This window comes from Agarivorans sp. JK6, assembly GCF_045277145.1.
Lineage (GTDB): Bacteria > Pseudomonadota > Gammaproteobacteria > Enterobacterales > Celerinatantimonadaceae > Agarivorans > Agarivorans albus.
Genome location: NZ_CP113525.1, coordinates 89562 through 204904, shown reverse-complemented (window position 1 = coordinate 204904; position 115343 = coordinate 89562). Strand labels below are relative to the sequence as shown.

The 115343-nt window shown below is 45.0% G+C and carries 109 protein-coding genes (2 of these 109 cut by a window edge); 30 read left to right on the top strand and 79 right to left on the bottom strand.

The genetic code is table 11. From position 1 onward, the window contains the following. Positions 1-904, bottom strand: the 5' portion of a protein-coding gene (locus OV592_RS00975; RefSeq protein ID WP_406610100.1) for an amidohydrolase family protein. Its footprint begins 479 nt before the window's first position; 904 of the gene's 1383 nt are visible here — the first part of the coding sequence; the start codon lies at positions 902-904; its stop codon lies beyond the left edge, outside the window. Positions 905-1049: 145 nt separating this feature from the next. Beyond that, the gene (locus OV592_RS00970; RefSeq protein ID WP_406610099.1) at positions 1050-1373 is read right to left on the bottom strand and encodes a hypothetical protein; all 324 of its coding nucleotides are present in this window, start codon (positions 1371-1373) and stop codon (positions 1050-1052) included. Between the two features lie 149 nt (positions 1374-1522). On the opposite strand from OV592_RS00970, the gene OV592_RS00965 reads away from it, so the two are divergent. Then, complete coding sequence (locus tag OV592_RS00965; RefSeq protein WP_406610098.1) at positions 1523-2035, top strand: prepilin-type N-terminal cleavage/methylation domain-containing protein; 513 nt, start codon at positions 1523-1525, stop codon at positions 2033-2035. Between the two features lie 24 nt (positions 2036-2059). On the opposite strand, the gene OV592_RS00960 is transcribed toward OV592_RS00965, so the two are convergent. From OV592_RS00960 to OV592_RS00945, 4 genes are read right to left on the bottom strand one after another with little or no spacing between them, the layout of a single operon-like run. Further along, positions 2060-3265 carry a cation:proton antiporter gene (locus tag OV592_RS00960; RefSeq protein ID WP_406610097.1) on the bottom strand — a complete coding sequence of 402 codons (1206 nt, stop codon included), beginning with the start codon at positions 3263-3265 and terminating at the stop codon, positions 2060-2062. A gap of 47 nt (positions 3266-3312) precedes the next feature. Beyond that, a complete protein-coding gene (locus tag OV592_RS00955; protein ID WP_406610096.1) occupies positions 3313-3732 on the bottom strand; it encodes a hypothetical protein in 420 nt (139 codons plus the stop codon). Positions 3733-3784: 52 nt separating this feature from the next. Then, positions 3785-4213 carry an ion channel gene (locus OV592_RS00950; RefSeq protein ID WP_406611406.1) on the bottom strand — a complete coding sequence of 143 codons (429 nt, stop codon included), beginning with the start codon at positions 4211-4213 and terminating at the stop codon, positions 3785-3787. Between the two features lie 25 nt (positions 4214-4238). Next, entirely contained in the window at positions 4239-4928 is a 690-nt protein-coding gene (locus OV592_RS00945) for an amidohydrolase family protein (protein WP_406610095.1), read from the bottom strand. 393 nt (positions 4929-5321) lie between these two features. On the opposite strand from OV592_RS00945, the gene OV592_RS00940 reads away from it, so the two are divergent. From OV592_RS00940 to OV592_RS00905, 8 genes are all read left to right on the top strand, one after another. Beyond that, positions 5322-6500 carry a carbohydrate porin gene (locus OV592_RS00940; protein WP_406610094.1) on the top strand — a complete coding sequence of 393 codons (1179 nt, stop codon included), beginning with the start codon at positions 5322-5324 and terminating at the stop codon, positions 6498-6500. 78 nt (positions 6501-6578) lie between these two features. After that, on the top strand, positions 6579-7778 hold the full coding sequence (locus tag OV592_RS00935) for a hypothetical protein (RefSeq protein WP_406610093.1): 1200 nt from the start codon (positions 6579-6581) through the stop codon (positions 7776-7778). A gap of 6 nt (positions 7779-7784) precedes the next feature. Beyond that, positions 7785-9044, top strand: a complete 1260-nt coding sequence (locus OV592_RS00930; RefSeq protein WP_406610091.1) for a PqiA/YebS family transporter subunit — start codon at positions 7785-7787, stop codon at positions 9042-9044. A gap of 20 nt (positions 9045-9064) precedes the next feature. Then, positions 9065-10708, top strand: coding sequence for an intermembrane transport protein PqiB (pqiB, locus tag OV592_RS00925; RefSeq protein ID WP_406610090.1), 1644 nt, complete (start codon positions 9065-9067; stop codon positions 10706-10708). Between the two features lie 2 nt (positions 10709-10710). Next, positions 10711-11211, top strand: a complete 501-nt coding sequence (locus OV592_RS00920; RefSeq protein WP_406610089.1) for a membrane integrity-associated transporter subunit PqiC — start codon at positions 10711-10713, stop codon at positions 11209-11211. A gap of 13 nt (positions 11212-11224) precedes the next feature. Beyond that, positions 11225-12820, top strand: coding sequence for a mechanosensitive ion channel family protein (locus OV592_RS00915; RefSeq protein WP_406610088.1), 1596 nt, complete (start codon positions 11225-11227; stop codon positions 12818-12820). Between the two features lie 55 nt (positions 12821-12875). Beyond that, the gene (locus OV592_RS00910) at positions 12876-13733 is read left to right on the top strand and encodes a hypothetical protein (RefSeq protein WP_406610087.1); all 858 of its coding nucleotides are present in this window, start codon (positions 12876-12878) and stop codon (positions 13731-13733) included. A 295-nt stretch (positions 13734-14028) separates the two neighbouring features. Further along, positions 14029-15108, top strand: coding sequence for a hypothetical protein (locus OV592_RS00905; RefSeq protein ID WP_406610086.1), 1080 nt, complete (start codon positions 14029-14031; stop codon positions 15106-15108). 183 nt (positions 15109-15291) lie between these two features. Here the strand turns inward: OV592_RS00905 and OV592_RS00900 are convergent, their stop codons facing one another. The 26 genes from OV592_RS00900 to tagH form a co-directional block, all read right to left on the bottom strand. Further along, the gene (locus OV592_RS00900) at positions 15292-16323 is read right to left on the bottom strand and encodes a hypothetical protein (RefSeq protein ID WP_406610085.1); all 1032 of its coding nucleotides are present in this window, start codon (positions 16321-16323) and stop codon (positions 15292-15294) included. Positions 16324-16880: 557 nt separating this feature from the next. Continuing rightward, positions 16881-17207, bottom strand: a complete 327-nt coding sequence (locus tag OV592_RS00895; protein ID WP_406610084.1) for a hypothetical protein — start codon at positions 17205-17207, stop codon at positions 16881-16883. 252 nt (positions 17208-17459) lie between these two features. Further along, a complete protein-coding gene (locus OV592_RS00890; RefSeq protein ID WP_406610083.1) occupies positions 17460-17909 on the bottom strand; it encodes a lysozyme inhibitor LprI family protein in 450 nt (149 codons plus the stop codon). 1 nt (position 17910) lies between these two features. After that, entirely contained in the window at positions 17911-18702 is a 792-nt protein-coding gene (locus tag OV592_RS00885; RefSeq protein WP_406610082.1) for a glycoside hydrolase family protein, read from the bottom strand. 25 nt (positions 18703-18727) lie between these two features. Next, positions 18728-19372 carry a GAD-like domain-containing protein gene (locus OV592_RS00880; protein WP_406610081.1) on the bottom strand — a complete coding sequence of 215 codons (645 nt, stop codon included), beginning with the start codon at positions 19370-19372 and terminating at the stop codon, positions 18728-18730. A 7-nt stretch (positions 19373-19379) separates the two neighbouring features. After that, positions 19380-23714, bottom strand: a complete 4335-nt coding sequence (locus OV592_RS00875) for a polymorphic toxin type 15 domain-containing protein (protein ID WP_406610079.1) — start codon at positions 23712-23714, stop codon at positions 19380-19382. A gap of 17 nt (positions 23715-23731) precedes the next feature. Beyond that, the gene (locus OV592_RS00870; RefSeq protein ID WP_406610078.1) at positions 23732-24604 is read right to left on the bottom strand and encodes a hypothetical protein; all 873 of its coding nucleotides are present in this window, start codon (positions 24602-24604) and stop codon (positions 23732-23734) included. Between the two features lie 2 nt (positions 24605-24606). Next, on the bottom strand, positions 24607-24894 hold the full coding sequence (locus OV592_RS00865; protein WP_016399932.1) for a PAAR domain-containing protein: 288 nt from the start codon (positions 24892-24894) through the stop codon (positions 24607-24609). Positions 24895-24902: 8 nt separating this feature from the next. Beyond that, positions 24903-26717, bottom strand: a complete 1815-nt coding sequence (locus OV592_RS00860; RefSeq protein WP_406610077.1) for a type VI secretion system Vgr family protein — start codon at positions 26715-26717, stop codon at positions 24903-24905. Between the two features lie 65 nt (positions 26718-26782). Beyond that, entirely contained in the window at positions 26783-27262 is a 480-nt protein-coding gene (locus tag OV592_RS00855; RefSeq protein ID WP_016399934.1) for a type VI secretion system tube protein Hcp, read from the bottom strand. A 196-nt stretch (positions 27263-27458) separates the two neighbouring features. Continuing rightward, complete coding sequence (tssH, locus tag OV592_RS00850; RefSeq protein ID WP_406610076.1) at positions 27459-30044, bottom strand: type VI secretion system ATPase TssH; 2586 nt, start codon at positions 30042-30044, stop codon at positions 27459-27461. A gap of 33 nt (positions 30045-30077) precedes the next feature. Continuing rightward, on the bottom strand, positions 30078-31055 hold the full coding sequence (tssG, locus tag OV592_RS00845; protein WP_016399936.1) for a type VI secretion system baseplate subunit TssG: 978 nt from the start codon (positions 31053-31055) through the stop codon (positions 30078-30080). Then, the gene (gene tssF / locus OV592_RS00840; protein WP_406610075.1) at positions 31052-32881 is read right to left on the bottom strand and encodes a type VI secretion system baseplate subunit TssF; all 1830 of its coding nucleotides are present in this window, start codon (positions 32879-32881) and stop codon (positions 31052-31054) included. Before tssF ends, tssG begins: the two co-directional genes overlap by 4 nt. Positions 32882-32884: 3 nt before the next feature. Continuing rightward, on the bottom strand, positions 32885-33364 hold the full coding sequence (tssE, locus tag OV592_RS00835) for a type VI secretion system baseplate subunit TssE (RefSeq protein ID WP_016399938.1): 480 nt from the start codon (positions 33362-33364) through the stop codon (positions 32885-32887). Beyond that, positions 33364-34173: a type VI secretion system accessory protein TagJ gene (locus tag OV592_RS00830; RefSeq protein WP_338623155.1), complete on the bottom strand. Its 810-nt coding sequence runs from the start codon at positions 34171-34173 to the stop codon at positions 33364-33366. The genes tssE and OV592_RS00830 overlap by 1 nt, the downstream gene beginning before the upstream one ends. Before the next feature lie 4 nt (positions 34174-34177). Continuing rightward, positions 34178-35734 (bottom strand): type VI secretion system contractile sheath large subunit, encoded by a 1557-nt coding sequence (gene tssC / locus OV592_RS00825; RefSeq protein WP_152783829.1) that lies wholly within the window; start codon positions 35732-35734, stop codon positions 34178-34180. A 34-nt stretch (positions 35735-35768) separates the two neighbouring features. Continuing rightward, positions 35769-37262, bottom strand: coding sequence for a type VI secretion system contractile sheath large subunit (tssC, locus tag OV592_RS00820; protein ID WP_016399941.1), 1494 nt, complete (start codon positions 37260-37262; stop codon positions 35769-35771). Continuing rightward, positions 37259-37774, bottom strand: coding sequence for a type VI secretion system contractile sheath small subunit (tssB, locus tag OV592_RS00815; RefSeq protein ID WP_016399942.1), 516 nt, complete (start codon positions 37772-37774; stop codon positions 37259-37261). The genes tssC (OV592_RS00820) and tssB overlap by 4 nt, the downstream gene beginning before the upstream one ends. A 47-nt stretch (positions 37775-37821) precedes the next feature. Beyond that, a complete protein-coding gene (gene tssA, locus OV592_RS00810; RefSeq protein ID WP_016399943.1) occupies positions 37822-38931 on the bottom strand; it encodes a type VI secretion system protein TssA in 1110 nt (369 codons plus the stop codon). A 4-nt stretch (positions 38932-38935) separates the two neighbouring features. Then, positions 38936-39760, bottom strand: a complete 825-nt coding sequence (locus tag OV592_RS00805) for a PP2C family protein-serine/threonine phosphatase (protein WP_406610074.1) — start codon at positions 39758-39760, stop codon at positions 38936-38938. Next, positions 39754-40440: a type VI secretion system-associated protein TagF gene (tagF, locus tag OV592_RS00800; RefSeq protein ID WP_406610073.1), complete on the bottom strand. Its 687-nt coding sequence runs from the start codon at positions 40438-40440 to the stop codon at positions 39754-39756. The genes OV592_RS00805 and tagF overlap by 7 nt, the downstream gene beginning before the upstream one ends. Continuing rightward, positions 40422-43961, bottom strand: a complete 3540-nt coding sequence (tssM, locus tag OV592_RS00795) for a type VI secretion system membrane subunit TssM (protein WP_406610072.1) — start codon at positions 43959-43961, stop codon at positions 40422-40424. Before tssM ends, tagF begins: the two co-directional genes overlap by 19 nt. Positions 43962-43982: 21 nt before the next feature. Next, a complete protein-coding gene (tssL, locus tag OV592_RS00790; protein WP_016399947.1) occupies positions 43983-45287 on the bottom strand; it encodes a type VI secretion system protein TssL, long form in 1305 nt (434 codons plus the stop codon). A 24-nt stretch (positions 45288-45311) separates the two neighbouring features. Next, the gene (gene tssK / locus OV592_RS00785) at positions 45312-46637 is read right to left on the bottom strand and encodes a type VI secretion system baseplate subunit TssK (protein WP_221075561.1); all 1326 of its coding nucleotides are present in this window, start codon (positions 46635-46637) and stop codon (positions 45312-45314) included. Between the two features lie 20 nt (positions 46638-46657). Then, the gene (tssJ, locus tag OV592_RS00780; RefSeq protein WP_016399949.1) at positions 46658-47122 is read right to left on the bottom strand and encodes a type VI secretion system lipoprotein TssJ; all 465 of its coding nucleotides are present in this window, start codon (positions 47120-47122) and stop codon (positions 46658-46660) included. Beyond that, entirely contained in the window at positions 47119-48531 is a 1413-nt protein-coding gene (tagH, locus tag OV592_RS00775) for a type VI secretion system-associated FHA domain protein TagH (RefSeq protein ID WP_406610071.1), read from the bottom strand. The genes tssJ and tagH overlap by 4 nt, the downstream gene beginning before the upstream one ends. Positions 48532-48964: 433 nt before the next feature. Between tagH and OV592_RS00770 the strand changes: the two genes are divergently transcribed. From OV592_RS00770 to dbpA, 5 genes are all read left to right on the top strand, one after another. After that, a complete protein-coding gene (locus OV592_RS00770) occupies positions 48965-51022 on the top strand; it encodes a serine/threonine-protein kinase (RefSeq protein WP_406610070.1) in 2058 nt (685 codons plus the stop codon). Positions 51023-51345: 323 nt separating this feature from the next. Beyond that, complete coding sequence (locus OV592_RS00765) at positions 51346-51972, top strand: hypothetical protein (RefSeq protein ID WP_406610069.1); 627 nt, start codon at positions 51346-51348, stop codon at positions 51970-51972. A 396-nt stretch (positions 51973-52368) separates the two neighbouring features. After that, positions 52369-57693 (top strand): family 31 carbohydrate-binding protein, encoded by a 5325-nt coding sequence (locus OV592_RS00760; RefSeq protein ID WP_406610068.1) that lies wholly within the window; start codon positions 52369-52371, stop codon positions 57691-57693. 139 nt (positions 57694-57832) lie between these two features. Further along, positions 57833-58306 (top strand): NYN domain-containing protein, encoded by a 474-nt coding sequence (locus tag OV592_RS00755; protein WP_040306697.1) that lies wholly within the window; start codon positions 57833-57835, stop codon positions 58304-58306. A 200-nt stretch (positions 58307-58506) separates the two neighbouring features. Continuing rightward, positions 58507-59895 carry an ATP-dependent RNA helicase DbpA gene (dbpA, locus tag OV592_RS00750; RefSeq protein WP_406610067.1) on the top strand — a complete coding sequence of 463 codons (1389 nt, stop codon included), beginning with the start codon at positions 58507-58509 and terminating at the stop codon, positions 59893-59895. 303 nt (positions 59896-60198) lie between these two features. On the opposite strand, the gene OV592_RS00745 is transcribed toward dbpA, so the two are convergent. Genes OV592_RS00745 through OV592_RS00720 form a run of 6 tightly spaced genes read right to left on the bottom strand, consistent with a single transcriptional unit; the run spans position 60199 to position 64343 of the window. Continuing rightward, the gene (locus OV592_RS00745; RefSeq protein ID WP_406610066.1) at positions 60199-61239 is read right to left on the bottom strand and encodes a Solitary outer membrane autotransporter beta-barrel domain; all 1041 of its coding nucleotides are present in this window, start codon (positions 61237-61239) and stop codon (positions 60199-60201) included. A 27-nt stretch (positions 61240-61266) separates the two neighbouring features. Further along, the gene (locus OV592_RS00740; protein ID WP_406610065.1) at positions 61267-61683 is read right to left on the bottom strand and encodes a DUF1801 domain-containing protein; all 417 of its coding nucleotides are present in this window, start codon (positions 61681-61683) and stop codon (positions 61267-61269) included. Continuing rightward, on the bottom strand, positions 61683-62285 hold the full coding sequence (locus tag OV592_RS00735) for a glutathione S-transferase N-terminal domain-containing protein (protein ID WP_406610064.1): 603 nt from the start codon (positions 62283-62285) through the stop codon (positions 61683-61685). Before OV592_RS00735 ends, OV592_RS00740 begins: the two co-directional genes overlap by 1 nt. Position 62286: 1 nt before the next feature. After that, positions 62287-63171, bottom strand: a complete 885-nt coding sequence (locus tag OV592_RS00730) for a DMT family transporter (protein ID WP_406610063.1) — start codon at positions 63169-63171, stop codon at positions 62287-62289. Next, complete coding sequence (locus OV592_RS00725) at positions 63164-63520, bottom strand: VOC family protein (RefSeq protein ID WP_406610062.1); 357 nt, start codon at positions 63518-63520, stop codon at positions 63164-63166. Before OV592_RS00725 ends, OV592_RS00730 begins: the two co-directional genes overlap by 8 nt. Before the next feature lie 31 nt (positions 63521-63551). After that, entirely contained in the window at positions 63552-64343 is a 792-nt protein-coding gene (locus OV592_RS00720; RefSeq protein WP_406610061.1) for a PhzF family phenazine biosynthesis protein, read from the bottom strand. A 305-nt stretch (positions 64344-64648) separates the two neighbouring features. Here OV592_RS00720 and OV592_RS00715 point away from each other — a divergent pair, with 305 nt between their 5' ends. Then, on the top strand, positions 64649-64849 hold the full coding sequence (locus OV592_RS00715; RefSeq protein ID WP_016399963.1) for a cold-shock protein: 201 nt from the start codon (positions 64649-64651) through the stop codon (positions 64847-64849). Between the two features lie 109 nt (positions 64850-64958). Here the strand turns inward: OV592_RS00715 and OV592_RS00710 are convergent, their stop codons facing one another. From OV592_RS00710 to OV592_RS00700, 3 genes are read right to left on the bottom strand one after another with little or no spacing between them, the layout of a single operon-like run. Then, positions 64959-65651: an aspartate/glutamate racemase family protein gene (locus tag OV592_RS00710; RefSeq protein ID WP_406611405.1), complete on the bottom strand. Its 693-nt coding sequence runs from the start codon at positions 65649-65651 to the stop codon at positions 64959-64961. An 18-nt stretch (positions 65652-65669) separates the two neighbouring features. Then, entirely contained in the window at positions 65670-65918 is a 249-nt protein-coding gene (locus tag OV592_RS00705) for a DUF2164 domain-containing protein (RefSeq protein WP_152783860.1), read from the bottom strand. A 2-nt stretch (positions 65919-65920) separates the two neighbouring features. After that, positions 65921-66451, bottom strand: a complete 531-nt coding sequence (locus OV592_RS00700) for an N-acetyltransferase family protein (RefSeq protein ID WP_406610060.1) — start codon at positions 66449-66451, stop codon at positions 65921-65923. A 230-nt stretch (positions 66452-66681) separates the two neighbouring features. On the opposite strand from OV592_RS00700, the gene OV592_RS00695 reads away from it, so the two are divergent. Together OV592_RS00695 and OV592_RS00690 are read left to right on the top strand one after the other, a co-directional pair. After that, positions 66682-67170, top strand: coding sequence for a hypothetical protein (locus OV592_RS00695; protein ID WP_406610059.1), 489 nt, complete (start codon positions 66682-66684; stop codon positions 67168-67170). 141 nt (positions 67171-67311) lie between these two features. Further along, the gene (locus tag OV592_RS00690; protein ID WP_406610058.1) at positions 67312-67827 is read left to right on the top strand and encodes a hypothetical protein; all 516 of its coding nucleotides are present in this window, start codon (positions 67312-67314) and stop codon (positions 67825-67827) included. 66 nt (positions 67828-67893) lie between these two features. Here OV592_RS00690 and OV592_RS00685 read toward each other — a convergent pair whose 3' ends face one another. The 5 genes from OV592_RS00685 to OV592_RS00665 all read right to left on the bottom strand — a co-directional run bounded on the left by OV592_RS00685 (position 67894) and on the right by OV592_RS00665 (position 72064). Continuing rightward, complete coding sequence (locus tag OV592_RS00685; RefSeq protein ID WP_406610057.1) at positions 67894-68316, bottom strand: GNAT family N-acetyltransferase; 423 nt, start codon at positions 68314-68316, stop codon at positions 67894-67896. 20 nt (positions 68317-68336) lie between these two features. Then, positions 68337-68822 (bottom strand): GNAT family N-acetyltransferase, encoded by a 486-nt coding sequence (locus OV592_RS00680; protein ID WP_406610056.1) that lies wholly within the window; start codon positions 68820-68822, stop codon positions 68337-68339. Positions 68823-68898: 76 nt separating this feature from the next. After that, positions 68899-70116 (bottom strand): glycine betaine/L-proline ABC transporter ATP-binding protein, encoded by a 1218-nt coding sequence (locus OV592_RS00675; protein WP_016399971.1) that lies wholly within the window; start codon positions 70114-70116, stop codon positions 68899-68901. After that, positions 70109-71008 carry a proline/glycine betaine ABC transporter permease gene (locus OV592_RS00670; RefSeq protein ID WP_016399972.1) on the bottom strand — a complete coding sequence of 300 codons (900 nt, stop codon included), beginning with the start codon at positions 71006-71008 and terminating at the stop codon, positions 70109-70111. The genes OV592_RS00675 and OV592_RS00670 overlap by 8 nt, the downstream gene beginning before the upstream one ends. Positions 71009-71071: 63 nt before the next feature. Next, positions 71072-72064 carry an ABC transporter substrate-binding protein gene (locus OV592_RS00665; protein WP_152783869.1) on the bottom strand — a complete coding sequence of 331 codons (993 nt, stop codon included), beginning with the start codon at positions 72062-72064 and terminating at the stop codon, positions 71072-71074. Between the two features lie 145 nt (positions 72065-72209). Here OV592_RS00665 and OV592_RS00660 point away from each other — a divergent pair, with 145 nt between their 5' ends. Then, entirely contained in the window at positions 72210-72701 is a 492-nt protein-coding gene (locus OV592_RS00660) for a MarR family winged helix-turn-helix transcriptional regulator (protein ID WP_016399974.1), read from the top strand. Between the two features lie 23 nt (positions 72702-72724). Here the strand turns inward: OV592_RS00660 and OV592_RS00655 are convergent, their stop codons facing one another. Then, positions 72725-73297 carry a pyridoxamine 5'-phosphate oxidase family protein gene (locus OV592_RS00655; RefSeq protein WP_406610055.1) on the bottom strand — a complete coding sequence of 191 codons (573 nt, stop codon included), beginning with the start codon at positions 73295-73297 and terminating at the stop codon, positions 72725-72727. A 188-nt stretch (positions 73298-73485) separates the two neighbouring features. Here OV592_RS00655 and OV592_RS00650 point away from each other — a divergent pair, with 188 nt between their 5' ends. Both OV592_RS00650 and OV592_RS00645 read left to right on the top strand, forming a co-directional pair. Further along, positions 73486-74331 (top strand): hypothetical protein, encoded by an 846-nt coding sequence (locus OV592_RS00650; RefSeq protein ID WP_406610054.1) that lies wholly within the window; start codon positions 73486-73488, stop codon positions 74329-74331. Between the two features lie 3 nt (positions 74332-74334). Next, positions 74335-75813: a methyl-accepting chemotaxis protein gene (locus OV592_RS00645; protein ID WP_051147543.1), complete on the top strand. Its 1479-nt coding sequence runs from the start codon at positions 74335-74337 to the stop codon at positions 75811-75813. A gap of 332 nt (positions 75814-76145) precedes the next feature. Here the strand turns inward: OV592_RS00645 and OV592_RS00640 are convergent, their stop codons facing one another. The 4 genes from OV592_RS00640 to OV592_RS00625 are packed head-to-tail and all read right to left on the bottom strand — an operon-like array spanning position 76146 to position 78027. After that, the gene (locus OV592_RS00640) at positions 76146-76601 is read right to left on the bottom strand and encodes a YaiI/YqxD family protein (protein WP_016399978.1); all 456 of its coding nucleotides are present in this window, start codon (positions 76599-76601) and stop codon (positions 76146-76148) included. 52 nt (positions 76602-76653) lie between these two features. Next, positions 76654-77202 carry an N-acetyltransferase family protein gene (locus OV592_RS00635; RefSeq protein WP_406610053.1) on the bottom strand — a complete coding sequence of 183 codons (549 nt, stop codon included), beginning with the start codon at positions 77200-77202 and terminating at the stop codon, positions 76654-76656. 34 nt (positions 77203-77236) lie between these two features. After that, positions 77237-77566, bottom strand: coding sequence for a TfoX/Sxy family protein (locus OV592_RS00630; RefSeq protein WP_406610052.1), 330 nt, complete (start codon positions 77564-77566; stop codon positions 77237-77239). After that, complete coding sequence (locus OV592_RS00625; RefSeq protein WP_016399981.1) at positions 77566-78027, bottom strand: RidA family protein; 462 nt, start codon at positions 78025-78027, stop codon at positions 77566-77568. Before OV592_RS00625 ends, OV592_RS00630 begins: the two co-directional genes overlap by 1 nt. Positions 78028-78193: 166 nt before the next feature. On the opposite strand from OV592_RS00625, the gene OV592_RS00620 reads away from it, so the two are divergent. After that, positions 78194-79543 carry a DEAD/DEAH box helicase gene (locus OV592_RS00620; protein ID WP_406610051.1) on the top strand — a complete coding sequence of 450 codons (1350 nt, stop codon included), beginning with the start codon at positions 78194-78196 and terminating at the stop codon, positions 79541-79543. Between the two features lie 30 nt (positions 79544-79573). Here the strand turns inward: OV592_RS00620 and folE are convergent, their stop codons facing one another. From folE to nirB, 10 genes are all read right to left on the bottom strand, one after another. Then, entirely contained in the window at positions 79574-80254 is a 681-nt protein-coding gene (gene folE, locus OV592_RS00615) for a GTP cyclohydrolase I FolE (protein WP_406610050.1), read from the bottom strand. Between the two features lie 64 nt (positions 80255-80318). After that, on the bottom strand, positions 80319-81053 hold the full coding sequence (gene folM / locus OV592_RS00610; protein ID WP_406610049.1) for a dihydromonapterin reductase: 735 nt from the start codon (positions 81051-81053) through the stop codon (positions 80319-80321). Beyond that, the gene (folX, locus tag OV592_RS00605) at positions 81043-81468 is read right to left on the bottom strand and encodes a dihydroneopterin triphosphate 2'-epimerase (RefSeq protein ID WP_227981481.1); all 426 of its coding nucleotides are present in this window, start codon (positions 81466-81468) and stop codon (positions 81043-81045) included. The genes folM and folX overlap by 11 nt, the downstream gene beginning before the upstream one ends. Before the next feature lie 103 nt (positions 81469-81571). Next, positions 81572-82123, bottom strand: a complete 552-nt coding sequence (locus OV592_RS00600; protein ID WP_406610048.1) for a DUF3833 domain-containing protein — start codon at positions 82121-82123, stop codon at positions 81572-81574. 78 nt (positions 82124-82201) lie between these two features. Continuing rightward, positions 82202-82408, bottom strand: a complete 207-nt coding sequence (locus tag OV592_RS00595) for a DUF3565 domain-containing protein (protein WP_040306610.1) — start codon at positions 82406-82408, stop codon at positions 82202-82204. 8 nt (positions 82409-82416) lie between these two features. Continuing rightward, on the bottom strand, positions 82417-82842 hold the full coding sequence (locus OV592_RS00590) for an Lrp/AsnC family transcriptional regulator (RefSeq protein ID WP_016399988.1): 426 nt from the start codon (positions 82840-82842) through the stop codon (positions 82417-82419). Between the two features lie 57 nt (positions 82843-82899). Further along, positions 82900-83673, bottom strand: coding sequence for a uroporphyrinogen-III C-methyltransferase (cobA, locus tag OV592_RS00585; protein ID WP_406610046.1), 774 nt, complete (start codon positions 83671-83673; stop codon positions 82900-82902). A 161-nt stretch (positions 83674-83834) separates the two neighbouring features. After that, positions 83835-84647, bottom strand: a complete 813-nt coding sequence (locus tag OV592_RS00580) for a formate/nitrite transporter family protein (protein ID WP_016399990.1) — start codon at positions 84645-84647, stop codon at positions 83835-83837. 32 nt (positions 84648-84679) lie between these two features. Beyond that, positions 84680-85006 (bottom strand): nitrite reductase small subunit NirD, encoded by a 327-nt coding sequence (gene nirD, locus OV592_RS00575; RefSeq protein WP_246611979.1) that lies wholly within the window; start codon positions 85004-85006, stop codon positions 84680-84682. After that, complete coding sequence (nirB, locus tag OV592_RS00570; protein ID WP_406610045.1) at positions 85006-87564, bottom strand: nitrite reductase large subunit NirB; 2559 nt, start codon at positions 87562-87564, stop codon at positions 85006-85008. Before nirB ends, nirD begins: the two co-directional genes overlap by 1 nt. A gap of 321 nt (positions 87565-87885) precedes the next feature. Here nirB and OV592_RS00565 point away from each other — a divergent pair, with 321 nt between their 5' ends. The 4 genes from OV592_RS00565 (at position 87886) to OV592_RS00550 (ending at position 91930) form a co-directional block, all read left to right on the top strand. Continuing rightward, positions 87886-88695, top strand: a complete 810-nt coding sequence (locus OV592_RS00565; RefSeq protein ID WP_406610044.1) for a substrate-binding periplasmic protein — start codon at positions 87886-87888, stop codon at positions 88693-88695. A gap of 104 nt (positions 88696-88799) precedes the next feature. After that, positions 88800-90065 (top strand): L-methionine/branched-chain amino acid transporter, encoded by a 1266-nt coding sequence (yjeH, locus tag OV592_RS00560; protein WP_406610043.1) that lies wholly within the window; start codon positions 88800-88802, stop codon positions 90063-90065. A 342-nt stretch (positions 90066-90407) separates the two neighbouring features. Then, positions 90408-91346 carry a DMT family transporter gene (locus OV592_RS00555; RefSeq protein WP_406610042.1) on the top strand — a complete coding sequence of 313 codons (939 nt, stop codon included), beginning with the start codon at positions 90408-90410 and terminating at the stop codon, positions 91344-91346. Between the two features lie 80 nt (positions 91347-91426). Further along, positions 91427-91930: a M48 family metallopeptidase gene (locus OV592_RS00550; RefSeq protein WP_406610041.1), complete on the top strand. Its 504-nt coding sequence runs from the start codon at positions 91427-91429 to the stop codon at positions 91928-91930. A 20-nt stretch (positions 91931-91950) separates the two neighbouring features. Here OV592_RS00550 and OV592_RS00545 read toward each other — a convergent pair whose 3' ends face one another. Continuing rightward, on the bottom strand, positions 91951-92304 hold the full coding sequence (locus OV592_RS00545) for a DUF805 domain-containing protein (protein WP_040306614.1): 354 nt from the start codon (positions 92302-92304) through the stop codon (positions 91951-91953). Positions 92305-93027: 723 nt separating this feature from the next. Here OV592_RS00545 and OV592_RS00540 point away from each other — a divergent pair. The 4 genes from OV592_RS00540 to OV592_RS00525 are packed head-to-tail and all read left to right on the top strand — an operon-like array spanning position 93028 to position 97769. Further along, the gene (locus OV592_RS00540) at positions 93028-94425 is read left to right on the top strand and encodes a TolC family protein (protein ID WP_406610040.1); all 1398 of its coding nucleotides are present in this window, start codon (positions 93028-93030) and stop codon (positions 94423-94425) included. An 8-nt stretch (positions 94426-94433) separates the two neighbouring features. Continuing rightward, positions 94434-95420: an HlyD family secretion protein gene (locus tag OV592_RS00535; RefSeq protein WP_406610039.1), complete on the top strand. Its 987-nt coding sequence runs from the start codon at positions 94434-94436 to the stop codon at positions 95418-95420. A 1-nt stretch (position 95421) separates the two neighbouring features. After that, entirely contained in the window at positions 95422-96603 is a 1182-nt protein-coding gene (locus OV592_RS00530) for an ABC transporter permease (RefSeq protein ID WP_406610038.1), read from the top strand. After that, a complete protein-coding gene (locus tag OV592_RS00525) occupies positions 96600-97769 on the top strand; it encodes an ABC transporter permease (RefSeq protein ID WP_406610037.1) in 1170 nt (389 codons plus the stop codon). Before OV592_RS00530 ends, OV592_RS00525 begins: the two co-directional genes overlap by 4 nt. A 482-nt stretch (positions 97770-98251) precedes the next feature. Here the strand turns inward: OV592_RS00525 and OV592_RS00520 are convergent, their stop codons facing one another. The 10 genes from OV592_RS00520 to OV592_RS00475 all read right to left on the bottom strand — a co-directional run bounded on the left by OV592_RS00520 (position 98252) and on the right by OV592_RS00475 (position 107802). After that, a complete protein-coding gene (locus OV592_RS00520; RefSeq protein WP_406610036.1) occupies positions 98252-99652 on the bottom strand; it encodes a sensor histidine kinase in 1401 nt (466 codons plus the stop codon). Beyond that, positions 99591-100271: a response regulator transcription factor gene (locus tag OV592_RS00515; protein ID WP_016400004.1), complete on the bottom strand. Its 681-nt coding sequence runs from the start codon at positions 100269-100271 to the stop codon at positions 99591-99593. The genes OV592_RS00520 and OV592_RS00515 overlap by 62 nt, the downstream gene beginning before the upstream one ends. Before the next feature lie 56 nt (positions 100272-100327). Continuing rightward, positions 100328-100891, bottom strand: coding sequence for a PepSY domain-containing protein (locus OV592_RS00510; RefSeq protein WP_152783910.1), 564 nt, complete (start codon positions 100889-100891; stop codon positions 100328-100330). Between the two features lie 207 nt (positions 100892-101098). Beyond that, entirely contained in the window at positions 101099-101770 is a 672-nt protein-coding gene (locus OV592_RS00505; RefSeq protein WP_406610035.1) for a substrate-binding periplasmic protein, read from the bottom strand. Positions 101771-101889: 119 nt separating this feature from the next. Beyond that, complete coding sequence (locus OV592_RS00500) at positions 101890-103557, bottom strand: glycoside hydrolase family 5 protein (protein WP_406610034.1); 1668 nt, start codon at positions 103555-103557, stop codon at positions 101890-101892. 144 nt (positions 103558-103701) lie between these two features. Beyond that, on the bottom strand, positions 103702-104019 hold the full coding sequence (locus tag OV592_RS00495) for a hypothetical protein (RefSeq protein WP_152783916.1): 318 nt from the start codon (positions 104017-104019) through the stop codon (positions 103702-103704). Continuing rightward, on the bottom strand, positions 104009-104329 hold the full coding sequence (locus OV592_RS00490; RefSeq protein ID WP_406610033.1) for a hypothetical protein: 321 nt from the start codon (positions 104327-104329) through the stop codon (positions 104009-104011). The genes OV592_RS00495 and OV592_RS00490 overlap by 11 nt, the downstream gene beginning before the upstream one ends. Positions 104330-104399: 70 nt before the next feature. Next, positions 104400-105671, bottom strand: a complete 1272-nt coding sequence (locus OV592_RS00485; RefSeq protein ID WP_406610032.1) for an O-acetylhomoserine aminocarboxypropyltransferase/cysteine synthase family protein — start codon at positions 105669-105671, stop codon at positions 104400-104402. Between the two features lie 214 nt (positions 105672-105885). Then, a complete protein-coding gene (locus OV592_RS00480; RefSeq protein ID WP_406610031.1) occupies positions 105886-107223 on the bottom strand; it encodes an MATE family efflux transporter in 1338 nt (445 codons plus the stop codon). 132 nt (positions 107224-107355) lie between these two features. Then, positions 107356-107802 (bottom strand): MarR family winged helix-turn-helix transcriptional regulator, encoded by a 447-nt coding sequence (locus OV592_RS00475; protein WP_016400011.1) that lies wholly within the window; start codon positions 107800-107802, stop codon positions 107356-107358. A gap of 121 nt (positions 107803-107923) precedes the next feature. Here OV592_RS00475 and OV592_RS00470 point away from each other — a divergent pair, with 121 nt between their 5' ends. Next, positions 107924-108346 carry an organic hydroperoxide resistance protein gene (locus tag OV592_RS00470; RefSeq protein ID WP_152783924.1) on the top strand — a complete coding sequence of 141 codons (423 nt, stop codon included), beginning with the start codon at positions 107924-107926 and terminating at the stop codon, positions 108344-108346. Positions 108347-108389: 43 nt separating this feature from the next. Here the strand turns inward: OV592_RS00470 and OV592_RS00465 are convergent, their stop codons facing one another. The 7 genes from OV592_RS00465 to OV592_RS00435 all read right to left on the bottom strand — a co-directional run. Next, on the bottom strand, positions 108390-108590 hold the full coding sequence (locus OV592_RS00465; RefSeq protein WP_406610030.1) for a hypothetical protein: 201 nt from the start codon (positions 108588-108590) through the stop codon (positions 108390-108392). Positions 108591-108700: 110 nt separating this feature from the next. Further along, positions 108701-109171 (bottom strand): GNAT family N-acetyltransferase, encoded by a 471-nt coding sequence (locus OV592_RS00460; RefSeq protein WP_406610029.1) that lies wholly within the window; start codon positions 109169-109171, stop codon positions 108701-108703. Further along, complete coding sequence (locus OV592_RS00455) at positions 109168-109803, bottom strand: DUF1294 domain-containing protein (RefSeq protein ID WP_406610028.1); 636 nt, start codon at positions 109801-109803, stop codon at positions 109168-109170. Before OV592_RS00455 ends, OV592_RS00460 begins: the two co-directional genes overlap by 4 nt. Beyond that, positions 109796-110452, bottom strand: coding sequence for an FMN-binding negative transcriptional regulator (locus OV592_RS00450; RefSeq protein ID WP_406610027.1), 657 nt, complete (start codon positions 110450-110452; stop codon positions 109796-109798). Before OV592_RS00450 ends, OV592_RS00455 begins: the two co-directional genes overlap by 8 nt. 73 nt (positions 110453-110525) lie before the next feature. Beyond that, entirely contained in the window at positions 110526-111002 is a 477-nt protein-coding gene (locus OV592_RS00445) for a DUF3299 domain-containing protein (protein WP_406610026.1), read from the bottom strand. A gap of 45 nt (positions 111003-111047) precedes the next feature. Next, complete coding sequence (locus OV592_RS00440) at positions 111048-113282, bottom strand: alkaline phosphatase (RefSeq protein WP_406610025.1); 2235 nt, start codon at positions 113280-113282, stop codon at positions 111048-111050. Positions 113283-113600: 318 nt separating this feature from the next. Beyond that, on the bottom strand, positions 113601-115343 hold the 3' portion of the coding sequence (locus OV592_RS00435) for a methyl-accepting chemotaxis protein (RefSeq protein WP_406610024.1). Its footprint extends 201 nt past the window's final position; the window shows 1743 of its 1944 coding nt (coding positions 202-1944); the start codon falls outside the window, past its right edge; the stop codon is at positions 113601-113603.

Here is a 115343-nt window from a genome sequence, read left to right as displayed (position 1 = left end):
GGTCAAATGCAGTAATGTTAGTGGTGATGTATGCCCCCTTCTCTTTCATGAGATCAGAGATTTCACAATCAAACATAAAGCCGTGTTCAATGGTTTTAACACCGGCATTAAGTGCACTAATAATTGCTTCTTTACGATATGAGTGCGCCATGACATAACTGCCGTAACTATCTGCAACTGCAACAGCGGCGTCTAACTCTTCAGGTGAACCTGCTAAGAGCTGCCAAGGGTCAAATGCCGAAGTAACACCACCTGATTGCATGTACTTAAGCTGAGTTGCACCCATACGCATGTTGTTACGAGCGAACTTCTTAACATCACCGACATTGTCAGTTTCTTGTGCTAGGTTCAAACGGCTCATATTAGTATCGACACCTGGAGGTGAAGAGAAGTTTGCAAAATCAGCGTGACCACCACGAGCACTTAAAAATGCACCAGATGGGTAGAAGCGAGGGCCGACAATTTGGCCTGCGTCGATTGCACGACGTAAACCACCGTTAGCACCACCTGCATCACGTACCGTTGTGAAACCTTGCATTAGGTACATTTCAGCCATACGAGTACCGTGAATCGCAAAGTCTTCCCATGTGGCTCCAGACTCCATTGCAGGTAGAGAAGGCCCCATAAGCATCAAGTGGGCGTGATTTTCAATAAAACCCGGGGTCATGGTTTTTCCGGAACCATCGATGATGGTTGCATCGCTTCTAGCGGTGATTTTCTTCGCTGATATTGCGACAATCAAGTTACCTTCGACCAGAACATGGTGGTCTTCATACAGCTTATTATCTGTGCCGTTAAAGATATCTACGTTTTCAAACACAACTTGCGGCTTTTTGGCATGGCCATCAGCAAACGCGAAGACGGATATTAAGGCGAATGAGAATGCTAAGACGGTTTTTTTCATGGTTATCCCTTACTATGTAAATATACCTGCACTATGTAAATATAACTTCCAGTCGATTCCGTTACGAAAGTTTATTCATATTACTTAAAATTTTTCCATCGGTTATGTCAAGCACAAGCCTGATTTCAGATGATAATGAAACTGGTTAATGATATTTCAAATATAGTGTCTTTCTAAGACTATTACAGCGTTCCTGGTCCAAAGGATCACCTAAGTACTCACCATCTTCTGCTGCTTTTTTAGTGATGAGGGCTTTGGTGCGATCGTGACTATCAAGTTTTTTGTACTCATCATAAGTACTCAGCTTAAGAAGTTTGTATTTACTCTTTGTTTCTCCGTCAGAAAAATTGTTGTAGCAGTGGATCATTGCGCCAGCATTTGCTCCCACTGCGCCAGCATCAGATATTGCCGCGCTTGGTGAGCTGTATACCGCGACAAGAGGAATCAGTGAAAAAAGCATATATTTCATGTGGCATTACCTGTTTTAGCCCTTGTAGTTCTAACTTTAGCTACTTTTTTTTTTTTTGCTAAAAAACGATTGTATTTTCGCAATTAGTCGCTTTCTCTGGCTGCTCAATCGAATAATAAAGGTCTGCGATGACCAAAATGGTGGTAACTATGAACAGTAAAGGTTTTACACTGATTGAGCTAGTAATCAGCATTATCATTTTAGGCATTCTCTCGATAACAGCTGCACCCAAGTTTCTTGATTTAGGCAGGGACTCGCGGATTGCTACCTTGGAAGGGGCTGCGGCGTCTCTACATTCTGCTGCAAAGTTGGTCCACAGCAAGGCTCATATCGAGGGCAAACATAATTTAGAACGAGCCATGGTAGAAACCAACCTAGCGAGCATTGAGCTTAAAGAAGGCTACCCAGAGGCAACAACAATTGGTGAGAGTGTTGACTCAGGAGTAGGTATGGATGAGCTAGTTGATACAGATCTAGACTATTGCTACGGCAGTCGTACCAAAGACTGCTTTGATGAACCAACAAATAGCTCTACCTTTAAGCTAGGCTACTTCTTTGAAGAGATAGAACAGCGCCAATGCTACGTAACGTACAGTGAAGTAGGGGGAAGCACTAATGATACTGATAAGTACCAAGTCACAATCGAGACCGAAGGCTGCTAGTTACCCTAGCAGCCTACCGTATAGCTATTGCTGCTTCGCTCCCAACTTGCTGGCTAGTGGTTTGGCTGATATGCCGTGGGCAATCAAGCTGAATATCACGGTTGTACTCACTACCACCGCTATCAGCTCAGCGTTAGCCACACCAGCATCAAGTACGATTATCGCGAATACTAAACTCGCCAAGCCTCTGGGTCCAAACCAGCCCATAAACAAGCGCTGCCCGCTTGAGACTGAAGTGCCAAGGAAAGACAGATAAATTGGCAGTATTCTCACTAGCGTTAAGCTCAACGCCGCATAGATAAAGATGCTTAACGATAAATAGTCGAGCAACAGAGCGACCACTGCTGCACCGAACAGAACCCAAGTTAGCATTGCAAACAACTCGGCAATACTTTCAGTCGTGAGCACCAGTTTGTGAGTGTGTGACGACAATAAGTGGCCAAATAACATTCCTCCAGAGAACGCAGCGATATAGCCACTTCCGTGCAGGGCTTGTGCTAAACCAAAACTGGCGAGTGCAATAGCTGCAACGGTTAGTTGCCCCCAAACCTCGCTCAACCATTGCTTGTTGGCGCTCCATATCAACAATTTGGCGCCAATGAAGGCAAAGCTTAGCCCCACCGCCAAACCAATTCCGATCTCTTCGCCAACCAACACCAATGCATGGCTTGTAGTAACATGCTCTTGGCCACTTGAGGCCATGGTAATCAAAATCAGCAAGATGGGAACGCAGAGCCCATCATTTAGGCCACTTTCAACGTTCAGTCCTTCACGCACTGCGGTGGGAACCGAAGGATTGGTGATCACTGCCTTGCCCAAAGCAGCATCTGTCGCAGCCAGCATGGTGGCTAAGATGGCTGCTTCTATCACTGAAAATTCATCGAATAGTAGGTAGCCAACTGCGAAACCGATCGCAATAGCGCCTGGTAGACCAAGGGCAAGCATTCTCGTTGGATACAAGGCTTGTTTGCGCACGACTGAGAGGTTTGCGTGTGCAGCGTCGGAGAACAAGATCAGAGCAAGCGTAATATCGGCGAGTAAGCGCAGATCGGCGGAGCTTGCGTCAGTGCCAATCAACCCAAGCCCAGGCGCGCCCAGTACTAGTCCCAATGCAACGTATATCATTGGCCCAGAAATAATCGTGTCTTCTACTTTTTTCGCCACTAGCGTGTAAAGAAAAACGATGGCGGCAAGAATGCCAAGCGTAGCGTAGATCTCTTCAAGATTCATAAGCACGTTCCCTGTGTTTGAAAGTAATACGAAATTGGTGCTAGTAGTTATTCACTGTCTGGTAAGTAAACTTTAAATTTTGACAGCTCCGCTAAAACTTTAGGATGAGAAAATATTGCCTGGCCAGCTAGTTGACCGAGCGAATCCATGCTCTGATTGATGGCTTGTCGCCCATCTTGCTCTACTACTTTTTGTGTCTCTGTAGCACAGCTTTGATCCAATAGTCGAAAAAACAAACGGGCGACATCTTGGTTTATTTTTTCTTTCTCTTGGGGAGTCACACTCGCCAAAGAAGCCATCTCAGGGTGAGCCGATATAGCTGAGAACATCCACTTAATCAGTAAGACTCGGTCCTCTTCTGTAGCAGCGTTTACAAAGCAGGCTCTGAGCGAGTCTTTGTAGATATCTGCCTTTAAATTAGTGCTATATAGTATCAACAGGGTGGCAAGTAGAGTTCTTATTAACATAGTTTTCCTCACTAGTGTTATTAGTAGCTAGGTACGGCCTCGCAAAGTGATGCTATCTATGCTCTTTGCTCAACATTATCTTCAAGGTATCTTGAAGTACCCACATCAGCACTGATGTAGACACACCTACCATTACTATTCCGTTCAGTGCTTCTAACGCTCCCAATAGCTTGTTTTTCTGAGACATCACAAAATCCCCATACCCCAACGTCGCAAAATTAACAGCAGAGTGATAAAAGGCTTCATTGAAGTTGGCGAACTCATCCAAGAAATAAAAGAGCAGAGCCCACAAAGCGGTTTGGATAAGGTTGCTTCCGATGAGCATCATCATCACGCCACTGATCAGAGATAACCTCACTAAAAACTTGGGACTTTGCAGCCAGCCTTGTCGGGTCATGTAGAATTTAATTGAAGCGACCATTAGAGCGCTTTGGAAAATCAGACATAGCATCATCAGTGATATTCCAATTATCAAGTTCATCAGCACGTCTTAATTCCTTTTAAATTCAATGTGCGTGAGAGTTAGCTTCAGTGGAACACTCAGGTGAGTCTCCGTCTCTAATTGCTTGTCGTGTAGCGGCAAGCATTTCATCGGTGCCATCTACTGCGACATAGTGACCAATTTGCTCGGCGTAACTGCGACTTCCACCCATGTTGTGATGCGTGTTGGTCCTATCTCTCATATCCAGATGGCCAGATGTTTGAGTGATAAAGGGGCCAGAGGAGAACACTCGCGGGCCAGGAAACCACCCGTCATCAATTGCGCGCTGAACCCCAATACTTGAACCTCCTGCATCACGTACAGAAGTAAACCCGCGATAGAGCATTTCCTCAGCCATTTGACCGGCTGCTGCACCAACGTATACCGCAGTATATTCATTCTCCAATTTGTCAAAGGGCGCAATCAGCGACATGTGGGTATGCACATCAATAAAGCCAGGGGTTAGCACTCGATTTCCCCCATCTATGAGTGTTGCGCCCTCTGGAACAGGGATTGGCTCAGCGGAAATTGTCTTTATTAGGTTGTTGGCAACAAGTACGTGCCCGGGAGTTAGCTTTTTGTTGACGCCATCAAAAATTCTTACGTTACTGATCAGTGTGGTTTTTGTAGTTGAGTCAGCATCTGCGGCCACGTTTGTCACAGTGAGTATGCATGAGGCGATAATCAACGCGCCTATTTTTAAGCTGTATTGCATGCGGAGCCGTCCTTTTGATACAGTTTCACCGTTAAAGCGTAGACTAAATATCATGAGGTATTAGCTAGTTGGCTTTAAAAAGTCGAAGGCGTCGTTAATTTTATTAAGGCCCAGTATTTTTTCAGTGCCTATAGGCTACAAGTATCACTAAGATTTGCGAGCAGAAAGCTCAAACTGCTTTAAACTTTGCAAAGTTTCTGATAGTTGTCTATTTTACGTATTGCGATCTTTTCAGAATATATCCTCTTAATCTCAATAAGATAAGAGACCAAACAGAGATCCGATGGCGACATAGTTGAGTAAATTAAGTAGTTTTCTGATGAGTTAGAATTAAAATAAAGTCAAATGGTAAAAACTATGGATTAGGTATTTACCTTCAATGGAAAGGAAACCATGAAATATCTTAAATTTGTCAATCTGTTGCCACTTCTTGTCACTTCTGCGTTTTTGTCAGCCAATGAAGCCAACTTTGGTGGGCCTTCGGCGGTGGAGAATCAGATTAGTGCTGACAATGAGGATCGCCAGATTCCCACAAAAGAGAGCTTGGCCGAAAAAGGTGTTGAGCTAGGCCTAGATTACTCAGCTATTGGACTCAGCGCAGACAAGGCGTTTCCCGGTTCTGATGATCAGGCTGCCAGCGGCATGGCAAGGTTTTATGGTTCTTGGGCGGCGCTCAATCACAACGAAAGTAACGTGGGAGCCTTGGTTTGGAAGATAGAGCACCGACACAGCTATACCGACACATCAGTTAAGAACTTTGAGTTCGGTACTGGTGGTTTGGGGCTAATCACGCCCGCCTTTAGCGATGAAAAAACCAGACTGACCAATCTCTATTGGCGGCAGAAAATGAGTGATGGAAAAGGCACCGTCATTGCCGGTTTTATGGACGTCACTGACTACGTAGACGTATACGCCGCCGCTAGTCCTTGGACGGGCTTTATGAATTTCTCATTCAGTACTGGCACCAATACCATGGCGCTGCCAAGTGACGCGACCTTTGGCCTAGCAGCGGGTCACATGCTTACTGATGAGCTGTTCTTAATCGCTGGAATCAGTGATATGGAAGCCGACCCCACCGAACCCTTCAAAAGTGCAGAGAACTTTTTCAACAAGCGCCGCTATTTTAAAAGCGTGGAGTTGGGCTGGACTTCATCTCAGCAGCAAATTTATCTAAATAATGTACATCTAACCCTTTGGGACTCCGATGAGAGCGACTTTCTAAACCAAGCCGCTGATAGAGGCTTTAATGTCTCCGCTTCACACCTTTTTGGCAGCTGGTTGCCGTTTGTGCGTTACGGCTATGCCAAAGATGGCAGCCTGCTTGGCATCACGCAATCTCTCAGCACCGGCTTTTCATACTACGGCTTGGGTGCGCCCAAAAACAACTTTGGCTTTGCTGTGAACTGGGCTGACGCAGGCACCAATCAATACACCTTTGAGGCGTTCTATTTAATGAAGCTTTCCGACCACTTTGAGCTGACGCCAGATATACAGCTGATTAAAGACCCTGCCTTAAATCCCGACGAAAGTCAGATATGGATCGCAGGCTTAAGAGCTCGGCTACTTTGGTAGCAATCCAAGTTGTCATTGAAGTCCTAGAGAGTTGCATGCGGTTACGAGACGCAGCCGCTTAGCAGACATGGAGGGTTTATGGGTAAATCTACACACGTGTTCTTCGGCTTAGTTGTTGCGGCTGCGCCCTTGTATTTATCTGCGGAGGAGTGGCAAACGGTAAGCGATGACGCGGAGCTGCGCGCTCTGTTCTCCGACAAAATCTTCACTGCTACCCTCAAAGGCAATGTACAGGCAACGGCAACCTACAACGCTGATGGTACTGGGGTTCTAAATGCTTGGAATGACAGTTTTCCACGAAGGTGGAGCGTTGCTGACGGAAAAATCTGCGTGGAAGTCGCTTCTGACTCTCATTGTGTATCCGTTGAGCGAAGTTTGGATAATCCAAATAAGCTTCGTGGCACACGGACTGACACCGGAGAAGCTGTTGAGTTTACCTTCGAAGACAATAAAGCGGTTGTTTCTACTCAAAATGCCACTGGAGCCGGCGGAACTGCTACGCCTTCTGCAGAAGAACTGGCCTTGAAGTTGTCTAACCCAACATCACCGGTCATGACCATTGGTAATAATATTGATTATATTGCCTTTGATGGTGACTTAGATTCTGCCTCTAGTCAGTCGGCCATTCGCTATTCTTTTCAAACTGTATTTCCTTTCAAGCTTCCAGACGGGAAGGGAAGTGTATTCTTCAGACCAACTATTCCTGTGATTTTCAATGACCCGGTGCCCGGGGCTAGCGGTAGTTACGACAAAGTGGGCACGGAGTTAGGCGATATGGGCTTTGATTTCTCATACGGGCAAACAACCAAGACAGGCCTTATCTATGGTGGGGGCATGGTGGGCACCATACCAACGGGCACAGATGACCGAATTACCAAAAATAAGTGGGCAGCCGGTCCAGAACTGCTTATTGGTAAGATTGGCAAGTGGGGGGCAACCATTGGATTGTTTACCCATCAGTGGGACTTTGCTGGTTCTGGCGACGCCAAAATTAACCAGAGTACTTTCAACTATATCTATGCCTTTCAATTGGGTGGAGGCTGGCAATTTGCTGCGGCTCCGGTAATCACCTATGACCACACTCGGCCATCCAATGATGCCTTGTCTCTGCCACTTGGCGTGGGGATAGCTAAAACAACTGTTTTGGCCGGAAGGCCTTGGAAATTCCAGGTGCAGTATTGGAACTATGTAGAAAACTCTTCGGCTTTCTCTGCCAAGCATCAGGTGAGATTGTCAATTAACCCTGTGGTTTCAGCTCCTTGGAACGAGGGTAAATAGCACTGCATGGATAAGAGAACCTATCGAGCCTGTGAAGAGTGCGGATTGGTTTCTGAGGTGGTTGAGTTGGCGCCAGGCACCACTGTGAGTTGCCCTAGGTGCCATCATCATTTCTCTAGCTTGCACGCTTCCCCAATTCAAGCGGCTGTTGCATTCAACTTAGCTTGCTTGATGTTCCTGATCATGAGTCTGGTGTTTCCTTTTATGTCTTTCTCCTTAGAGGGGCTAAAGCAGGAAATTACGCTGATAGATTCTGTAGAAATGCTGGCAGGCTTTCACAATGTAGCACTCGCCATACTGTTATTTTTATCAATCTTAATGCTGCCAGCTTGCTTTTTGTTAGCATCATTGTTTTTGCACCTTTCAATATTGAAGCCCAAGCCCAGTGACGCAGAGCAAGTGCAACTGCAGCGACTTCAAATTGCCGCTTTGAAGTTCATATCCCTGATCAAGCCATGGTTAATGGTTGATGTTTTCCTGATTGGTGTGCTTATCAGCCTAATCAAAATTGCTTCTCTTGCTCATGTGTCGATGGGGATTAGCTTCTGGGCTTTTGTGGTTTACACCCTGCTTTTTGTTAAATCGCTTACCACGCTTAACTCCTACTGGTTGTGGAATCTTATTCAGCCTGTAGACCTGACAAAAGTGACTTCTAGCGGAGAACATGCACAGGACAAACACATCGTTTCTTGTAAAGAGTGTGGCTTGGTAGAGCATTCATCGATGAATCAACAGCGATGCCGCCGCTGTGGCTCAAAGTTTATGTCTTATTTGCCAGAGAAGAGCTTACAAATTTGTTGGGCTCTGCTTATTGCTTCTGCCGTTTTCTATTTGCCGGCAAATCTATACCCCATCATGTATACGGCTATGTTTGGTGAAAGCGAGGGCTCAACCATCATTGGCGGGGTTATTTTGCTCTGGAACATGGGGTCTTATCCCATATCCATGGTCATTTTCTTCGCTAGCATAATGATTCCCATTGCCAAAATGTTAGCCCTAGGTTTCTTGTTTTATCAGGCTGGTAAAGCTCACTCGGTGCAGGGAGAGAAGTCTGCTTCCCACCTCAAACTATATCGTATAACCGAATTCATTGGCCGTTGGTCGATGATTGATGTCTTCGTAGTGGCCATTTTGGTGGCCTTGGTACAACTCGATGGCCTCATGGCTATTTATCCGGGACCGGCTGCCTTGAGTTTTGCAGCCGTGGTGATCTTCACAATGCTCGCTGCAATGTCTTTTGATTCAAGAGCACTTTGGCGTAAATGACGTAGGTAAGGTAGATAAGAATGAGTTCGACGGATATGAACACCGCACATACCTCAAAGCGTACAGATATTTCCCCTGTCTGGATAGTTCCACTGATTGCACTGCTAGTGGGGGGATGGATGCTTTATCAATACCTGAGCTCTCGAGGCCCAGAGATAACCTTGATTCTCCCTGACGCTTCCGGGCTTCACGAGGGTAAAACGCAGATTAAAGCCAAAAATGTTCAGGTCGGAACTATCACTGAGATCCAACTGAGCGAGGACTATCACCACATCATTGCCAAAGCTCAAATTGATAAAGAAGCCAAAAGAATGCTGAAGGAAGATACGCAGTTTTGGATTGTGAAACCGCATGTTGGCGCAGATGGCATATCAGGCTTAGATACCTTGCTCTCAGGTTCCTACATAGAGATAAAACCGGGTTTGGCAGATGACCACAAGTACGAGTTTAACGTTCGCGATCAGCGACCCATTACCGGCCCTGATTCAAAAGGCAGGCGCATAGTCTTAGCGCACAAAGAGGCCAATATTCTGGATGTGGGGCAACCCGTTTTACACCATGGGCTCACGGTCGGTCGGGTAGAAAAAACGCGCTTCGACAGTGATAACGCTATGGCTTATTTCACCTTGTTTGTGTTTGCTCCCTACGACAAGTTGCTTTACGAGCGCTCAGAGTTTTGGGTGAGCTCTGGCGTTGAGCTAGAAATGAGCGCAGATGGTTTTGACCTGCGAATTGGCTCCCTGGAAACGATGTTAACTGGTGGAGTGAGCTTTGATGTACCAGAAGGGGTTGACGCCGGTACACGCCTTGATGAGGAGGGCCGAGAGTTCCGCTTATATGAAAGCTACGAGGCGGTTCTTGAGCATCAATTTGACGACTTTTTAGAATATGTGTTGTTGTTTGAAGACTCGGTCCGTGGGCTCAAAGCCGGGGCGCCAGTTGAATATAGGGGGATCCGCATTGGCACTGTGGAGAGAGTGCCGCTGCATTTTCAGCTAGACCCACAAGGCAAAATAGACAACCAGATCCCCGTGCTGATTCGCTTAGAGGTAGAGCGAATCTCCCAAGCATTTAGAGAGACTGACAAAGAAGAGTTTGCTAAGCGTTTCCAATACCAGTTGTCTCAAGGCCTACGTGGAACCTTGAAAACAGGTAGCTTGATTACCGGTGCGTTGTATGTGGATTTGAACTTCTATGAAGATGAGCCCGAATATGTGGCATCAACCTTTGAAGGCTTTGAGGTCATCCCGGTTGTAGGAGGTAGCCTAAGCCAAATCCAGAAACAGCTTAGTGACTTCCTAAGTAAGTTAAATGGCCTTGAGCTAGAAAAGACCGTGGCAAGCCTCAATTCAACCTTGGCTAACACCAGCAAGTTGATGAGTTCAGCTAAGAACGTAACAGACGATCTTGATGAAATACTGTCTCAGCCTTCCGCCAAGGAAATACCGGGTGAGCTAAACGCCAGTCTTGAGCAATTGAAGAAGACACTTCAAGGACTTGATGAAAACTCTGAGCTCTACCATCAGTTAACGAGAACGCTCACTAAGTTAGAGCGGGTATTAAACGAAGTTAGTCCTGCGGTTCGGACATTCAACGAACAACCCAATTCGATTATTTTTGGTAAGGATGGACAGGCTGACCCTGTTCCAGCAAAAGGGAACTAGATATGAAGTGGTTTTTACTTTCCATCACTCTCTTTTTGACGGCTTGCTCAAGCAAGCAGAATACAACAACACTGTATGCGTTACCTAATAGCGAACCCGGTCTCAAGGGCTTTTCGCATGTAGAAATCATAATCCCAGACTATCTCGATGGTCCCGGTTTGGTCTACCGGACCTCTGACACCGAGTTATTCATTACTCGCTACCATCTTTGGGCGGATACAGTAACTTCGATGGTCACATCCTACTATCAAGCCGGTGTAGGAGACCTCCCTTTTGATGAAGCCCTCAGCCTGACAATCGTATTTGAGCGTTTCAATGGTTCATACTCTGGAGTTGCTGAAATCAAAGGTAATTGGTCAATCTCTGGTGAAGACCGTAAAGTCTTACTTGAAGACAATTTCGATATCCAGACGCCTTTATCAGAAGAAGGCTATGATGCAATGGTGAGAGCTTTAGCTGCTTCGTTAGACAAGCTATTAGTTAGCATTGAATTGAGCTTATGAGTTAATTTAACCCATGACTCGTTTAGCACTCTTTTGGCTGTTTTTACTTAGTGCTGCGCATGTCAGCAGCACTGAGATGAGTGATTTATCAACAGAGTTGGATAATCTGCTGAAAAAAGCGATACAACTAAGTGAAGTAACACCTCATGAAGAAGAGTTTTATGAGAGCATTATTCGAAGGGAGAATGATCTCTGGCAAGAGAGCTTTAAAGCAACCCTTCTCGACCATCCAGACCAGAATGATGTCACCGACAGCCTCATCACTCGGCAAATTAAACTGCTGCAAACATTGCTAACGTTCAGTTATGCGAAACTTGAAGAGGACCTTACTGAACTTAGAAATGATATTGTGGATGACCGGCTAGGCTTAGAGTTAGAAGCTCAAAGGCGAATATCCACAATGGATCATTACTATCAACAGTTATTGGCTTTCATACTGCTCGCTGAACAACGTTTGGTATCTTTAGGTGGGGTGAAACAGGAGTTTTCCCAAACCCTGAAAAGAAAGGCCGAGTTTCTCTCAAATGCCATCCTGTTTTTAAACATAAAGAAAAAAGAAGCTGAGGGGCGCCTTCCATATGTGATCGAACAAGAGAAACAGCTTCTACAGCGGCAAGTTATTCACTATAACGAGCGTATATCTGCAATGGTGAATAGCCTAGACTCTAGTGTTGATATGCTCGAAGTCATTGGTGAAGACGTCGCCAGATACAAGCAGCTTCAAGTCACCACAACCGGCGAAATCAGTGTTGATTTATTTGATCCAGAAGTGGCCCTAGGTCTAATTCACTCTTGGGTGAAGCAACTCACAGCGTGGGTTAGCCGGAATGCCTCATCGGTGTTTGTCAAACTACTGGTGTTTATTGGCGTACTCTACTTGTCAAAAGTCGTTGCTTCGATGGTCAAACGGTTGGTAAAAGCCAGCCTAAATCGGGCATCCATCGACATTAGCCTGCTGACACAAGATTTCTTTACCTCTATTGCCTCTAAACTGGTTTTGCTCATTGGCTTTTTTTTCGCGCTTGCTCAAATTGGAATTAACTTGGCCCCGTTGCTAGCAGGGTTTGGGGTGGCAGGGATCATCGTTGGTTTTGCATTGCAGGAAACCCTTTCTAACTTTGCCTCTGGGCTGATGATTCTGATTTATCGGCCTTATGACGTGGGGGACATGGTCAACATCACCGGAATACAAGGCACGGTGAAAAAGATGACCTTGGTCTCCACAACCCTGCAGACAGTAGACAATCAAAGGCTAGTGATACCCAACAACAAAATATGGGGCGATGTAATCAACAACATCACCGCTGAGCGAGTTCGCCGTGTAGACATGACCTTCAGTGTTGATTACGCGGAAGATGTGAATTCTATCAAGGCCTTGTTGGGTGATTTACTAGCTGAAGATTCGCGGGTACTTAAATCACCAGCTCCCATGATACGTCTCCATTTACTAGGTGAAAGCTCCATGGATTTTGTGGTGAGACCCTGGGTGAGGACTGAAGACTATTGGGATGTTTACTGGGACATCACTGAAAGAGTTAAACAGCGCTTTGATGAGGAAAATATTACTATTCCGTTCCCTCAACGAAGCATACATATTTCACAAGAATGATAGCATAGATCCTGCCTGTTGCAGGGTCAGGACATTTTAGTCATGGAAGAAAGCAATGAGACAATTCACAACAAGTACAGCATCGCTTTTGTTGTTGGCTGCCGCTGGATATACTCCCAGCTCGGCTGCTGGAGAGTTTGCGGTCGAATTAGGCGGTTTTTGGGCGAAAACCGACTCCTGGATTAGTACCCGTGCTTTTGATGGAGAGGATATTAAACTCGATTTTGAGGACACTTTAAACATGGAAGAAGACCAGTTTCTTCCCTATGCCAAGTTGTCGTATAAGTTTAACGAACGCCACGCGGTTTATTTTGATTGGAAGAGTCTGAAAAGAAATTCAGAAACTACCTCCAAGTTTGGTTTCACAATACCTGATCCAGACAATGAGTATGACTTATCTGGTGTTGCAGCGGGTGCTAAAATACGCTCACGCTTAGATATTGATACCCTACGATTAGGTTATGCTTATAACATCTATAAGGAAGGAGTGAACGAGTTTGGCATTTCCCTAGGATTGCACGTCATGCTTGTTGAGCTCGCTTTTTCTGGAGAGCTTGACGCGTGTGCAGAGCTTTCAGATGGAACAATTGAATGTTTAGATGAACCGCTCACGACTGATGGACAGGTAATTGATAGCTCCGTAACTGCTCCGTTACCAGATTTAGGCTTTTATGGTGTCTACAACTTCCACGGAGATTGGGACGCTCTCGGTAATGCGCAAGCTTTCTACATCAAGTTAGATGAAACTTCTGGCTATTTGTACGATCTCAGCGGTGGCATTCGTTATCGCCCTACCGACAATTGGTCTGCGGATTTACGCTACACCTATTACGAGGTTAAAGCAGACTGGGAAGACGTAGACCTTAAGTACAGTTTTCAAGGCCCTCAACTGACTGTTGGGTATCGCTGGTAATTTCGAACTCAGGAAGGGTGGCCTATTCGGCGCCCTTTAGGCAGTTCAGCTTAGCTTCTCATGAAAAGTACTCTTGTAGACTTTACCATCTTTCATGATAATCTTATTTCTTTAATCCTGTATAACACACTCTAAAGGATTGCCATCCACAATCAGCAAATTTTCGTACTTTCATCCGATGATTTATTCGAACTTGCCACTTTGATAAAAGCTCTAGATTAGGGAAAGATGTGTTTTTCTGTTGGTCTTGAGACAGGAGAAAATAATTAATGACATTCTTTGAGGAATAAGTTGGTTGTTAGATGTTCAAAAAGATGAATTCATCCATAGCTATATCTACCGTACCCATGTCTTAAATGGGATTTCAGATTTATCTAACATTATTACATCAAAGGGTGAATGGTCTTCATTCCCGAAGCTACTAAAGGGAACTATGCATTTATATCAGCCTATTGATGATTCTTTGTATCTTCATTTACTAAGAGATATCAACCGAGCAGAAAAAACAGACAAAATATTCAACAACCCGGTAGCATATAGGTTTGAACTAGAGTGTTTTTTTGGAAAGCGCAACGGTAAGGTTCGTCGACAAAGAAACCTACCAATTAAATATTGTCTTGAATGTATCCAGAGGCATATTAAGAATTGTGGATATGGAATAATCATCGTTACATGGTTCGATAATTCCTTCTGCCCCATTCACAAAACCAACCTTTATATCGCTAAACCTAAAAATCGTAATGAGGCCATTCAAGCTTTAAATTGCATATATCGAGGCATCCACCCAGAAGCTTATGAAAAGCTTAGCCGTAGAAGCGAACATTTTCATGATTTAAGAGAATATAGTCACAAAAACACATGTGATTACATTGCTCCTTGTTTATCAGAAGAGCTATACACATTTATTTCAGAAAATTTCAAGGACTTTTCAGTGGGCATGCTTGGACCACGACATCGCTTTATAAACTCTCTCAGTAAAAATAACATGATGATAATGATTTATGAAGCAGTCAAGAATAGCAACTACAAACCGTTCAAGATTTTCTGGAATAGTTTTTCTGAAATAAAGCGCATAGATGCAGGAGTCATAAACCGGAAGTCAATAACAGAAGAAATGTTTAAGAATTCCATGGTAGATTGCCAAAACTGTAAACATTTAAGTTGTTTTTCAAACTTAAAAATTATGCCTCCTAGGCCAGATGAACGTCTAGTCAGAAGGTGTGAGCTAAATTACAGTCTCTTATTCAACTACCTAAGGAAAAAAGGGACTTCCAATTATTCTGAAATCATAGAAATCATGAAAAAAATGTCTACTCAGGAGAAAATATTGGCATTGTCAAATTTCCAAGAAAGTCGTTTTGACCAAATCTATTAAGTAGCCTTAGAGAACGAAAACTACGCATATTCAGAACCAAATTTAAGGTACCCAGAAGTTGAGTAGCATCACTACGTGCAATCTTTAAGGAAATTATTCAGTAATGCGTGCAGACATTATTGTCACAACACAAATTATCGGGAGTACAAGCTCTGCCAACAATTAGCAGAGCTTGAAATAAGCTTAATTTGCTTTAAGTGCTGCAATAATAGGATCTTCAGCAGCTTCCATTACTTTTGGATTCACACCGTAGTGACGAGTAGTGAAAGTAAAGTTAGCCCCTTTTGTATCAATGTTATTCTTTGCACTTTCACCGCAGTTAAACGATACCGTAATGCTACCATCTTGATTTTCCACCCAAGTATGGGAGTTAACATTACTCACCCCTTCCATTAAGTACTTATCGCCATCATAGGCGGTAATAGACGTAAAAAATTTGTTCTGTGGATTTTCAAACGTCGAGCTGTAACAGGTATCCGCCTGCAATTGAGGGCTGTTCGAGTATTTATTACCAACGTAAGCTTCTGGACTAGCACCACCCCAGCCTGCCGCATTTTCTAGGTTCCACTGGTGCTGGTCAGTCACTAAATCGCTCGTTCTTGGGAAGGTGTAAGTAAAGCGATCCATTTGATTTACTTCTTGAGTATATTTGCTCACCCAAGCTTCAACTTCAGCGTAATCATATGGCTGAACCTGATAATCAGTGGCAAAATTAAAATCTGCGGTGTTTACTTTTTCTAGTGCTTGACGAGAAGCATCAATTCCATTCTCGGTTCCTGAACGATAAAGAATAAACGCATATTCTGATTCTACCGGCAGCTGATAGTGGCCATCTTCAACAACATAGTGCTGGCCGTGTCCGCGCTCAGTTACCACCTGAACAGCCATGTAATTGTTTGTTTGAGGAATAGAGAAGGTAACCTCGCCTTTCACCGCTTTTACAATGGCTACACCGTAAAGCGTGTCATCATTCATTTGCACTGTTGGAGCAGCCTTACCGCGTGGAGGAAGACCCTGCATAATGAAAAACTCGCGAGTTGCCCCCTTGCTTCCCCAGTTACGGAAGTTACGAGCCGTCTCTGCATGAGTAAAGTTCTCTTTCGTAACAGTTAATTTGCTCACTTCGGCAGTTTCTGTCGATGCTGAATCAGCTGAAGAACATGCTGATAAACCTATAACCACAGCAGTAAGGGCACTTATCTTAAATGTATTCATAGAAATTCCTCTAAGCATTAATTTGATCATTGCACGTTCGCCCAATTATTAACTAATTAATCATTTTCGTGTAAGAGTTTATTAAATAAGTTAAAAACCACCGAACAAAGGTGTCAAACCACCCATATAATAAAGACATACAATTGCTAGATCCGAAATAACAAAACTAGGTGAAGTAATACAGGTGCCTTAAACCTATCGCCTCAAGTAGCATCGTCACCACCTTGGAGAGCAGTAAGCGGTTCCCTCTTCTATTCACTCAATGTATGAGCACCAGCAACATAAAATTGACAAATTGCGAATAGTGTAGCTCTGAAGACGAAGTGCAACGCCACACTAAATACGAATTTGTTAAGAACATGGTTTAAGCCGATTAACTAAAAATAAGCTCAATAGCAAACTGAATAAAAGGCACTTAATCTAGCTTACTAATCGACTCAATAGTTGGCCTAGCGAGGTACATCTTATAAGGAACGCCCTGAGAGGTGACTAGCTAAGTATTACTCAGGTTGGGGGATAATAGAGCAAGAATTGGTATTTGCTGCTCTAAAAAGGCGTTATTTCATGCGATTACAACAACCACTATAGGCTTTCTCGCCCATGACAAACACAACATCATACTCATAAGCAAAATCAGACATATCATCTGAACATTGCTCTGTTTTACTGAGTGAAATTGTAATTTTGCCTTCTTTAGAATCAGCACCCTGTATAATCCAACGATTAGTGTGGTTGATCGAAGCTAGCTTTTCCTTTAGTTCGAACATGGTGATATTGTCATCAATGTCACCATATTTAATCACTCCATCTTCTACATCTAAACCCCAAAAAGGCTCAGCACCTAAGCATTGCAATTGGCTCGCACTCGACGATGCTATTCCCATGAAACTTAGGACCACGAGTCCTAGACAAGTGCTTAGAACGGATACGATTTTTCTCATACTATAAATCTTAAATTAGTTGACCAAGCAAACGCCATCATAGAATCAGAACACCAAGCGGTATTTGTCGAAAGCATAGGTGAAAAGCTCAAGCGCAAAACCCAATTCAAGCAACTCAAAGAAAGCGATCCTGAGACCTACTTTAATATTCCAACAGTAGAGCGCCTTTAGACGCTTTCAGCTTGCTGCAAAGACCTAGTTATAATTTTTAGCATATTGATAGAGCTGAGTAATTCTCGTTTTAACTAGCTCAGCTTTATAAGCGTTTCTAGAAAGATTATAAGAACTGCCAAAATTGACTCTATTCCAATTTTCGTTGATAAATTGCAGCTCTGAGTCTCTAAATGCAATCCACTTACGTTGGGAAGCTTTTAATGACTTAAATTCTTCCTCATTAAGCGCGGTCTTCAGAAGTGTATAAGCCTTATTAAGTTCCTTATCGAGAAAAGCGTGGTAATCTGCATATTCTGAAATAAAGTCTACATTTTTGCTGTCACTATTCGACAATGCCACTTCATATTTTCCGGAAGTTATCTCAAACTCACCTAAGTAATTAGGGGCATCAGGATTATCAATAGAAAAGGCGCTCCCTGAGAATAAAACTAAACAGACAGAGATAACTTTTATCCAGTTACGTTTTTTCATGCTACCAACCTTTATAAATATTGTTACTAAATATGTTCCACTCAGCATTTCTGCGGTTTGTTAGCCCCTTGTTAACTTTTCCCTGAGATTTATTCCACGCTTTCCACGCGCTTTCCAAATTGATGTAAGAAGTTGTTGCTTTGGGATCATTAACCAGCTTAACAACACTAGACTTTTTAAAGCCGTTAGTTCCGATATTGAATGCAAGAATAACTAAGGCATCAAACTGCCATTGTGTAATGGAAACTTTGATACAAGCTTTTACACTATCCACAAAGGGCTTGAGATCGGCTTTAAACAAAATATCTGCTTCTGCTTTTGTCGTTCCATTCTGATACTTTGGCCATTCAGCAAGACTAATCAAGTGCCCATATCCAATAGTTGCACCCTCAACCCAAGCTGATATATCTAGCCCGTTCTGATCATCATATGGTTTTAATCTGAGCTGTTCTATTCCTTGAAGTAGTGTCACTCCTTTAGCGCTAAGCTGCTGGGTAGACTTGGTAAATGAGGTTGCTATTAGTTTTTCATTAATCTTTCGGTGACTGCCGCCATTGGCATCAATTCTTCCATCGGGGCGCACCATGCCCACGACTTTCTTTTGAAAGGCCTTAATTGCAGCAACGGTTTTAGAATTTTCTGGTTTCGACCCTAACTTGCCGTCTTCCACTAACTTCTTAGTTGGTGGAATGAGCCCTATCAGCTTGTTTAATGCTGCTTGCACTGCTTTTATGTCATTGGGGTTATTAACGCCACCTACACCTACTGACTGGGTGATTTGTAACTTAGCCATTGTTGTTCCTTTCACTTCAAGCTAATTAAATATCATTTACATCAAGCATCACTTTCTTTTCTGATAGACCTGCAAGAATCACGAGGTGCTCGATTGCGGACACTTTTTGCAGATTTTCTAGTTTAGCTTGCCCGCCTAGAGCGAGAGCAGGAACAAAACCGTACATAGTGTCAGGTTCCAATTCACCTAGAACCTCTAATGCCTCATCAAACATTGGCTCTTCGCTATCATCTTCTATATCAAACTCATCCTTAGATGAGGATGAAAAAAACAATTGAAGCTCTAAATCTTCTTTAGCTCTCTCGTATGAGGTATTAAAACTAGGAAAAACCAACCCATAAATAGGGTTTATGGATAGAGAGTGCCCAGTATTTTCACCCCAGAAAAGCAACTCTCCAAACGCACTTCTAGCGATGATATGGTAAGCATCTTTTTCCATGAATTCTGTATTACCAATCCAAGCTTCCAATACTGGTTCCCACTCTTCTGGGTTAACAGTCCAAAAGAGTCCTTTGGCATAACTACACCAACCATATTTTTGCCAATATTCCAGAAGTTTATCGGGCAACTTCCCTTTAAATTTGTTTATCGTTTCTATTGGCACATGTTGTGACTTTTCGGCCGGGCCAAATTCTTCATAGTCATAAAAGTTACTAAAATATTTATCCATTTATCACCTACTTACAGCGAGATAGTACAACATTCATGCTCGTTGACCCTCTTTCTTTGACGGGAACCGCTTTAGCTGCGTTATCAAGTTTATCTATTCGATTTCGCCACTGCGAGCCTATGGAAGAATTCACTCCCCTGTCGCCAAAATCCTCAACTTGATCAAATCCACCTGCAATCATATCAGGGTTATGTAAAGCTGCTAGCGTAGACATTTCTGATGAAGCTTTGTTCTCAGCATAAACTTTGGCAGCTTCACCCATTAAACCATTTTTTTGACCTTGCTTTTTGTATTCTCGAATTAGCTTTCTTTTAAGCTTTTTCCTAGCCGCCCTCTGAGCCTTACCATCACCACGCCCAATGTCCTTATACTTAGCTCTGCCATCCAGATACTCTTGAACAGTCATATCATTCAAACCATCTTGCTGGCCTTGTAACTGTCGATCAAACTCTGGAAACTTACCTGAGGTGATCGCGTCCCCTGCTTTGAAACAATCTACTTCGAACTTATCCATCAAAGTTGGTCGTCCCTGAGATCTCCATTCGCCAATGTCGCCGTTGCCGCCATTGGCTAACCAAGCTCGATATTGAATATCTTCTTGTGGATCATAGGTATGCCACGAGTCGCCTTCCGGGGAGGTGGCGTTGTACACCATTTCCATCGAGTTCTTTCTGTACTCAGTACCATCTGCCCCCATCACTAGTTGCTCTGAACCGAGCTTAGGTGAGTAAACCAAGGCTAGCCACGGTGTTTTTGGTATTAGCCCTCTTAGAGGCGAGGAGCTAGCCGCAGCATAAACCGACTGATTAGCCGCTTGCCGGCCTAAATATTGGCCTAATACTTGAGAGCCAGATGATGCTAGCGGCTGTGCTGCTGGCGCCAATAATGGCAGTCCAGCAGCTAAAGGGCCACCATCTTCTTTACATAACCCTAAGGGGTCTACCCAGTTAGTTGGGCTTGGGGTGTATTGATAAAGGTTTAAGCCACCGAGTAATTCAATTGGGTCTTGTTGTATGTACCTGCCCTGCTGCGGGCAGTAGTAGCGGTGAAAGTTGTAGTGAAGACCGCTTTCTTCATCGAAGTATTGGCCTTGAAAGCGTAGTGGGTTGTCTATTTGCTTAACGCTTAGTTGCTCTATTGAACCATAGGCTTGGTAATGGGCTTGCCATACTATCTTGCCTTGCTCGTCGCTTAAGCGAATTGGGGTACCGATATGGTCCAGATGGTAATGATAAACCTGACCCTGTTTAATCATCGCTATGGGGCGATGGCTATTGGGCTCGTAGACATACCAGGTAAATTGGCCTTGGCTATGCTCACCAATTAGTTGATTACCTTCCCATAGGTAATCGGTTTGCCCTTGGGCGGTAACTTTGCAGCTGCGACGGCCTAGGGCATCGTAGTGATAAACGGTGTTGTCGCCACTTTGGCTAAGCCTAACCAATTGGTTTAAGCCGTTAAATACGCGTTGCTGACGCACCTTACTTTGGCTGGCGAGTACTTGGTTACCGTAGCGGTCATAACGGTAGCTACACTGGTCATCACCTAGCAGCTTGTCACCTAACATGTCGGCTTGCTTGGGGTTGGCAAAACTATCCAGCTCAAATTGCTGGTTATTGGCATTGTGGCTAGTAGCCTTGGTGAGTTGGCTAAGTGCATCGTAGCTGTAGTTATTATCTCCCAGCTCGCTGTCGCTCACGCCTAAAAGTTGATCGCCCGCATCAAAACGGTAATGACGTTCAATACGGCTTGGAGCCTGTTCAGGTTGCTCTAACTGCCATTGCTGGCTTAACAAGCGGCCTTGTGCATCATAGTGATTATGCAATTGGTGGCGCTTGCTTAGCTCGCGGCTTACTTCTTCACCCGCAGCGTTAAAGCTGCGACTTATCACAGGCTGCTGGTTAAACCATATCGCAGATAAACGCCCTTGTTCATCGTAGCGATACATTAATGCATTGCCGTCGGGAAGTTGAGTATGGCTGCGCAATCCTTGTGAATTCAATTGATAAATAGATTGCCAATTGTCTTGCCAGTTTTCTTGCATCTGGCCATTAGCGAAGTAGCTAAAACGTAGTTTGCGCGCTGCATTGTTGGCTTGGCTCAACTTACCTTGTAAGTCATAAGCAAAATCGTTAATCAGGGTAATGCCATTAGCGGTGCTGCGCTGCTCGGTTACCTGACCTAGAGAATTGCGTTTTAGCTGAATCAGCCGCTCACTATTTTCTGCAACTTGAGTAAGCTGCCCTGCTAGGTTGTATTGGTAATGCTGCTCGCGGCCATCAAAACCAATGGTTTTGCTAATACGCTCGCAACTGTCGTATTCCAGTTGATAAACCTGCTCGTCACTGCGTGAAATGGCAGTAAGATTACGTTCTTTATCGTAACAAAAAGCCAACCATGAACCGTCGGGGTTAATCTGTTTAGCTGGCTGCGACAAGCCTTGATATTCGTAGCTTGTACTGCGCCCTAGCGAGTCGGTCACCTTAGTCACTCGCCCCGCATCGTCATAGCTATAGGCCCTACGCTGACATTGCTCTGGCGAATCCTGATGATAAGACAAGACCTCAACAATGTTGCCACGTTCATCACGTTTGAATTGGCCAACCCAGCCCTTTCCATCTACTTCGCCATTGCACTCACCAATGGCGTTATAGCTATAGCGAATTAACGCATCACCTACTTGCTTGGCGCTCAACAAGCCTTGCTCATTCCACCAAAATTGTTGATTGGGCTGGTTACTAGCAGTTTTACTCACCAAACGGCTTTGCGCATCGTAGCGGTATTCGGTTACAACACCTTGTACATCGGTTTCTGTGGTTAACAAACCAAGGCTGTTGTATTCACGCTTAAGCGATGAGCCGTCGGCATAGTCAACCTGTGTGACAAAACCCAAGCGATTATAGCTATAACGAGTAAGATTTTGATTTGGCGCTAGCTCAGCGTCTAACTGGCCCTGCGCATTGTAATGGTAACGAGTAGTCGCGCCATTTGGGTCTGTTTCACTAATTTTGCGCTGTAGTTCATCGTATTCAAATAACCAACAAGCGCCGTCGGGCGAAACTTTTTTAAGGATTTGACCTTGTGAATTATGCCAGTAAGTCCAACAGTTTCCGTAACTATCAAAGCTGCGGCTAAGGCCTTGCTCCAGCTCATACTCAAATCGATAGTGATAATACTCGTTATCGCCCCATTGCTCTATACAACGCGCGTTTTGCTCACTGCCATCCCAAGAAAAGTAGTGAGAAAACCCCGAAGCGCGGGTTCGTTGAATCAATAAACCTTGCTGATAACGATACTGTTCTTGCTGACCCAAACGGTTGGTCGCAGTGCTTAAATGCCCTTGTTCATCATAGGTATAACTTGCATAGCTTTGCGCTGTTTCGGCTTTAGAGCTGAGTAATTCAACCAGCCGACCTTCTAGGTCATAGCGTAGGAACAGTTGTTGGCTATGGTTGATTTCAATCTGGGTTAAGCGAGGAGCAACGGAGTAGCTAAGTCGATAATGCGTATCGACACCATCACTGATTTTGGTAAGCAGCCACTGTTCTTGCTGTTTAGAAAACTGCAAAGTTTTGCCATTGGCACTGCTAATAACAATGTGTTCAAGCTGATGTTGCAACACCATGCCCGACTTAACCTGGCTACTTTTAGCGCCGACAACCACATAAGGAAAATGCTGCTGATGCCCTAGAGCATCGGTAAACAACCAACCTGCTTGCTCACCCTGTAACTGTTCCAAACTGTAGTGAAAATTACTTCGCCAGCCTAAACCTAAACCCACATCTTGATGCGAAAGACTTGAGCGATAAGTGCGCTGCCAAACTAACTCACGATGGCCTTGCAAGCATACATCGTCTAATTGCAGCACTTCTTCACCGCTGCTCATTACAATGGGATCACCGCAAGTTTGAGTATCGGGATGGTCAACAGCTTGAGTGACGTCATCACTGCTATTTTGGTTTTTACCTTGCTGTTGGGTCTTCGAGCGCCCTCCTGGAGCTTTGGGTTCATTTGGGACGGATGAACTCCAAGAGGGCCTCGAAGCTGGAGAATGTTGAGGAATAGCTTTTTCAGCTTGGCGCTGAAACCACACCTCACCATTCGTTAACGCGGTAATTAATTTCTGATGCGGATCGCCAGCCGGCGTGGTAGTGACCAAACGGTATAAACGGCGTAAACCTTTGCCGTTGCTATCTGCAGCACCTGCAAAGTTAGCTAAAAATGCTGCTGCTTTTTCGGCATCACTAAAGGCTGGCTTGTTGCCCACATTACGCTTGCCGGTAAAAAAGTCATAAGCAAAGCCGTCAATTCCAGTGACTACTTCTTTTTGGGTTCCATCCATACTGCTGTTTTACACCACTAGGCGACCCACGCTAGCATCATTGCACTGCGGTAAGTCTGATCAGAAATATCCAATTGAAAACTCAAACCAGCATGTTTTTGCTGCTGATAGTGAGTAAATAAATGACACAAATTAAACAAGCCAGTGCAGGCCGCTAAGTCCCCGACTCTGGCGTCAGCAAATATCACTTGGCTGCGCGAACCAACGCTATTCTCAAAACATTGAAAAGCCGCTAACCAGCCATCCATTAACTCACTGCTTAAGGCACTTGGCATATAGCACTGAGTTAGCTCTTGCCCGCACTGGCCACGATAACGTTGGATTAACGCCGCCACTGTTGCAGCAATGCTTTTATCTGAGGTTTGCACCTCATAGCTGGCCCAAGGCACAGCAAAACCACGCTTAGCCGGCTGTAGCCGAGCAGCGATGAAACACTCACTAGCAATGCTAGCGGTTTGCTCAAGAGCTTGCGTTGCAGCTAAACGCTCATCTTGATGATAAGCCAGCACTTGAATTGAGCCCGCCAACTGCTGATTAAATAACTTAAGCGCTTGGCGCAGCGCTAATTGCATGGCGCAGCGACCATAGGGAAACAAATACACTTTTTTGATGTGCGCTAACTGAGGCACCAATGCCAAAGTATCTTGATAAACTTGGCTTTTTGCCTGCTCTAGAGGCGCTTCAGGCAGCAATACAAATACCGCATCAGCATCGACTTTCAGCTTGGCTAGCTTGGCTCGATCTGCTTCATGAAAGCTGTAGTGACGTAATGCCTGCTCGCCCTTAATGCTTACGGTTGCAGCAATCTCATCATCGCTTAAACCAAAAATAGCGTTTGAATCGCTGTATTCACCAAGCTGCAGGGCCTCAATGTCTAGCTGCAAGTTCATGCCTAGCCTATTAACACCGTAGGGTTACCTACTACAATTTTGCCACCATGGGCGGTTGAATCGCCTAATCGCGCTACTGCTTTACCACCAACCGTAACCGAAGAGGAACCCGACTTAATCGTATCTGGCGGTCCAATACACACCAACTTATCGCCCACGCAGGCAACCGGCATTCCGCCGGCGGTTACCGTACCGTTGCCGCCAACCACCGGGCCACCAACATGCGGTACTTTGTTTTGCACTTTAGGACATACATGAAATGACCCAAGCATTGCTACTGGCTTACCCATTATGTCCCTTAGTTCAGTGAAATAGCTGGCGCTTTAAGCGCGATAGAGGTGCCGTTAATCGATACCGAGGTACCTTTGATATCAATATTGCCGCCACTTGAAAGGGTGATAGAAGCGCCACCCGCTTTAATGGTAATTTTGCTGCCAGCCACTAAATCGATATTTTTGCCAACATCTATTACTAGGTTCTTACCTACTTTCTCAGACTGGTTTTCGGCAACATCAATGCTGAGGTCTTTACCAATTTTTTCAGTTTGGTTTTGTTTGATTTCGGTTTGCAGATCTTTCTCTGCCTGCATGTAAAGCAGCTCTTTACCGGCATCGTCATCAAAACGAATTTCGTTAAAATTGCTCTCGCCACCGCCTTTGGTTGAACGTGTCTTTATTCCAGACTGCGATTTCTTACTGGGTAAGCCATAAGGTGGCATCTGGTCGCCATTGTATAGCGCGCCTGTAATCACCGGTTGGTCGGGGTCGCCTTCTAAAAAGCTAACCAATACTTCTTGGCCCACTCTTGGCAAGAAGAATGCGCCGTAACGGCTACCTGCCCAGTTTTGCGAAACCCGAATCCAACACGAGCTGTTACTGTCGCTTTTGCCTTCGCGATCCCAGTGGAATAGCACCTTAATACGGCCATATTTATCTACATGGATCTCTTCACCCGGATCACCCGTCACCAAGGCTGTTTGGGCGCCATGAATCACCGGCCGAGCCGTGGTTTGGGATGGTCTGAACAATACGTCAGCCGGGATGCAAGAGAACTGATTGTGTAGCACTTGGCCGCTGTTTTTAGCTGCGCCAGTTTGGCTGGTAATGGCAACACTCAAACTAAGTTGAGTAATTAAGTAGCTTTTCCCTACCTGAGCGGGATCTTCATGTGATTTAAAACCAAAGTACTGACCAGCGCTAAAAGTAGCGCAAGTACTGCCACCTCGGCACACTAAGGCATCTCGCTGCATTGCTTCTAAAGCTACGTTAGCAGCATTTTGCAAAGCAGGGTTAAATTCGGAACCGGCATAATACTCAAACACTTCGCCATTTTGCTGTTGTTTGGTTAACGCCGTATTTTGCTGTTCACCCTTTGGTTTGGCGCTTGGTTTTATAAAGTCGTAACCGCCTTTACTCGCAATACCCGGAGTGATGTTTAGGTTACCACTCCAAGAGAACACGTGAGATTCTGACAATGAGCCGGTGGTAAAGGCTACTTTGCTTTCTTCTGCTTCGCGGTAGGCACTCAAAGCATCAGCCAATACAACACTGTGCTTGGCCTTGCTGTGTTCAATAATGTAAAAGATGCCTGCTTCTTCAAGCAAACGATGCACAAAGGCAAAATCACTTTCGTTATATTGAACTTTGTAACCCAAAGTTGGGTAACTGCCCTTAAGTTCACTTTTTACTTGCACGCCGTGTTCTGCAAAAATCTTTTTTACGATTTCGTCAGCGCTTAAGCTTTGAAAAATTCGGCAATTACTACGCTGCTTAAGAAAGTGTAAATTCGACACGATCTGTAGTTGGTAATCTTGGTATTTTTCGCCTTCTGCTTCACTAGGAACACGACTACCTAGAGAAGTAATACTGACAACAACGCCATTAAAAAAACGGGTAACACTGGCTTTACCTTTTAGATAATCTAAATTAATGGTAACCGGTTTTCCAATAACGTCGGACTCAGATATTATCTGTCCATTTGTATAACAAGAAACATTAATAGAGAAAGGTGAAGATATACCTTCCTGAATATCAAACTGAGTAAGATGTAATACATCTTTACCCAATGGCGTTTCTATTTGAATGATATTCTTACTTTGACTTGCCTTTTCCATATGCTTCATGTTCACGCTAGTTAAAAAAATAAGCGGGATAGATTAACTACCCCGCAGAAAGCCAATTACATTTGTTGGCCTTTAACACCGCTGTAACCGTAAACAAGCGGAGCTTGAACATTGTTTTGGTCATCGGTAGGTGTAACAGTCATCATCATTTCTGTGTAAGAAATAGTGATGTTTTCAACTGGGCGGTCATCTTGAATTGATACTGAGTAGCTAGAAATCATTGCGTCAGTCAGTTCAATTTTCATGATTTCTTCGATTTTCTCACCTTGTTTAGTAATGTGGAAAACCGCTGGCTTACCCTTACCAATAGTGGCTTCTTTGAAAAGATCTGGAGAAGCTTTATCTTGCATTTTAGTGATGTTGATGTCACATAAACGCGTTGCACTCGCTTCACGATCTTGAGCAGTACCAGTGTGAGAAGAGATTTCACGTGCTACTGACCAATCTACAGACAAAAGAGTAATTAAGTCTTTGTACTGTTCAGCTGTCGCTTCACCCTTGATATCGCCGTACTTCAAATAAGTATTCGCTTGCATGCTAATTTCCTTTAGCTAATTAAGTAAAAATAACCCTAATGGGTATGTTTTAATGCAGCGTTTTAACACGCGCAATTTTATTAGTCGAAACCGTAAAACAATTTAATAAATGTCAAAAACATCAAAAACTGAATAACAATCACAACCCAATTAAGTGGTACATTATAAATATTTTGATCAATAGTGAAAACACTAATTACAACATTTCGACACAATAAGTATCTTCAACTAAATCTACGCTAATTTTCTCTATATTAAGGCGTTGAGATATGGCTTCTAATACCTTATTAGAGATCACAGGCAACAATTCATTTTGAATATTATTTTGAATTGCCCTTGCGCCAACATCAGCATTTTGAGACTGGCTGTTTAGGTGTTCGATGACCGCTTCAGAAAAACTCAATTCTGCTTGGTAATTTCGAGCAAATCGCTGCTCAACTCTACCTAGCTGTAAACGCACAATTTGATTTAGCGTGTCGCGGTTAAGTGGCACAAATGGGATGAGATTTAGGCGACCAATAAAGGCCGGCTTAAATACTGCGAGCAAATCATCACTTAGAGCGTGTTTTAGCCCTTCAATATCAGGAGCTGTTTCTTCATCTTCAAATAAGCCGGTGGTAGTTTCGGTACCCACGTTAGAAGTCATGATGATGATGGTATTTTTAAAGTCGATGTCTCGACCTTCGCCATCTTTAATGGTGCCTTTATCGAACACTTGGTAAAAAATGTCTTGCACGCCCGGATGGGCTTTTTCCATTTCGTCTAGCAGTACTACACTGTATGGTTTACGGCGCACGGCTTCAGTTAGAACGCCACCCTCACCATAACCAACGTAACCAGGAGGTGAACCCACTAACAGAGAAACCTTATGCTCCTCTTTGAATTCCGACATATTGATAACCGTTAAGTTATCTTCGCTGCCGTATACTTGCTCGGCTAGGGTTAACGCTGTTTCTGTTTTACCAGTACCACTTGGCCCAGTTAGCAAAAACACACCGTTTGGCTTGCGCTCATCACTTAGCTGAGCACGCGCTGTTTGCACCACTTTACTAATGAGTTCTAGTGCATGGTCTTGGCCAACAATTCGCTCGCCCATTTTTTGCGGCAAACTTAAAATGGTTTCCACTTCGTCTGATTGCATGCGACCTAGTGGTATACCAGTCCAATCGGCAATAACTTCGGCGACTAGCACTTCGTCTACTTCTAAAAACACCATTGGTTGAGCAACTTCTGCCAAGCTCGCTTTAATTTCTACCAGCTGATCTCGGGCATTTTCTTCGGTTTCTTCCTCGGTATTGAGAATGCTATCGGCATGTTGCTTAGCTTGAAGCACCATACCTTGCTCGTCTCGCCAAGTAGCTTCTGCTTGTTCAAAAGCACTTTGGGTATCTGCCAATTCTGCGTTGAGTTGCTGTAACAATTCTTGATGTTCAGAACCCGTAAGTTGCTCGCGTTCCAATTGCTCAATTTGCGCAACCAACTGTTGTTGCTTACGTTGTAAACGCTCTACTTGGCTAGGTGTAGCGGCTTGGCTCATCGCCACGCGGGCACAGGCGGTATCAAGCAAAGCAACGGCTTTGTCAGGTAACTGGCGAGCATTAATGTAGCGGTTAGATAAACGCACTGCGGCTTGCAAGGCTTGGTCGCTAATTGATACGCGATGGTGCTTTTCCATCACAGGTAGTAGGCCACGTAACATCACAATGGCTTTTTCTTCGCTTGGCTCTTCTACTTTAACCACTTGGAAACGACGCGTTAACGCTGCATCTTTCTCAAAGTACTTTTTGTATTCGGCCCAAGTAGTTGCCGCAATAGTGCGCAGTTCACCGCGCGCCAGCGCGGGTTTAAGCAGGTTGGCGGCATCATTTTGGCCAGCTTGGCCACCGCTACCAATTAAGGTATGCGCTTCGTCGATAAACACAATAATAGGTGTAGCCGAGTTCTTCACTTCACTGATTACCGACTTAAGACGATTTTCGAACTCGCCTTTCATGCCCGCACCAGCTTGTAGCAAGGCTAAATCTAAAACATGAATCTTTACGTTTTGTAGTGATTCGGGTACATCATTATCAGCAATACGCTGCGCTAAACCTTCAACCACTGCAGTTTTACCTACACCAGCTTCGCCAGTAAGTATCGGGTTGTTTTGGCGACGACGGGTTAAAATGTCGATCATCTGGCGAATTTCTTCGTCGCGACCAAGTATTGGGTCAAGCTTGCCAGAGCGTGCTTGCTCGGTAAGGTCGATAGTAAACTGATCTAAACTTGGTGTTTTGCCCGAGCCTTTAACTTGGCTTGCAGTTGCAGCTTCGGCATTTTGATTAAGCGTCGGCCATACATGCGCCAACTGAGCTGGGTCGATGTTTTCTAACTGCTTCAAGAAATGCATGGTGCTAAAGCTAAGGGTATCGTCGTTTAGCAAGGCATGAATAATGTGGATAGGCGCGATATTGTCTGCGTTGTATTCAATAGTGGCAGCCATCCAAGCGGCGCTCAATAAGCTGACAATTTGCGGCGATAAACCAGGAGTTTGCTGATTACCGGTTTTAGCCCGCTCTAGATTGCGATTTAGATCGGCAGTTAATGCATCAATATCTACCGCAAAATGCTCGGCCACCAACATAAGTTCTTCGGTTTGGCCTTCGCACATCGCTAATAACCAATGCTGGATTTCCACACTAAAATGACTGCGGCTATTAGACAGCGCAGCGGCCGCTTCTAGGCTCTGCTTGGCTGTGGGCGATAGCTTCTCAACCATTGATTTTAAAGTCATTGTCGACATCTGTATTTCCTATAATCCTTTAAACAAAATCTACTACGCGATGGGGATTTTGGTTTGTTCGTCCATTCGCTTACTGTTAATGGTTAGCGCGCTACCTTGGCCTAAGCCCAAACCGGTTTTACCTAAACGCGAACTAGGCATATCTCGATAACGGGCCATTAGGCTCCAACGAGGACGCACGTGCGCGGGCAAGTATTCGGCGACGGTTTCTTGTAATAATGAAAGTGTTTTACTGCCCGGCAAAAGTTGCTGAGCCCCTTGTGCATTGGCTGCATGAATTTCAATTTCTAAAGCAGAACCTACATCCCAAACCTTGCTGCCAATGGTGGCACTGCGTCCTAGTTGCGCATGTTGCCCTTCTGGATTAACCCGGCTCGCTAAGCTGGTTTGCTCTTCATCACTTAGCGATAGCCATTGCCCTAAATGCTCATTAATCACTACCTTGCAGCCAGAAATAAGCTCTACAATTTGCTTTAAACCTTGAGCACTACGAATAGACTGAGCAAACAAACCACCTAGGTATTGTTGGGTATGATTTGAAGTACCAGATAAAGAGTGCAAGGCACTAGAAATAGGGTCTTTCTTGTTGGTTTGTTGCTGACGCTGATACTGCAGTGGGAACTGATACTTTTCCCAAGCGCGGTGATATAAAGAGATCAGGCGATGGTGGAAAATATCCAGAAAGTCTCGCATCGACTCGTCTTTCTGTTTGCAACGATCCATTACCCATTCACTGTAGTGACGGGGCATCACACCACTTGGACCAGTTAAACCAAAAAAGTTAACAAACACTGAATAAGGCTGATTTTCAGAAACAGGCGCTTCTACCCGCTCCAAAGCCTTACCCGGAAAACCTAAGTTTTGCGGCACTTTAAAACGTAAGGCCTCATTCTTGGGTAAAGTATCAGAGCCCACACCGTTGTGCTGTGCACCTCGGCCAGCTTGAATAGCAACCACGCTGTGGTGGAAGTCTTGCTCGCTGCCACTATTTAAGGTGTCAAACAGCTTCATATCAGCTCCTTGTCACCAGCCATGGCGGGCCAACGGTGTAATACATTGCTGGCACCCAAGTGTTTAATCGATAAACGAGTGAAGCTGTTTATGGTGGTGTACTGAGCGAAAAAGTGCGCCAATACGTTGCCAAAAAAGAACAAGTTAATACCGGAGAGTTCTTGATTAACAAACTCCAAAATAATGTCTGAACCGTGGCAAAAACCCACTCGGCCATTTTGCACAACCCGAGCTGTCGCCCGCTCGATGTTTACCTTAGCGATAGCTTCAATCAATACTTTGGTTTGTGGTGATTGCTTAAAATCGTAAAGCTGTAATAGCTCTTGGAGTAACTTAACCGCATTAGGCTGGGCAAAGTGATTAAGGGTTAGATGACTAGCCAACTGCCAACGGGAAGCATCAAACATAGCGGGGCGAATAGGCTCGCTAAAGGGCAATAAGCAACGGACATTCTTAAGCGAATCGGCACGGCTCGGCACCACTATCGATGGCTGTCCACCACCAAAAGGCAAGCGCGCTGGCAAATTTCGGTTACTGCATAATGCTTTAGCTGATACCAACCATTGTTCATGTTGCTCGATATCTAAGGCTTTAGCGTCACCATCAACCACTGCTAAGTAGCTTTCAACACCGGGTTCGTCGTGTCCACCAGCCCATTTATTTAATTCACGGCGTAGCGTCCAGAACAAATTCCCCGCTTGAGGGTAATGCGGTAACTGGCTACCGTAAAACGGCGTTACATCAACACTGTTGTCGTGTTGATCGAAGGCTTCTACTTCGGTTACTCGCACTAATTCGGAGATATCTGCATCTCGATAACGAGGCACTAAGCGGTGTTCGAAACGAGCGGGGTCTAAACGTAAAGGCTCCAGCTCATCTTCAAATAGGTTTATCACTGGCACACAACCCAGCAAAATATTATCGGCGGTAAGTTGCTTCGCCAGTATGTCTGAATCGCTATCAAGATAAATGTATAAATCCACCTCATGCTGGTCACCAAACCAACTAGGATCTAAATCTTGTAGCTCAAAAAACATGAACTTTTCAGGGCAAAGAAAGTGCTCAACCAGCAAGCGATAGCCATTAAAAGTTCGCTGATCATAAGGCACCACTTTTTCATCATCGGCAAAACCCACCGCACTAATATGGCGGGCCTGCAAGTAGTGATTAGCTTGTAAACTGCCCGGAGAGGCAAACGCCAATCCCACACTCGATTGGAAAATAAGTTGATAAAGCTTGTAACTAAGCTGCGGTTGCCCGTGAATGTAGAAACGCATTTTTTGCACACCCACATCACTAAAGGCCACATCATCAAATTCGCAGCTTAAACGCAGCTTTATCACCGCTGCAGCATTCTTTTGAAAGTTAGGACGTGGCGCTTTAAAAGGCGCGCCTTCAAAGCTCGCTTGAGTAACTTCTACTGGCCACATTTCGGTGTCGTAGCAAGTATTAAAACGACAACTTTTGTAACCCGGCACTTGAGTTTCTAACTCGGTGCCTTTGGGGATCATCAAGCTATAGTCAGTAACATTTTGCGTGCTCATTTTGATTACCGACATCGACGGAATTGGCGCGTGGTAATCGGGATATAATTGCCCTAACAAGGCTTCGGTTAACTCTGGAAAACTGTCATCAAGCTTTTGTCTTACCTGTGCCGTAAGTAACGACACTCCTTCGAGTAAACGAGAAACATGTGGGTCTTCCACATTTTCTTCGCTCATGCGCAAACGGCCGGCCACCTTGGGATAACGCTCGGCAAACTCGGCGCCCATGTGGCGTAAGTAAGCTAGTTCGCGGTTGTAGTACTTTAACAGCTCGTCACTCATGCTCTACTCAACTATTTTTATGCCAAGGCATACCGGTTCAACTTCAGAATCAAAGGTCATTTCCTCTGGCTCAGGATCGGCATGACAAAGAGCATGAATACGCAAGCGCAATACCCGATCAAGCGGTTGCTCTTCACTTACGGTTGTCACCGATAAATCAATAAAACGAGGCTCAAATTTGCGAATGGTTTGCTCAACAATTTGGCACAACATCTCGCGGCCATCTTGGCTGCTCAGAGGCATAGATGAGAAGTCTGGCAAACCATAACTAAATAGTGATTTGTCCAACTCGCTGTACCATTCAGGCCAGGTATGCCAATGCAACTTGGCGTTAAGCAAAGCCTCTAGATCACGGCGAATACTGCGCCGATAAGCTTGTCGCCCGTAGCTTGAATAGATATCACTGCTTGCAGCATTCTCATCCAAGTTATTACTTAACCTGTCGAGTAGTGAAAGCTGCAAAGCGGGTTGAACAGTGCTCATTACTCAGCAGCCTCGGTGGCTGTTTCTACGGAGAACGATTCCAACTGAGAAACAGCTAATGCGTCATCATTTACTAACCACATTTTTTGCCCTCGCCCTTGGTAAAACTCAGAGCCTAAAATGGCTTGCCAATCGGTTTCTCTGCCTAGCTTTTCTGCATCGCTTTGGCTGTTTACATAGGTCATTGGTAAGAACACTTCGCCGGAAGGGCCATCTTTAATGTCTAACTCGGCGCGGCGCCAAATGTGCTCAAACAAGGTGGTTTCGGGCAGTAGCTTTAACCAAGTGATGTCAGAGAACGGCACAAAGTAATACAAACCATTAGAGCCAAATACTTCTAGGTAACCCGCTAAGCTGTCATCTAAATCACGCAGCTCGTTACAGTTTTTACCGTTAATCTCTACTTCAGCTGATTGGCGTAAGCTTTCTAGTTGCTGAGCAGCTTGTTCAAACTCGCTTTTGTTATCACTTAACTGTGCCAAGCGCACTTCCACCAAAGGCGCTAAAGTTTGCGACGCGCCCGTCACCAAACTTGCGGTATCTCCACCAGCAGCAAAATCTACCCGCGATTGCGCGGCATGCACTAGTTGGCGCATGTTTAAGGCACCTGGAACACACTGTGGATGCTGCTTAACCAACAAGTCCAACTGCTGATCAGCACGCTCTAGCTGGCCATCAATACATAACAATTCAATAAAACTGCTGCGTGTATCTAAGTCCTTAGGCATCACTTTTAGGTGAGCAATGGTTTGCGCGATTGCTTCACTTAATTGTCCTTGTTGAATCAACTGCTTTATTTGTTGTTGCATCTGTTTATCCTGCTTGGTTATAGCTTGGAGATAACTCAGTTATCAGGCGAATACTGGAGATCATTTGGTCGAGCTGAAAATGCGGACGCAAATGGATAATGGAGTAATAATGGCCGGGCTTACCGGCTTGTTCTTTAACTTGAATCTTGGCTTCGTTTAGCGGGTAACGCGCTCGAATCTCGTCGGAGGCTTCATCAGAGGCGGTGGTGTAAGCATGCAACCAGCTTTGCAGGTCACGCTCAATCAAGTTAGCGTTATCAAATGAACCGACTCGATCCCGCCCCATCACTTTTAAGTAGTGAGCAAAGCGAGAAACACACAATACGTATTGCAACATCGACGATAAGCGCGCATTTACCGCTACCGATAAACTGTCGTAGTTTTTCGGTAAGTTGACGGAGGCATTGCTATACAAAACTAGGTGTTCTGTATGCGGAACTGTAGACACAGGAATAAAACCGCTGTCAGACAATTGCTTCTCTAGACGGTCGCCAACTTGCAAATTCACCGAGGGTTTAGCCGAGCGCATATGGCGCGAAAACTTAAAGCGAGAGCTGGGTAAATCGAATACCAAACCGTGCTTGTATTGGCCTGGCTGCAAGCCACGAATTTGGCTAAACCAGCCAGATTCTTTAAAAGCACGTAAGGCCACGGCAGCGACACCATATGCGGCGTTGCCCCATAGGTAGTCACCTTCGGCATCGTTAACTTGCTCAACAAACATAAAGCCTTCTTGGCGACGGCCATCTTGCTGATAGGGCTCACGCATTAAAATATTGGGCGCGGTAATGCCTAAAAAGCGGGAGTCTTCTTGGCTACGCAGCTTGCGCCAATTGATGTATTCAGCTTGCGAAAACTGCGCACTAATATCTCGAACTGATGCCAGCTCACTGAAGAAATCGACACCAAACATTGATGGCGCAGCGCCAGTAACAAAAGGCGCAAACGCGGCGGCGGCTGCATGGCTAATTGCCCGCAGCGCATCAATGTCGTTAGTAGGCATGCCACGTTTGGCTTTGTGCGAGATTTGGTAGTCACCCACAATCATGCCAAAGGGTTCACCGCCCGGCATGTTGAACTCATTGGTATAAATAAGCTTGAAAAGTTCACTTTGATCAAACTCGATGGCACGAGATACATCGCGGCAAAGCTCGCGCCAGTTAAGGCTAATTAACTTAACCTTGGCAACCAGGCTGTGGTCTTGAGTACCTGAATGCTCGGTGAGGTATTTCACCCCGCGCCAACTGGCTTCTAAGTCCTGAAACCGTTGATGGTGAATAATCGCGTTCACTTGGTCATTTAAACGCTCATCAATGTCGCGAATGGCACGCAGCAAAATCGGCCTTAGGGTTTCCGCCGTCCAGGCCGAGTCATACTGTTGATTGTCTCGTTCTAACCAAATTCGCAGTGCTAAATAGGCATCTTCTGCCGCTAAAAACTTATCCACCACTTGGCTCTGGGCACACCAATCCACATCAACATGTTGAGTATCTAACTCAACTTGATGCAGGCTTTGGCTATCCACAAAACTCAGTGGTGGTAAAGTTTGGCTCATGGTCATAGTAATAAGGCGGGCCTTGCGGCCCGCAATCTAGTTATCCGCCGATTTCAGGGATTTTTGCGACTAAGCGCAGTGAAGTAGTCAGTTCTTCCATTTGTAACCAAGGACGTAACCACGCAACTGCGTTGTACGAACCAGGCGCGCCCGGAATCTCTTTTACTTGAACTTTGGCGTCAGCCAATGGGTATTTAGCTCGGATTTCTTGACCGCCGCCCTCAGAAGCATTCACGTAATTAAGAATCCAGCGGTTAAGCCAGTTTTCAACGTCTTCGGCTTCCATAAAGCTACCAATTTTGTCGCGCGCCATTACTTTTAGGTAATGGGCAAAACGAGAGGTGGCCATCATGTAAGGTAGGCGAGATGAGATAGCCGCATTTGCTGTTGCGTCTGGGTTATCGTATTTCTTCGGTTTTTGACAAGTCTGCGAACCAAAGAACACCGCGTAATCAGTATTTTTGTAGTGACAAAGCGGTAAGAAACCTAACTTGCTAAGCTCTGCTTCGCGACGGTCGGTAATACCAATTTCGGTAGGACACTTAAGGTCCGGGTCACCGTCGTCAGATACAAATAGGTGAGAAGGTAAGTTTTCAACTTTACCGCCACCTTCAGCACCGCGAATTGCCGTACAGAAACCATATTTAGCGAAGGCTTCAGTCATACGTACACCCAGTACGTAAGAAGCATTCATCCAACAGTACTCGTCGTGTTCGGTGGTTTGTGCCATACCGGTTTGCTGGTCAACTTCGAATTCTTCGTAGTTGAACTCTTCAATTGGTGTAGTTGCTTCACCGTAAGGTAAACGCGCTAATACACGAGGCATCGCTAAGGTTACAAAGCGTGAATCATCGCTTTCGCGGAATGAACGCCATTTAGTGTATTCAAGAGACTCAAATACTTTTTCTAAATCACGAGGCTTGCTAAGTTCTGTCCAGTTATCAAAACCAAACAAGGCTGGCGAAGAAGCTGATAAGAACGGCGCAAAACCAGCGGCAGCAACGTTCGACATTAAGCTTAGCGATTCAATGTCTTCTGGGTGATTGGTAAATTCGTAATCGCCCACTAACGCGCCATAAGGTTCGCCGCCTGGCGTACCAAATTCAGATTCGTACACTTTCTTGAAGATCTGGCTTTGGTCAAACTCAACCGCTTTACTTAAATCTTTGTGCAGCTCTTTTTTGCTCATGCTAAGCACACGGATCTTAAGTGTTTGGCTGGTTTCAGAGTTCATCACCAAGTAGTTAAGACCACGCCAAGAGCCTTCTAGCTTTTGGAAGCTTTCGTGGTGCATCACTTCAGCAAGCTGCTTAGAAATTAGCTCATCAATACCAGCAATCGCTTCTCTAAAAGTTACAGTTAAGTTTTTGTTCCAACTCACTGTTCCCTTTAACGCTTCATCGGTAAGCGTACGTAATAATTCTTCTGAACGAGAACTATCTGTTTGCTTAGTGGCACCAATCGCTTGTTCTAAAATTGAACCTTGTGCTTCTTCAACACTTGGATCTAGAGTAGTTTGGCTTTCTACGCTCATTCTGACCCCTCCGCACTAGGCTCTTTTTCAAGCTCACCTTTTAGCTTCTGCAGAGAATCAGTATTGTTAAGCACTTCTTCTAAGATGTTTTCCAGATCTTCTGAGCGGTCAACCTTAGTCATTAAGTCACGTAGTTTATTACGGGTGTCCATTAACTTACGTAATGGCTCAACTTGGTTAACTACCGCAGCTGGATCAAAATCTTTCATTGAGCTGAACTCAAGCGCTACTGACATTTGTGAATCGTCATCAGCCAGCTTGTTATCAACTTTAAATTCCAGTTTAGGATTCATGCGCTTAAGTACGTCATCGAAGTTATCACGGTCAATTTGGATAAAACGACGGTCTTTTAGTGGCTTTAAGGCTGCGGTGTTGTCGCCCGCAAAATCGCCCATAACACCTACTACAAAAGGTAGTTCCTTTTTAACTGCAGCCCCTTCAGTTTCTACATCATAAGTGATGTGAACTCGTGGTTTGCGTACCCGAGACAACTTGCCGTGGATACTGTCCATATCAATCTCCTTGTTCTTGATTAACACGCAGAGCGCTAAGCACCACGTTAGTCCTGTGATTCCGATGAAATACCAGTCAATCGGAAATAACCGGTCCGAGCATCGTTGTCAGAAATCAGTTCTTGCAATAGATCTGGCAAGCTCATTCCACTCCAACGAACCACTTGTTCAATGGCATAAGCCATTGGCGAGTGAGGCTCGGTTTGCTTAAAGAACTCAGCAATCTTGCCGAGTTGTTGGATCGCGTCTGCGCGATTTCTTAGTTGATTACTGGGTCCTTCTGGCACTGCCTCACCGGACTGTTCATCAGATTCTGTTAGTGTTTCTTCAGTTACCGTTTCAAGCTCAACCGCGCTAAGTTTGTCGGCAGCCAAGTAACGCACAGCCTCCATGCAATCGGTTAAACGCTTAACTATGTGCGAACTAGGTTGTGGCTCACCCACCGCTTCATCCATTGCTGCAGATAACTGCAAATAGGCTTGAGAAGCCGCTTCAATGTCTTGCAGTAATTCAGTGAAAAACGCGGTACTGGTGGCTTTTACTGTGAGTGTGATGTCTTCAAGCTTTACTGCGCCAGAAGCATGGCGCTGGTTGCGCTTAGTTTCTTCTAAGCGCTCAACTTCACTGGCTTGCTCAAACTCCCACAGCGAATATGGCTGCTCTTCGATTAGGTCAGTGAGTGGCACGCAGGCAATTGGCATCAACAGAGTGCCTTCGCCGTCGTAGCCGTTTAGGCCAACTAAAGGAGCAACACGTGTCACCAGGCCATCTTCGTCAGGGCTTGGATATAAATGTTCCCAATGGTTTTCAATTAAGGTGCGCGCAATATCAAAGCCTTGGCGTAAGCCTTTAAAGCCTTTGCGGCGCACTAGACCTTCGATTAACCAAGCCGCTAACTCTAAGTCTTTACAGCTTTCAACCAGTACTTCAGGTACTTGATTGATAATCGGGTCCCACTCATTAGCAAAGCTAAGTAAGGGTTCGTTATCCACCAAAGCATTACGTTCCGCGGCGCGAGCCGTATTACGCACATCTTTGAGGGTAAAATACGTAGATAATGGCGATGCATCTAAACGTGGGTCTTCGCCGGTTGGTAAGTCTTCTGACACAGGCTGTGCAAGTTTTTCAAAATCAATATCAGACAATTCTTGAAACATTCGCTTAGCCTCTCACCGAATTACGACGATTAAAAAACACCGGCACGGTGTCATCACAATGCTCTTCTTCGCTATCAGCATCACTTTGGCTCACCTTAACCAGTACACAGCTGACGTTATCGCTAGCGCCTTTTACCAATGCTGAATGCATTAAAGCCAAGCCAATATCAGAGACGCTATTTGCTTGCATGCACATGGCTAAATCGGTGTCGTTAAGCTCTTTAGTTAAACCGTCTGAGCACAGTAAAAACTGGTCGCCAGGCAATAGCTGGCCAGAATTTTGGTCAACGGTGAGCTCATCACTTACGCCAATGGCGCGAGTAATAACATTTGAAAGAGGATGATCTTCCGCTTCAGACTCAGGGATTAAACCCTGCTCCACCATGTCCATTACTTGGCTATGATCGCGGGTTTTACGCTGTAGATGATTTTGGCGCATCAGGTAGATACGGCTATCACCCACCCACAAGCAATGATAAAAACCATCGCGCACATGCAGTAAAACTGCAGTACTGCCAGCGGTCTTACCATCCAAGTGTTGCTGAGAAAAATTGATGATTTGCTGGTTAGCTTGCAACAATGCCTTACGTAAACAATCGATGCTTAAGCTGGCTGCTGGGGTTTGCTCAACACACTGCTTAACACTATCAATCACCATTTGGCTAGCAACATCACCCGCTGCATGTCCACCCATGCCGTCGGCTACTACCCATACGCCTTCTTCACGTAAATCAAGCACTGCATCTTCGTTGTAAGGGCGAACCTTGCCAGGATGGGTTTGCGCAAAACTAACAAAAAATCCATCCATCAGAGTTGGACTACCTACCATCCCCATTGCTCCCATTGACCATCTAACATGGCTGAAAATTGGCTCACTAATGGCAAACTTTCGCTCACCAAACTGCACTCAGGAACTAGCTCAGAGCCGTTAGTCCACCAGATGCAGTAACGATCTAAACGCTTACGTAATTGCTGATGCAGTAAATGTTCAGCACTAATCGCCTGCTCACTTTGCAACACTAATTGCTCGCTCTGCTTAGCATGGTTAAGCAACGGGTTGGCGGCGTTGATGCCATCTAACCAATCCAGTTCTGCCACGCTTTCTGCCCAGCGAACTACGTCGGTATCATCATCCAGCAGCTTCAATACTTTTTCTTCGCTTAGCTCGCTCCACTCACGTTGCTGCCATACATCAACCGGTACTTGGTTAATCGGTTTGGCCATAGTGAAGTAAAAGTGTCGACCAACTTGATCAACACTCGGCATTAAGGTGCCTGCAATGGCAGACTCACCACATACCCCAGCGGAGAGAGCAAAGTGCCAAATAGGACTGGTTAGGTAACAATCTAACCAATGCTCGCCTTGCTGCTCACGGCTTACCGCAATAACGGCCTGCAACCATTCACTCCAGCTGGCAACAAAATCATTCGGTAAATGGCTTTGAATAAAGTCGCCGCGTGCTGGCACTTTGCCAAAATAACCAAAACCGTTTACAGCGTTACCGGACATGAGAACCTCGCTAAGTCTTTAGACCAGAATGGGTGCATAGCGGTTGTTGGAATCAACTCCAACTGCACTTTGTTACCCTTGAACTCAATATCCAACACGTTATCTTTACGTGAGTCAGGGCGCTGCTTAGCTAAACCATCAAGCATGCGGAACAAGCCCCAATGCCCTGGGTAAGTCTCTGAAATAGAGTGACCCGATTTAGGCGGCACAAAGGCTAAACGGGTACTACGACTAGAGTCGGTTGGCCAAATAAAGTGAGAGGTACGCTGCGGACCATGGCGATACACCAATTCTTGTTCGCCCAACTCAACCCGGAAGTTATTAATGTGGCCATCTAAGTAAAGCGGCTTAAGGCCAAACTCCACCCGCGGCGTTTGCGAGCCAGGCTCAAAAAATACGTCGCGAATACGGCGAGCTTGTTGGAACACTTTTAGTGAGCCTGGGTCGATGCCTACCGAACGCTCTAACTTCCAGTTACGTTTGCTGGTATCAACCGAAGACTTCAAGTAACGCTCAAAGAAGGTATCCATTGTGCCGCCATAACCAAAGAAGCGACCAAAGTCTTTTAAGCGAACTTCATCAGCCGCTTTGCTATCAAAGGGATACTTTCCACGAATCGCGGCGCGATATTCTTTGTAAACACTGTCTTTCCAAATAGCATTAACATGTACCTGAGCACCACGTTTAGCCAACGAAGAGGTTTGACTAGACAGCTCGCCTAGCATGGTTGAAAACGGCGCGGGTAAATCTTTGCGAGAGCGACGTAACGCACTAGTAACCGCAGCTTGGCTGTTGTCATCCATCAAACTGGTGTAAGCCCGTTTGTTGTTTGACTCAGACAATACTTCTAGATAGTCACGCAGTTGCAGTAAAGAGACATGCATGCCTTCTAGATCGGCTTCGCTAATGTTCAAGAAGTCTTCAAATTCTGCCTCTACTTCAGCGCCAGGTAAGGCTAATTTTGCCTTCGACACATCGTTTGGTAAGAAGCGGTTAATCCGTGCTTTTTGATTTTTCAATGCAACGTCAGCAACATTGCCAGCCACTTCACCGGCCATTTTTGTGTTATCACTCATTGCCACTTCGGTGAGACGTAACTCTTTTTGCACCGCCAGAATAAAGCTTTGCAGAGGTCGCTCAGAGCCAGTTAAGTTCTTAGCTAGCACTGCGCCATCTTTCGCTGAAGCGTAAGGGCGAAGTTGCACGTCGGCCAGCAATTGCTCCCACTCAAAAACGTAATCACGGAAGTAACGCTCACTCACCGCTTTAACTACTTCATCACGGGTTGCTTCATCTATCGATAAGCTGTCGCCGTATACCCAGCTGTCTTCCATCAAGCGTTTTACAATGCGGTTATTCTCAATGCGGAACAAACCGTGGAAACCACTGTAGGTATAAAGGCCTGGAATGCCTTCATGTAACGGCTCACCACTATTGCGGATGAATACTTGGCGACCTTGGCGACCAAATACATCACTCAATCTAAAGTCGGCTACGTGGCTAGACAAAAACTCTATACGTAAACGTTGATAGGCACGTTCGGCCAAAGGCATACGGGTTAACACGCTACGCGCCTGAGCAATCGCGTTGTCATTAACCGGGACAAGGTTAATTCCTTCAGCAAACAGGTTGCGAGTATGAGCCATTAAATCTTGGCGAAGGCCTTGGTTAATTTCACCCGGTAAACGGCGCTCGTAAAAAATCTCAAACCAGCTATATATTTGTTCAATTTCACGGTGCTCGGCATCGTAAATCATCAAATAGGTTTTTAGCGTTTCGTAGAGGTACTCGAGGTATTCTTCGTTCTCGGCCAGCTCGTGAGTAAGCGACTCAGTTAAGTAGGTCGCAAAGAAACCTTGTAATGCTCGTTGATAGGCCATTTGTGCCGGTTGGCCAATTTTTTCACCCTGATAAAGCCCCATGCGATGAACATCTTCATTCACCAATTGCTGGCTAAAGCCAGCCGGTAAATCGCGTAAAGCGTTCAGGGCCTGAACCAAGGTAATTACGTCGGTATCGGTAGACAAACCAGGTTTAACAATGGCCTTATACTGATCCACAGCTGCTTCGCTGGTATCAACCAATTGTTTGTTCCAACTGTAACTGTTGTACCAAAGCAAACTACAGGTAAGTAAGCTAACCACACAGCCGCCAGCAACAATGCGTCGTGTCCACATTGAATGTTTTTGGTGGTGACGATTCACCGAACCAACAAACTTTTCTGGGAAAATTACGTCTTCAAGCAAACGCTTAATGAAGTAGCCCTTAGTTTCTCCACCTTGCTGTTTTAGCGGTACTTGCCCTAAACCTAATCCGTTTGAGGTTTCGGCCATAACCCGGTCAATCGGTTTACCCTCTTGGGTAGCACTCGCAATATACAAACCGCGCAACATCGGCGCTTCTTCAAAGGCATTTGGCGAGAATATTTCCTTTAAGAAATCATCAATGCTTGATTGCAACAGATGCATTTGCTTAGGGAATTCGTACATTAAAGTACGCTTATCAATATCGCGCTCTTGCTGTAAACGAACGTTTAAGCGAGTTTGAATGCGTTTCAAAAGACCGTGGAATTCACGATTAAATAAACCCACTACGCCAGTGTCAGCATTCTCAGCAGTAAGCGGGAAAGTAATCCCCCAAATTTGCTCACGTTCGTTAGCGTTTAAGTCGGCGAAAAACTCACTAAAGCCGGCAATCAAGTCAGCTTTGGTAAGCACCACATAAACCGGGAACTGCATACCTAATTGGTTCTTAAGCTCCTGAATACGTTGCTTAATCGCACGCGCATGCAAGTTGCGTTCGGTACGAGTTTGTTGAATTAGGCTAGCCAAGCTAACGGTAACAATTGCGCCGTTAATCGGACGTTTAGTACGGTATTTTTTAAGTAGGCCTAAAAAACCTAACCAAGCTCGAGAGTCTTTAGCGCTGTTGCTGTCTTGGGTGGTATAGCGGCCGGCGGTATCAATAAGTACCGCTTTGTTAGTAAACCACCAATCACAATGGCGGGTACCACCAACACCAGCTAATGGGTCATCACCTAGCTTGTCTTTTAGTGGAAACTCTAAACCTGAGTTTTGCAGCGCGGTTGTTTTGCCAGTGCCAGGAGGGCCGATCATAATGTACCAAGGAAGCTGATATACCCCTTGGCCCTTAGCCAAACTTGAATTTTTAAGTACGTCTAAAGCGGTAACCACGCGCTCGCGTAAGGTTTCTACCTCACGACGGCTTTCTTCGTCATCGCCATGCTCATCTTGACCATCTAGTAACGATTGCACCGCTTCTTGATTTTGCTTAGTGCTACGAACGTGCTGCCAAAACTGATAGATAATACAGATTAATGCCAGCGTAATGATGGTGAACCATCGAGCACTGGCGCTACCTAAAGGCTCGGCACCTGCAATCGCAATCAATGGTCCGCCAAACCAGATCAAAAATGCCAGCGCCAAAAAACCCAGCAAGGTGATTGCCCATTTAGATTTAAGCATTTGTACTAAGCGTTGAAAAAACAAACTGTTAAACATTTCTCAATCCTTTAAGTTTGCTTAATAAAGCAAATCAATCTCTACTCGACGGTTCAACGCACGCTCAGATTCGGTGTTGTTACTCGCTCGAGGATCTGAATCACCTCGCCCTTCTGGCCATAAGCGCCCTTGTAGCAAGGTGCCTATCGACATACTGTTGGCAACGGCAGTGGCGCGAGCCAAAGATAAGTGCCAATTTGAAGGGTAGCGACTAGTGAAAATAGGTTGGTTATCGGTGTGGCCGGTAATCAGCACTCGGCCAGTGGTAGACTCAAGCGCCCGCGATAGTTTTTGCAGAACAGGAACTACCGAAGACTTCACTTCGGCGCTGCCAGGGCTAAATAGCTCACTTGAGTTGATGGTGATACGAATCCGGTCACTCAGCGGTACAATCTCAAGCAACTGGCGGTCTACTTCAGTTTGCAAGCGCTGTTGCAACATCAATACTTGTTGTTCATCAACTTCAGCAGTATTGGTGGTGGTGCTTTCCCAGCGGGCTAAAGTATTAATTTGATTAAACACTTGGTCTGAGTAGCTGTTAATGAAATAGCTACAAGCCATATAGATAGACAACAGCAATACACCAAATATTGCGGCAATCACCCAGATAGGTAATCCACCATTAGCTTCACTGCCAATGCTCACACTGGCTTGGCTTTTAGGAGAAAGTTCAATATCGGCTTCGCCATGAATTGCTTGTAAACGTTCAAAAGCCTGCTGGCGATATTCTTCAAGCTTGTCTTGGCCACGTTCTTCTACGCGCATTTTGCCAACAAAACCGAGTGACAAGCACAAGTATTGCAGCTCAAGCAACTGAGGTTTAGCGTGTGGTGCAGCGAGGTTTTCATCTAACAAGGTAAAGAAGTGTTCACCGCCCCACGTTTGCGAATGAAACGTAGACAACAGGCTATCGCTGGCCCATACCGACTGGCCGCCCCAGTTGGTGTTTAATACTGTTTCATCAATAAAACAACATACGCAGTAACGAGAAGCTTCGATAATTTCGGCACTCACCTGCTGGTGACGTAAGTTGGCTTCGTAGTCACGAATTTTATCGATACAAACCTGACGCAATGAAGCGATGTCACCGTGTTTTACGGTGCAACGAATCTGTCCCACCATCGACAAAAGTGCACTAGCTTCATCAATCAGCGGGTTATCGCCAAACTTTGGCAATTGCACACCACGCTCTTTGTTTTTAGAAGGCGTAATCACTACGGTGCATTCAGCCTCTGCTGCTGAAGCTGCAATTTTGCCCAAGTCGCTTACTGGCTTATTGCCACCGCGACTCCCTGGTCGAGGCTTCATTACTGTCGCTTCTGACATCTTATTTCATCCTTGGAACATTGATTACTGGCTAATTGCCCAAATTTGCATTTCAAGCTCGGGATAATTACCCGACAAATGGATGGCTACACCACCACTGGCACTAAGCCGTGACCAGTAATCGTTGCTTTTATCCAATTTGAAATAGTGAAAGCCAGCGTGATATGGAATTTGTCGCGGCGCTACCGGTAAGCCAATGGCAGAAATACCTGGCAATTGGTTATTCACCAAATCTCGAATGTGTTCAACCGGTCCGATTTTCACTTGAGCAGGGAAGCGCTTGCGCAATTCATCCGGGCTGATGTTGGCGTTTACCGCTAACACGAATTCGGCGCGTTCTAATAAGCCTTTATCTTGAACTTGGGCGATTCGGATACCGTAGTTGGTTTCGTCCAGTGCAATTTGTACTGCCGTTTGCTCCAGTACCATGCTCATGAACTGGTTAAGCACCACCATCACATCGCCAAATACACGGGTGAGCTCATCATGTTGATAGCCCGGAAGCTGTGGAGCGCGTTTATCTTTACTAGAAAATGTGGCTAACTCGCCCGCTAAACCTGCCAACTCCTGGAACAATCGTTCTGGGTGTAAGCCGTTAGTTGCCAAAATATGAGCAATCAATGCGTCGTATCGGTTTAATAACTGCAACATTAAAAAATCTGCTATTGAGCTGGCACTGCCCTGGCCTGCGCCAATACGTGCAGCTAAGGCTTCAGCACGTTGGCGTAACATGCCATGCACTTCGGCCAGTTGTTGCTTAAGCACCGAGTTAGCTTGCGCATTTAAACTTGCAGGAATAAATTTCTCGTCGAGGCTAACTTGTCCCTCTTCCGAAACTTCAATGATCTTAGCGATAGCTAAGGTGTCGTAGCCTGATAAATTGTCACTTTCTAACTTAAGCTCAAAGCCAGCCTGGGCTAGTTGCAACACTTCCACCGCGTCGTTACCAATGTTGGTATCTACCACTTCATGATCTACAAAACGGTAGCGAGTCACACTACGCCCCTGCGCCGATACATTCAGTCCATTGGACTTTTCGGTAGGTAACGCCAAATACACCAACTGATCTCGAATACTGCTGTCCAGCGATAACGCTTCAGGCAAAGGATCACGAGTGGGGCTAACCATTGCCGCACCATCTTGCAGACACGCGCTAATACTACTTAAGCCGAATTTACTGTTACTTAATAGGGAGCGGTCTACACTTAGTTCTGTTACTCCCCAGTAGTAACTGGATTGCTGCAACAAATTCTGCTGCAACTGAAAATTCAAACTGCGTTCTTGCTGCTGAAAGTGTTGAGGACGCAAAAACATCCCCTCGCTCCACGCGACACGACAAAAGTCACTCATGTTTAATCCCGAAATACTGCTTATGGATTGCCAACAAATACAGCGAGCTCACCTACGTGAACATCAAAGGTTTTGTAATTAGTAGGGTCGACAGTGACCACTTCACGCCAGCTGGCGGTGTCAATGTCTCGATAGGCGACAAGCACGCCGGCATAACGAACACCAGGCGATAAAGAAAGCTTGTATTCAAATTGGCTACCGGGTTCAAACTCAAACTCGGTGCGATTGATTAGATCAGGGCCAAGCACTTGGGAAGCGTCATCGTATAAGGCGAAGAAATCTTGGCTATCAAACAAGGTGCGTGAAGACAGCTCAAATACTTTAACCACTACTGGCGAAGCTCGGCCGGTGATATCGGGGTTAACATTGTTGGCTACATGAAACTGTAGCTTTGAATATGGTTCGACTACGTAGTTGGCTACAGTACAGCCCAACATTGACATACTCAGTAGCACACTAAGTACTAATTTCCCTACTTTGCTCATCGTTGTCCCTTTTGCTCTATGCTTTTTAAGGTTGATTCATAAGCCTTGGCAAAATCTTCCATGTAGAAGGCATTGCTGTTTTGGCTAAACTCATTTTCCAAATCACTGTAGATCGAACAGTAACGGTTCCAGCTTTTATGCTTTTCAATTGCCGAATACATCTTGGCAATCCCTTTGGCGTTCTGATCTTTGGATTCTATCGATTTAGGGTCGAGCAGCTGCATAACACCTGCTACTGCACCTTCAACCCCAGATAACAGCGCATATTCATGGCGCTCTAAATCGATAAACGCTTCTTTAACGGCTCGTTCTGGCGGTAAAAATCCAGCCGTTTTGCGTTGTAATAAGTTATGAATGGCATCTTCGGCATTAGTAGAAAACTTAAGCGGGTTGTTTTCATTCCTTCTGAAAGTCGTTTGATTGATGCGACTGTTCTCTTTAAAGGCTGCGCGATTGTGTAAGGTATTCATGATGCCATCAAGGGAGTCGCGAGTTATCACGCCCAACTGATGCCACCAACGTACAGGGTTATCCTGAGAAACTAGCTCGGGAGATATTCCCATTCCTTCCAAAAATGCGGCCAGATGAGCTTGCTCATCTGCGCTAGAATACTGTGGTTTAACGGCAGCTGCAGGCGCTGCCGGAGTAGCTTGCTTTGTAGTAGCAGCGGCAAAAGCGAGTGGATCATTGGCCATTGTATTTGCTACTGCAGCAACTGGCTCTGCTACCGCAGGCTGCTTAACTTCAGGAACAGCAGCACTTGGCACGGCAGCGGGTTGCGGCGGAGCGCTAACGGCAACGGGTTCTTGTGGAGCGGGACTGGCAAACAAAGCATTCCAATCTTCCGGAATGCTTGACTGCTCATCATTCATCGATTGCGGCAATGCAAAAGCGTCATCAAGATTGGCATTAAGCTTAGCGTCTAAACTACTGCTGCTGTTTGCAATAGGCTCTGGTTCAGCCAATACACCAAAATCTTCTTCAAGATTAGTTGCTGGCATTGCAGCGGGGGCTTGAACAGTAGGAGCAGCTGTGGCTACCTGAGCAGAGCTTGGCGCTTGCTGAGCAATAGCTTGAGCGGATATCGCCACTTCTATTTCGTAGTCGCCAATTGCTAAGGTATCACCGTCGTTAAGCTGATAAGGCTGGTCTTTTGCTAAGGCCTCTACCGAGCGGTTAACAAACACGCCATTGGTAGACGTATCGTATAGCCAAAACTGCCCATTGTTTGACTCAATACGCGCGTGACGACTAGAGATAACTCTTTCTGGATCGAGCAAACACCAAGAGCATTGGCTTGCCCTACCAATGGTAATAACTGACTCCCCTGACGTAGTAGAGAGCGTCTTCTTCTCTTCCACACCAGAGGTAAATCTGTGATAACTAATCACAGATAAACTCAAATTCATAATCTTCCGTCCCTTAGAAGTCTTTTTATTTTGAGAAGAACCCATTCCCTCAAAAATACTAGTGATTTAGATATCACTAGAAAAAGAGCCGCTATTATTACACTTAATAAATAATCCAATCAATAGAGATTATAATAATTTTAACAATAAAATTTTTCTGGCTTTCTTTGTGTTTTGATATTTTTATTGTTAGCATCCAAGCCTTTGTTTTAGCTGCATTGAGTGTCGGATTTCTTTACAGTTAACAAAAAACAAACAAACGCAATAGTCATTTTAAATAACATGAATATTGTTCTTGTATGGTTACAAGTAATTTAAAAGCAATATAAATAACAAGATATAAAGAATTCTAAATAAACGGTAAAATTTAATTAATATATTTGTCATGCATTATTAAAGTAATGTATATGGCTAGCGAATTAGGGTAGTACTCATGGATGATGCAAACAAAGATCAAGCTGCTTCGCCAAACACCAAGGCTGAAACTAAAACTGCAAGCTCAACGGCATCAGATAAAACCGTTGTAAACAACACCGAAACAGCAACAAGCAAAAAAACCAATGCACGCTCCAACAAAGAGCAAGTGATAAATCGGGTGATTAAAAAGCGCTACCAAATCGAAGACCTAGTGGGTCATGGTGGTATGTGCGATGTTTACCGAGCAAAAGACTTGTTGTTAGAAGCAGCTGGTGACAGCCAACCTTATGTAGCCATCAAATTGCTGCAGAAAGAATTTCATGACCAGCCAGATGCTGCTCGAATTCTTATCCGAGAAGCACGCAAGACTCAGCGCTTAAGCCACCCAAATATCATCCGAGTACATGACTTCGGGGTAGATCAAGAAGATTACTACCTAGTTATGGAATGGTTAGACGGGCAAACACTTGATGAAGTCATTAAAAGTCATCGCCCCAATGGCCTTACCTTTAAAAGCAGCTTAGCGTTGCTCACTCAGCTAACCTCGGCGCTTCGTTATGCCCACCAAAATGGCGTAGTACACGCCGATTTAAAACCGGGTAACATCATGTTATCTCGAGATGGCACCATTAAGATTTTTGACTTTGGTGTATCTCGCGCACTCAACTTAAATGCCGATCAATATGCTGCCGACAAACCTGAAGAAACTTCACCAGTTAGCGGATTTACACCAACTTATGCCTCGCCAGAGTTGTTAGATGGCGCCGCACCAAGCATTGCAGACGACGTATTTGCGTTTAGTTGTATTGCCTACGAGTTGTTGTCGAGTAAACACCCCTTCAATCGCAAAACCGCTAACCAGGCGGCTAAAGAAAACATTACTCCTAGTAAGCCAAAGCATGCGCCTTTGTTACGTTGGGGTAAGTTGAAGCGCGGTCTCAACTTCAATTTGAAACAACGAGTAACCGATTTAGACCAAATCGAAAAAAGCCTTACCCAAAGCTTTTTAAAGCCCAGTTTAAGTGTGATTGCCATTGTTGGTGTTGCCGGTGCGCTCAGTTATGGTTTCCAACAAATGGATGGTCAGCTAAAGCATAGCCAACAAGAATTAAGCCGACTACAGCGGGAGAACTCAGCCAATCAAGACTTAGTGAGCTTAAGCCCGCAGCAGTTTTTGCCTATGCTAAATACCATTCCGGCAAAACAGCATGTGCCAAAACAAGCCTTGCTAAGAGACAAGCAACGTTTGGTGATCGATTTCTACGAGAAACAAATCGACGATTTACTTAATAATCGCCAAAACGCTTACCCTGATTATTACGCTATCCAATCTTTGCTGCAGGAAGTAAACCGCATTTACCCAGATTCATACAGCTTGGCCTTAATTGCTGAAGACGTGAACCAAGGGTGGATGGGCACGGTTGAAGCATTGGTTCAGCGACTCGACTTACATTTAGAGCAAGGTCGTTATCAACATAGTGAAGATGGCGATGACGTTTACACGATTTACCAAGATTTACTGCAAGTGAGAACTGACTACCAGTTTGCGCCTAACGAAAAATCTGAACAGGTATTTACTCAGTTATTTGATAAAGCGGCCGACCAACTTGATGTGGTTGCTTTAGCGCAAATGATTGAAACGGGTGAAACCTTCTTCGCCAACAGCGAACAACAGCAAGAGCGTATTGCTCGAGCGCTTGAGCTAAAAACTGCCATTGCAGCTATGGCTAGTTACAAACAAGCTATCGCCGATGAGCAAGAAGCAGAGTTTCCTTACCAAGCTGCTGAAGTGTTTTACCAAAACCACTTTAGTCAATTACAAGAGCGTATCAATGGCCTTACTCGGGTGAAAACCCTAGATAAAATGGCCAAAGAAGTAGACAGCATGGCTAAAGACTTGCCCAACGATTTTTCTCACTTAGTTGAAACTCGTCAAACAATGGCCAACAAATACCTTCGCTTCTCTGATTACTTGCTGAAAAAACGCCGCACCAAAGAAGCTGGCGCAGTAATGAAGAAAGCCCAAGACTTGATGACGAAAGTGCAAGATGCACGAGTGGCAGATAATGCCTAACAACGCTGTTGCCCGCTAGTTCAAAATAAAAAGGCTGAGAAATCGGCCTTTTTTCATTCCGCGGCGCCCGTATCTTATCTCTTTTCAGCCAAAGTTAGAGCCCCCAGCTTCGTTAGCTATCTGCGGATAAAAGCCATTATCTTTTAATGGTTTACGAAAAAACCACCCACTAAAGCCCCTTTCAGAATGTAGCCATACTCAGGTCTTTTAACATGTCTAAAAGGTGTTCAAAAACGCGAGAATGCTCACAGCACACCACAGTTAAATTATATAATAATACAATTAATCTGGAGAGACGTTATTAGTAACTAAAGGGACTACCTATGCGCATACAAAACAAATTAGCTTTAAGTGCCACCATGTTTACTGCTTGTTTAGCATTTTCGGCTCAGGCCTATGTTCAAGATCCGCAGCTTACCGAGTACCGTGCAGATAAAGGTAAAAGCTCGGTTTGGTTGTCTCATGAAGACTCAAGTGGCGGCTTAGGTGATGTTGGTAGCTCTAAAGATAGTGCCTTTGGTGACGAGGGTTCTTCTCGTTTTCGTTTTAAGCGAGACGTATCAAACCATGACTTCAACTCTAAACCAGGCTTAAGCCAAATTGTTAGTGGTTTACCTGCCAATACCGATATGAGCTTCTCACTGTATTACTGCGACAAAAAAGGCGCTAACTCTCCTACTCAATTACACTTTGGTGTTCGCGAAGTGATCCCCAATGCTCCTTTGGCAGGCACCGTGTTAGCAGATGCTAAAGCGCACGTAAAAGACCTAGCACTTGCGCCTCAAGGCGATAATAAAAAGTGTTTCAGACAGGTCGCGGTAGATTTCAACACTGGTAACAATACCCAAGTGGAGATATTTAGCTTATTAGAAGTCGACACTAGCCAAGAACTTAGCTTAGACAAAGAACTTGAAGTTCGAGTCGATGGGTTCGCAATAGAGAAAAAGTAAGCTCGATATTCTAAGCATAGTGACGGCTTTCCTCGCCAAAGCCATCACTATGCTTATGCCAGATCTTCTCCTCAAAATCCCGCATACATTTTATAGTTTTAGTCGCTCAATGAAACCGGTTACAAATGTTTTATCACATCAGGTAATGTTTATTTATTTAGAAAAACGCCATTTGTAAGATCCTGCTCACAAGCCATTAACAATTACACCGATCAAGGTCACAGACACTTAACCTTAGGTGGTGATTTTGTAGCCGCCGCTGGAAAATTAAAGTGAGAGAAACATTCAGGCTTTAGATTTAAACAACTGAAATAAAACAAAAAATCAGATTTATAACCCTTTTTTAGCGGCTGACTACGAGTTAGCACAGCTAATCAAACTAAATGCGAGAGATATATGGACATACAAAAACCGCAACTCAGCCTGCTACGCTGCGCACTCATTGCTGGAGCAAGTTTAATAGCCAGCAATGCTTACGCTGCAGGAAAGCCAAGCATACCTGTTGATGGTAAACGCTTATTTATTTTAGGTCAGGACCAAGTCTCTATCGAGCAATACATGGCTGACCCTTCATTACCTCGACCACATGGTTTTACCATGTACACCACCCTCACCCGCGGGGCGACCGAAGACGTCACCAACTACTGTTTTAAAGGTTTAGATGGCTTAAAAAACCTCGACAACTACAACTCCAATCAAGCCCAAGGCTGTGCCGATAATGAGCGCCGAAACCAATGGGGATCAGGAGTACAAAACGCGCAATGGGTGATTGAAAACTATCAACCTGAAGTAGTAGCACTTGGCATGTTTTGTCCTGGAAACGCGCAAGCACCCAGCTTATTTAACGACGGCGCTTATGACGACCTGTTAATTGAGTTAGCTGATTTTTTCAAACTTCACAATGAAACCGGTTTCTTTTTGCGAACCTGTTACGAGTTCAATGGCGATGCTCACGGTTTAAGCTTCGAACATTTCCGAGGCATCTTTAAACATGTACGCAGCTTTTTAGACGCTCAAGGAGTAACTAACGTTGCTCATGTTTGGCAATCGGACGCCTACCACGGAACTGGACGTCCGAGTAATCAGGCTCTGGGCGATACCGAGCAGGGCTATTGGCCCGGTAAGCAATATGTAGATTGGGTGGGGGTATCGCAATTTAACAGTGATATTAACGAAGAAGCCGAGATTGCCGAAATTGAAGGCTTACCGCTGTTTATTGCCGAGGTTACTCCACATGGTGATCTAGGTGTGCAGTACGACTACAAACTTCCCTTCAATTCGAGTCAGCAAGTTGCTCAAGGCAGTGCTAACCCAGTAACTATTGTTAATAACCTCGATTGGTTTACTGAAAAAAATGCCGAAATCATGCGTACAGTCAATAAAGCGTGGCATTACATCAACGCAGACTGGACCGCTCAACCGCAATGGGAAAGCGCTGCCGACCAAGCGGGTGCTAACTTCTTTAAATACACCGACTCTCGTGTGCAACAAAATCCTGAAATTAAGCAGCATTTTATTGATTTAGTCAGTTCAGAAAATGGCTTTATCTTGGCAGGGGAGCAAAACAATGGCCCGGTGTTCTCAAATTGTTCTGCACAGCCAAGCAGCCCAATTAACCAAGGACAAGATCTCAACTACAGTTGCACCATTGTTGATAGCCCAGAGGGAGTAAGTCTAATTGACCTAAACATTAACGGTATTGCCTACCCTAGCCAAAACCTTGGCAATTCAGTTTACAACTGGACTATCGCCGCTAGCGACTTACAAGCCGGCAGCAATAATCTAACGATTACAGCCGTAGACGCAGCAGGCTCTAGCAGTAACCACAGTGTTAATCTTGAAGTGATTAGCGCCAACACCCAAGTGGCAATTCAAGCCAGCGGCAATATCGAAATTGTGCGTGGCCAATCGACAGAAGTAACTGTGAACGCTAGCGACAGTGATGGCATAGCCTCAGTTAGCTTGCTGGTAAATGGTCAAAGCCAAGCAAACTTGGTAGCAACTACCGCGCCCTATGTTCTTACTCTTGCCAGCCAAGTTGATGGTAACGACGTAAGCAGTATTCAAGCATTAGCTACAGATACCACTGGCGAAACCACTCTAAGCGAAGTAGTAAACGTAGTAATTAAAGATGCGCCTGTAGTAGAGCCAAAACCAGCTTTTGGCATTAGCTATATAAACGACACCACCATGCGTGTATATCACCTCGACGAAGGCTGGACTGCGACTTGGAACTACTTGTGTATTAACGGTGATTGTCGACCAGCTACGCTAGAAAATGGCGAATACTACCGCGAAGTAAGTGCCACTTTAGGCCAAAGCTACGACATCGAATTTAAAGTACAAGATGCAGTACTGAGCCAGTACATCGTGAGCGATACAGCAGTATTTGAGCAAGGCACAGGTGGTGGCGAAACTCCACCTAGCAATCAACCACCTACTGTGTCTGTATCCGCTCCTAACGGTTCGCTAAACGAAGGTGATAATGTCACTATCACCGCAACAGCTAACGACATTGATGGTTCGATAAACTCAGTCAACTTTTACCTTTCAGCACCAGGTGAAACTGAACAGCTGTTAGCCAGCGATAACGCAGCCCCTTACCAAACAAACATTACCAATCTTAGCGCTGGCACTTATCAATTGCGTGTTGTAGCCAGCGATAACCAAACGGCCACAGCAAGCGATAGTACAAGCTTTACAGTGAACGCTAGCGAGCAACCAGAAGAACCTACTGAAGAGTTTGGCATTAGCTATATCGATGACAATACCATGCGGGTTTACCATGTTGATCAGGGCTGGACAGCTGACTGGAACTACCTATGTATTAACGGCGATTGCCGCTCAGCAAGCTTAGACAACGGCATCTACTATCGCGATGTTTCTGGTGAACTCGGCCAAAGCTACGATCTAGAATTCAAAGTTCAAGACAATAGCCTAAGCCAATTTATTGTTGAGCGAAAAGGCGTGGTGTTTTTAGCTGGCAATACCCCGCCAAGCAACCAAGCGCCAAGCGTCAGTTTAAGCACTAGCCCAAGTACCGTGCTTGCTGGTGAAACACTTGCTTTAAGCGCGACAGCAGAAGACAGCGACGGCAGCATAACAAGCGTAAGGTTTTACGCTGCAGCACCCAACGCAACAGAAAGCTTAATTGCAGAAATCAATAGCGCGCCATATACAACAACTATTAGTAATGTGATTGCTGGCAACTATCAACTTCGTGTAGAAGCTAGCGACAATCATGGTGCCACTGCAGAAGATTCTGCAACAATAGAAGTACAAGCAGGTAGCCAGCCAAGCATTAACTTAAGCGGCCCAGCAACGATTAAGCAAGGCGAAGACTGGATTATTACGCCAAGCCTTACCAACTGGCCAATTGCCGAAGGCGAGCAACACTTCCACTTAGTTATTGATGGCGAAGACTTAGGGCCTCAGTATTCAAGTGCAGCCATTACCATTAGTGACCTCGAAGTAGGCTCTCATACTGCAGTAGCAAAATTAGCCAACGCTGACCACAGCTTTACTGGAGTAGAAGCAAGTTTGAGTGTAAATGTTGAAGCCTTTATCAACGACACGGTAACTCTAGTTAATGACCCGGTATTAGGCAATTACCTAAGTGCAGGAAGCGATGCCAGCCAGCCAGGGCTAACGCTTTACACCTTTGATGTTGATAATGCAGGTGCCAGCCAATGTAACGGTAACTGCGCCACCACCTGGCCTCCATTTATCGTGAACTCAGCCAGCGAGATTAAAGCCCCAAGTGGCGTAAGCGGATTAGGTGTTAGTGCCCGTCAAGATGGCAGTTTACAACTCACCTTAAACAATGAACCGCTTTACTATTTCTCTGGAGACAGCAACCCTGGCGATACCACCGGCCACGGCATTAATAGCGTATGGTGGGTGGCCGACTTGCCTAGCGCAAGTTTCGCCGACAATACTTGGCAGAAATCGGTAGTGCCAGCCTGCGCAGATATGTACAGCGGAGGCTCTATCCCCATCTATGGTTACCATATCTATACCCAGAATAACCAAGTGATCTTCCAAGCGGGCTCTGAACTCGCCAGCAAAGTATGGGGAAACAATGCCCGTACGGTATTCTTCCGCAACAATAGCGAAGGCCGATTAAAACTGCTGGGCAGTGTTGAAGCTACGCGTAACGGTGACAGCGCAGCCATGGCCGTGCCTAGTGATTGGCTCACAGGCAACAGCGTTTACTACGTGTCTTTTGAGCGCCTAGTCACACCACTAGAAAATGAGTTAGGTGATGCGCTTGCTTACCACGACAGTGCCTTATATGGCTTAAACAAAGGCTGCGTGAATGGTGCATACACCGGCGAATCAGAAGACTTTGCCGGCTGGTTACGCTTCCAACACCCACAGGGATTTTTTAACGACCATAACGTATTCAACGAGCGTATCGATCCCGTCAACCAAAGCGCTGGCCATTTTAAAAATGTTCCACGTTTCACTATTAGTTTGTTGCAAGACGAACCGGGTAAAGACTTGTTGTTCCAAGTGGATTTAACTTACGAGTCTTACTCAACGCTAGACTCAACCATTGATATTACCTGGTCGGGCATTGAAGGTAGTGAAGAACGTGCCGGCGGCGGCAGCCCTCGTCATTCTTTAAGCAATCAATGTGCACCAAGCGATGCCAGTGGCAACATCGCCATCTGTAACCTTGGTCAAGGCCTGTCTTATGGGCAAAACATTGACTGGGAACTACGCGTTATTCCAAAAGACAGCGCCGACTTTAACCTTTACACGCAAATGCTTTACTACGTGAAAGGCCATGGTTGGGCAAAAGAATCGAGCGACCCACGCGCCTTACTCGGTGGCGAGGCAAGTATCGATGCCTTTGGTGCTAACGAGTTTGAACGCGCAGCCGCATTTATGCAGCACGAGCACACTTCATCGTTAAAAGTCGTTCGAGACTTTGTTGAACAACACGAAGACTTACGCGTAAACATTGGCGACGATGTTAATCCAGGCTTTAACACCTGTGAAAGCTGTCATATTAACGATGGCCGTAGCCAGGTGATCTTTGATGTGCCCAATGTTGGGCCACGTATTGCGCCGCCACTTATTGGTTTGGGTTTGTTAGAGCAAGTTAACTTTGCCGGTAAAGCAGGGTTTGGCTGGGAAGGTAATCGCGCCACGATTGAAGACTCTGTGCGTTTTGCCCTAGCAACCGACTTTGGCGTGAGTAACCCTGACGCCACTATGGTGGAACGCCTCACCAACTACAGCCAATTTGTTGGGGTGCCACAGCGGGATAAGAGTTTGTTGTTTGATGCTGATGTATTGGCCGGTGAAGACTTGTTCAACAACGCTATGCAATGTAGCAGCTGTCATACCGAAACACAGATAACAGCCAAAGGTGATGTGATTCGCCCCTATTCGGATTTGCTCACACACGACCTTGGTGATGGCTTGTTTAGGACCGCGCCACTGTGGGGTTTAGGCCGCACCGCTGATGTTGCCGCATTTAGCATGGACATGATCGTAAATGGCCAGAAAAATGCTGCTCATGCGGTCGCTCAGCGTGAATCTCGCCCAGCCGACGAGAGCACGGTGCTATTTATGCACGATGGTCGCGCCAAAGGATTAGACGCAGCAGTGCGCGCGCACAATGGTGAAGCCAGCGCAGCACGAGAAGCTTTTGAAACGGCCACACCAGCAGAGCAAGATCAATTGCTGAAGTTTTTGCGCTCGCTGTAGTGAGCATAATTTAAGCTAGCCCCCGTTTTTGCTTATTTACATCAGCAAGAGCGGGGCTTTTTAATAGGAGCATGTAATAATGCTTGCAACATCAAATAGCCGCCAGCCATTTCATAGCCAACCGCTAAGAGAGCGCCTAGTGAAAAAAATTGCCGTATTCGCCGATGTGCAAAACATCTACTACACCTGCCGAGAGGCCTACGCTAAACAATTTAACTACCGTAGGTTATGGCAACAATTGCAAGAGCAGGGCAGCATTGTTGCAGCCTACGCTTACGCCATTGATCGCGGCGATAATCAACAGCTTAAGTTTCAAGATGCGTTAAAACACATTGGTTTTGATGTAAAGCTAAAACCCTTTATTCAGCGCAGTGATGGTTCGGCTAAAGGTGATTGGGATGTAGGCATTACTATTGACGTGCTAGAGGCAGCACGCGAGGTAGACATGGTTGTATTGCTATCTGGCGATGGCGATTTTGCCATTCTGTTGGACAAAATAAACCAAGATTATGATGTAGAAACACTGGTGTATGGTGTGCCTAGCCTTACCGCTCATGCCTTGATCAACTCCGCCAGTTTATACCAAGCTATCGAACAACCACTGCTGCAATAGCAGCTCAATCCACTTGGCTTTTAGCAGTTTTCGCCGCTTCCTGTTCCCACGCGTCACCAGCACTTTTGACAAAAAGTCCCCTTAGTGTGAAAAACTTGCTATTTTTTACCCAATTGTTCGCGTTTTCGGCTATTATCGCGCCCCCAATGCTAAAGCAGCAGCGGTAACACTTTTATTTTTCCCTCGAAGAGGACGCCATTGTGAGCCAAACAGATTTTTCCACTCTTGCCCTACACCCCGATCTACTTAAAAACTTAGAGACTCTGGGTTATAGCTCAATGACGCCAATTCAAGCGCAAAGCCTACCGCTGATTTTGGACGGTAAAGATGTGATTGCCCAAGGTAAAACCGGCTCGGGCAAAACTGCGGCCTTTGGCCTAGGCCTACTAAATGCCTTAGAGGTAAAACGCTTTCGCATTCAAACCCTAGTATTGTGCCCAACTCGCGAACTGGCAGACCAAGTAGCCAAAGAAATTCGCAAACTGGCGCGCAGCATTCACAACATTAAAGTGCTTACCTTATGTGGCGGCATGCCTTTTGGCCCGCAAATCGGTTCTTTAGAGCACGGCGCGCACATTGTAGTGGGCACGCCAGGGCGTATTGAAGAGCATTTACGCAAAGGCACATTACGTTTAGACAACGTGAAAAACTTAATCTTAGATGAAGCCGATAGAATGCTGGAAATGGGCTTTAAATCGGCCATTGATGCGATTATTGAGCTGGCTCCTAAGCAGCGCCAAACCTTGTTATTTAGTGCAACTTTCCCCGAGCAAATCGAAAGTATCGCCAACAATATTATGCACCAGCCAGTGCGGGTAGAAGTGGCCAGCACCCACGACAACAGTTCTATTAGCCAACACTTTTTTAAAGTAGATGATAATGAACAACGAATGCTAGCGTTGCGTTTATTGCTATTACAACATCGCCCTAAATCCAGCGTTGTGTTTTGCAATACCAAGCGAGAAGCTCAAGAAGTGGCCGATGAACTTAGCTTACTCGGTTTTAGCGCTTTAGCCCTGCATGGCGATTTAGAGCAGCGCGAACGAGACCAAACCTTAGTGCAATTTGCCAACAACAGTGCGGCAATTTTAGTGGCAACCGACGTAGCAGCTCGTGGCTTAGATATAGACTCTTTAGATGCAGTATTCAACTACCACTTAGCGCGCGATACCGAAGTGCATGTGCACCGCATTGGCCGAACCGGTCGTGCCGGCAGCAAAGGCATTGCCTGTTCTTTCTTTAGCGATAAAGAGCACTATAAAGTGGCCTTACTAGAAGACTACCTTGGCCGCAACATTAACGATGAAGAGCTTCCATCAATGGCTTTACTTAACAAAAAGCCAGCCGCTCCACTTATGGCTACCTTGCAAATTGATGGCGGTAAAAAGCAAAAAGTGCGTGCTGGAGATATTCTTGGCGCACTCACCGGTGAAAATGGCATTGCAGGCGCACAAGTAGGCAAAATTAACTTGTTTGATAACCGCGCCTATGTGGCTGTAGAGCGAGAAGCACTTAAACGTGCACGCAAAAAACTGGAAGACGGTAAAATGAAAGGACGCTCTTTTAGAGTTCGCCACCTGCCTTGCTAATAGTTGCCAACAACTCGCCAGCTTTTCCTGGCGAGTTGTTTAGGGTCTATTGATCTTTTCTGATGGTTTTTGCAGCAATTTATTAGCCATTTAGGCAAGGCAGTGAGTGTGCAGTTAAGTGGACTTAATAATCACTCGCTAACGCTGAATAAATGGCTAATAAATGCTGTCCGAAGGGTTCGGATAAGCGAACTTTACTCTTTGTTAAGCACTTCTTGCTTAGCCCACTAGGCTTCTAAGTGCTCGCCGCGATTAAAGCCCGCTTATCTCGAACAAAATTTCAACACCAAAGATCAACAGCCCCTAATAAGTATTGTAATTAAATACTAGGCTGCCGCCTTTCAGCACACTGCCATAATTAAACAGCAAACCTATACTCACATTATCTAACCAACCCTCGCCATAAGCGCCTGTTCCCATTAACAAATCAAAGCCAAACTCGTAATAATGCGGTGTTTGAAAGGCCTCGTTAGTATTCCCCCCTAGATCTACACGCGAAGCAGAAAGCTGCCCGGCAAAAGAAATATCCAACATGCGCCCAATAGGATGGGAGTAATACAGCGTATTTCGCCAAGAACTGGCCGCAATGTCTACTTGGTGGGAGGGCACATCAGCGCCAAAGCTTTCACCGTACATATAAGCAAAGCGCGAACGGTACTTAAGTTTGTGTTTGGTCCAACGCTTTTGATACTGCAGGGCTAGACTGGGCTGTAACATCCAAGCGTTCAGCGAAAAGTTAGTTAACACCCCATCGAATAACGGCTGAAAAATCTGACTAATCGAATTGTTGTAAATATACTCTTGCTCTAAGCGTCGAATACTGCCTCCTAACTCGGCAGTAAATCGCCAATTCTCAAGGCCATCCCAATGCGCCCCGCCAGCTAAGAAGCCAGAATAAACTTTTAGTTTTTCATGGTCACGAGTGGGGTCTAACTCTTCGTACAAGGTAATGTCGTGAAAACGTTGGGTATAACCTAAACGCCCGGTTGCGTAACTTTCCCAAGCTCTTCCATGCCAAGGTAAAGCCAGCGTTAAGGGTAAAGTGATGGTTTTCAGCTCATTTTTCAGCCGGTTAGCGTCGTCGCCACCCAAGTTGTCATCATCAATGGGAATAAAGCCAGAAGGGTCAAAGTTAACAAAACCTATGGTTACCGTTTCACGGTCATGAATCACTGCATCGGCGGCAAAGGTACCTGCCAAGTTACGCTGCAATACCGGCAATATCTCATCTTCTAAGTGACCTTCCACCAATGCGGCTTGGCTATAACTTGCGGACAATAACAAGCTAACAGTAAGCCAATAGCAGCTAGCTTTACGAATATTCTTCCATGAATAAAACTGCAACGACGCCTCCTGCTTAACGGTGAGTAATTAGCGTTTTCGTTTATCTAAATGATAGCGCAGAGCCATAGCAATACAGACCCGCAACTCTGCCAAAGGCCACTCGGAGTCTAAAGGGAGTAGCAAAGCCCGCTGCTTTTGATAAACAAACAATCCCGGAAACAAGGTTTGGTAGCTGTCCACCAAGCTAGTTTTACAGTTTACATATAAACCCAAATACTCGGCCTGCTTGGCGTTCCACGCAACCCGTAAAGTACTGCCCGATTTACTTTGTTCGGTCACAAAGGACAGTTCTCCCCACTTTAAGGTTTCTAGCAGCTCTCCCACCCCTTCGGAACCTGCAGCAACCGCCAGTATCTCGGCCCTTAGCCTTAATACTTGTTGCTGCACCGCTGCAGGATAGCGTGCAATGGCGGCCTGTAATTCAGGCTTTAAGGGCTTATCCATTACCACTGCTTCGCTATGTTTATCGCTCGCTGAAATAGCGGCCAAGAAATAAGGTGCTGCTGGTAGCGCCCCGCGGCCCCTTCTAACTCGATGCCATAGTTGGCTAGGCGTAATGCCATTACCGCATAAAAAGCATCTACAGCGCCGGCTTTATTAAAGGCAAAGCAGCCGTCGAACTGTTGCCAAATCTCGCTCAAACGTGCTATTTCAGTATTAATCTCAGCAGATAAGCTGGCTGGCCGGGCTTGTTTTTCAAACTGAAAAGGTAAGCCTTGGCGAATTGCCGTAAAGCCAGCATGTAGCTCCGCTAAATAGCTACGAGCTTGAGCACGCAAATCGGCTTGAACAGGGTAAAGCTTGCCTGAGGCTTGTTCATTTAGGTACTCACTAATGGCCAAAGAGTCATGAATGACCAAATCATCGACATGCAACACCGGTACGAGTTTACTGGGTGACAACTTAGCGAGTTGCTGCTGATAGCCCGCTTCACCAAGTGCGATGACATTGCAGCTAAACTCAAGCTCTGCCAACTGCATACAAAGGTAAGCCCGCAATGACCAAGTTGAGTCTCGCCCTACAATGAGTTGATAATGTTGCGCCATTTTAGCCTCCTTGCACAGCGGCTTTTAGTCCTCGCTGGCGACTGTAAATAGTGAGCAAAATACCCCCTAATACTAAACCCGCCGAAAGCATAAAGCTAAATCCAAGCGGCTCACTGGCAAAAGCCCAGCCACCTAAAGCGGCAATAAGTGGCACCAATAACTGCAACACAGCAGCTTGGCTAGCCGACAATCCACCCAAAGCGATGTACCAAACCCAATAACCGAGTCCCGATGCTAACGCGCCAGAGCCAAGTGCCAGTAGCAAGCCATAAGCACTTAAGGCTGATTGGGTCACCAACCAAGGCAGCAATATCACTAAAAAAGGTAAACTACGCCAGAAATTAAAACAGGTATCTCTACTAGGGCTTAATGAACCGCGACCATTTAAGGTATAAATACCCCAAGCACAGCCTGCCACCACCATGAGTATAAAACCTAGCACCGATACCGACGCTTGCTCACTGGGTGCTAGCAGAATAATCAAACCACTAAACGCCAAAGCAATGCCAGCCAGCTCACCCAAACGTAAGCGTGCACCGTTAACTATCGATATACCCACCATGCTTAGCTGCACCGCAGCAAACAATATTAATGCACCGATGCCGGTGTCTAAATAAAGGTAAGCAAAGGAGAAGCATGCCGCGTAGCTAAACAACATTAAACCAGACCACCAACTGCCTTTACTTTGAACCTTGCCAGAAGAAGGCTTAAGGCTAAGCAATATTGCTAAGGTAACGGCGCCCGCTAATAAACGCACTGCGGTAAAACTAGCAGCATCAATTTGCGGCTCGCCGAGTGCTAAGCGACATAGCACCGAGTTGCCAGCAAATGCAATTAAGGCCACCACAGTAGCTAACCAAGTTGTTACAGGGGATGCTTTATTCACTGTCTGACCATACCGCAAACTCATTACCACTAGGCTCGCAAAAATGAAAACGTCGACCACCAGGGAAACTAAAAATGTCTTTTACTATTTTCCCACCCGCCACTTCCACTTTAGCTAAGGTTTGCTCAAGCTGTTCACTATAAAAAACCAATAAAGCAGCACCATTTTCAGTACTAGAAGCTAAAGGAGCGAGAAAAAAACCGCCATCTAAACCTTGACCCGAAAAGGCCGTATATTGCTCACCAAAATCTTCAAATTGCCACGCAAAGGCTTGGCTAAAAAACTGTTTGGTCGCCGCTAAATCACTGCTGGGAAACTCAACATAGTTTAATTTTTCGTGCTGATTCATTACGCTTTCCTTCGCTATTTATTTGAATAAATTACAAAAACACAGTGCCTTCAAAATAGGTTTTGGCATGACCCGCAATAGTGACTCGGTCGCCAAGCTGCTGACAATGCAATACTCCACCGCGCTTAGAAGCTTGATAGGCCAGTAGCTCGTCTTTACCCAAGCGCTTAGTCCAAAACGGTGTTAGACCCGCATGAATTGAACCAGTGACCGGATCTTCAGCACCGCCATTGGCTGGCCAAAAATAACGTGAAACAAAATCATGTTCTTCACCGGGGGCTGTCACTACAACATCATAAGGCGCTAAGGTTTTGAGTAACTCTAAGTCAACCTCAAGGTCCACAACCTGGGCCTGTTGTTGGTAGACCAGGAAATACGCTTGCTGATTTCGCCATACTTCACTGGGTTTAACCGATACACCATCAAGCAAAGCCGACGGCGTTTCAAACTCCATGTGTGGCGGGCAACTCGGGAAATCCATTGCAATTAAACCACTATCACCACGGCGCGCTTTTAGTTCACCCACTTGCAAGGTAGTAAAGTGGAGTTCTTGCAGTGTTGGCTGTTGACTAAACAAAACATGGGCTGCTGCCAAAGTAGCGTGGCCACAGAAGTCAATTTCGCAGATTGGAGAAAACCAACGAATAAGGTAGGAGCCCGGTTCGTCGGCTACTAAGAAGGCTGTTTCAGAAAGGTTATTTTCAATAGCAATTGCCTGCATTACGCTATCTTCTAACCAAGCTTCTAAGACAATAACCGCAGCAGGGTTGCCGCCAAAAAGATCACGGGTAAAGCTATCTACCTGATGCATTTTTAAGTTCATAACAGTCCTTGTTGATTAAACTAAAGTCTAATAGTTAGCAAGCCCGCGGGTATGCTTGGCTCAAGAGAAGTCACCCAACTGATCTGAACAGTTGACGAAAGATCACGAATACACCTTTACATTACCCCAATATACGTTACACTTCGCTCGCTGGTAAAGGTTACAGCGGATATTTATGCCCCATACAAATACGTTGATTTTTCGCAATTTCACCCTGTTTGTTCGTAAGTAATTTCTGCATCTTTCGGCACCCTAGATTTATCTATTTTTGGATAAATTTTATTTATTATTTTTGGAGATTACTCATGGCTACAGGTCGCGTAAAATGGTTCGACGAGCAAAAAGGTTTTGGTTTCATCGAGCGTCCAGACGGTAAAGATGTATTCGTACACTTCCGTGCTATTCAAAGCGAAGGTTACAAAACTTTAGCTGAAGGCCAAGAAGTTACTTTTGAAGTAGAAGAAGGTCCAAAAGGCCCTCAAGCTGCTAACGTAAAAGTTGCTTAATCTGGCTTTTAAGGCATAAGTCTCCAATTAGTCTTCAGATTGATTAGACACTAGCTTTAAGCTTAAAAAACGGTCCCTACGGACCGTTTTTTGTTTTTCAGCCTCTAGCTTAATTAACTAAAGACTCTGCCGCAGCGGCTGCAACATGAATGGCCGTGGTATCGTATAAAGGCAAGTCACAATGGCTTTGTTGTACTAATAAGCCAATCTCTGTACACCCCAAGATCACCGCCTCGGCACCTCGCGCTGCTAGCTCAGCAATTTCTGCCAAATACCGTTCTCGAGAGTCAGCACTGATTTTACCTAAACACAGCTCTTGATAAATAATCTGATGAACTGTCTCAATGCCCTTATCTTGTGGAACCAAGACTTCTAAGCCGCGCTGCTCTAGTCGCCCTTTATAAAAATCTTGCTCCATAGTAAAGCGGGTACCTAATAACCCCACTTTCTTAACACCATCCTCCAGCAATTTATTAGCAGTGGCATCGGCGATATGTAATAAGGGGATCTGCAGCGCTTGCTCCACTTCTGCTGCAACTTTATGCATAGTATTAGTGGCAATTAATAGAAAGTCAGCACCCGAAGCTTGCACCGATAACCCGGCGTCCACCATTTTATTGGCTAAGGCAGCCCAGTCACCTTGATGCTGCAGGGCCTCTATTTCAGCAAAATCTACGCTCACTAAGTTAATCTTCGCCGAGTGCAATCTCCCCTTTGCCTGCTTAATGGCTAGATTTAACTGCTGGTAATAGCTAAGGCTTGATTCCCAACTCATTCCACCAATAATGCCAATAGTTTTCATCGCTAACATTTACTCCTATTACCACTTAGTGGGTTTCTCTATTTCATAGAGCTCGTCGGCAATGCTATCAATACGATTTTGTACTACTGCTTGAGCATCTTGTAGGCCCTGATTGTAGTAAAAGGCCCCTATTTCTTCAGAGAAGAAATCCAACAAAAACTCTGCATCAAATTGGCCTATCTCAACGTCTAATTGCTGCTCACAATAGCCTTGAATTTTGTTTACCAACGCCGTTTTCTGCTCACTAGAAAACTCTATTTTTGACATGACTAGTCCTTATTCAAGCACTGATTAATCTGCTCTTCAGTTTTTATCTGTTGCTGCCAATAGCCAACATTTATCCAGTTGCCAAACTTAAAACCCACTCGTTCAAACTCTGCCACCTTATGAAAGCCCAAATACTCATGCAGTTTAATGCTTGCTGGATTTGGTAACGCTATACCTGCAATTACCGTGCTTATAGGATAGTCGGATAATCGCTCTAACAAGGCTTGATACAATCTCTTACCAATGCCTTTACCTGCTGCATTATTGGCAATGTAGATTGAGCTTTCTACGGAGAAACGATAAGCACTCCTCGGCTTCCAAGGGCTCACATAGGCGTACCCGAGAATTTCACCAGCTTCTTCAAATACCAACCAAGGCAGTTGTTTCTGAATACTGGCTATACGCTCCGCCATAACACCTTGACTCACTAGCTGCTCTTCAAACGTAGCACCACTAGTCTCAACGTAATAATTATAGATTTGGCAAATCTGCTGACTGTCACCCTCTCGAACATCCCTAATACATTCTGTCATAAACTACATATCCTTACGCTCACTCAACAATTGCTCAACGCTAGTCAAACTTACACCCTAAATAAGCAACGATTTTTCAACACAATTACCTTTTTACATATTGGAATGACCTAATTATCTTAACTGTCACAATTCTTGGCTTTAATATTATGAAATCCCATTTAAGCAAACGCTTTAACGGAAGTTAATCAATAAGTTGGAGAATTACTCCAGAATTTCAGGGACTAGACATGCGACTCACACTAATGCTTATACTCATAATAAGCTCAAACCCCAGCCTTGCGTTCAATAGTTACAAACTTCATCCTTTGCCTAATGAGCAAATCAATGAAAACGCCCAAGTTAACTATTTATATCAAAACACCAGCAAAGGGCCATTTAGGGTACGTATTGAAGGCTTAGTTGGACATGTTGAGAACTACGCAATCTTAAAGATCAATTGTGCGGCAGATGGCGGTGTTCAAGTTCGCCATAACCTAGTTAGCAATAACAACGCTCGACTAAACAACCAACAAGCTTTTCCACCTTTTAATCAAGTATTTAGTCCTAAACAAACTGATGCCTTAAACAATCAAAAGAGCTTTCAGCTTACTCACGCAAGTATTAACATCGGCAACCTTAGCATTCCAGCATCTACCATTTCACTTGCCGGTTTTTCCGAAACTTACCAACGAGTAGAAACACTCTGCTCAGAGCAAAAAATCGCCTCAAAACGTTAGCGCTAACACAGTTTAATTAAAAAGCTCACGAATTTGTCATACAAACTTGAATGCTCTTTTTTGCTTCTGTATATTCCAATCAAAACGGAAAAACAGGCTAATAATTAAACGAATTATAAAGATATTTATCAAGGAACTTTCGTGAGAACATTAGCAACAATGATTGGATTGCTTAGCACGCTGTCTTTTCAATCATGGGCATTTAATAGCCATTTGGTAGAAACCACTCCTGCGGAGTTTATCAATGCCAATGCCCAAATAAACTATCAAAGCTATACCACTAGTAAAGGTAAGCGCCCAGCGGGAATTCGAGGCTTAGTTGGTATCGTCGATGGCTATGCAGTTTTAAAACTAAGCTGCGCCAATGACGGTAGCGTTTCGGTTAAACACAACCTACTAAATGGCCCAAGCCAGCATGTATCTGTTGATAACCAAGCACTTAAAACTACTCTTAGCCAAGTTAACTATAGCTTGAGCTCAATGGAGCAAGTTGAACAACTAAAACGTGGTAGATACTTATTATTTAGCGATCAAGCGATTACAACAGGTAACGTGAAGCTAGATAGAAAGGCGATATCGCTAAAAGGTTTCGCCACAACCTACGACCGCATGCAACAACTGTGTTCTGTGGGCCATGTTGATTTAGCAATGCGCTAAGCAAAAAAAGAGCAGCCAATGGCTGCTCTTTTTATGGTTCTTACTACACTTACCCTTTCACTCAGCCTACCCTAATTGCTTAGTAAAATGATGGCTCTTAATATCAAAACCATTACGTAGGTAAAAGCGGTGCGCCCCAAAACGCTGTACGCCAGAGCCTAAATGAAATTGCTCGCACCCCTGTTGTTTAGCGTAACTTTCCAACCACTGTAGCAACTGCACACCAACTCCTTTAGAGCGTGCGTTTTCTACTGTGACTAAATCATCTAAATACAAATGTTTTCCCCAAGACAGCTTCCAGCCGATAACAAAACCAGCCACCGCAGCAACTTGCTCATCCATGGTTAAATAAGCCAATTGATAGCCCTGCTGCAGCTGTAAGCTGATTTGCTCAATCAACTGTTCCTTACTAAAGCTGGGGCGAAGCAGCAACATTACGTCAGCAAGTTTGGCTAAATCATTTTGAGGCGCGAATAACTGTATATGCATTACTTCTCTCAATTAAGTATTTACAGTGTTTTCATCATCCACACATTACAACCGCTGTGAATGCTATTAACAAAAGGCTCTGACAAATGGTTAAAACCTAAAGACTGGTACAAGGCAATAGCCGACTCCATGGTGCTTAAGGTATCTAAGTAGCACTGCTGATAACCACGTTGTTTTGCTTCTTGTAAACAATGTTTGGCTAAGGCCTTGCCAATACCTTGGCCTCGGCATTGTGGATTAACAAACAGCTTACGTAGCTCACAGGTTTTTGAAGCATTGTCTAATTCTGCAATACCTCCACAGCCTACAACTTGGTCTTGCTGCAATGCCACCCAATAACCCCGTTGAGGCTCACGGTAGTTCAGGCTCATTGCTTCTACTTCTGGATCAGAAGGTCCAAAGCCATCACCCATAGCGCCAAATTCACGGCCGCCACGCTGAATCAGCTGTTTAACTGCTTGGTTATGAGAGGCATCAATGGGATGAATCGTAAAACTCAAAACCATCTCCTAGTATTAAGCTTTATACTGTAGAAAAATCAAAGCCTTGTTAGAAGGACTCTAACAAGGCTGTTTGACAATATTATTTCGAGGCTACGCTGGCAGTTTCTTCTTCAGTGTCAGGGTCTGCAAACACCTCGGCCACAGAGCTACGCGTTAACTCACCCTTAAGATTGCCATCTTCATCTACCACCGGTAACGAGAACTCGGTTTCTAAGCTCTCGGTAAGTACACTTTCAATGATCGCATCAGGTGAAACCGTAGGCACATCTTGATACTCACAAGATTCAAACTGCTCATTATCTTTGTTGATTGAAGCTTCTTCTAAAGCATCTTGAGTAACAATGCCTTGATAACCTTCTTCGGTTACGTGGTAGGCATAATCCCCCTTGATTTTCTTCATCTGCTGTAAGGCTTCACTGATAGTATCGGCAGTAATCCGGCGAGCAGGTGGCTGCATCACGGTTTCTACCGTTAAGGCGCGAGCTCTGTTCACGTCTTTAACAAAAGCTTCAACGTAATCTGTTGCTGGGTGCAACAAAATGTCGTCTGGCGTGCCTTGCTGAACCACTTCACCATCTTTAAGGATGGCAATTTTGTCGCCTAAACGTAGTGCTTCATCTAAATCATGAGTAATAAAGATAATGGTTTTGTGCAAGGTTTCTTGTAGCTCGATTAGCTGATCTTGCATTTCACTGCGGATCAGCGGGTCAAGAGCTGAAAAGGCTTCGTCCATCAACAGTATCTCTGCGTCGGTACACAAAGCGCGAGCTAAACCAACCCGCTGCTGTTGTCCGCCAGAAAGTTGCGCCGGATACTGCTGCTCGTAACCATTTAAACCTACAGTATCTAACCACTCTTGGGCTTTAGCTAAGCGTTGCTCTTTAGCCACACCTTGTACAGTTAAGCCATAGGCTACATTCTCAATCACGGTGCGATGTGGCATTAAACCGAAACGTTGAAATACCATCGACATTTTATGACGACGAAAATCTTGTAACTCTTTAGAGCTCAACTTCATCACGTCGGTGCCTTCAATGCTAATCACCCCTTCGGTAGGGTCGATTAAGCGATTGAAGTGACGAATAAGGGTAGATTTACCCGAGCCCGATAAGCCCATGATGACGTAAATCTCACCCTGTTGAATCTCAAGGTTAATATCTTTTAGGCCTAGAGTATGGCCAGTATCAGCTAGGATTTTGTCTTTGCTTTCTCCGGCTTTAACCCTCGGCATTACCTGTTTAGGATTCTCACCAAATAGCTTGTACAAGCCCTGAATTTTAACGAGCGGCTCAGTCATGCTTTAGTCCTTGAAGGTGAGCTTGGGTGCGCTTGGCGTAGGCTTGCGACACACGGTCAAAGATAATCGCTAAAGCAACAATGGCTAAACCGTTAAGTAAACCCAAGGTGAAATATTGGTTAGTAATAGATTTTAATACTGGCTGGCCTAAGCCTTTTACCCCAATCATTGAGGCAATAACTACCATTGATAAGGCCATCATAATGGTTTGGTTAATCCCGGCCATAATAGTTGGCATCGCAAGAGGCATTTGCACCCCAAACAAACGTTGCCAGGTGCTAGCGCCATAAGCAGTGGCGGCTTCTAGTACTTCTTTATCCACTAAACGAATACCAAGATTGGTTAAGCGAATAACTGGGGGAATGCCGTAAATAACCACCGCAATCACACCGGGTATTTTGCCAATACCTAACAGCATCACTACTGGAATTAAGTACACAAAGGCAGGCAGCGTCTGCATAACATCGAGCATAGGCGTAATAATGGCTTGGGCACGATTGGAGCGAGCCATTATAATACCGATGGGTATGCCCAAGGCGATTGCCAGCATGGTACAGACAGTAATAATGCTCATGGTTCGCATCATGTCTTCCCACATGCCAAAGTAGCCCACCAACAACAGCGATACCACTGAACCAATTACCAATTTCCAAGAGCGACTGGCTAAATACACTAATCCGGCACAAACAATGAGTACCAACCACCAAGGCGTGGTGATTAGCAATTTTTCAAACCAAACTAAAAACTGCAGCAGGGGATCAAAAAACGATTCGATGGCCTCGCCATACTCGCGGGAAAAATTACGATAAGCACCATCTAAAGACTTACGAATAACGGTGAGATCGGCTCGACTCATTTGTGGAAAACGTTCCAACCATGACGAATCCGCCATAACAAACTACCTCTATATAAAAACGCGAAAGGCCAACCTAAGGTTGGCCTTTTTGTACTTAAACTACATACTGGCTAGGGCTTTACTTACCTTAGCGGCAACATCTTCTGGCACCCAAGCCTTCCAACTTTCTGGATTCTCACTCAAGTAGTGATACATAGCAGCATCACCATCGGCTTGGTTATCTTCCATCCATGCCAATAACTCGTTCATTTGCGCATTAGTAAACGAACGCTTAGTGATGTATTCATAAGCAGCAGGTGCTTTGCTAGCAAAATCTTCAGTAGTAACCGAATGCACCGCCGAAGGTGGGTACATAGTTACTTTAGGGTTTTCACAGTCTTCTTGAGTAGTACAAGTCAAGAATTCTTGCTCGTCGATACCATTACCAGTATCCACTTTAACCATTTTGTATTTACCCAGCACTGCGGTAGGTGCCCAGTAGTAACCAAACCAACCTTGCTCGCGAGCGTAGGCTTTTGCAATTGAGCCAGATAAGCCCGCGCCTGAGCCTGGATCAATCAATTCAAAACCTGATTTTTCAAGTTCTAAAGCGTTAAAGAGGTTGTTGGCAGAGATTTGACAGTTCCAGCCAGCCGGGCAGCCGTAGAAACCGGAAAGCTCTTTGCTTTCTGGGTGAACAAATAATTTAGCGTGTTTTTTAACACCTTCGATAGTGGCGATTTCTGGGTATTGGTCAACTAAGTATTGAGGAACCCAAAAGCCTTCTTCGCCGCCGTCAGATAATGATTTACCTGCAAAACGTAAGCGCTTTTCAGCAACACCACGTTCTAGCGTTTCTTTAGCAGAGTTAGTCCATAACTCGGGGGCAATGTCTGGTTCGCCTTTTTCCATCATAGATACGGTAGTTGGCATGGTATCCCCTGGCACCAATTCAGCGTCACAGCCGTAGCCATGTTCTAAAATAAATTTATCTACATTGGCAATAACTGTTGCAGAACTCCAGTTCATGTCGGCAATGGTTACACTGCCACAGCTGTCTTCTGCTTGAGCAAAACCGCTCACCAAAAGCAGTGCTGCGTATCTTAGCTTCATATCCCTATCCTTCCCTTTGTGTGCTTTCTTAGCGCCTAGGATCATACACTTCAAATAATTAGAGTTCAAATTAACTGCTGTGTATACCCTGCGCCTTAAGTATGGGATATACTCCCGAAAAAACCAATTTGGCCCGCTACCACTTATGCAAAAACCTGCTTACTGGCAAGACGTTCTCATTTCTTTGCGAAAAATTATTCGCGCGACCGATCTACAATCTAAACGGATTGTGAAAGCCTGTGGATTAACCATTCCGCAAGTTATGGTTTTAAGAGCAATAGAAGATTTAGGAACCGTAACAGTGAAGCACCTCTCCGATGAGGTATCACTAAGCCAGGCTACGGTTACAACCATCTTGAATCGTTTAGAAGAGCGCCAATTAATTGAGCGAATTCGCAGCGCAAGCGATCGACGCATTGTTAACCCGCGACTCACCGAGCAAGGTATTGGTATTCTCACAACAGTACCGCCACTGCTACATGAAGAATTTATTCAGCGCTTTGAAAGCTTGCAAGACTGGGAAAAAACGCAAATCCTGTCATCTTTGCAGCATATTGCATCAATGATGGACGCTCAATCCATCGACGCATCCCCCTTATTAGATATTAATGCACCACATAAAGATCTAAACAAATAAACCTAAAATAGTTATAGCTCAAACTAATTTTCAGTATCAGCAGCAAAACCCGAAAGGCTCAAGATGTCGGTAGCAACACCATCTAAACTATGTTGATTTTTCTTCGCCCAATACTGCTTAATGCCCTGCTCTCCTTGTTTGCTTGCCCAATTGGCCAAATCGTCACGCTGTGCCACAAAGTCATAAAAGGGTACCGACATGCCACACGAGCTTTGCACCATATCAATGTCTAACAAGTAAAGTTGCCGCGCTCCTGCTTGCTCTGGAAACAATTCAATATATTGCTGCCACTCAGCATCACCACGGTGCAGTGCTTTAGCTTGGCCATATAATCGCAGAATCACAGGCTTGCCTTCAAAGGCGCAAAACATAATGGTCATACGCGAGTTTTGTTTTAGGTGGGCGGCTGTTTCATTACCGCTACCGGTTAAATTGAGCCAAACAATTTGCTGCTGGTTAAGCACCCGAAACGAGTCCATACCTTTGGGTGATAGATTCACCTTGCCTTCGGCCGCTGCAGTAGCCACAAAAAACATCTTTTGCTGTGCGATAAACTCAATATGCGGGGGAATCATCGCACTAAATTGCTTGCCCATTTTTACCTCAAAACCATAATCAAAACCTACGCTTACTTACTAAGGTAACAAGCTATGTTTAATTCTCACTACATTGCCCAGCAATTAATCATCAAGGAATTATAAATTTGATCTGAGTCACGCTTTGCAATCTTATCGTATACCTCAAATGCTGCCCTATCTAAGCTATACAAAAGCATGGAGGCTATATGCACAAGACTCTCTTTTTGATGATATTTTTATCATCAATATGTTCTGCTAAAACCTTAAACATTCCTGGCTCGCCAAACGGTAATACCTTGCCCTTTGTGCTAGCCAAAGAAATCGTTAAACGCAGCGATATTTATGACTCGGTAGGTTACCCCTATGGCGATGCTGGCGAAATTTCCTTTGCTAAAACCGTTGCCGATTTAAATGATGGAGTACTTGACCTTTTTTGGACAGCCACCTCGGCCGATCGTGAGCAACAACAAAGTGCAGTGTATTTTCCGCTATATCGCGGCACCTTAGGTATGCGCTTAGGCATTGTTGAACAAGAGAAAAGTGAAACCTTTAAACAAGTGACCAGCTTTGCGCAAATGCGCCAATTTATTCCCTGCCAAGGTAAGTTGTGGGCCGATACAGCCATTCTTGAAGCTAACGGTATTAAAGTGGCTAAGAGCTTGGGTTATGGCAACATTTTTGCCATGTTAGAAGCTGACCGCTGTGACTACTTCCCACGGGGTATTTTTGAGCCTTGGAGCGAAGTTAAACGCGAAGCCAAATATAAGCTAACAGTAGATAGCTACGTCATGTTGCGCTACAAAATGCCGTTTTTCTTTTTTGTCAAAAAAGACAATCAAAGCTTAGCCGAACACCTCAACGATATTCTTTATCAGATGTTTGAAGATGGCAGTTATCAAAAAATGTTTCTTAATGACCCAGATGTAAAGAATGCCTTAGAGCTGGGTAAACTAGAAAAACGTACCATTTTTGATTTAGAAAACCCCTACCTTACTGACAAAGTAAATGCCATTCCGCAGAAGATTTGGTTTGACCCACTGGCTGGACAATAATTTATGAAAACAATTACCGCAAAACTCGCCTCGCTACTCGTTGTTGTTATTCTCGTGTCTGGGGTCATTGTAATCAGCGCATTATATTGGCTTAGCAGCGCGTCGTTGAACCAGCAATACCAAAACGACAAGTTAGCCCTCACCAAACAAATGAGCATTATTCTTAAAGAACCGGTGTTTGTGTATGACTTCGATGTCATTAAAGCCACCATCGATGCCTTTATCGATGAGCCGATGATCGCAGGCATCAAGGTAAGTGATCAGCGTGGCAAATTAATGGCCGAAAATCACGACTCTGGCTTTAGTCCAGATGAAACCATTAGCATTGATTTAGATTGGGATGGTAAGCCGCTTGGCACCATTGAAATTGGCGTCACCAAACAGGCCATTAACAGCGCCCTAAGCAATGAGTTAAGCGAAGACATCCTTACTATTATTTTCATGACGGCGCTAATTATTGTGTTGCTGATTCTAGCGCTTCGTAAAGTGATTATTGCACCGCTAGCCAATGTGAATAAGGTTCTTGCAGGCATTGCTCAAGGTGATGGCGATTTAACGGCGCGCATTCCCGTAACCAGCGAAGATGAAATTGGCCAACTTGGCCACAACTTCAATAGCTTTATCGAAACCGTACAAAGTATTGTTCAAGATATGGCCGAGGCCGCAACCCAACTAGAACTAGTATCTGAGAGCGTGCGGGTAATTAACGACAAAAACACTGCCAATACCTTTGAGCAAACAGAGCTAACATCTACCTCATTAACCAACTTGCAGCAGCTAGGTATCGCCACCAAAGAAATTGCAGGAAACGCCGAAAACACAGCCTCTCGCACTCAGCAAGCTTACCAATTATCCATGGATGGCCATAAAGCCATTGATGACAACATTGCACAGGTAAGCGAGCTAGTGAAAAATCTTGATCGCACCGCCGATGAAGTCACCAGCCTCAAGCAAGTAAGTGACAACATTGGCAGCGTATTAGATGTGATTAAAGGCATTGCCGAGCAAACTAACTTACTGGCCTTAAATGCCGCCATTGAAGCAGCTCGTGCGGGTGAGTCTGGCAGAGGGTTTGCGGTAGTTGCCGACGAAGTACGTGCTCTCGCCAGTAAAACTCACGAATCGACCTCTGAGATTGAGTCGATTATTGGGGATTTACAAAGCCAGGCAGAAACCTCTTACCAAGCTACTCAAGCCGGTAAAGAAATGGTCAGTCAAACCATCTCATCTGCCGAAGGCACTGGCGAATCGTTAGTGCAAATTAACCAAGAAATGAACTCGGTAAATGACATGATCACCATGATAGCTAGCGCCAGTGAAGAGCAATCCAACGTGACCAGCGCCGTTACTGCTGATATGGAATCTTTGAGTCTTGGTGCGCAATCTCTTAGTGAAGACAGCAAACAATTACAACAAGCCACCGAAGATTTATTAGAAGTGGGCCATCAGATGGTGACTCAAGTAAACCGCTTTAAGTATTAAGTTATTAGGGCCTGTTGATCTTTGGTGTTGAAATTTTATTCAAGATAAGCGGGCTTTAATCGCTGCGAGCACTTTGAAACCTAGTGGGCTAAGTGAAAAGTGTTCAACGAAGAGTAAAGTTCGCTTATCCGAACCCTTCGGGGCAGCATTTCTTAGCCATTTATTCAGCGTTAGCGAGTGATTATTAAGCCCACTTAACTTCACACTCACCGCCTTGCCTAAATGGCTAATAAATTGCTGTAAAAACCATCAGCAAAGATCAACAGGCCCTAGCTACACAACTAAAAAGCTTAAGCCTTTGCTTAAGCTTTTTATTTTCTCGATTAACGAGCTTATTTAGCTGACTGATGTTTCGCGAGAATAGAATCTAAATGGCTAGCAAAAGCTTTACGATCGGCTTGGCTAAGTGCAGCAGGGCCACCGGTATGCACGCCGCTAGAGCGCATCGTGTCCATAAAGTCACGCATGTTTAGTCGCGACTTAATGTTGCTTTTGGTATATAGCTCGCCACGTGGGCTTAAAGCCTGAGCTTGCTTGGTAATCACTTCATCGGCTAGAGGAATATCCGAGGTAATCACTAAGTCACCAGCAGCTACCCGCGCCACAATCTCATTATCAGCCACATCAAAACCCGCGCTAACTTGCAGACTACTAATCACCTTAGAGGGTGGCGTTTTTATATATTGATTGGCCACTAACGTAAGCGGTATTTGGGTTCGTTCGGCGGCACGGAACAAAATCTCTTTAATCACCACTGGACAGGCGTCGGCATCAACCCAAATTTTCATGGCATTCTCTCTTCAAACAATAATGCCGCTACTATGCCCAAGTGGCTGCTAATTACAAGCTAAGGCGCATATCAATGTTATACACATCGGTTTGAAAACCGCCATATTCAACAAAGCCGCAACGTTGATAAAAATGTCGCGCGCGATGATTACTCTGCTGAGTTCCTCCCATCAATACTAAGCTACGAGCACCTTGCCGCTTAAACTCAGCCATCAAGGGTTGCATCGCCGCCATGGCAAGCCCAGCATTTTGATAGTCATCGGCAATGCAGGGGGCAAGTATCACATCAAGTTCTGCTTGTAAGCTAACTCCCTGCACATAATAGCGCTGGTATTCCGGCTCTAAAATTTTCCGCTCGAAGATGAAATAACCGACAATTGCGGCCCCATCGGCAACCACCCAACGCTGCGCGCTGTCATCGGCAAGCGCTTCACACAAATGCTGAGCATACTCACTGCTTAAAGGATGAGGCCCAAAGCGACTGCGACTGGCTTCACTTAGTGCCACAAAAAACGCTCCTAGTGCCACTGCATCTTGCTGATTGAGCAGCCTGAGCAAAAAGTCTTGACCATCTTTAGCTTTTATTGGGAACTGCGGCATATCATCTCTTGTTATTAAATTGCGTGGATTAAGATTACTTTGGCGGCAAACTATGCACAAAATTAAGGCAATATTGTAACCACTGCCCACGTTGCTCAGGCTCAAGCAAACCCTCTGGTGAAACGTAGATCATTCCTTTCATTGGTTTTCCTGTAAAGGTCATTTCGGAAGCAAATTCTAAGCGTAAGCAGTCTTGATATTGATTTGGTCCAACTCGCGCCATTAGTTGCTTATCAACAATGCCACAACACATGTGGCCGGCCACCATAAAGCACAAGCCACCAAACATCTTACGTTCACTAAACTCAACTTGGCTGGCTAGCGCTTGGCGAATTTTTTCAGCCAATTCCAAATCGTAGGTCATTATTCACTCACCTCAAAAATAGAATCAATCACCAACGGCAAGTTGGCGCGCAGCGACGTAGCACCAAATACTGAGCGAGCATGTAAACCCTTGTCACCAAATACTTCCACCATCAATTTAGAGCAGCCATCTAGCACAGCTGGGTGTTGCTCAAATTGCTCGGTGGCATTGATGAAACCCTGTAACTTCACAACTTGGCTTACTCTATCTAATGAACCTAGATGTTGCTGCACGGCAGCTAAAATATCTAAGCCAGCCAAACGGGCAAACTGCGCCCCTTGCTGGTGAGTAAACTCTCTGCCAATTTTACCCTTTGGCGGCTCTTGTAAACCGGCAACCGGCCCCTTCCCCGAGACATAAAGCAAATTGCCTGTTTGTACGCAATTACTATAACTGGCGGCAGGGCCTGTTGGTTTAGGTAAACTAATTCCTAGCTCTAGCAAACGCTCGGCTATACTCATTAAGTGACTCCCTAACAAAATATCGTTAATACCCTTTATTGCCTTCAGACTAGCACGATTTCAGCGGCCCGCTTTTGCTAGCTCAATATTGGCGCTTAACCCTAACTTACTGTAAGCTGCACGCCCGCCACTTAGCGGCCATACTTACTATCACAAGAGACCAACTATGAGCTTTGACTCCCTGGGTTTATCTAAACCTTTATTAGACGCCGTAGCCGCACAAGGTTACGACACGCCCTCTCCTATTCAAGCCAAAGCCATTCCTGTGATTTTAGAAGGCAAAGACATCATGGCCGCCGCGCAAACCGGCACCGGTAAAACAGCAGGTTTTACCTTGCCATTGCTAGAATTGCTAAGTAAAGGACCTAAAGTTCGCGCTAATCAAGTTCGCGCCCTTGTGCTCACCCCAACACGTGAGCTAGCTGCGCAGGTTGGCGAAAGCGTGAGTACTTATGGCAAGAACATGGACCTAAGCTCTACGGTAGTATTTGGTGGAGTGAAGATTAACCCGCAAATGCAAAAGCTGCGTCGTGGCGCAGATGTACTGGTAGCAACCCCTGGCCGTTTGTTGGATCTTTACCAGCAAAACGCCTTTCGTTTTCAGCAGTTAGAAGTGATTATATTTGACGAAGCTGACCGCATGTTAGACATGGGTTTTATTCACGACATTAGAAAGATTTTGGCCTTGCTGCCAAAACAGCGCCAAACCTTAATGTTCTCGGCTACCTTCTCTGAAGAAATTAGAACACTGGCTAAAAGCTTAGTTAAAGACCCCGTTGAAGTATCGGTGACACCACCAAACGCAACTGCCAAAACCGTAAAACAGTGGATTGTACCGGTTGATAAAAGTAAAAAGTCTGGCCTGCTTACTCAGCTGATTAAAGATAATGATTGGCAGCAAGTATTGGTATTTAGCCGCACCAAACATGGCGCCAACCGCTTAGCCAAACACTTAGAACAACGCAAAATCTCAGCAGCAGCGATTCACGGCAATAAAAGCCAAGGTGCACGTACCCGAGCGTTGGCCGAATTTAAAAGTGGTGATGTACGAGTATTAGTTGCCACCGATATTGCAGCACGTGGCTTAGATATCGATCAATTGCCACAAGTGGTGAACTTTGATTTACCTAATGTGGCCGAAGATTACGTGCACCGCATTGGCCGTACTGGCCGAGCGGGTTCAACAGGTCAGGCAGTGTCTTTGGTATGTGCTGATGAAGTGGGAGATTTAATTGGCATTGAGCGACTCACTGGCCAGTTATTAGAACGAAAAGAAGTAGCCGGTTTTGAACCAAGCACCCAGTTACCAGTAACCCGCGATACTCGCCCCTTAAAAGCTAAAAAGCCGAAGAAGCCTAAAAGTCCACGTAGCGAACATAAAGATGGTCAGCGCTCTAGCGAAAATGCTCGTGGTAATAAACCGGTCGGAAAAAATCGCCGCCATACTGGGGGTGGCACCAATAAGACCAGCCGCCGCTTTGCTAAGCCTAATACAAACAACTCGGGCAACAGATAACAAAAAGCCGGTGATATCACCGGCTTTTTTCTAGGCTAAAAACTCTCTTCTAGCCGATTTACTGGTTTTAAACTTGCCGCCGTAGGCCGAAGTTTGGGTGCTTGAGCTTGCGTCCATCACCCCGCGTGCTTTCACGCAGAAATGGGTTGCCTCGATGCTAATAGCTACGTCTTCGGTTCCCAACAAGCTTTGTAAGGCCACCAGCACTTGTTGAGTTAAGCGCTCTTGTACCTGCGGACGCTGCGCAAAGAAGCGCACAATGCGGTTAATTTTTGACAAACCAATAATGTGGTCTTTAGGAATGTAAGCCACCTTCGCCAAGCCATCGATGGTGACAAAATGGTGCTCACAGGTGCTGGTAAAGGTAATATCTGACACCTTCACCATCTCTTCCACGGCCATTTTATTTTCAATGATACTGATTTTTGGGAAGCGCGAATAATCTAAACCCGAGAACACCTCATCAACAAACATTTTTGCAATGCGATGCGGGGTTTCAGCCAAGCTATCATCACTTAAATCTAAACCCAAGGTAGCCACTACATCAGTCAAAGAGGCTTTTATCTTATTGTACTTCTGCTCATTGCTTAATTGATTGTCCACTAAGGGAGTTTCTATCCCTTTCTCAATCAACGCTTGGCGTACTTGAATTGCCTCTGGTGACAAGCAAGCGTCTTTTCTAAATTGTTTTTCAGCTAACGCTACTTTCATAATCACTTCCTTTAGATAGTTTCTTGGTTCACCCGCTACGGTTTAGTTAACAACACTATTAACCCTAGACCAGATGGCGACCACCGTCTAAGCCGATGGTGCGACCGGTTATATATTTGCTAGCCAGCAAGTAGTTAACCGCTGCTACTGCTTCACTCGCGCCCGGCTCAAGCGCCATTAATGATTTTGCCAAGGCCTTGGCCCGATACTCCGGAGGATCATCTTGGTTAAACATTAACAACGAGGGCGCAATACTATTCACTTTTACCGCTGGTGCAAGCTTAGCGGCAAAAGAATGGGTTAAATTAGCTAAACCCGCTTTACTGGCCGCATAAGCAATATGCTTGCTACTGCCTTTATCTGCGACATAATCCGTCATATGAATGATGTCGCTAGCTTGTTGATCTTGATGATTTTTTAGTAGCTCTTCAAAGGCGATATTGAGCTGATAAGGCGCACTAACATGCACACTCCACATGGCTTGCATTAATTGGTGCTGATTATCTAGCGCGGTATTATTTAACCACTGCGAAGCATTATGGATAACAGCACGTAAGGCAGAGTAGTTCTCGAGTACATAGGCAATAAACTGGTTAATGCCTTGCTCGTCGCTAAAATCAGCAATGATGCAGTCTGCGCCTTTATCTCGTAAGGCTTGTACCGCAGGCTTGTCACTTCGATAGGTCACAATCACCGAGTAACCTTGCTGCAGCAAATCTTCAGCAATGGCTAAACCTAAGCGCTGGGTGCCGCCAGTAATTAGCACTGGTGCACTGCTGTTAGCTGGCTTACTCGGCATCACGCGAGCCCGATAAAGTCACCGATACCGAATCTGCGAATCGTAAGGCATGCGGTTTATCTACGGTGATGCTGGCGTTAATTACCCGCGGTTCATCCATTGCGAGGGTAAGTAAATCAGCACACAGTTTTTCCAGTAAGCGAAAGTGGCCTTGCTCAACGTGGGCGATCATCGCTTTGGTAATTACTTTGTAATTGAGTGCTAAATCCTCACTATCTGCTTCGCAGGCTTTACTTGCTTGGTACCGAATTTCGGCATTTATCACCACGTCTTGCTGCTTGCTAAGCTCTTCTTCGTTAAAACCGATATACGTTCGCAAGCGCAAATTGGTAATGGTAATTAAAGCCGGTTCGAGCCGGAAACTATTAGCCAGTGGCGCCAAGTTAGAAACATTTGTTTTAGACACGTTGCTCATTGAGCTCTCTCTTAATATTTAAATTGCTTACTACATACCTAGCCCAGTTTGCAGGGCTTTAACAGCTGAAACGTTTTTTTGCTGTCGTTTGTGTGAAGGCAAGCTAAGACTGTTTTTGAATCACCAAACTTACCGAGCCCACTTTAAATCCAAATTTTCGCATCACCGACTCATTCACAATGGTGGTTGAGTTAACCAAATACATTTTGTCTTCAACCACTACATCTAGCGGTTTGCCTTTATATTGCAAAGTGAGCACATAGTCCATAAACAAGGCATTGCCTGCCAGGTGCATCTTGGCGGGTTTGCTAACATCGTTAGCACTGGCTAGGTAGCTACCATCTTCCTGCTTAACCAAAGTCCAAATGCGTTGCTGCTTCTCGCCATCGTCAAAAACAAAATGCTCATCAAGAGTGCCTACCCCTTGCTCGTCCCAGCTGGCATCGATGGTTACGTTAAAATAACGAATCAATTCTCCCGAACGGTTTTTAACAATGCCATGCGCGCTAAGTTGGCCATCAAAAAAGTTTTCCAAAACCAAAGTGGGTTGGTTGTCTGCATAACTGGAAACATCGGCACTAGAACAGCCCCACAAACCTGCCAGTAGGCTAAGTAATAAGAGGTATTTTCGATGTACGCTAGAGGCTAGTTGCATATCTATCTACGCCAGTTTTAACAATTACTCTTAAAACGGCTAGTGAGTGGGAATAGATCTACAGGCTTGAATTATTTGTTAATTCCAATCGCGGGGGGCACTTTCTAGGCATTTTACACAGGAGAGTTCTTTGCCAAGCATGCTAAAACGCCCCTGGTAATTAAGCACCCACGGTCGGTTTTGCCATGGCGGCTGGTGACGAACGTGTTGATAGTGGCCACAAGCTAACCGAGCGACCCAATGGCGCTCTTCGTCTAACTGAAAGCCAATTATTATTTGTAGCATTGCTATCCTTAGCGACTAAACATTTCCCTTAACACCATGTGCGTGCGCACCATCACCATTTTTTCCATTTGCTCTAGCTGCAAACGAATGTCTTCTAGGCGAGCCATTGAGGCCACTTCAACGTACAGCAACATATCTACGTCACCTGAAATGGCCTGACAGCGTTTAATTTCCGGAATGCCGCGCATAATCTCTGCATAAGCTTCACAATTGTGTTCTTTGTAACGAAGTTCTAAATGCGCAGCAATCGGCGCTTGCTCGCTATGGGTGCCCAAACTAGCGTGATAGCCACTTATCTGCCCACTGCTCTCTAAATTGGCGATGCGCTCGGCGGTGGCCGAACGCGAAAGGTTTACCTGTCGAGCAATTTGACTCACCGGAGTACGCGCATTGGCCACTAACATAGCGACAATTTTTTGATCAAACTTATCCAAGCACTAACTTCCCTTTAATCACCCTATTTAACATGACCAAGCTTTTCACGGATTAAGCTAAACCGACTCTGGCGCGAACCACGCCAGCTCTTTGTGCAACTCTGTAACGCTGCCTACAACAATTAAAGACGGGCTTTCGGCTTGCTGCGCCAACGTTGGTAGTTCAGCTAAACTGCCGGTTAATACGCGCTGCTGCGGCGTGGCACCACGCTCAATAATGGCACAAGGGGTGGTATCGGCTAAGCCATTTTTAATCAGATTTTCCTGAATGGTTGGACACTGCTTAAGGCCCATATAAAACACCAAGGTGTGATTAGAATGCGCTAAGGAAGGCCAATCAATATCCTCACCATGTTGTTTTAAATGGCCGGTAATAAATTGCACACTTTGCGCATGGTCGCGATGAGTAAGTGGAATACCCGCATAGGCGGTACAACCCACCGCGGCAGTAATGCCAGGCACCACTTCAAAAGCTAAGTTTTCGGCTGCTAATGATTGCAACTCTTCACCGCCACGGCCAAAAATAAACGGGTCGCCGCCCTTTAACCTAACCACGTGTTTGCCTAACTTGGCTTGGTCTACCAAGATTTGGTTAATTTCATCTTGCGGTACAAAGTGATGATCAAGCTTTTTGCCAACGTACACCATCTCTGCGGTAGGCGAAGCTAAATCGAGGATCTCTTGCGACACCAAACGGTCAAATACAATGACATCGGCCGTGCGGATGCGCTTCACCGCCTTTACGGTAAGCAAGTCTGGGTCACCAGGTCCTGCGCCAACCAGCGAAACAAAACCCAGCTCGTTAATAGCGGTTGATGAAGAGTGGGGCATTGTCTGTTTCCTTATTACTTGGTAGAGCGAATATTATATTTAGTGTAGCGGGCCTTAAGACCAAAACCGTAGAGTATCAGTTCATAAGCTTCAAATACAAAAAAACCCCTAGCAACAGCAAGGGGTTATCATTTTGGAGGTAAAACTACTATGTATTGTGCTTAAGCAGCTTTACGTTGTGGCAAGGTTTTACCGTGAGTAACGTAAAGGCTTAGGCCAGTTACCAATAAGCCACCCACCAAGTTACCAAGAGTAACTGGAATTTGGTTCCATACTAACCAATCGGTGATAGTGAACTCGGCACCTAACATCATGCCTAATGGGAATAGGTACATGTTTACTACGGCGTGTTCAAATACCAAACCAAAGAAGATGAAGATTGGGAACCACATCGCCAATACTTTACCGCCAACGGTTTTAGAGGTCATAGCACCAACCACACCTAAACACACCATCCAGTTACACAAGATGCCTTTAACAAACACGGTAATCCAACCGTTTAAGCCATGCTCGGCAAAGCCTAAAGTACGGGCTGTTGAAGCTTTAACAAAGGCTTGGCCTACTGCGCCAGGCTCAACACTAAAGTTCATGGTAAAGGTTAAGGCAACCAAAAACGCTACCGATACCGCACCAATAAGGTTACCTAAACCCACTAATAGCCAGTTACGAAGCACACCTTTGGCGGTGACACCTTGGCGTTTTTCAAACAGCGACAATGGCGCTAATGCAAATACACCAGTTAGTAGGTCAAAACCCATAAGGTTCAAAATACAAAAACCAACTGGGAATACTAAAGCACCCACAATAGGCATACCGGTTTGCACTGCTGCGGTAATGGCTACAGCTACTGCAATCGCTAAAATTGCACCGGCCATAATGCCGCGCACAATGGTATCGCGAGTAGACATAAATACTTTGCTTTCACCGGCATCGATCATGGTTTGAACGAATTCAGCGGGTTTTACGTAAGACATAATGCTTCCTTAATTTTCTAAAATAAAATCTGTTATGCACTCACCGCAACACTGTCGGCTTTAATCTGCACCTTATAGCTAGCTACCGAGACCGTTGGGTTCTCTAGGCAGATGCCGGTTTCAAGATTAAAACGTTGCTTTTTAAGTGGGCTTGCTACCCAAAGCTGACCTTGATGCTCACAAATCAATCCGCGCGACAATACGTTCGAATTAGCAAAAGGGTCCATGTTATTAATGGCAAATACTTGCTCATTGTTACGTGGGCGAAAAAGGGCTACTTGCTGGCCATTTACTAGCGCGCAAATACCGGTACCTGGGGTAATATCGTTTAACTTACAAACGGTTTCGAAACTCATGATTATGCCTCCAACTCAACGTGTAGAATGTCGCCTTTTGCCTGTGGGTGTTTCTCGGCAAAAGTAGCCGGGCGATGCTGTTCGCGCTCGCTAACAAACACTACGTTTTCATCACGTTGGTCGCTATTAATGAAATGAGCAAAACGTTTAAGTTGCGCTTCGTCGTTTAGAGTGTCGCTCCACTCACAGCTATAGCTCGCAACCAATTTAGCCACGTCGGCTTCTAGTTGTTGGTTAATGCCAAGCTTGTCGTTTACAACTACTTCACGCAGGTAATCAACACCGCCTTCTAGGTTCTCTAACCAAACCGAAGTACGTTGTAATTTGTCGGCGGTGCGAATGTAGAACATCATGAAACGATCTACGTATTTAATTAGGGTTTCTTGGTCTAAGTCTGCGGCCAGTAAATCACCGTGGCGCGGTTTCATACCGCCGTTGCCGCCTACGTACATATTCCAGCCCGCATCGGTGGCGATAATGCCTAAATCTTTACCTTGGGCTTCGGCACATTCGCGGGTACAACCCGATACACCAAACTTCATTTTGTGAGGAGTACGAATGCCTTTGTAACGGTTTTCTAACATTACGCCCAAACCAACACTGTCTTGCACACCAAAACGACACCAAGTGCTACCCACACAGGTTTTAGCCATGCGTAAGGCTTTGCCGTAGGCTTGGCCAGTTTCGTAACCAGCAGCAATTAACTTGCGCCAAATATTAGGAAGGTCATCTTTTTGCGCACCAAATAAACCAATGCGCTGGGCGCCTGTCACTTTAGTGTACAGGGCATATTCTTCGGCCACTTCAGCCAGTACGCCAAGTGCTTTAGGAGTAACTTCGCCACCGGCCATGCGCGGAATCACCGAATAGGTGCCGTCTTTTTGCATGTTGCCAAGGAAGTTATCGTTGGTATCTTGCAGGCTTACTAACTCTGGCGCCAATACGTGGTCGCCCCAGCAAGAAGCTAAAATAGAGCCAACGGCTGGTTTACATACTTCACAGCCGTAACCTTTACCGTGTTTGTTTAATACCTGTTCAAAGCTTTTATGGCCTTCAATTCGAACTAGGTGGAACAACTCTTGGCGTGAGTATTCAAAATGTTCACAAAGGTGGTTATTAACTTCTACGCCGGCTTTAGCCAACTCTGCATTTAGTACTTGGCCAATTAGCGGTAAACAACCACCACAGCCAGTACCTGCATTAGTAGAGGCTTTAATCTCGGCCATAGTCGTTTGACCATCGGCCACTGCTGCAGCTATCTTACCTTTGGTAACATCGAAGCAAGAACAAATAACTGCTGAATCAGGTAAAGAGTCTGCGCCCATTGCAGGTTTTTCTGCACCCGCATGAGCAGGCAAGATAAGCGTGTCTGGATGTTCAGGTAAATCAATGTCGTTAAGTTTAAGCTGGAGTAAGTTGCCGTAATCAGCGGTATCGCCCACTAACACTGCACCTAATAGTTTTTTGCCGTCTTCTGAAACGATCAGGCGTTTATACACACCCTCTTCATCGTTTTGGTAAACAAAACTCTTACAGTTTGGCGTGCGACCATTAGCATCACCAATGCTGCCTACCTTTACTCCCAGTAACTTAAGCTTGGCACTCATGTCTGCGCCTTCAAAAGCACCGTTGTTACCTAACAGGTGATCTACCGCTACCTGCGCCATTTTGTAACCAGGTGCCACTAAACCAAAGAAACTCTCGTTCCAAGAGGCACACTCACCAATGGCGTAGATGTTTTCGTCTGAAGTTAAACATTGATCGTTAATCGCAATACCGCCGCGAGGTGCAATGCTTAGCTCAGATTGACGTGCTAGCTTATCTTGCGGACGAATACCGGTAGAGAACACAATGAAATCAACTTCTAGCTTGGTTTCATCGGCAAATTGCATGGTATTACGAGCATGCTCACCTTGCGCTTGGATCTCTAAAGTGTTTTTGCTGGTATGCACTTGCACACCCATGCGCTCAATTTTGTTGCGCAGTAATAAACCACCTTGCTGGTCGAGCTGCTCGGCCATTAATACTGGAGCAAACTCAATAACATGGGTTTCTACACCTAGCGCTTTTAAAGCACCCGCCGCTTCTAGACCTAATAGGCCACCACCTACAACGGCACCGCTCTTACTCTTTTTAGCAGATGCTTCAATGGCTTTTAAATCTTCAATGGTACGGTAAACAAAGCAGTCTTTATTTTCGCTACCTTTAATCGGTGGAACCCAAGGGTAAGAACCCGTAGCCATTACTAGTTTGTCGTAAGCAATCTCACGACCAGTGCTTGAATACACCACTTTTTGCTCACGGTTGATATTGATAGCACGTTCGCCAAGCAATACCTCAATGCCGTGTTTTTCGTAGAAGCCATGTTTAACAAGAGACAGCTCTTCAGCGGTGTGATGAGAAAAATATGAAGACAAGTGAACACGATCGTAGGCAACTCGAGGCTCTTCACAGAAAACTGTTACGTCGAATTGGCTTAAGTCAGCCTTCTCGACCAAATCTTCTAAATAACGGTGCCCCACCATACCGTTACCAACAACTACTAGCTTCAGCTTGCTCATAGATTTTCCAGCGACAAAATAAGATTAATGCGCGGATAATAAGATGTAACAAAAATAAAAGAATGATGTAGATCAATAACAACTTTAAACTACCCTAAAGAGGTATATTGAATATTTAACCATCAAAATCTGTAATATAATTACATTTGGGTAATAAAGTGACGCTAAAATTCACGTACTCCGGCAATCTTGATTTTGTAAAATCGCGGAAATGATTTTTACAAAGCTACTCAAAATAGGTAGTTGGTTTGAAAATTAAGCACCGTTATTTAGCCCTCGACTACACTTGAAAAATACAAAGGTTAATAAACTAAAAAGATAATGATAAGAAAGTTAAGTAAATGTTATTTAGGTATATTTTGTTTACTGGTGAGTTTGCTAAGCGCATTTTCGCACCCAGCATTTGCTGTTAAAAACATCAATTTAACCAGTGGTGAATGGCCACCTTATCTTTCAATAGACTTGGCAAAAGGCGGCATAGCCGCACAAATTGTTAGCGAAGCTTTTGCTCAAAAAGGTATCAAAACGTATTACGGTTACTACCCATGGAAACGCTCATATGAATATGCTCGACGTGGCTATGGCGCAGCAAGCTTTAAGTGGCACGGCAGCTTAGCCTGGATTAAAACCGAACAGCGCGAACGACACTTTTGGTTTAGCGAGCCCATTGTAAGTGGTAGTGAAGTTTTGTTTTCCTTGAAGTCGAAACCGGTACATTGGCAAAAAATAGAAGACTTAGAAGGTATTACAATAGGCGGAACATTATCCGCCGCTTACCCCACCCTGGAACAAGCAGCGCGCAGCAAACTGATTACCTTAGATAAAGTGGGAGATTACCAAAGCCTATTTGAACGCTTGTTGTATCAACGCATCGATGCAATAGCGCTAACCAAAACCGTTGCCTTGCACTACATGACCAATCATTTGAGCGAAGCAGAGATCCAGCAAATTACCTATTCCGAAACTCTTGTAGAGCAACGCCACTTTCGGCTTATGCTCTCTAAAAAACATCAGGAAAATCAGCACTATTTGCTGCAATTTAACCAAGGTTTACAAAAGCTCAAAACAAGCGGCCGTTACGCAGAGCTTTTAAAGCAGCTAGAGTCTAGGTTGGGCTCACCGTTAAATTAACGGCAAACACCGACTATTTAGCGTTAGTTTCCGCTATTTTTACAGCTTTCAAGTGAGTTGATTGGCGCTATGCTTTAGCTTTGTTATTCATCCTGTGAGCATTCATGAGCCGCTTAAATCAACAACTTGGCATCAGCCAAGGTATCGCATTACTCGCCACATCTTTACTTGGCACTGGCATCTTTGTTGTTCCTGCTATTGCCGCCAGCATTGCCGGACACAGTTCTTTATTAGCCTGGCTATTGCTGATTAGCTTGGTATTGCCAATTGCCTTTACCTTTGCGGCATTAGGCAAGCGTTATCCACACGCCGGCGGGGCCGCTCACTTTGTTGCCAAAGCCTTAGGGCCTCGGGCCGAAAAGCTCACGGCCTTTTTATTCATTTCGGTGTTACCGGTTGGCTTGCCTGCTGCGCTAATGATGGCGACCGGATTTTGGCAGGCGATGTTTTCTATTACGCCAAATACCGCCTTAATCATTCAACTTGGTACGCTGCTCAGCATGTGGCTATTAGGCATGGGAGGCGCAAAACTCTCAGGCAATATTCAAGGTTTAATTGCGATTGCGATTGTATTGCTTGTAGCGGCACTGTGGTGGCAAGGCGATGTGCAAGCAGGCGATTATCAGCTTCCTGAACAGATCGATATTCCTAGCATTGCTCCTGCATTAGCTGTGATGTTTTGGTGTTTTGTAGGCATTGAAGCTTTTGCCCATATGGGCGAGGAGTTTCGTCGGCCAGAACGAGATTTCCCCATTGCCTTATTATTGGGTGTGTTTTTAGCAGGCGCCGTGTACTGGGCGGCGTCGGTGGTGGTGCTTAAATACGGCAGCTATGGAGACCAACTAGCCAATACCCAATCACTGCCTCATTTAGTTGCCATTATCTTTGGTCAAAAAGCCAAGTGGCTAGCCGCCATTGTGGGTTATTTAGCTTGTTACGCCAGCATCAATATTTATATACAAGGCTTTTCGCGCTTGCTCTGGAGCATGGCCGATGAAGGTCAGCGGCTAAAACCGTTAGCGCGTTTATCCAAAAATAAAATTCCACAACATGCACTTAGCACCATTGTTTTAGTTTGTGCAGTTAGCTGTGTTGCAGCCTGGCTATTTGAGTTACCACTGGACGAGTTAATCCGTTATGCCAATGGCAATTTCATCATGGTTTATCTGTTGAGTATGCTAGCTGGCGCCATTTTATTGCGTGGTTTTTTTAAGGTACTCGCCATAGTCGGCGTGCTGCTTTGTTGCTTGCTGTTAGTTGCCTTAGGTCAGCAGAGCATTTACGTATTGCTTCTGTGTGCAGCTTTCTTGCTGTTGCAAGTTGCTTTTAAACAGCTACAAACGCGAATCAAGGTGGGCGCCAATAGCTGATCAGCAACTACAGCCCTAGTAGCGTATTTACCTCTGGGTTAAACCAGCCACATAGATAGAATTTAACAGTCGTCTATTTTGCTTAATCGCTTGCGGCTTCAACTCAATTACCGTAGGCTAAAAATTCATCATTAAGGAAATGATATGACCGCATTTTTAACCACAAATCAGCCAAGTCGCTTACTCGCACCCAGTGCAAGTATTTGCTTGGTTAAACTGTGGCTGCTGCTTATTTCTAGCAGCGGTGAAATGTAGATATTTTTTCACTGGCTGCGAAGTGCAGCCAGACCTTATTTGCCCTTCGTAGCCTTATCCAACTCCTAAAACAAGGCTCGCAAGGACATGACTATCAGTAAAACTAGCAACATCTTCGCTTCCATTCCGCGCTTTTCTCAAGCAGCTAAAGGGCTCTGTTTGGCCTTGGTGGCCACCGCATTGTTTTCTCTTAAGGGAATTTGGATCAAGCTGGCTTACCAATTTGGCATCGACCCTGCCAGCCTAATGACACTGCGCATGGCTTTTAGCCTGCCGATTTACCTAATGTTAGCATTGTACTGGTGGAGGTTAGGTCGCTTAGAACATCAAAAACTGAAAGGTAACATTCTGCCGGCTGCGCTGGTTGGCATAGCAGGGTATTACCTAGCTAGCTTTTTAGATTTAAGTGGCTTGCAATTCATCTCGGCACCGCTTGAGCGGGTGGTATTGTATGCCTACCCTGGATTTACCATTTTGCTTGCTTGGTTAGTTTACCGTCAAAAGCCGCAGTTAATTGTGGTGCTTGCCCTGCCCCTTAGCTGGTTAGGCGTGGGGTTAATGATGTGGAGTGAAGCCGGCCATCAGCATGATCCCCAGCAACTTATCTGGGGAACCAGCTTGGTTATCGCTAGCGCCTTTAGTTTTGCTTTTTACTTGGTCTTTAGCAAAAACATTGTGGCCAAGATCGGCAGCCAAGCTTTTACTCTTATTGCAATGATTGCCGCCAGTATTGCTATTTTCATCCACTTTAGTTTGCACGGGGACTTTACTGCACTGCTCAACTATCCCGGTCAGGTTTATTGGTATGCGGCTTATATGGCGCTGTTTTCTACGGTCATTCCCTCATTTTTGTTTAGTGAGGCTATCCATCGTATCGGCGCACAACGCACTGCGATTAGTGGCAGTGCAGGTCCAGTTTTTACCTTAATAATGGCTGCTTGGATATTGGGCGACAGTATTGGTGTTCTGCAAATTGCTGGTATTGGCCTAGTTGTGGTGGCCGTGGCGCTATTAAACAAGAACTAAGCAAACAAGGCATAGCCTAAGGCTATGTCTTGTTTTATTCTCAGCTTACACTGCTGCATCTGGCCATAACCTTAAATACAATGACAACGCTTAAATATTTAGCCGCTTACCCCGAGGCACTCACCAGCAAAATTGAAGATCTGCTTAAACAGCACCGTTTAGCCGAGTTTCTATTAAATAAGTACCCTACAAGGCATGACATATATAACGATAAAGCCCTACGCGACTATTGTTTGTCACTTAAAAACCAATATATGCGTAAATCGGCACCGCTGAGTAAGGTCGTTTTTGATAAGAAAATTCATGTGGTAAACCATGCTTTAGGTTTACATACGTATGTATCGCGAGTTCAGGGAAGTAAATTAAAGAGTAAAAATGAAATAAGAGTGAGTAGCTTGTTTCAAAACGTGCCTGAGCCGTTTTTAAACATGATCGTGGTACACGAACTCGCTCATCTAAAAGAAAAACAGCATAACAAAGCCTTTTACCAACTGTGCCAGCATATGCTGCCTAATTACCATCAGCTTGAGTTTGATACGCGGGTTTACCTTACTCAACTAGAAGAAGTTGGGCCAATTTACTAGCCCAACTGTTTGTTTTTAACCTAAGCTACTGCACCAGCGCCTTTAGGATTAGCGCCATAGTTGTTGTCTTCGTGGCTATCTGATGCCAAGAAAATCAACAGTATAATCGCACCAATCAGCGGAATAAGGGCAATAAGCTGCCACCAACCGCTGCGACCAGTATCATGTAAACGCCTAGCAGCGATACTAATACTTGGGATGATTAGACCTAGCGTTAGCACTAGCGAAAGCAAAGGTAAGCCAATAATGGCATCGATAATGTTCGCTGCTATGCCAAAAATGAAGTAGAACAAGATGAACATCCAGTACTCTTTTCTACGAGCTCGTCCTGAAAAATCTGCGTATTTTTTTAACGCCCCAATAAAGTATTCCATTATGTTCCTTTTATATCTTTTACTAAACCAATCTAAAACTGGTGCTCGTAGCACCAGTTGAAAATAAAGTTAAGCCATTGTTATAAAAGAAACTATGATATAAGTCACTTGATCATCAATAAGCTATTTTAAGTACTGCTCAACTCAGCTATTTACCAACCTGCTACCACCTTTGGTGCGATAGCCTTTTAAGGTTGACGCTACAGCTGCTTCACTCAATTGTTCAACCGCTTGTACTGACGAAATATTAGCTTGTTTATTCACCTCAGATTGCATGCGCCGATTGCGAAATAACATTAAGGTCTTGGCCTATTTCACCCATTAAACGCTCACTAGTTTCGGCCTGTTGCACTGTTTTTTATGTTAAGCCCGATAGCAGCTTAGTTCCCGATGGCAGATCTTCAATCATGCTTTGAACTTCCACCGTAGCGTCTTGGGTTCGCAGGGCTAAGCTGGGCACTTCATCGGCCACAACAGCAAAATCATCTAGCTTTTATATGCAACTTGCAAAACACCGCACAATTGGCTAATAGCACCGGTGGGAAAATTGCGGGCACCAGCTTCAACAGCTTGTTTCGCCAAGTAATTACTACGAAATAAAACATCTTACTGTAATCTGTCCTAGGCTTAACAAATAGCAAAAATGCTCGCTGCAAAGCACTTGTATAATGCACCTAGCATACTGTAGAGTATTTACTCTAATACCATAAGGACTGTGTTAAAGTGATAAGACACTTTTGGGGTTTAAACCTAGCTAGCCTTGGCTGCCTAGTTAGCCTATTTCTGCCAGTAAATGCTAATGCCATTAGCTTCGAGCAAGCATGGCAAGATGTGCTAGAGAAAAACCAAAGCCTCGCGGCCAACAAAGAAAGCGTAGCCCGCAGTGAAGCACTGCGCGACGCTGCAAAAGATCTCTACTACCCCAAAGTAGATTTAACCGGTAATTACACCCGTTTAGAAAAACCCGTTTCGCTTGATTTAAAAGACTTAGAGCCTTTGGCATCACTCGATTTAAGTGGTTTAGACCCCGCGCTAGGGCAAATTTTAGCGCCGCTTTTAAACTTACCAACGGTAACTAACTTCACTGAGCAAGACATTACCACTAGCTCCATTCGGGCAATTTGGCCGTTATATACTGGTGGCCGTCGCGGCGCCGCCATCGATATCGCGCGTGAGCAAAATATTGAGGCTGGAAAAGTACTCGCCATGCAACAGCAAGCTAAATTTGAAGACCTCGCCAAAGTTTACTTTGGGGTGGTGCTGGCTGCACAAGTAGCAGAAACCTATAAAGAGGTGGAAGACGGGCTAAAAAAACATCAACGTAATGCGGTAAAGCTAGAGCAGCAAGGACAAATCGCCTTTGTAGAGCGACTGCAAGCGGATGCCTCTTACGATAAGGCCAAGGTTGATACCAGAAAAGCCCTGCGAAATTATGAAATTGCCCAGTTAGCCTTAAAAGAATTACTGCATGCCCAACAGGCTATTCAACCCAGTACTAGCTTATTCACTCAAGCCGACATCCCCGAGCTAGAAAGCTATATGTCGCAAACCCTAAACAGTTATCCCGGTTTAGCGATATTGGACAGTAAATCAAAACAAGCTAAAAAGATGGTGACCATAGCTAAAGGCGGTTACATGCCAGAGGTATACATGTTTGGTAACTATGACATCTACAAAGGCGACAGCTTAGCCGCTAAATACGCGCCCGACTGGATGGTGGGGGTTGGTGTGTCGGTGCCAATTATTGATAACTCTGGTCGCTCCGGCAAAGTAAATGCCGCCAATAGCACCGTGCTGCAGATTTCTTATATTCGTGCCCAAGCAGAGCGCGACCTAGGCTTGCTGGTAGAAAAAACCTATCGAGAAGCCGAGTTAGCATTAGAAGAATACCAAGGACTAGAATCCACCTTGGCGCTAGCAAAAGAAAACTTACGTATTCGACTAAAAGCCTTTAGCCAAGGTTTAGCGACATCTCTCGACGTTGTGGATGCCGAGATGTACCAAGCAAGCGTGAAAACTCAGCGTCAATCAGCTGCTTATAGCCATGTAATTGCTTTGGCTAAACTCACTGCCTTAAGTGGTGAAATGGCCAATTTTTCTCAATATTATCGATTTAACTAGGGTCTATTATGCGTAAATTTTCCGCGGTGTTACCCATTGTGCCCTTGCTGGCGATTATTGCTTGGGTTGCTTATTCGTTTTGGCAAGCTTACCAGCCGCAGCCCTATACGCTGCAAGGCCAGATTGAAGCTCAGCAGTACAATATTTCATCCAAAGTAGCTGGGCGGATCGACCAAGTATTAGTGAGAAAAGGCGACCAAGTAGAGCCTGGGCAACTAATCTTTTCCATCACTAGTCCTGAATTAGATGCCAAATTAGAGCAAGCCAAAGCCGGCCAACAAGCAGCATCAGCCATGGCTGAGCAAGCTGAAAACGGCGCTAGAGCACAAGAAATAGCCGCAGCTAAAGACCAGTGGCAAAAAGCTTTAGCGGCAGCTAACTTAGCAGAAAAAACCTACCAACGGGTTGATAACCTATACAAAGATGGCGTGGTTGCCGAGCAAAAACGCGACGAAGCTTACACCCAATGGCAAGCAGCGCGTTATACCGAAAATGCCGCCTCGCAGATGTATCAACTGGCCAAAGAAGGTGCCCGTGACGAAACTAAGCGCGCAGCCTTAGAACAAGCCCGCGCAGCAGCAGGCGTAGTAGCAGAGGTAGAAGCCTTCACCAGTGACACCTTAGTGACAAGCTGGCACTCTGGCGAGGTAAGCCAACTGCTGCTGCAAAGTGGCGAGTTAGCGCCAACCGGCTTCCCGGTGGTATCTATTATTGATATGCAAGATGCTTGGTTGGTATTGCACGTTCGTGAAGATCAACTTAGCCAATTTCAAAAGGGTCAACAGTTTAGTGCCATGCTACCGGCCCTAAATAATCAAAGTTATAAGTTTGAAGTAGCCCATGTGGCAGTAATGGGCGACTTTGCTACGTGGCGCGCCACCGATAGCCGTACTGGCTTTGATTTACGTACCTTTGAAGTAGAAGCCCGCCCCTTGCAGCAGATAGAGCAATTACGTGTAGGCATGAGCGCCATCGTTGAGCTTGAGCAACCTTAAGATGAATGACACCAGCGAACCGCCGCTTAGTCTAAGGCAACTGTATCAACAACAGTGGCTTTTGCTGCGTGACAATCGCTGGCTAATGGCCATGCTCACCTGGTTGCCATTGTTCGCTTTTTTAGCCGTTTGGTGGGTATTTTCTTCAGGTTTAACCCGTGAGCTACCGATTGCCGTGGTTGACCACGATCATAGCCAGTTATCGCGCAGCCTAATTAATCACTATGATGCTAGCCCAACCCTAAAAGTACGCAGTGTTTACGGTGAACCACAAGCCCGCTCTATGTTGCGCACCGGGGAAGTATCGGCTTTAGTAATAATTCCAGCCGATATGGAAAAGCATACCAAGCTGGCACAAACACCTAGCGTTGCGGCTTATTACAACAGCCAGTTCATGGTAATTGGCAAACAAATTAACTCTGCTTTGCAACAAGCTCACGGTACTTTTAGTGCCAAAGTTGCTGTGGCAAAAGCGCTAAGCCACGGCAATACCCAAACTTTACAAGCATTGGGTAGTGCTGTGCCTATTCGCAATCAAATCAGCGCCCTATATAACGGCAATAGCAACTATGCCCAGTTTATTGTATCGGCAGCATTACCTGCATTTTGGCAAATTTTGATTATGACGGTAATGATTTTGGCACTGGGCTCAGAACTAAAAAACAATAGCTTTAAAAGCTGGTTAGCCAAGCAAGCTTGGCAAAAGCTAACCATAAAACTTAGCTTTTTTGGCGCTTTGTTGTGGCTGCAAGGCATATTACTGTGCACCTTAATGTTTCACGGCTTTGACTGGCCAATGCGAGGCTCTTGGAGTGTATTACTACTGGCCTTACTGTTGTGTGTGGTTGCCTCTCAAGCCATCGCCTTAATTTTTATGCTGCTGTTTGAAGATGTAGCACGGGCGCTCAGTTTTGCAGGCGCTCTTACAGCACCTAGCTTTGCTTTTATGGGGGTAACATTTCCGGTCAGCGACATGCCTTGGTTCGCCCAATTTTGGCGACAACTTATTCCGATAACCCACTATATTGAAGTGCAAATAGCCCAAGCCAACTACGGCGCTAGCGCTTTACAATCATTACCTAACTTATCGGCTTTATTACTATTCGGCATCGCCTTTATCAGCGCTGCGTGGCTGGTAAAAATACGCTTTAGTAATCCACACAACGTGGAACTAAACACATGAACACATGCTTGTTATTGCGTATAGAACTGCGCAGAATTCTTAGTAATCGGGCACTTATACTCACAGTATTTGGCGGTTTACTGCTGTACGCTTTTTTGTATCCTCAACCCTACTTAAACCAAACGCCATTACAACAACCGATTGCGGTAATTAATGCTGATGGCAGCCAACTAAGTCGCCAGTTAATTCGTATGGTAGACGCCAGCCCTTTGCTAAAAGTGACCAGCCAAGTTGCTAGCATTGAAGAAGCTCAACAACAGTTGGTGGAGCGTGAAGTAGGTGGATTATTGGTGATTCCCGAGCATTTCTATAGAGATGTATTAATGGGCCGCTCACCCACTTTATCTTATGCTGGGGATGCGTCTTACTTTTTGGTTTATGGAACTATAGTGCAAGGCTTAGCCAGTACCTCTGGCACCTTAGCGGCACAAGTAAAAGTAGCCAAGATGGTAGCCGATGGCATCCCGCTAGCACTTGCCAGCACCTTACATTCACCCATTCAGCTAAATGCCAATGCAGCCTTTAATGCCCACCAAGGCTATCTGGATTATGTCATTCCTGCAGTGTTTATTGTGATTTTGCACCAAACGCTACTCATCGCAGTTGGGCTACATGCTGCGCCAGCCCCTACCTCACAATCAACATTATTAAGGCGAGCCAGCCCCTGGCAATTAGTGCTGGTTCGCAGCTTACTATTTAGCTTGATCTATAGTTTGATGAGCAGTTTTTATTTTGGTGTGGTATTAAATTTGTACGGAGTACATCATTGGGCGAACATTGCCCATATCTGCCAGCTTCTATTGCCTTTTTTAATCGCTACTGCAGGCTTAGCCCAATGTATTGCGGTGATGCTACCTAAACGAGACTACGCCACCATAGTTGGTTTAATGACCTCGCTACCAACAGTATTTGTATGTGGCTTTATCTGGCCGCTTAGCTCTATTCCACCTGCAATTAACATTATTGCCGATCTAGTACCTGCTAAACCAATGGTGTTAGCGATGTTAAAACTCAATCAAATGGGCGCCAGCTTTAGCGAGATTCAAGGCCACTTTGCTCATCTATGGATACTGGCGATTACCTTTAGTAGCTTAGCGCTAACCTTACTCCATATGCAAAAAGCGAAAGCGACTCCATCTCTCAACAAGGTCGAAAAGCTACTTTGATAAACTGACATTTATCCTAAAAACTAAACATTCTTTAAATCATTAGCTTAATTAGCAAAAGGAAAAGTAATTTTCATAAGCTCGAAGCGCTCACATCTTAAATACACAATTACAACAACTTATCAATACTTGTCACAGTTCTAGTTGCTCACCCTGTAAACAAATTTGTGCAGTGTTAAGTTTTAGGTGTAGAGCAATTTGCTCGCACCTTGCAACCTTGGTTTAGGCCGGTTGTGCGTGTGATTAGGCCGTTTGCCTGACACATCAGTGATTAACATTGGATGGTGGGAATACTATGGAACAGTTTTATTTTACTTATTACGTAAACTACTTTGCTCGAAAAGCTAACAAGCTTAAAAAGGTAAAAGTACACTCATAAGTTGCTCTCGGTAACATAGGCCTTCTCTGCGGTATCTGGAAAGAATTGATAAGACCTAAAAGCCAGCTTTGCTTGCAAGGCTGGCTTTTTTATTTCTAGCGGCTTAAGTTAGCTTCACAACAACATGTAAGCCTGGCTGTTGGTTCTGCAATTTAATCTCACCCCCATGCAAACGAACAATCGCTCTCACTAGTGGCAAACCCAGACCGTAACCAGGGCTATTGCGGCTACTTTCTAATCGATATAAACGCTGAAATACTTTGTCTAATTCGGCCTCTGGAATACCAGGGCCATTGTCGCTCACGGCAAAGCCATTAGCCTTAACGCTTAATTGAATTTGCGCTTTCTCACCGGCATATTTGCTGGCGTTTTCTAGTAAGTTATAAACCGCTCGAAACAACAGAGTGGCATCGCCTTTTAAATAACACGCTTGCTCCACATGTAACGAAACAGTTTGCTGGCGCTCGGCACATAAGGGATGAATCAGCTCCACGGCATCTTCAGCAATCTGCTCCAACTCTACTTCACTAAAGCTAGATTGTTGCTGATGTTCTAAACGGGTAAGCTCCAGCATCGAGCTAAACGTCGCTAATATGCCATCAAGCTCCTGCAGCATACTCCCTAATTGTTCAGGACTTACTGCTTGCTGCTCACTATCGAGTAATGCTTGCTCTAGTCGCAAACGCAAACGGCCCAAAGGGGTGCGTAAATCGTGCGCAATGGCATCGGTTACCCCGGCTATGGCATCAAATGAATGCTCGACCTGCGACAACATTTTATTGATGTGCGTGGCCATGTGATCAAACTCATCGTTACGTGGACTCAACGCTACTCGAGCACTTAACTCACCCGCTTCCACTTGTTGAACAATACGATTAATACTGTTTACCCGTCGCAATACTTGCGCCGAGAAAAACCACCCCGTCACAATGCCTAAAACCAAGGCCAAACTTAGTGCAACAATGCTTGCCTGAATAAAGTGTTCACGTAAATCAAACAGCGCTTCGTCGTCGCTGGCTACCATCAGCCGCCCACCTTCCAGAGTTTGCACACAGCCAGAATAAAGACGAATTTTGTTGTAGTTGTAGACGGGGAAACGCTTTAATGCCGGGCACTGAGCCAAGCGTTTGGGAATAGCATCTAAGCGCCCATAGGTTGTTTGGCCATTATCAAAGGCCAGTACAAATTGGCGAGATTGCTCAGCCTGTAATAAAAATTGGCTGATAAAGTCTTGCGAGTTTAACTCTTTAGCTAACAAGCTTTGTTGTTGAATCAACTGGCCAAGCTGCTGGTCTTGACTCCGACTTAGCTGGCCAATGCTTAGCTGATACAGTACCCACAACAAAATCCCCACTACTAGCATCAGCAGTGCGGTATACATTCGAGTTAATCGCCAAATTGAGCTAGTGCGGGTTAACCGCCACATATAGCCAGTTTGACGTTTACTTTTCCACCATGCGGTAACCCACGCCACGCACGGTTTCAAGTAAGGGGCTATGGCCATCCAGCTCTACCTTTTTTCGTAAACGTGCCACATGCACATCAATAACATTGGTTTGTGGATCAAAATCGTAATTCCACACCGCTTCAAACAATAAGGTGCGGGTAACTACCTGGCCAGCATGCTCCATTAAATAGCGCAATAACTTAAACTCTTTTGGCTGCAGCTGGATTTCTTGCTGACCTCGCCATACCCGCCTTGCTAATAGATCCATGCTCAAGTCGGCTACTTGTAACTTATTTAAACTTGGCTCTGTTTGACCACGTTGACGCTGCAGCAAAATCTCGATGCGCACCAATAACTCAGCTAAAGCAAAAGGCTTAACTAAGTAATCATCACCGCCTTCTCGCAAGCCTTTGACTCGTTCATCTACGCTGTCTAAGGCACTAAGTATTAGCACGGGTAAGTGCTTATTAGCATTTCGCAGGGTAGACAACACCGTTAAACCATCAAGTTTAGGCAGCATGCGATCTAAAACAATTAGCTGATAATCCTGCTCTAAGGCCAGAAATAAACCCTCTTGCCCATCACTGGCTGCATCTACTTGATAGCCTTGCTCACTAAGCGCACGCTGCAAAAACTGCTGAGTAGTGAGATCATCTTCTACGATTAGTATTCGCACATTGCTTACCTTAAAAATGCCAAGAGGCAACACATTGGCTGCCTCTACTTTTGCGCTTAATGTTTTAAAACCGGAATGGTTTCACCACTTGCCACATCAACAATCACTCGCTGCTTGCCTTGCTCACCCAGTAGTTTGAATTTGTAAAAGGTAATGCCTTTTTCATTCTCTAATTCAAACTCAATAACTTGCGCTTGGTATTTGCTGTTCAGCATGGCCACAGTTTGTTGTAGGGACAGCTCAGATTCTGCTAGCTGCTCAAGCGCTATACGCTCGTCTTCATCTAATTTGCTTACACCCAATATGCTTAGCTTGCTGCTTTCGTTTTTAAGCATTTCGCCGTCGGCTAAGCTTAGCTTGAGTTTATGCTTTTGCTCTTGAGCAAGGTTTACTACATCTACCTCATAAACAGCTTGGCCGCGGTAATCATCTAACTCTAGCTCGGTAATTTGTCCTGGATAAGTGTTGTGCACTTTTTCAATTGCTTGCTCTAAGCTAAAACCCGCTTTTTTGATTGCTAAAGCTGAAAGCGCATCATCATCGGCCATCACCGCTGTAGACGTTAATGCAACCGCAGCAGCAACACAGATTTTTTTCGATAATTTAATTGGAAGTTTCATTTGGCTAATCCTCGTTGTGTAATCGACATGAGCAGATTACTAAAACCGCCCTTACCGCAAGGTGGCCACAACATTACATTTTGTTCATCTTAATAAAAACAGAGACTAGCTGCGCAATAAGTACCTAGCCATTGCCCAAATGATAGCGTTTATAAGAACAAAATAAACGATTAATCAAATAGTTCGGTGCTTGTTCTACTGGAATTTTTAGTACTGCGCCAAAGGCTCGGTAGTAAATTTTCGTAAGACCTCGGCTAAATGTGCCGCTTTGTCTTGATGTTTGTTGTGCAGGAAATGATAAAGCGGTACTTGGTCGAGCGCAGGACTCACCACAGTGATTTGTTTATGCCAATACTTTTTAATGACGTATTCGCCAAGTGACAGAGGCAATACCACTACATCAACGCGCTCTCGGCCCAGCATAGTTAGCGCTTGATGAGCGGTATTAAAAAACTGAGTATTGTTGTGCTTACGCATCTTTTCTTCTAGAAACAAATGCCCTCGCACCCCTGCTACTCTATACTGCTGCAAGCTTTGCCAATCGGTCACTAGCGCTTTATCTTTTTTTACAAAGGCAGCAATGGTGATATGGCCTACTGGCACCGGGATCAAAATATGATTAGGTAAGTAACTGCTGGCATAACGGGTTCTGGCCAACTCGGCATCAATGTCATGATTGTCTCTGGCGTGATGTAAGGAGCGTTTGGCTGGCATAGGCACGATGTCCACCTGATAACCAAGTTCTGCATAGGCAGCGCTTACCGTATCACGCACCTCTGGAAAAGCAGCGATAGTTTCAATCGTAGAGATACGTAAACTAGGCTCAGCACTCAAATAACCACAACAGAGTGTTAGCATGATCAAACAAACAGTTCGCATGCTATTTCCTTAATCTCAAAAGAAAGTAATAACTGACAATCTACTTTTTAGTGTAGTTGATTACTTCGCAAATCAAGTCACAACACTGACAAATTTGTTTATTTATTGACCTAGCTTAATTAAGGCTCATTCAACCGCTGCTTAAACAGTTGAATTAACGGTTGATTGGCATTGCTCTCGGTTGGCAAGCTGCCATAGCCGTAATACAGAGCAAAGGCGTCTTCATGGTAGCTATGAAAGTTAAAATGGGTTTGGTACTGATCGACAACGTCTAGCACGTCACTCACCCATTGCAAACCACCGCGTTGCTGTTCAAAGCAACCGCGAATGCAGCCAAATTCACCAAGATAAAGCGGTACTTGGTGCTGCTCGCCCCAACGCTCCATGGGCTCAATCATTTTCTCAATGAGTTGTTTGTCCCAAGCAACAATATCTTTAAGCCCATGTTGAAAATCTAAACGCAACTGCACACGGCTAGCAGCACCGGTTCCACGGGTTTTCACCCAACCAGAGATTTGATAGAAATGACCAACTTTAGGCACAACAAACTGTTGCGAGCTGCCATTATTGGCATCGCTGGTTGTCGCGCTAATCTGCAATATATCTTCACCTCCCTGGCGAAGGTGTTGCGAACGACCACGCTGATTAGCCGACCACAAGTACCAATCTGCGTGTTGGCTTAGGTCAATTTTCACTTCACGCAGAAGCTCCTTACCATCTGGTGCATATTCATTAATCACCACCTGCTTGAACAAGCTATCACCAGCATTATTTGCCGATACGAGGGCTGGATAAATCAAATCAATTTTTGAGTCTTGGTGCTGTAGTTTCTTTCCTTCTACAAACTGCCAATCGCTGTCGGCGTTGATTATTGGGTTATCAAACTGGGCGCCATACCAACTAGGTGAACCAATCACTTTCAGCCTATCGGGATCAGGATAAGAGGTTGGAACTTGGTATTGGCGTAACCATGAGGCTTGCTGATGGCTAAATGCCATTGGCTCATAAAAGTGATATTGGTAGACAACATTGGAATCTGCCAACTTAAAGAAGTTTTGCTGCTCGTCGATTTGCCATTGGTTTTTCACAGCCAACAAGCGCTCTACAAAAATCATTTGTTGCTGGTTAACTTGTCGAATTGCCGTTACTAACTCGTTAGCAAGATCTTCCCACTGCTGTTTACTGCGTGTAGTGACCGGTTCGTTAAGTAAATCTAAGGCAGCTACATTGGGGTGGCCTTGGTAACGCTTGGCAATGGCTTGCAACAGACTAATTAGTCGCAGCTGATTTTCACGCTTATCCCACAAGGCATCGCCCGCACCATTAGATTGAAAACCGCCTTGGGGAACATGAATATTGAGCACAAGATAAATGCCATGCTTTTCTGCCCACTGCACATTTTTATCTAACCAATCCCAACCCGACTGGTGGTATTTATAGGGCGCACTGTCGCTCTCAAAGGTTTGATAATTTAGGTAGAAACGAATGCTATTAAAGCCCATTTCTTTTAGGCGAATATAATCTTGCTCGTTGTGATGTTGGCTTGGAATGCGAGTATTAGCCCATACCTCATTGCCAAAGGCCACGCCTTTTAAACGTACTTTTTCACCTTTGCCATTTACAATAAAACGGCCATCAACTCGCAGACGCAAGTTGTCATCATAGGGTTTAGCGGATTGGTAGACTTGAACTTGTTCGAGAGCCATATCGGGCTTGCCCCCTGCAGCACTGCAGGCCAGCAAATTAAGTAAAACCGTTGCAACTATTACTGATAAAACAAGCCGCATGACTCTTTCCTTTTAAGGCTAGCGAAACCACATTACGATTATAAGCAGCGCTACAAAGAGAAACTAAAGCCAAGTTCAACTAATTGAAGAATATGAAAAATCGTTACGAGAGATAAAAAAGCGACATCAATTACAAGTTAAAAACTAAAAGGCAGGGCAGCTTGTCGTATATATGCCGTAAGTCATTGACGGTAAAATAGTATATTTTTCTTGCCGGTACTCAGTAACTTGCCTTTCACACCAAATAACAGCGTCTTCATATTCCTCATAGCCATTGCCATTTGCGTTCCAGCATTGATTCTCATCTTCATAGCTGTCCCATGGAAGCAAAGCTTTTGATTCAGTGATTCGACATGATGAATAGGTATTTGGATCGTCTCCACCACCTTGGTCTAAACAAGCAAACAATAAAGGGCATATTACTAATACTGAAAGGGACTTATTTAGCCAACTAATAGACATCTAACTCAAAGCCCTCTTTGAAAACCACTAAACTGCTACATGGCACACTAAAAAACACCGTTTCAGATTCTACAAATTTAATCTCTAGTTCAGCGAAAGCTTGGCAGTCGATGAGCGAACCTGATTTGGGTGCCAGCTTTATATCTTGCCCATAGATATCTAGATGCAGGCTATCCGATGAATGATTTCTTAATTTAAGAAAGCGTTCGTTATGCTCCGTCACCACAATACCGAATAACGGTTCTGATAGTTCCGAAGCATGAGAGCAAAAACACCCAAGCAACAACATTCCCAAAGTGAGCTTACCCAAATCGTTGTTCCTTAACAAAAAAAGCCACTTTAACAAGTGGCTTTTGACATTTCAATCAACAGTTTATAGCTTAAGCTTTATCGAGCGCTTGGCTAACGTCGTTGATGATGTCACCGATGTTTTCAATGCCAACCGAGATACGGATTAAATCGGCACTTACACCTGCTTTTGCTAACTCTTCATCATTTAACTGACGGTGAGTGGTGGATGCTGGGTGACAAGCAAGCGATTTAGCGTCACCAATATTCACCAAACGCAGAATCATTTCTAGGGCATCAATAAAGCGACCACCAGCTTCTTTTCCACCTTTAATACCAAAGCTCAAAATGCCAGAGGCTTTACCACCAACAATCTTTTCGCACAGCTCATTGTAAGGGCTGGTAGGCAGTGCAGCGTAGTTTACCCACTCCACTTTAGGGTGTTGCTTAAGGTAAGCCGCTAAGTTTTCGGCATTTTCACAGTGACGCTCCATTCGTAAACCCAGCGTTTCCAAACCTTGTAAAATTTGGAAGGCGTTCATCGGTGAAATAGCCGCACCAGTGTTACGCAGTGGTACTACGCGACAGCGGCCAATGTAGGCCGCAGGGCCTAGCGCTTCGGTATACACCACACCATGATAAGACGGATCTGGCTCGTTTAAGATTTTAAAGCGCTCTTTATTCGCCACCCAGTCAAACTTGCCAGAATCAACAATAATGCCGCCAATAGAGGTGCCATGCCCGCCAATGTATTTAGTTAATGAGTGAATAACGATGTCGGCACCCAGTTCAATCGGCCGACATAAAAACGGCGTAGCAACGGTATTATCAACCATTAAAGGTAGACCGTGTTTGTGGGCAATTTCGGCTAACTTAACCAAGTCAACTACGTTGCCTGCTGGGTTACCAATAGACTCACAGAAAATTGCGCGAGTATTTTCATCAATAGCCGCTTCAAACCCAGCGAAATCGTCTGCCGATACCATGCGCACATCAATGCCTTGTTTAGGGAAACTGTGGGCAAACAAATTATAGGTGCCGCCATACAGCTGGCTAGTGCTTACGATATTAGTGCCCACTTCACAGATACATTGAATCGCGTAGGTAATGGCAGCCATGCCAGAGGCCAAAGCAAGGCCAGCAATGCCTCCTTCCATAGCTGCAACCCGCTGCTCTAGCACGTCAGTAGTAGGGTTCATAATACGGGTATAGATATTACCCGGAACCTTTAAATCAAACAGATCGGCACCATGCTGAGTATCATCAAAAGTGTAAGACGTAGTTTGATAGATAGGCACCGCGGCCGCTTTAGTGGTAGCTTCCGATTGATAACCATGATGAAGTGCTAAAGACTCTAATTTCATTACTGTTCTCGCTGCTAAAGGAATAAAACAACCCTGTCTGCCGCTGCAAATACTGCGGCAATTCCATTTATTACTGGCCAGCAGCAATAAACCGAGGATCAACGTAAAGTGTTAGTTGTAGCCTAAACTACGCTACAAAAGATAATAGAAGTATCGCGCTTTGTGATCCATCACTAGGGGCTGTTTATCTTTCGAGCTAATTTTTGTCAGCGACTTAGGTTATGCCCATGTTGTGCCAACGGTAGGTCTTCCAGCGCCAGTGATTAATCAGGCCGCGGATAACTTCGTCTAAAGCAAAACAGGCCCAAGCGCCAATAATGCCAAGCTGCCAAGAGATAGAGCAAAGATAAATAATGGGCACCACGCCCCAAATAAAAGCAACCCCAACAGTGGCGGCAAACCTGCCGTCGCCCACCGCTTTTAAGCCCATTCCAGCTACAATATTGATCGCCCGAAACGGCTCCATCACGATACAAATAATCAGCAACCATTTGGCATAGAATGCAACTTGAGGGTCGTCACTAAACAAGCTAATTAAGGGCTGATAACACCACGCAAATAAGCTCATATTGGCAAAAGCAAACAGCATGGCTAGCTTAATACAGCGATTGTATGTGGCGTCTACTTCATCTAGCTTTCTCGCTCCCATGTGGTGAGCCATGATGATTTGCCCAGCGGCCGCCAAAGACCAACTCACCGCCATAGAAATAAACAAAAAGCGCAGAACAAAAGTATAAGAAGATACCGCAAGCACACCTAAACTCGCCAATATTCCCGCCACTACGATTTGTTGCAAAGTGTAGTTAGCAGGCTCGGCTGCTGAGGGAATAGCAATTTTAATCAATGGTTTTATCACTGCACGCATGCGCGGCAATATCGCCCACGTAAACTCAAAGCTTACTTGCGCTTTTATGTGCACAATCAGCATTACAACCACACAAGCAAAGGCATAAGACAGCACAGTGCCCAAAGCGATACCTTTTAAGCCCATGGGCTCAAGCCCAAACCAACCAAAGAAGAACGTCGCATTTAAAAATATATTCATCACATTGGTGAGCAGCGAGGCCAACATGTTCCAGTTGGTCATTGCTTTAGCCGCTAGAATTGAGCCATAAGCACAACGCAACCCAAAGAAGCCAAAGGTGAAGGCCATAATGGCTAAGTACTCTTCCGCGTAAGTTTGCATCTGCACAGGGAAGTTAAGCCAAAGTGCGATATTGTCGAAATTAAGGTAGGTAAACAGACTAAATGCTAGACCGGCCAAGCCCAGCAACACCACATTAGTCATAAATACCGGCACGACTTTATCAAGCTTGTTCGCCCCGTAATATTGAGAGGCCGCAGCCGTACCGCCAGTAGAGAGCATGGGCAGTACAAAAAAGCCAATCCATAGGTAAGGCATCAATAAACCCGCTGTCGCGGCGGCCTCTTCCCCTAAAAGGCTAAGAAAGTAAATATCGGCCATTACAACAATGCCGCTGGTAAGCTGCTCAATTAAAATAGGCCACGCCAAACTAAACAATTTGAGTTTATTTACTGCGGCTTGCGGCATACTTCGGCTCCGGTGTTGGGCAACACTACATTGTAACCAGCTAAAGCACTTATAAGCTTACGATTTTCACTTTAATTGTTATTTTTCTTAAATTTGCTGCGAAGCCTCAATAAACCTTAAAAGCTGTGCATGTTATTTCATTAACTTCGCTAACAAGCGATCACAACCGGCTTTAAGTGCTTGCAACTCTTCTAGCGGTAAATCAGCTTGGCATAACATGGCTTGAGGGATTGCTTCGGCTGGCTCACGCAGTGCCACACCTTGCGGTGTAAGGCTAATAACTCTTACTCGCTCGTCTTGCTCAGACCTGGCTCTAAGCACTAAACCTTTAGCCTCTAAGCGCTTTAATAGCGGGGTTAAGGTGCCTGAATCCAAGTGAACGCGTTCACCCAAGCTCTTCACGCTTACGCTATCGTGCTCCCACAGCACCATCATCACAATGTACTGCAAATAAGTAAGATCCAGCTTATCCAATAAGGGACGATAAGCCCGTCCCATTGCGTTCGAAGCACTGTACAGGGAGAAGCACAATTGCTTATCTAAACTCAGGCTAGCTACATGGTTTTGCTGTTTACTCATCACTGCACTCTAATGTTTCACCAAAAATAAATTGTGCACAATATACTTGCATTTCGTTTTCGCCTCAACTAAAGTTGCAAACAATTAAATTGCGCACAACTTAAATTAAAAGGTAACGATTATGACAACGCTATACACAACTTCAGCAACTGCACTAGCCGGCCGCAATGGACAAGTGAGTACCGACGATAAAAAACTAGATTTAGCATTAAGCTATCCAAAAGAGATGGGCGGAAGCGGCGAAGCCACTAATCCAGAACAGCTTTTCGCCGCAGGTTATGCAGCGTGTTTTTCTAACGCTATTTTACATGTGGCTCGAGAAGGTAAAGTGGCCATTAAATCTGCCCCTACAACCGCTACCGTAGGCATTGGTCCTAACGACAACGGCGGCTTTGCGCTAACCGTTTCGCTTGCGGTAGAGCTTGAATTAGAACAGGCTGCAGCAGAAGAGTTGGTAAAAGTGGCCCACCAAGTTTGCCCGTATTCAAACGCGACTCGCGGCAATATTGATGTAAAACTGTCAGTAAATGGCGCCGCCTTATAAGCCGCTGCTCAATAAAAAACCAAGCTTAGGCTTGGTTTTTTCACTATTTGTCTAACAAAGCCTGTCGCTGCCGCTGATATTCTTCATAACTCACGTCGGCTTCGTCCATACAGCTTAAATAATCTTGATGATTAGTTTGCTTGTCACACTGTCGTTGCTGGTTGCCCTGCATGGCATGGTAGGCCTGCTGCTGGCTGCAAGCACTGGTTATCAGTAAACTAAGAATGATTAGGGTACTTCGCATTGCTAAATTCTCCCTCACACTGCGCTTAAGCAACTATATTAGGCAACTTTCTCAACAAACTCTTTATGAGAATTGTCAGCAAGTCTATTCGTCAATGCTTAGCTGGTTGCTTAAGAATAGAAACCCTTGTACATACTAATATTTTGCAGACTTATCCCCAGCCGAACTAACTGATTATGCGACACAACAGCAAAGCCTTGTTTGACAAAAAAGTCTTTGGCCACCAATGAGGCATCTACCCGCAGCCCAGCAAGCTTTTGTTCTCGAGCAATGCTTTCAACATGTTGATATAGCGCTTGGCCCACTGCTTTTCCTTGATGCTCTGGTGCAACATAGAAACAATCTATGTAATCACCTTCTAACTCTATAAATCCTAATAGCTGCTTATCAGCTAAGGCTAAAAAACAGCGTTTACTTTTCAAACGGTGTTGCCAGCGAGAATAGTCTATATCTAGCGGCGCCCACGCAGCTTTTTGTTCCTTAGAATAAAGCTCATCGTCAATGGCATGCACTGCTTGGGTGAACAAATCGGCCACTGCTTGGCAATATTCATCGGTGTAAGCAGTGATGGTGACCATCATGGCAATAAACTCGACAAGGCTTGATTAAAATCTAGCAACGTCGGTTCGCCATTGGGACTAAGCAAATAAGCTAAAGCCGCTATATTGAGTAGCACCGTACAATAATAACCCCAGCGAAAAGACTGCTTTTGAGTTTTATGCCGCAACGTTTGTTGGGCGAACATCGCACCTGGCCAGCCACCAATAAGCGCAAACACATGCAGCTTGAGCTCTTGAACGCGCCAGCGACCCGCTTGCGCTGCCGATTTATCTAGGGCGTATAAAGCAAAAGTAACCACGCTCATAACTACATAGAACACTAACAAAGCCAGTGGCAGTTTTTGCAATAGCACCAAACTAAGCAATAAAACAAAAAAGGCTAAAGCAGCCATGCCAGCTCGCTTAGCTAAACCATTTGGCTTATTAGAAAATGCCGGCTTACTACCCACTAAACGCAGCTGCTTAGCACAAGGGCGGCCTTGCTTATCCTTAGCTAAGGTGTAATTAAACCAATGACCAACTAACTTTTCTGGGTCGAGTTTTTTATCGGTAAAGCTGCTTATGTGCACAAACAACTGCTTAGACTCACCATTCAAGCTGAGAAAGCCAAAACCCTTAGCCCGATTCCACGAGGCCAATTTTGCTTTAGCCATTTTCACCTCGGACTTTACTCGCCAAGTTTTGGGCAAAGCGCTCAATCTGTTCTGCCATTAGCGGATTGGTATTAGCGAGTCCTTTAGCAACGCCAAGCTGATTTTCGACACTATGATTTTGGCTCTGTTTAAATTGCGCTTGCCAGCTATCAATGCTTATTTCAAAACCAACAATGGCTTTATTTAGCTGTTCAATAAATTTATCGGGTGCATCGCTCACTTGCCAAGGCTGACTTTGTGCTCGCTCGTTTTGCTCAGTTAGCCTTTGCAACAAACTTAGCTTCCAAGCAAGAGCATCTTGTTTAGTCATGGTCCCATTAACATGCACAGCTTGGTAATTCCAAGTAGGTACTACCTTTGGATTACTTAGTTTTGAAGGGTAATAATTGGGAGAAACATAAGCATCTTCCCCTTGAAACACCACCAAAGCAGCTAGAGGATTAAGTAAACGCTTTGCTAAAGGATTAATACGAGCAATATGCCCCTGCAAACACCAGCTATCATCAGCATTTTTAGCCAGCAGTAGAGGTACGTGATCGGCCACTAAACCCGCTTCACTAACGGTACTAATACAGGCTAGAGGATATTCGCTAATTAGCGTAGATATTTGATGCCAATCTTGTTGCTTAAAATGCGTTGGTATATGCACGTAGTGTTGCTCCCTATTGTTCTGCTAAATACTCTCACGGAACGGGAGCGCTACACTAGCCTTAGTTGGGCAATTATGGCGTGTACATTTCGGGCGCTTTCGATAAGGTCATGGCATAACCTGCGCTAGCCAAGCCCTCTATATCGGTAGCTTTTACCTGCATTTCTCCGCTAATCCAAACCACTTCCCATGGTTCTATCATATCTATTCCCTTGGGATGACTAACGTGAATAATTTGATTAGGTGGTGGCGGTGGTAAATGCAAACACGCGCCAAAAAATGGTACTAAAAAGAACTCGGTGATTTTGTTGCCATCACTTTCTAACGGCACAATAAAACCGGGCATACGCATGTTTTGCCCATCTAGAGCATGAACTAAGCCACCAGTTTTAATTTGTGGGGCACGTTCATCTAACTGCACCTCATGATTGATGGGTGCGGGCTTTTGACCACGCTCCAGCTCAGGAATGAGTGTTTGCCATGGGTTCGCCGCAACCAACACACTAGGGCTAAGCAAAACCAGTAAACTTAAATATATAATACGCAACATAAAAAGACCTTTAAGCCCGACTTGTGCCGGGCTTAGCATAGAGATTTAGTTAGCGTCTAAAGCGCCACGCATAACATTGTAAATAGCGGTATTGTCTACCGTACGACCCACAAAGGCGTGTGAATTTAGGCCCCAAGATGCAATAGGTACATCTACGTTAGTGTGGCTTCCCCACTTCCAACTTACCTCTGGTACAACACCGATACCGTTGGTTTTCTCAAGCACCAAACCACCGGTTTCGTGGTCAGCGGTTACAACTACCATGCTGTCGCTGCGTAAATCAGACCAATTAACCACTTCTTCCACTGTCTTATCAAAAGCAATGGTTTCGTGAATTAAGCGCTCTTCATCGTTGAGGTGGCCAGCAAAGTCGATTTGTGAACCTTCCACCATCAATACAAAGCCATTTGGATTTTTCGATAAGATTTCAATCGCTACTTGGGTCATTTCATTCAACTGTGGAATGTCTTGCTCTTCGTAACTTTTTTGATCTCCCAAAGGCAATATGTAAGGAATTTCATCTTCACCAAAAATACCTGCAAAGAGAATTTCTGCATTTGGGTCGTTAGCAGGTAAAGCCGCTACTGCAGGAATCATATCGGTTTTGTTTTTCACGATAGTGTAGCCACCTAAGTCAGCTTGCTGGCTAATCACATCTACGCCATCAACTTGCTTGCTACCACATAAGGCTACGTTAGGTTTTACATCGCCAAACATGCTTTTTGAAAGCGTCACAAAATCATTTCGATTTGGACCATGTGAAACAAAGGCCGCAGGCGTTGCGTGAACACAGTGTGACGTTGCCACAATACCTACCGATTTGCCCTGCTTTTGCGCATATTCCATGATGGTTTCTAAATCAGAGCCATCTCCCGGACGAGCTTGTGCAATGGTGCCAGATATGGCTTTACGACCAGTTGAGATTGCCGTGGCTGCCGCCGCTGAATCGGTGTAATAGTTCATGCCTAGCTCTGCCAAGTTCTCGTAACCCAAGGTATCGGCACTGGCAGTTTTAATATCGCCGCGATGCTTACCAGACTCTAGGAATAAGGCTTCACCCATGTAGGCGCGAGTAATATCAATTTGCCCGTAACCCATACCGTCACCAATCATCAATACAATGTTGTTGGCTGATTCAAGATCAATCACATCAATCTCTTGGCTAGAACTGGTTTGAGTCGCTAAACCTTGATTGGTGGTTAAGTTTACTTGGTAACGGCCTGTCGCATCTGCACTGGCCAGTTTGCGAATGTCGCTAATGGTTTGGCTATCATCGTCAGTTAGGGTAACGCTCATGTCACCTTCTGTGTCCCAGTGGTAACTTTGCGCAAAGGTGCTGCCGTCTGCCGTTAAGCTGGTAGGCAAATTAGCCACAGTTACGGTGTCGTGGCCAACCACTGCACGTACTTTTGCCAAGGTAAGTGGCACAGCTTGCTGACCATCACCCAAAGTGGACAGTGAAAATACGTAGCTGCCCGCTTCTACCTGTGCCGACATTTTGCCGCCTGGGTAAGTTGTCAGTGAAGATTCACCTTCGGTTAAGCTAATTGGCTGATTATCTAAAGAGCCATAAACCAATGGTGAATCGATGCCTTGGTGTAAGTTAAAGCTAATGGTACCGGCTTCTGCGAAGTTCATTTGTAACTGGTAGTTACCTGCACCGGCATAGCTAAATTGGCTGCTTTCGTCGGCGATCCAATCATTGAAGGTGCCTACTAGGTACATAGCTTGGCTTAAATTATCAACGTCACTATCGGTGATGTTTTCAATCAACAATGTTGGGTTGTCAATGGTGGCCGAAGCATCAAGGGTAAAACGAAATACCTGATCTTCATCGTCGGCAACGGTGATATCCATGTTTTGGTTACCAAAGTCGTCGTACTTGCGCTGCAATTCCATTGGGATATCAAATACCACTTCAGCATCGGCGTCTTCACCAATCGCTAAGTCGCGCTCGGCACTCCAGCTTGGGTCAGAGATTTTGAAGGAGTACTCACCTGGCTGCATGCTAAATAAGGCAATGTATTCACCGTCGCCTTGGTAGTGTAACTGAGCTTCTGGGCGCGAAGACCAGCTATTCATAGAGCCCTTGATATACAAGCGACAATCTTTGTTGGCGTCGGCAGCAATTTCTTCATCGCTACATTTAAACGGCCCTAAGTCAATGCTGTCGGCGATGGGTGGATCGAGATACACATATTCGGTATCACTATTACAACCGACTACAGCAGATGCGATAGACACCCCTGCAACTACTTTTAATACTTTCCCTAAACGCATTACATTTCCTCAATAAGTACTAATTAACTTGCGGATACATCGAAATAAATACCGCGGGAAAGCTAGCTGCGAATAATGACACTTATATTAAGCCTATGAATCAAAAGCGGTTTACCATCAAAGTAAATGAGCAATTAAGCTCACTTAAAGATCAAAAAGAGAAAGATTAAACTAGCGAGAAGATCAGAAAGGCTTTTCAAAATGAATCGAAAACATTTTCATAAAGTAGGAAATAAAAAATAAGAAATAATTGTGACAGACCAGGTTAATAGTAAAAACCAAGGGAGACGCGAAACCAGCTTCCCTTGGTTTACACTCTTACACTTTAAAGTTAGCAATACTGGCTTGAATGAGGCTACTTAGTTGGCCTACTTTTTTGGCTTGCTCTGCGGTTTGTTCGGTACCTTCTAAGCTCATTTGAGCTGCCGACTCAATATCTTGCATTTCACTAACCACTGTTTCAGAGGTTGATAATTGCGCATCACAAGCCGCACTTACATCATCAAGCAAACGTGTGATGTCGCTTACCAATTGATGGGTTTTCTCTACTGAGAGCTGCATTTCTGACATCAGTTCAAAACTGGTGTTAGCTTGCACTTTGCCTTGTTGCATTTGCCCCTCGGTTTTTTCAGCGCCTTTCACTAAGTCACTCATCATCTGTTCGATTTGATCGGTTGAACCACGAGTTTGCTTAGCTAAGTTGCGCACCTCATCGGCAACTACCGCAAAGCCACGGCCATGCTCACCAGCGCGCGCAGACTCAATCGCAGCATTTAGCGCCAGCAGGTTAGTTTGTTCGGCAATACCGTTAATCACTTCTAAGATTTTGCTGGCGTCTTTACTGTTTTGCGCTAATTCACGCATATCTACCGAGGCTGTATCTACTTGACTCACCAAGTGCTTAATTTCATTGGTAGCCGATTGAGTCAGGGTATTTCCTTGCATTGACGCTTCATCAATCGCAATTGCCGACTGATCGGCATTACGTACATGATTGGCCACTTCATTAAAACCTTGCGACAAGCTGCCAATATGCTGGCTTACTTCGGCAACAACTTGTTGCTGTTGACCGACTTGCCCCTTAGATTGCTGGGCCAACTGGTTCAGCTGATTGGCCGCTTCATTCAAGGTGGCAACATGCTGGTTAATGCTGGTAACCGTGCCTTGCAGCAACTCAATAAATTGATTAAATGCCGCCGCCAGCTGCGCTAGTTCATCTTTACCTTTAACTTTTAAACGCTGGGTTAAATCCCCATCTCCTTGGGCAATCGCCTGCATGGCTTGCACCATGGTAACCACCGGTTGGCGAATAAATCGGGTAATCACCCATGCAAGCAACAACGAAATAAATACAATTGATACACCAAAAGCCAAGCTTGTGCGCGCAGTTTGGTGCAGCTGCTGGGCAATGGCATGGCTAGATTCTCCCAAAATTTGCCATTGTGTTTGCTGGCTATCTCCTGCCCCTTTTACCACTTGCTCTGCGGCGGGATTAAGCAAATCGTCCATCAGTAGTTGTTGTTCTTCCAGCAATTCAAAAATGCTGTTGGCAGCAATAGAGAGCTGACCAACATACTGTTCTACTTCAATAATCCAGGCTTTGTGGTGCTCTCTGTTTAAGCCCTTTTTCAAGTCGATAAGATCATTTTCTGCACCAAACAACTCCAGGTAAAACTGATCTTTACTGCGGCTATCACGGCGATTTAAGTGACTCATTAATCCTATAGATGCTGCTTGAATATGATTCGCTAAACTCACGGTTAAGGCAGGTAAACGCCCTGAGTTAAGAAGATCTAAGGTGGCATGAATATCCGATGTTTTAGCTAAGGCTTGCGGTACTAACTGGCGCAGCACGGTGTTCTCGAGGCTACTCACCTCGGCTAACAGCGGCACCAGTTCATCAGCAAAGTGCTGATCCAACAATTGGCTGTTGTTAGTTATTTGCTCGGCATTATTAAAGGCTGCCAAATATGGGCTCTTAGCCAAAGCTTGGGCTTGCTCTGCCAACTGCTGGTATTGCTGCAACAAGCGCGGATCTTCTGTTTGACTATAGCGCGATTG

What these genes read in the sequence shown, in the direction of transcription:
- OV592_RS00970 (WP_406610099.1), bottom strand. Translation starts at nt 1,373, where the DNA reads ATGAAATATATGCTTTTTTCACTGATTCCTCTTGTCGCGGTATACAGC.
- OV592_RS00965 (WP_406610098.1), top strand. Translation starts at nt 1,523, where the DNA reads ATGAACAGTAAAGGTTTTACACTGATTGAGCTAGTAATCAGCATTATC.
- OV592_RS00960 (WP_406610097.1), bottom strand. Translation starts at nt 3,265, where the DNA reads ATGAATCTTGAAGAGATCTACGCTACGCTTGGCATTCTTGCCGCCATC.
- OV592_RS00955 (WP_406610096.1), bottom strand. Translation starts at nt 3,732, where the DNA reads ATGTTAATAAGAACTCTACTTGCCACCCTGTTGATACTATATAGCACT.
- OV592_RS00950 (WP_406611406.1), bottom strand. Translation starts at nt 4,213, where the DNA reads ATGAACTTGATAATTGGAATATCACTGATGATGCTATGTCTGATTTTC.
- OV592_RS00945 (WP_406610095.1), bottom strand. Translation starts at nt 4,928, where the DNA reads ATGCAATACAGCTTAAAAATAGGCGCGTTGATTATCGCCTCATGCATA.
- OV592_RS00940 (WP_406610094.1), top strand. Translation starts at nt 5,322, where the DNA reads ATGAAATATCTTAAATTTGTCAATCTGTTGCCACTTCTTGTCACTTCT.
- OV592_RS00935 (WP_406610093.1), top strand. Translation starts at nt 6,579, where the DNA reads ATGGGTAAATCTACACACGTGTTCTTCGGCTTAGTTGTTGCGGCTGCG.
- OV592_RS00930 (WP_406610091.1), top strand. Translation starts at nt 7,785, where the DNA reads ATGGATAAGAGAACCTATCGAGCCTGTGAAGAGTGCGGATTGGTTTCT.
- pqiB (WP_406610090.1), top strand. Translation starts at nt 9,065, where the DNA reads ATGAGTTCGACGGATATGAACACCGCACATACCTCAAAGCGTACAGAT.
- OV592_RS00920 (WP_406610089.1), top strand. Translation starts at nt 10,711, where the DNA reads ATGAAGTGGTTTTTACTTTCCATCACTCTCTTTTTGACGGCTTGCTCA.
- OV592_RS00915 (WP_406610088.1), top strand. Translation starts at nt 11,225, where the DNA reads ATGACTCGTTTAGCACTCTTTTGGCTGTTTTTACTTAGTGCTGCGCAT.
- OV592_RS00910 (WP_406610087.1), top strand. Translation starts at nt 12,876, where the DNA reads ATGAGACAATTCACAACAAGTACAGCATCGCTTTTGTTGTTGGCTGCC.
- OV592_RS00900 (WP_406610085.1), bottom strand. Translation starts at nt 16,323, where the DNA reads ATGAATACATTTAAGATAAGTGCCCTTACTGCTGTGGTTATAGGTTTA.
- OV592_RS00895 (WP_406610084.1), bottom strand. Translation starts at nt 17,207, where the DNA reads ATGGGAATAGCATCGTCGAGTGCGAGCCAATTGCAATGCTTAGGTGCT.
- OV592_RS00890 (WP_406610083.1), bottom strand. Translation starts at nt 17,909, where the DNA reads ATGAAAAAACGTAACTGGATAAAAGTTATCTCTGTCTGTTTAGTTTTA.
- OV592_RS00885 (WP_406610082.1), bottom strand. Translation starts at nt 18,702, where the DNA reads ATGGCTAAGTTACAAATCACCCAGTCAGTAGGTGTAGGTGGCGTTAAT.
- OV592_RS00880 (WP_406610081.1), bottom strand. Translation starts at nt 19,372, where the DNA reads ATGGATAAATATTTTAGTAACTTTTATGACTATGAAGAATTTGGCCCG.
- OV592_RS00875 (WP_406610079.1), bottom strand. Translation starts at nt 23,714, where the DNA reads ATGGATGGAACCCAAAAAGAAGTAGTCACTGGAATTGACGGCTTTGCT.
- OV592_RS00870 (WP_406610078.1), bottom strand. Translation starts at nt 24,604, where the DNA reads ATGAACTTGCAGCTAGACATTGAGGCCCTGCAGCTTGGTGAATACAGC.
- OV592_RS00865 (WP_016399932.1), bottom strand. Translation starts at nt 24,894, where the DNA reads ATGGGTAAGCCAGTAGCAATGCTTGGGTCATTTCATGTATGTCCTAAA.
- OV592_RS00860 (WP_406610077.1), bottom strand. Translation starts at nt 26,717, where the DNA reads ATGGAAAAGGCAAGTCAAAGTAAGAATATCATTCAAATAGAAACGCCA.
- OV592_RS00855 (WP_016399934.1), bottom strand. Translation starts at nt 27,262, where the DNA reads ATGCAAGCGAATACTTATTTGAAGTACGGCGATATCAAGGGTGAAGCG.
- tssH (WP_406610076.1), bottom strand. Translation starts at nt 30,044, where the DNA reads ATGTCGACAATGACTTTAAAATCAATGGTTGAGAAGCTATCGCCCACA.
- tssG (WP_016399936.1), bottom strand. Translation starts at nt 31,055, where the DNA reads ATGAAGCTGTTTGACACCTTAAATAGTGGCAGCGAGCAAGACTTCCAC.
- tssF (WP_406610075.1), bottom strand. Translation starts at nt 32,881, where the DNA reads ATGAGTGACGAGCTGTTAAAGTACTACAACCGCGAACTAGCTTACTTA.
- tssE (WP_016399938.1), bottom strand. Translation starts at nt 33,364, where the DNA reads ATGAGCACTGTTCAACCCGCTTTGCAGCTTTCACTACTCGACAGGTTA.
- OV592_RS00830 (WP_338623155.1), bottom strand. Translation starts at nt 34,173, where the DNA reads ATGCAACAACAAATAAAGCAGTTGATTCAACAAGGACAATTAAGTGAA.
- tssC (WP_152783829.1), bottom strand. Translation starts at nt 35,734, where the DNA reads ATGACCATGAGCCAAACTTTACCACCACTGAGTTTTGTGGATAGCCAA.
- tssC (WP_016399941.1), bottom strand. Translation starts at nt 37,262, where the DNA reads ATGAGCGTAGAAAGCCAAACTACTCTAGATCCAAGTGTTGAAGAAGCA.
- tssB (WP_016399942.1), bottom strand. Translation starts at nt 37,774, where the DNA reads ATGGACAGTATCCACGGCAAGTTGTCTCGGGTACGCAAACCACGAGTT.
- tssA (WP_016399943.1), bottom strand. Translation starts at nt 38,931, where the DNA reads ATGTTTCAAGAATTGTCTGATATTGATTTTGAAAAACTTGCACAGCCT.
- OV592_RS00805 (WP_406610074.1), bottom strand. Translation starts at nt 39,760, where the DNA reads ATGGTAGGTAGTCCAACTCTGATGGATGGATTTTTTGTTAGTTTTGCG.
- tagF (WP_406610073.1), bottom strand. Translation starts at nt 40,440, where the DNA reads ATGTCCGGTAACGCTGTAAACGGTTTTGGTTATTTTGGCAAAGTGCCA.
- tssM (WP_406610072.1), bottom strand. Translation starts at nt 43,961, where the DNA reads ATGTTTAACAGTTTGTTTTTTCAACGCTTAGTACAAATGCTTAAATCT.
- tssL (WP_016399947.1), bottom strand. Translation starts at nt 45,287, where the DNA reads ATGTCAGAAGCGACAGTAATGAAGCCTCGACCAGGGAGTCGCGGTGGC.
- tssK (WP_221075561.1), bottom strand. Translation starts at nt 46,637, where the DNA reads ATGAGTGACTTTTGTCGTGTCGCGTGGAGCGAGGGGATGTTTTTGCGT.
- tssJ (WP_016399949.1), bottom strand. Translation starts at nt 47,122, where the DNA reads ATGAGCAAAGTAGGGAAATTAGTACTTAGTGTGCTACTGAGTATGTCA.
- tagH (WP_406610071.1), bottom strand. Translation starts at nt 48,531, where the DNA reads ATGAATTTGAGTTTATCTGTGATTAGTTATCACAGATTTACCTCTGGT.
- OV592_RS00770 (WP_406610070.1), top strand. Translation starts at nt 48,965, where the DNA reads ATGGATGATGCAAACAAAGATCAAGCTGCTTCGCCAAACACCAAGGCT.
- OV592_RS00765 (WP_406610069.1), top strand. Translation starts at nt 51,346, where the DNA reads ATGCGCATACAAAACAAATTAGCTTTAAGTGCCACCATGTTTACTGCT.
- OV592_RS00760 (WP_406610068.1), top strand. Translation starts at nt 52,369, where the DNA reads ATGGACATACAAAAACCGCAACTCAGCCTGCTACGCTGCGCACTCATT.
- OV592_RS00740 (WP_406610065.1), bottom strand. Translation starts at nt 61,683, where the DNA reads ATGGATAAGCCCTTAAAGCCTGAATTACAGGCCGCCATTGCACGCTAT.
- OV592_RS00735 (WP_406610064.1), bottom strand. Translation starts at nt 62,285, where the DNA reads ATGGCGCAACATTATCAACTCATTGTAGGGCGAGACTCAACTTGGTCA.
- OV592_RS00725 (WP_406610062.1), bottom strand. Translation starts at nt 63,520, where the DNA reads ATGAATCAGCACGAAAAATTAAACTATGTTGAGTTTCCCAGCAGTGAT.
- OV592_RS00720 (WP_406610061.1), bottom strand. Translation starts at nt 64,343, where the DNA reads ATGAACTTAAAAATGCATCAGGTAGATAGCTTTACCCGTGATCTTTTT.
- OV592_RS00715 (WP_016399963.1), top strand. Translation starts at nt 64,649, where the DNA reads ATGGCTACAGGTCGCGTAAAATGGTTCGACGAGCAAAAAGGTTTTGGT.
- OV592_RS00710 (WP_406611405.1), bottom strand. Translation starts at nt 65,651, where the DNA reads ATGAAAACTATTGGCATTATTGGTGGAATGAGTTGGGAATCAAGCCTT.
- OV592_RS00705 (WP_152783860.1), bottom strand. Translation starts at nt 65,918, where the DNA reads ATGTCAAAAATAGAGTTTTCTAGTGAGCAGAAAACGGCGTTGGTAAAC.
- OV592_RS00700 (WP_406610060.1), bottom strand. Translation starts at nt 66,451, where the DNA reads ATGACAGAATGTATTAGGGATGTTCGAGAGGGTGACAGTCAGCAGATT.
- OV592_RS00695 (WP_406610059.1), top strand. Translation starts at nt 66,682, where the DNA reads ATGCGACTCACACTAATGCTTATACTCATAATAAGCTCAAACCCCAGC.
- OV592_RS00685 (WP_406610057.1), bottom strand. Translation starts at nt 68,316, where the DNA reads ATGCATATACAGTTATTCGCGCCTCAAAATGATTTAGCCAAACTTGCT.
- OV592_RS00680 (WP_406610056.1), bottom strand. Translation starts at nt 68,822, where the DNA reads ATGGTTTTGAGTTTTACGATTCATCCCATTGATGCCTCTCATAACCAA.
- OV592_RS00675 (WP_016399971.1), bottom strand. Translation starts at nt 70,116, where the DNA reads ATGACTGAGCCGCTCGTTAAAATTCAGGGCTTGTACAAGCTATTTGGT.
- OV592_RS00670 (WP_016399972.1), bottom strand. Translation starts at nt 71,008, where the DNA reads ATGGCGGATTCGTCATGGTTGGAACGTTTTCCACAAATGAGTCGAGCC.
- OV592_RS00665 (WP_152783869.1), bottom strand. Translation starts at nt 72,064, where the DNA reads ATGAAGCTAAGATACGCAGCACTGCTTTTGGTGAGCGGTTTTGCTCAA.
- OV592_RS00660 (WP_016399974.1), top strand. Translation starts at nt 72,210, where the DNA reads ATGCAAAAACCTGCTTACTGGCAAGACGTTCTCATTTCTTTGCGAAAA.
- OV592_RS00655 (WP_406610055.1), bottom strand. Translation starts at nt 73,297, where the DNA reads ATGGGCAAGCAATTTAGTGCGATGATTCCCCCGCATATTGAGTTTATC.
- OV592_RS00650 (WP_406610054.1), top strand. Translation starts at nt 73,486, where the DNA reads ATGCACAAGACTCTCTTTTTGATGATATTTTTATCATCAATATGTTCT.
- OV592_RS00645 (WP_051147543.1), top strand. Translation starts at nt 74,335, where the DNA reads ATGAAAACAATTACCGCAAAACTCGCCTCGCTACTCGTTGTTGTTATT.
- OV592_RS00640 (WP_016399978.1), bottom strand. Translation starts at nt 76,601, where the DNA reads ATGAAAATTTGGGTTGATGCCGACGCCTGTCCAGTGGTGATTAAAGAG.
- OV592_RS00635 (WP_406610053.1), bottom strand. Translation starts at nt 77,202, where the DNA reads ATGCCGCAGTTCCCAATAAAAGCTAAAGATGGTCAAGACTTTTTGCTC.
- OV592_RS00630 (WP_406610052.1), bottom strand. Translation starts at nt 77,566, where the DNA reads ATGACCTACGATTTGGAATTGGCTGAAAAAATTCGCCAAGCGCTAGCC.
- OV592_RS00625 (WP_016399981.1), bottom strand. Translation starts at nt 78,027, where the DNA reads ATGAGTATAGCCGAGCGTTTGCTAGAGCTAGGAATTAGTTTACCTAAA.
- OV592_RS00620 (WP_406610051.1), top strand. Translation starts at nt 78,194, where the DNA reads ATGAGCTTTGACTCCCTGGGTTTATCTAAACCTTTATTAGACGCCGTA.
- folE (WP_406610050.1), bottom strand. Translation starts at nt 80,254, where the DNA reads ATGAAAGTAGCGTTAGCTGAAAAACAATTTAGAAAAGACGCTTGCTTG.
- folM (WP_406610049.1), bottom strand. Translation starts at nt 81,053, where the DNA reads ATGCCGAGTAAGCCAGCTAACAGCAGTGCACCAGTGCTAATTACTGGC.
- folX (WP_227981481.1), bottom strand. Translation starts at nt 81,468, where the DNA reads ATGAGCAACGTGTCTAAAACAAATGTTTCTAACTTGGCGCCACTGGCT.
- OV592_RS00600 (WP_406610048.1), bottom strand. Translation starts at nt 82,123, where the DNA reads ATGCAACTAGCCTCTAGCGTACATCGAAAATACCTCTTATTACTTAGC.
- OV592_RS00595 (WP_040306610.1), bottom strand. Translation starts at nt 82,408, where the DNA reads ATGCTACAAATAATAATTGGCTTTCAGTTAGACGAAGAGCGCCATTGG.
- cobA (WP_406610046.1), bottom strand. Translation starts at nt 83,673, where the DNA reads ATGCCCCACTCTTCATCAACCGCTATTAACGAGCTGGGTTTTGTTTCG.
- OV592_RS00580 (WP_016399990.1), bottom strand. Translation starts at nt 84,647, where the DNA reads ATGTCTTACGTAAAACCCGCTGAATTCGTTCAAACCATGATCGATGCC.
- nirB (WP_406610045.1), bottom strand. Translation starts at nt 87,564, where the DNA reads ATGAGCAAGCTGAAGCTAGTAGTTGTTGGTAACGGTATGGTGGGGCAC.
- OV592_RS00565 (WP_406610044.1), top strand. Translation starts at nt 87,886, where the DNA reads ATGATAAGAAAGTTAAGTAAATGTTATTTAGGTATATTTTGTTTACTG.
- yjeH (WP_406610043.1), top strand. Translation starts at nt 88,800, where the DNA reads ATGAGCCGCTTAAATCAACAACTTGGCATCAGCCAAGGTATCGCATTA.
- OV592_RS00555 (WP_406610042.1), top strand. Translation starts at nt 90,408, where the DNA reads ATGACTATCAGTAAAACTAGCAACATCTTCGCTTCCATTCCGCGCTTT.
- OV592_RS00550 (WP_406610041.1), top strand. Translation starts at nt 91,427, where the DNA reads ATGACAACGCTTAAATATTTAGCCGCTTACCCCGAGGCACTCACCAGC.
- OV592_RS00545 (WP_040306614.1), bottom strand. Translation starts at nt 92,304, where the DNA reads ATGGAATACTTTATTGGGGCGTTAAAAAAATACGCAGATTTTTCAGGA.
- OV592_RS00535 (WP_406610039.1), top strand. Translation starts at nt 94,434, where the DNA reads ATGCGTAAATTTTCCGCGGTGTTACCCATTGTGCCCTTGCTGGCGATT.
- OV592_RS00530 (WP_406610038.1), top strand. Translation starts at nt 95,422, where the DNA reads ATGAATGACACCAGCGAACCGCCGCTTAGTCTAAGGCAACTGTATCAA.
- OV592_RS00525 (WP_406610037.1), top strand. Translation starts at nt 96,600, where the DNA reads ATGAACACATGCTTGTTATTGCGTATAGAACTGCGCAGAATTCTTAGT.
- OV592_RS00520 (WP_406610036.1), bottom strand. Translation starts at nt 99,652, where the DNA reads ATGGCCATAGCCCCTTACTTGAAACCGTGCGTGGCGTGGGTTACCGCA.
- OV592_RS00510 (WP_152783910.1), bottom strand. Translation starts at nt 100,891, where the DNA reads ATGAAACTTCCAATTAAATTATCGAAAAAAATCTGTGTTGCTGCTGCG.
- OV592_RS00505 (WP_406610035.1), bottom strand. Translation starts at nt 101,770, where the DNA reads ATGCGAACTGTTTGTTTGATCATGCTAACACTCTGTTGTGGTTATTTG.
- OV592_RS00500 (WP_406610034.1), bottom strand. Translation starts at nt 103,557, where the DNA reads ATGCGGCTTGTTTTATCAGTAATAGTTGCAACGGTTTTACTTAATTTG.
- OV592_RS00495 (WP_152783916.1), bottom strand. Translation starts at nt 104,019, where the DNA reads ATGTCTATTAGTTGGCTAAATAAGTCCCTTTCAGTATTAGTAATATGC.
- OV592_RS00485 (WP_406610032.1), bottom strand. Translation starts at nt 105,671, where the DNA reads ATGAAATTAGAGTCTTTAGCACTTCATCATGGTTATCAATCGGAAGCT.
- OV592_RS00480 (WP_406610031.1), bottom strand. Translation starts at nt 107,223, where the DNA reads ATGCCGCAAGCCGCAGTAAATAAACTCAAATTGTTTAGTTTGGCGTGG.
- OV592_RS00475 (WP_016400011.1), bottom strand. Translation starts at nt 107,802, where the DNA reads ATGAGTAAACAGCAAAACCATGTAGCTAGCCTGAGTTTAGATAAGCAA.
- OV592_RS00470 (WP_152783924.1), top strand. Translation starts at nt 107,924, where the DNA reads ATGACAACGCTATACACAACTTCAGCAACTGCACTAGCCGGCCGCAAT.
- OV592_RS00465 (WP_406610030.1), bottom strand. Translation starts at nt 108,590, where the DNA reads ATGCGAAGTACCCTAATCATTCTTAGTTTACTGATAACCAGTGCTTGC.
- OV592_RS00460 (WP_406610029.1), bottom strand. Translation starts at nt 109,171, where the DNA reads ATGATGGTCACCATCACTGCTTACACCGATGAATATTGCCAAGCAGTG.
- OV592_RS00455 (WP_406610028.1), bottom strand. Translation starts at nt 109,803, where the DNA reads ATGGCTAAAGCAAAATTGGCCTCGTGGAATCGGGCTAAGGGTTTTGGC.
- OV592_RS00445 (WP_406610026.1), bottom strand. Translation starts at nt 111,002, where the DNA reads ATGTTGCGTATTATATATTTAAGTTTACTGGTTTTGCTTAGCCCTAGT.
- OV592_RS00440 (WP_406610025.1), bottom strand. Translation starts at nt 113,282, where the DNA reads ATGCGTTTAGGGAAAGTATTAAAAGTAGTTGCAGGGGTGTCTATCGCA.